The sequence below is a fragment of the Paraburkholderia acidisoli genome, assembly GCF_009789675.1.
Taxonomy (GTDB): Bacteria; Pseudomonadota; Gammaproteobacteria; order Burkholderiales; family Burkholderiaceae; genus Paraburkholderia; species Paraburkholderia acidisoli.
Genome location: NZ_CP046914.1, coordinates 1,320,230 through 1,435,086, shown reverse-complemented (window position 1 = coordinate 1,435,086; position 114,857 = coordinate 1,320,230). Strand labels below are relative to the sequence as shown.

Sequence of the window (114,857 nt, the reverse complement as noted above, 5' to 3'; positions counted from 1 at the left end):
AGCGCCGACAGCTTGGCGCAACGCCCCGTCCCGCGTATGATCCACGGCGCAGTCAGTACATGCTTTGTGCACCATATGCGCCACGCGTTGCCGCTTTCTCGCACGGCTCGCGGCTTCATGACAAAACGATGACTCTCGAATTCGTCCTGCGCCTTCTCGCGGCGTTCGCCTGCGGTGTTGCCATTGGCCTCGAACGCCAGATTCGCCAGCGCACGGCCGGTTTGCGCACGATTACGCTGGTCGCGAGCGGCGCATGTCTGTTCGTGACACTCGGCGTATTGACTGGCAATGGCTCGAGCGGCGTGACGCAGATCGCGGCTTATGTCGTCTCCGGAGTGGGTTTCCTTGGCGGCGGCGTCATCATGCGCGACAAGGGATCCATTCAAGGCATCAATACGGCGGCCACCTTATGGTGTTCCGCGGCAGTCGGCGTGTTATGCGGCGCGGGCCATTACGCTCCGGCTCTGGCGGGCACGGTCGTGGTATTGCTCACGAATACCGTATTGCGCGAGGTGAGTCGCGTGATCAACGCCACGCCGGTTTCGAATGCCGATCTCGTGCGCAGCTACGTGCTTACTGTTGTATGCCGCGAAGAAGACGAAGTGCATATTCGCACTGTGCTCTCGAACTCCATGTATTCAACGCCGCTCTCGTTTCAAAGTCTCACGAGCGAAGATTTAGCCGGCGACCCGCAACGCTTGCGCGTGACCGCGACCATGCGTTTGCATCCGAAGTACCAGGCGAAACTCGAACAAATGGCGAGCCGCCTGAGCATGGAAAAAGGCGTTTCGAGCGTGAGCTGGACGGCGGCGGAAACCGAAATCGCGCCCGAGTAAGGTTTGCTTTCATTCGACGAATTCATTCGTTTTTTCGCCTATTTCTTACGAAACGATTTCTTTTTTATTTCTTTTTTTAAAATTCGTCGTCGTGGCTTTTAAGAACTGTCAATTTACGCCGTGTTTCGTGGACGTGATCGCGCCCTTGCACTAAGCTCAACTTACCGTGACTCGTTTCACGCACACAAGGGAGCTTTCATATGCACCACGGCATCATCGCCTGGCTCATCATCGGCGCAATCGCTGGGTGGCTTGCGGGCGTACTCGTCAAGGGCGGCGGTTTCGGCTTGATCGTCGACATCATCGTCGGTATCGTCGGCGCCTTCATTGGTGGCTGGCTCGCGGGCATGCTGCACATTCAAATTGGCACCGGCATGATCAGTTCGATCATCACCGCCATCATCGGCGCGGTCATTCTGCTATTCATCATTCGCCTCGTGCGACGAGGATAGTGACCGTTACTGATTTGGTATGTGCAATAAAAAAACGGGAGCCCTGGCTCCCGTTTTCTTTGGCCGCGGCGACGCGTTACCCGTTGGCGATCAAATCGCCTTCGCTCGAAATTGGCAGCATCGAACCCGTTGCGTTGTAACGCAAATGCATTTCATAAGCGCGTGCGAGATCGTGCGGCGTTTGTCCGCCGACCTTCAGCGCGTCGCGATAGTAGTCGCGCAGCAGGTCGCGATACAGCGGGTGCGCACAACGATCGACGACAAGCGCCGCACGCTCGCGTGGTGCAAGGCCGCGCAGATCGGCGAGTCCTTGTTCGGTCACGATCACATCCACGTCGTGTTCATTGTGATCGACGTGCGGCACCATCGGCACGATGCTCGAAATGCGTCCGTCCTTGGCAATGGCCTTGGTCGCGAAGATCGCGCACGAGGCATTGCGCGCGAAATCGCCCGAGCCGCCAATGCCATTCATCATGTGCGTGCCGCTCACGTGCGTGGAATTCACGTTGCCGTAGATATCGCATTCGAGTGCGGTATTGAGCGCAATGAGACCGAGACGGCGAATGACTTCAGGATGGTTGCTCACTTCTTGCGGCCGCAACACGAGCTTGTCGCGATAGCGATCGAGCTCAGCGAGTACCTGCGCCTGACGCGTGGCGGACAGCGTCATCGAGGCGCCCGACGCGAACACCATCTTGCCCGCGTCGATCAAATCGAACGTGGAGTCCTGCAAGACCTCCGAGTACATCGTGAGCGCTTCGAACGGCGAATCCACGAAGCCGGACAGCACTGCGTTGGCGATCGTGCCGATACCGGCCTGCAGCGGTGGCAGTTGCGCGCTCATGCGGCCGTGCCGGACTTCGTGTTGCAGGAACTCGATCAGATGCCCGGCAATGCGTGCGGTTTCTTCGTCGGCCGGTAGCACCGTGGATGGGCTATCCGCCTCGTTCGTGATGACGATGGCCGCGATTTTCTCGGGCGGGATCTCGATCGCCAGCGTTCCCACGCGGTCTTGCGGACGCACGATGGGCAGCGGATCGCGATGCGGGCGGCGGCCCGGAATCCACACGTCGTGCAGCCCTTCCAGCGCGAGCGGCTGCGCGAGGTTGACTTCGACAATCACCTTCTCCGCGAGAATAGCGAAGCTCGCCGAATTGCCCACCGAGGTCGTGGGCACAATCGCGCCTGTTTCGGTAATGGCCGCCGCCTCGATAATGGCGAGGTCGAGTTTGCCGAGCAGATTGGCGCGCAGCATCTCGACGGTTTCGGAGAGATGTTGATCGACGAACATCACCTCGCCGCGATTAATGGCTTTACGCAGCGTGGTGTCGACCTGAAACGGCAAACGGCGCTCGAGCACGCCGGCCTCGGTCAGCACGCGATCGACGTCATGGCCAAGCGACGCGCCCGTCATCAACGTAATGCGCAACGGTTCTTTTTCTTCTCGTGCGCGCCGTGCGAGTTCGATGGGCACGGCTTTCGTGTCGCCTGCGCGCGTAAAGCCGCTTGCCCCCACGCGCATGCCGTTGCGCACGAGTTGAGCTGCCTCGGCGGCCGAGGTGATTTTTCCGCGCAACGCGGCACAGCGAATACGGTCTTCGTACATCTCAGTCTCCACAAACTCTCTGATCTTGCGCCGCTTTCAAAACTTGCATCGGCGCGCGTGCCTCACGGATTTCGCCAAACTCTCTTTGGTCTGCGCCCGCAATGCGCAAAGCCGCGAAGCCTCTTGCGAAGGCGTCGCGGCATTGATGGTCGGCAATCGCCCGCACATGGCCGGCGTAGCCAGACTCAGCTACCGAAATAGATATTGCAGAAGCTGGCAGGACCGACGCATTCGTCTTGCCGGGCCGGCTTGGCGAGGTTGCGATGAGCGGGAACGTCTGCCTGCGCGGCGGCATTTTGCGCGCCTTGTTGAGGAACATTCGCTGCCGGGGCTTCGTTCTGTGCATATGCAGCGGCAGCGGCAAACAGCGAACAGGCAACAACAGCGATCTTCACGGACTTCATTCTAATCTCCAGTGCTAACGGGAACTGCGGTACGACGATGTGACTATATGCGTCATGTCAGAATTGATTAACGAGGCGCAATGGAAGGCATATTTCCAGCTTTAAGAAAGATCAATTGATGTTTCGTTTTTAATTGTGTTATCAATGATTTTTCGATTAATCGAAATGGTTTGGCGCACGGCGCGCAATAATGCCGAGCGGCGCATCGCGATCCAGTAACGCGCTGCGGATGAAATGCAGATGACTGAGAATTCGCTGCGCGTCGTGGCGGCGCTCGCGATCTTCGTAAAGCGTATTGAGCGCTTCCTGAGCGATCCAGGTCGCGGCGCGAACGGCGCTCAACGCCCGCCGCAGCCTCGCGCCGTCCGGACGTTCAAACAAGCGCGCGATAGTGTCATTCAAGCGGTCGAATGCGGGACGCCAGCGACTATCGTGCACACGCAGCCACGAGGCGGCTTCTGCTTCGTCGCGCAAATCGACAATGGCATGACCGACTTCGAGCGTGACGAGCATCCAGCGCAATGCACGACGATGCGCACGCGGGCGTCCGCTCAAAACCAGTCTCAGTTGATGCATGAGATCATGCGTGCCCGACTGGAAGCGCTGTCCGAGACCGTCGAGTTCGCCGGTACACGCGAGCACGACCTGCCCGCGCAACGCCACGCACATGCGCTCCACGAGCCATGTCATATGGGGCGGAAAGATCACGACAAACGCCAGCGAGGCAACGAGCATCGCCACGACGACCGCGATACCGTTGTTGATCAGCAGATCGGGCGTATAAACGACCACGTTGTCGGGGCCGGCCAACAAACAGAAGAACACCGAAAAACCGATGCCATAACCCGCAACACGCGGGCGCGTCGCGAGCAATGCGCCGGTCGCGAGCACCGGCACGAGCGCGGCACAGAGCAAGGGAAAGCCATCGACATTCGGATACACGTGGCACGTGTAGACATAGCCCGTTATTGCGGCGGCCGCCGCGCCCAGCGCCATTTGCGCGGCAAGGCGCGCGGCGTTCGCCGACGCGGAGGTGAGCGCGCAGGTGAGCGCCGCGGCGATCAACGCGAGGCCACCGCTCGGCCAGTCGGTCTCGATCCAGAACCAGCCGAGCGCCGCCATGACGGTAGCAGTGCGCACGAAGGCGAATGTCACCACATACCAGCTGGTACGTGGAATGTATCGGGCCGCGCCTGGTGGATGAGTCACGCCCGGCGTCATCAGCGAAATCCAGCTGCGAAGATAGCGCGCGAGTTCCATCGTGAAGCGATAGAGAAGTTCGGCGGACGTGTCGAACTCGAGCAATGCCGCTGGCTGCGTGGAATCGATTGCACGACGTGACGCACGCACGCTGCGCGGTAACGTGCGCTGAAAAGCCTCGAGCGCTTCGACGAGACGTCGTGCATGGTCGAGATCGCACTCGTTCACGCGCGGTCGATGGGATAGGAGCGCCGCAAGCTCGTTGAAATGAAACGTGGGCGGTGCTGACGAGGCATCGGACCACTGCAAACGCTTGAGCAACTGACGCAGTGCGTGGAGCCGCGCGCAGGCGTCCATGAACTCGGCGTTCAGTCGCGCGAGTACGCCAGAGCGCGCACGCATCGTCGGATCTTCGAAAAACGAGAAAGCGCGCGTGGCCTCGAAGCTCACGACATCGTCGACGAGACGCGCAAATCGCCCTTCAAATGTGCCCTTTTCGAGCCCACCGGACAGTACAGCCGATGCGAACGCAGTAAAATCGAGACAACGACTGCGTAAGGCCTGCGCGAGGACCGAGCCGGTTTGCCGGGGCACGATCACCGCACTGACCATGCCGGAACAGAGAATGCCGACGGCCACTTCCGCCCCGCGTCCTAGCGCGGCGAGAAAGAGATCGTTGGGCTGCATGACGAGCGGCACGCCGATGAGCGCCGCGGTGTAGCCCGCAAGCACGAACCCGTACCAGCGAAAATGCCGATTCCTCATCGCGGCTGCCGTACACGCGGCCATCCATAGGGTGATCCCGAGGATATAGAGTTCGGGCGCCTGTACGAACGCCGCGCCGAGCGTCACCGCCGCGATCATGCCAACCAGCGTGCCGGCGATGCGATACATGCTCTTGGCGAACACCATGCCGGAGAGCGGTTGCATCAGAACGAACACCGTAGTCATGGCAATACGCGGTTGCGGCAAATCGAGCAACATCGCAATGCCCATTGCCAGCAATCCGGCGATGACTGTTTTCGACAGATGCAGCCAGATTCTGCCATCGCTCGTGCACCAGTCGCGCCACGCCTTACGCGCTACGCGCCATACGATTTCGGCACGCCGACGCGCATTGACCGGCCGATGTATCGCAGACGGACCGCTCATGGAATCACACTACGTTCGGGCTTTTTGCTGAGGAATGACACGGCAGGTCGCCTGCATCGCAGGGACAGAGCGATGAGAATGCGTAAGACCAAGGCGCTATTGCTGGTCGACAGGCGCCGATTGTAGGAGCCTCGGGCAAGCGAATTAACTGGACGGCGGCAAAACGTCTCTTCCAGATTGCTCAACAATGCACCGGTCCGCGAGGCGGACAATATCGTTTCTGTGCCAAACAAGAAGGACTGATGGATACGCTACAAAATATGCGGGTGTTCGTTCGCGTCGTGGAAGCGGGCAGCTTCACGGCAGCGGCGCAATCGCTGAATTCGACGACGGGTGCCATGTCGCGCGCCGTGTCCGAACTCGAGGCGCACCTGCGCACCCGCTTGCTCAACCGCTCCACGCGCAGGTTGGCGCTCACGCCGGCGGGAGAGCGATATCTCAAGCGCTGCTCGCAAATTCTCGCGGATGTCGACAGCGCGGAAGAAGAAGCCAGTTGCGCGCATGAGCGGCCGGCCGGTGCGCTGCGTATGCACAGTTTCGCGAGCATCGGGCAGCAATATGTGCTGCCGGCTATTTCGCGGTATCGCGCGCAGCATCCCGAGGTCACCGTCGAGCTGACGCTTTCGCAGCGCATGCCCGATCTGTTCGAAGGGAGCAGCGACGTTTCGGTGGTTACGGCATCGGCGTTGCCGAACTCCGATCTCGTTTCGCACCAGTTGGGATCGACCTACAGCATTCTGTGTGCGTCGCCGGCCTATGTGCATACGCACGGTGCTCCGCGTGTACCCGCGGACCTCGCTCAGCACGAGTGTCTGATCCTTAGGACTCCCGCGTTTCCATCGCACGAATGGACGCTCGAAGGCCCGGAAGGCAGCGTGGAAATGCACGTGGATGGTCCGGTGCAGGTGAATATCGCGGAGTCGCTGGCGGTAGCGATACGCGAGGGCATGGGGATCGGCGTGCTACCCGTGTACGCAGCGATCGAAGGCTTGCGCAATGGGACGCTGGTGCGGGTCCTGCCGCATCACAAGCTGCAGAAGACGAACGTCTACGCGCTGTATCCGTCGCGTAAATTCGTCGATGCCAAGACGAAGACATGGGTGGAGTTCCTGCGTGCGCATCTGCCGCAGGTGATCGCTCGTGATCTGGCGTCGCTGGAAGAGCTCACGCAGGAACAACTTGCCGATGATGAAGGCGAAGGGAATGTTCCGGCTGAGCCGCGCGATGAGGCTCAGTAATGGGTACGCAGTGGCTGGTGCCTGGTTGATTCAGTACCGGTGATGAACAAAAAACCGCCTCACCGGGCGGCTTTTTTGTATTCGTATCGACACTTGAATCGTGCACATTTCAGCACGCATAAACGCCGAAACCCCGGCACTCTTTCAGAGTTACCGGGGTTTCGACTTTACAGCATAAGGAGCCTGACGATTACCTACTTTCACACGGGCAATCCGCACTATCATCGGCGTGGAGTTGTTTCACGGTCCTGTTCGGGATGGGAAGGGGTGGGACCAACTCGCTATGGTCATCAGGCATGACGGGTTGCTGCGTCGCATTTATGGTGCGCCACAGCCAATCGGGAAGAAGCGTAAAGAGGTGCTGCTTAATTGGGGTTGTGTTGTTTCAGGCACAACAACGATCTCAACCGTATGTGTTCTCCAAGATCCTGCACCTTGTGCAGGATGGGGCACCCTTCCGTGCTAACGCACTGGCGGCTGCCGGCACACACCTGTTATAGGATCAAGCCTTACGGGCAATTAGTATCAGTTAGCTTAACGCATTACTGCGCTTCCACACCTGACCTATCAACGTCCTGGTCTCGAACGACCCTTCAAGGGGATCTAGTCCCCGGGGGAAGTCTCATCTTGAGGCGAGTTTCCCGCTTAGATGCTTTCAGCGGTTATCTCTTCCGAACATAGCTACCCGGCGATGCCACTGGCGTGACAACCGGTACACCAGAGGTTCGTCCACTCCGGTCCTCTCGTACTAGGAGCAGGCCCCCTCAAACTTCCAGCGCCCACGGCAGATAGGGACCAAACTGTCTCACGACGTTTTAAACCCAGCTCACGTACCTCTTTAAATGGCGAACAGCCATACCCTTGGGACCGGCTACAGCCCCCAGGATGAGATGAGCCGACATCGAGGTGCCAAACACCGCCGTCGATATGAACTCTTGGGCGGTATCAGCCTGTTATCCCCAGAGTACCTTTTATCCGTTGAGCGATGGCCCTTCCATACAGAACCACCGGATCACTATGACCTGCTTTCGCACCTGTTCGACTTGTGGGTCTCACAGTCAAGCACGCTTATGCCATTGCACTATCAGCACGATTTCCGACCGTACCTAGCGTACCTTCGTACTCCTCCGTTACCCTTTGGGAGGAGACCGCCCCAGTCAAACTGCCTACCATGCACTGTCCCCGACCCGGATCACGGGCCAAGGTTAGAACCTCAAACAGATCAGGGTGGTATTTCAAGGACGGCTCCATGCAGACTAGCGTCCACACTTCACAGCCTCCCACCTATCCTACACAAACCGGTTCAAAGTCCAATGCAAAGCTACAGTAAAGGTTCATGGGGTCTTTCCGTCTAGCCGCGGGGAGATTGCATCATCACAAACACTTCAACTTCGCTGAGTCTCGGGAGGAGACAGTGTGGCCATCGTTACGCCATTCGTGCAGGTCGGAACTTACCCGACAAGGAATTTCGCTACCTTAGGACCGTTATAGTTACGGCCGCCGTTTACCGGGACTTCAATCAAGAGCTTGCACCCCATCATTTAATCTTCCGGCACCGGGCAGGCGTCACACCCTATACGTCCACTTTCGTGTTTGCAGAGTGCTGTGTTTTTATTAAACAGTCGCAGCCACCAGTTTATTGCAACCCCTTCACCCTCTGCGCGCAGGCGCATCAAGCTACAGGGCGTACCTTATCCCGAAGTTACGGTACCAATTTGCCGAGTTCCTTCTCCCGAGTTCTCTCAAGCGCCTTAGAATACTCATCTCGCCCACCTGTGTCGGTTTGCGGTACGGTCAATGTGAAACTGAAGCTTAGAGGCTTTTCCTGGAACCCCTTCCGATTGCTTCGCAGCTCGAGGCCGCTCGCGCCACACCCTTGAATTGCGCACCCGGATTTGCCAAAGTGCCTTCTTCGATGCAGCGACCGGGACTTCCAACACCCGGACAACCTTCCGCGATCCGTCCCCCCATCGCATTTCACACTGGTACAGGAATATTGACCTGTTTCCCATCAGCTACGCATTTCTGCCTCGCCTTAGGGGCCGACTCACCCTACGCCGATGAACGTTGCGTAGGAAACCTTGGGCTTACGGCGAGGGGGCCTTTCACCCCCTTTATCGCTACTCATGTCAGCATTCGCACTTCTGATACCTCCAGCGCACTTTCCAATGCACCTTCGCAGGCTTACAGAACGCTCTCCTACCATGCACATAAATGTGCATCCGCAGCTTCGGTATATGGCTTAGCCCCGTTACATCTTCCGCGCAGGACGACTCGATCAGTGAGCTATTACGCTTTCTTTAAAGGGTGGCTGCTTCTAAGCCAACCTCCTGACTGTTTTAGCCTTCCCACTTCGTTTCCCACTTAGCCATATTTGGGGACCTTAGCTGGCGGTCTGGGTTGTTTCCCTCTTGACACCGGACGTTAGCACCCGATGTCTGTCTCCCGTGATTGCACTCTTCGGTATTCGGAGTTTGCTATGGCGAAGTAATCCGCAATGGACCCTTCAACCATGACAGTGCTCTACCCCCGAAGGTGATACACGAGGCACTACCTAAATAGTTTTCGGAGAGAACCAGCTATTTCCGTTTGTTTAGCCTTTCACCCTATCCACAGCTCATCCCCTAACTTTTCAACGTTAGTGGGTTCGGTCCTCCAGCACGTGTTACCGTGCCTTCAACCTCGCCATGGATAGATCACCTGGTTTCGGGTCTACACCCAGCGACTGGACGCCCTGTTCGGACTCGCTTTCGCTACGCCTGCCCTATTCGGTTAAGCTTGCCACTGAATGTAAGTCGCTGACCCATTATACAAAGGTACGCCGTCACCCTTGCGAGGCTCCGACTGTTTGTATGCATGCGGTTTCAGGATCTATTTCACTCCTCCCGGGGTTCTTTTCGCCTTTCCCTCACGGTACTGGTTCACTATCGGTCGATCACGAGTATTTAGCCTTGGAGGATGGTCCCCATCTTCAGACAGGATTTCACGTGTCCCGCCCTACTTGTCGCATACCTAGTTCTTCCATTCCGTCTTCGCCTACGGGGCTATCACCCACTATGGCCGCACTTTCCAGAGCGTTTGGCTGACGGTACAGATAAAGAATGCAGGCTGGTCCCATTTCGCTCGCCACTACTTTGGGAATCTCGGTTGATTTCTTTTCCTGCGGCTACTTAGATGTTTCAGTTCGCCGCGTTCGCTTCACATGACCTATGTATTCAGTCATGGATACTCCATACGGAGTGGGTTTCCCCATTCGGATATCGGTGGATCAAAGCTTGTTTGCCAGCTCCCCACCGCTTTTCGCAGGCTACCGCGTCCTTCATCGCCTGTGATCGCCAAGGCATCCACCACATGCACTTGTTCGCTTGACCCTATAACGGGTGTGTCTCTGTGTGATTGCTCACAGCGAGAGTCACGCGTTACAGGTTGAGTATTCGTGTTGCGCCGTATTTCAAGGCGATCTTTCGATCACTTAAAAATACATTGATACAATCACAACCCTGATTCACCTACTCGTGCCCATCTCTAGACACTTTCAGATGAATCTCTTTACTACTTCTTCCTGATTGTTAAAGAACGACAGCCGATATGGTTTTACTCACATCGCTCTGACTGGCTCAATCGCCAATGCTTAATACCCGGCTTGTGTTCAAACCGGACACTAGGCATTGAGGATTGGTGGAGGATGACGGGATCGAACCGACGACCCCCTGCTTGCAAAGCAGGTGCTCTCCCAGCTGAGCTAATCCCCCGCTCGTACCATTCAGACCCAGTGGCATGCACACGCCCTGTCCCCTGCGGGGATGGGATGCCCGTAGGTGCTGAAGCACCAACGGTCAATCGACATGGTGGGTCTGGATGGATTCGAACCATCGACCCCCGCCTTATCAAGACGGTGCTCTAACCGACTGAGCTACAGACCCCTGAGTCTGTCTTCTTTACAGCCGACAAGTGTGAGCGCTTAAAACGCGGTGAGCAGAAAGCTCTGGAAAGGAGGTGATCCAGCCGCACCTTCCGATACGGCTACCTTGTTACGACTTCACCCCAGTCATGAATCCTGCCGTGGTGACCGTCCTCCTTGCGGTTAGACTAGCCACTTCTGGCAAAACCCACTCCCATGGTGTGACGGGCGGTGTGTACAAGACCCGGGAACGTATTCACCGCGGCATGCTGATCCGCGATTACTAGCGATTCCAGCTTCACGCAGTCGAGTTGCAGACTGCGATCCGGACTACGATCGGTTTTCTGGGATTGGCTCCACCTCGCGGCTTGGCAACCCTCTGTTCCGACCATTGTATGACGTGTGAAGCCCTACCCATAAGGGCCATGAGGACTTGACGTCATCCCCACCTTCCTCCGGTTTGTCACCGGCAGTCTCCCTGGAGTGCTCTTGCGTAGCAACTAGGGACAAGGGTTGCGCTCGTTGCGGGACTTAACCCAACATCTCACGACACGAGCTGACGACAGCCATGCAGCACCTGTGTTACGGCTCCCTTTCGGGCACTCCCACCTCTCAGCAGGATTCCGTACATGTCAAGGGTAGGTAAGGTTTTTCGCGTTGCATCGAATTAATCCACATCATCCACCGCTTGTGCGGGTCCCCGTCAATTCCTTTGAGTTTTAATCTTGCGACCGTACTCCCCAGGCGGTCAACTTCACGCGTTAGCTACGTTACTAAGGAAATGAATCCCCAACAACCAGTTGACATCGTTTAGGGCGTGGACTACCAGGGTATCTAATCCTGTTTGCTCCCCACGCTTTCGTGCATGAGCGTCAGTATTGGCCCAGGGGGCTGCCTTCGCCATCGGTATTCCTCCACATCTCTACGCATTTCACTGCTACACGTGGAATTCTACCCCCCTCTGCCATACTCCAGCGATGCAGTCACCAATGCAGTTCCCAGGTTAAGCCCGGGGATTTCACATCGGTCTTACATCACCGCCTGCGCACGCTTTACGCCCAGTAATTCCGATTAACGCTTGCACCCTACGTATTACCGCGGCTGCTGGCACGTAGTTAGCCGGTGCTTATTCTTCCGGTACCGTCATCCCACCCGGATATTAGCCAGATGGTTTTCTTTCCGGACAAAAGTGCTTTACAACCCGAAGGCCTTCTTCACACACGCGGCATTGCTGGATCAGGGTTTCCCCCATTGTCCAAAATTCCCCACTGCTGCCTCCCGTAGGAGTCTGGGCCGTGTCTCAGTCCCAGTGTGGCTGGTCGTCCTCTCAGACCAGCTACGGATCGTCGCCTGGTGGGCCTTTACCCCACCAACTAGCTAATCCGCCATCGGCCGCCCCTATAGCGCGAGGCCCGAAGGTCCCCCGCTTTCATCCGTAGATCGTATGCGGTATTAATCCGGCTTTCGCCGGGCTATCCCCCACTACAGGACACGTTCCGATGTATTACTCACCCGTTCGCCACTCGCCACCAGGTGCAAGCACCCGTGCTGCCGTTCGACTTGCATGTGTAAGGCATGCCGCCAGCGTTCAATCTGAGCGATCAAACTCTTCAGTTCAAACCTGTTACTGTTTTTCGGTTCTTTCGAACCGGTCGCTCACTCAAAGCTGACAGGAATTTGAATAAATTCAAAAACCTGACTTACTTTAGTGTGAGACTCTTGATACTTTTGCTTATCCCGAAGCGTTCCGGAGAACGTTTCAGGCCGCCACCGCATCAAGCGCCCACACTTATCGGCTGTAAATTTTTAAAGATCGATTCGCTGAAACCGCTGGCCAGTCGCAAACTGCTGCGCTACCGTCCGGCGTTTTCTGCGTTGCTGCGTCAGCAGCAGAGAAACGAGATTATGAAGACTGCCGGGCGATCTGTCAACAGGTTTTTTTACTTCGCTCAACCTGCCGCTCAACTTCAACTGCCCGGAGACCCAAGCCGCACAAGGCTTTCGCCGAGGCTTCCCGTCTCCCCGCGCCTTCATGGAAAGCGCGAAAGACCGAGATTCTAGTCACGCCCGTGACATCTTGCAAGCGGTTTTTTGATCGGCTTGAAAGTCGGGGAAAGGCGCAGCACGCGCCGGCTCACGCATGCCGTTGCATCACGCGCTCGACGATCCCCAGATAGTGGTCGAGATCGGGCGTCGGTTTGCCGGACACCTTGGCGAGATCGTCCCAGCGGCGCAGGCGCACCGCGTCGTCGGCATAAGGGCGCGCAGCGAAATCGTGCGCCTGCCCGGCGTCGAAAATACCGCCTTGCAGTTCGAGGCTGCGCACCGAGTCCGCCGAGAGACAGCTGAAATACGCCGCGTCGGTGGCGCACAGGTAGCGCTTGGCATCCACGTGCAGCCGGATCGGTTCCAGAACGCTGTCCGGCAGCACCGGCCGCAGGAACGGCAGCGCATAGTATTGATGCAGATCGTCGATACCGCGCTCGGTGGGCGTTTCCCCCTGGCGATTCAGCAAATGCCCGAGGTCGTGCAAAAACGCCGCCGCCACCAGCTCCTCGCTCGCCCCGTCTTCCTGCGCGAGCGCGCCGCTCTGCAGCGCGTGCTCCAGTTGCGTGACGGGTTCGCCGCTATACGCGGTCGCGCCGTGCGCTTCGAACAATTGGCGAATATCCGCGAGACTCAGTGCCATCTTCCACTCCTTGCTTGCCTGTCGATGGCCGGCGACCGCCGCCGCGCCACCGCTTGATAACTATGCCGCTTCATCGGCGCACGACGCGCGCATGCGCAGCGACGACTCGTCCGCATCCCGCGACGCCAACGCGCTGAGCAACGCGCGATGCCCCGCGTAGGCGATCTCCATCGCCCCGCTCGCGGGCGCGACACGGCGCGCCGCAAGCCGCAACTCGCTGACCGCGCGCGCATGGGTTTCCCGCAACCGCTCGTTTCCCGCCGATGCCACCAGCGCCGCGCGAAACGCGTCGCGCGCCAGCAGGAACGCCTCTCCGTCCGCATTGACGAGCGCCGCGCGCATCGCGTCGAGCCGCTCGCGCAATTGCGCCACCATCGCCGAATCGATACGCGCCGCCAGCATCCGGCACGCCGCTTCGCGCAACGCCGCGCAGACTTCGCCCAATTCCCGCGCCTCCGCAACACCCACGCGCCGCACGAACACGCCGCGATGTTTCTCGTTGCGCACGAGGCCCGCCTGTTCGAGCGCGCGAAACGCCTCGCGCACCGGACCGCGCGAGACCGCGAGCCGCGTCGCCCAATCGGCTTCGACGAGTTTGTCGCCGGGCGCAAGCTGCCCCGCCGCGATACGCCGTTCGATTTCGTCGCGCACCCGCTCCGTCAGCGAATGCTGGGGCGCCGTGGAGAGCGGCGCTTCTTCATCGTCGATGGCCGGTGCGTCCTGCGCCGGCGGCGCCGCGAACCGCGTCGCGTCCATCTCAGCCCGCGCGCCGGCGCGGCACCCGCGCCGCGATCAGCAACAGCGCCGCCAGCGAGACGATCAGCAGGATCAGCGACAACGCCGACGCCGGAAGGTAATAGCCGCGCTCCACCGCGCCCACCACGACGATCGGCACCGTAGCGAAGCCCGGCGGATACACCGTGAGCGTGGCCCCCAGTTCGCCGAGCGAAAGCGCGAAGCCGAGCGCGAGACTCGCGCGAATCGCCGGCACGAGCTGCGGCAGCACCACGCGGCGCAGCACCATCGACGGCGGCGCACCGAGACTCGCGGCCGCCTCGCGCAGCACGGTCAACTCGGGACGCAGCGCCGCCGACGCGCATCGATAACAAAACGGCAGCACCAGCGCGAGCTGCACGAACACCACGATCGCCGCCGAACTCGACAGGTCGAGCGGCGCCTTGTGATACGCGATCAGCACCGCGAGGCCGAGCACGACGCTCGGCACGCCGTTGGGCACCATCGCGAGCATGTCGACGAGCGCGCCGAGTCCGCGGCGGTCGCGCCCTTCGAGCGCCAGCGCGAGCCAGAGCCCGAGCGCCGTGCCGAGCACGGCCACGCCGAAGCCGACTTCGAGGCTCGTGGTGAGCGCGTCGAAGTCGCTGGAACCGAGGCGCTCGAACCAGCGCATGCTGAAGCCGTCGGGGAAGATCGTGCCCGACCAGTGCGACGCCACGCTCGAAAGCGCCACGACGATCACCGGCAACACGAACAGCCAGAAACACAGCAACGCGGCGAAGGCGAGCACGAGACCGCTGGCAAGGCGCGCGACCAGGCCGCGCTCGACCGGACGCGCGCGCTTGTGCATCGGCGGCAAGGTCACGCGGTTGTTTTCCGCGGCGGGATTAGTTGACATTGCGCGTGCCTCCCTGGCTGCGACGATTCACGCGCCGGTACAGCGCATACAAGGACAGCGACATCGCCAGCATCACGACGGCGCCCGCGGCAGCGGTCGGCAGATCGAGGTCGACGGTGGCCGAGCTGTAGATCGCCACGGGCAATGTCACGAGATGCGCGCTGCCGAGCACGAGCAGAATGCCGAACTCGTTGAACGTGAGCAGGAAACACAGGATCGTGCCCGCCGCGATACCCGGCCACGCGAGCGGCAGAATCACGCGCAGCGCGACCATGCGGCTGTTCGCGCCGAGACTGCGCGCGGCTTCGATCAGGCGCATGTCGAGCAGCGCGAAGGCCGCGAGCGTCGGGCGCACCACGAACGGCGCGTAGAACACCACTTCGGCGAGCACCACGCCGCCGATGCCGAACAGAAAGTCCATCGGCGGTGTTTGCAGATGGAACATCCGTTGTATCGCAATGCTCACCGAGCCCTGCGAGCCGTACAGAAAGATCAGCGTGAACGCGACCAGAAACGACGGGAACGCCACGAACAGTTCGAGGAAGCGCGTGACGAGCGAGGCGCCCGGAAACGGCTTGAAGAACAGCAACGCCGCCAGCGCCACGCCGAGTATCGACGCGAGCCCGGCGCTCAGGAACAGAATCCACAGCGTCGTGCCGATCACGCCGCGCGAATCGGGATTGCCGAAGAAGGTCGCGTACGCACCGAAGCTCAGCCCGTGCGCGCCCGAGAGGCTCAGCAGCACGAGGCGCACGAGCGGATACACCACGAGCGGTCCCAGCACGAACACGAGCAGAAACGCGATGTGCCATTGCGCACGTCGTTCGCGGCGGCGCACGGCGGCCGCGTGCGCGTCGGCGCCGGGCAGGCCCGGCATGGTGCCCGCGGCGGAATCAGGGGTTGATAAGGACGACATCGTCAGCCTCGTAGCGCAGGGAAACGCGCATGCCTTTCGCCGGCGTCATGCCGTGGCCGCGCTGCATGGTGACGAGCACCGGTTCGTTCGGCATCGCGTCGAGCAGCACCGGCACCGAGAGCACCGAGCCGTACCATTCGACCGACTCGATCGTGCCGTGCAGCGCGCCCTCGCCGAGCGGCACGATGCGCAGGCTTTCGGGACGCAGGCACGCGAGCTTGTCGCGCACGTCGTGGCGTTTATCGCCCACGGGAAACGCCACGCCCGGCGGCAGCAGGTTCGCCGCGCCCAGATAACGCGCCACATAGGCGTCGTTCGGCGCGTCGTAGAGTTCCTGCGGCGTGCCGAGTTGCGCGATGTGACCGTCGCGCATCAACAGCGTGCGGTCGGAGAGCACGAGCGCGTCGTCTTGATCGTGCGTGACGCACACGATCGTCAGGTCGGGCAAACGTTCGTGCAGCGCCTTGAGCTCGGAGCGCACCGAGGCGCGCAGATTGGCGTCGAGCGCCGAAAGCGGTTCGTCGAGCAGCAGCACGTCCGGCTCGATCACGAGCGCGCGCGCCAGCGCCACGCGTTGCTGCATGCCGCCCGAGAGTTGCGCGGGCATGACGTGGCCCGCGTCGCCGAGTTGCACGAGCTTGAGCGCATCGGCCACGCGGCGCGCGATCTCGCGCGACGGCACGCGGCGCGCCTTGAGGCCGAACGCGACGTTCTCGAATACGGAAAGATGCGGAAACAGCGCGTAGCTCTGGAACAGCAGCCCGAGATTGCGCTGATGCGGCGCCACGTGCGTGAGGTCGCGGCCCGCGACGGTCAGCGAACCCGCGAGGCCATCCGCTTCGATAAAGCCGGCGATGAAGCGCAGCAAGGTGGTCTTGCCGCAGCCGCTGCGGCCGAGCACGGTCAACAGTTCGCCGCGGCGGATCGTGAGCGACAGATTGTCGAGCACCGTGCGCGCGCCGAAGCGCACGCTCAGGTTGTCGATCTGCACGCCCGCGTGGCGCGCGTCGGTCGTATCGGTCAGTCCGGACACATCCGGCAGCGCGCGGGCCATGCCGGCCGGCGCGAGGCTTGCGGTATTCACCGGGAATCTCCTGCGTGTAAAACCCAAATGCGACGACGCGGCAGCGCGCTGGCAACGCGCGCGGCCGCGTCCTTGAACCGCTTATTGCGGCTTGACGACTTCCGTCTGCTTGCCCGAAGCGCCGATCACGTCGTTCTTCCAGCGCGTCGTCCAGTCGGCCTTCTTCGCCATGACCTGGTTCCAGTCCACCGGAATCAGCTTCACGCCTTCGATGGCCTGCTTCACCGCCGCGCCGTTCTTGCCCGTGAGCGCCACGTCCGTGCGGGCGGGAATCCCGAAGATGTCGGGCACCTTCGACTGCACTTGCGTCGACATCAGATAGTCGATCAGCTTCTTGCCTTCCGCCTGGTTCGGACCGCCTTTGATCAGGCCAATCGCATACGGCAGCTGGAACGTGGTCGGATGGCCGTTCGCGTCGGCGGCGAGGAAGATCGGCTTGAGCGAGAGACCGCCGTTGGCCGCGTCGTCGAGATCCATCTGCAGGTCGCCGTTGGCCACCGAGATTTCGTTACGCGAGAGCAGCACGTCGAGGTAGCCCGTGCCCTTGGTGTGGAACTTGGCGCTCTGCTCGAGCTTCTTGAGGTAGTCGAACGCCTTGTCTTCGCCCATCAGCGAGGTCGTGAGGATGATCACGGCCATGCCGTCGCCGGCCGTGGCCGGGTTCGAGTACGCGACCTTGCCCGTGAAGTCCGGGTGCAGCAGGTCGGCGAAAGTCTTCGGCTGCGTCTTCACGACTTCCGGGTTGATCGCGAACGAGAAGTAGTTGTTCACGAACGTCGCCCACGAGCCGTCCGCCGACTTGGCGATCGCCGGCACGTTCTTGTAGTTCACGCTCTGATACGGCTGGAGCAGGCCGCTTTGCTGCGCCTGCTGGATGAACGGCGGCAGCGTGACGAGCACGTCGGCCTTGGGCGCGTCTTTTTCCACGTTGGCGCGGTTCACAACTTCGCCGCTGCCCGCCGTGACGATATTGACCTTCACGCCTTCCTGCTTCTCGAACGCGGGCAGCACGTCGCGATAGAGATTTTCGAGGCCGTCGGCCGTGTAGAGCACGACGGCGTTGGCGGCATGCGCGCTCATCGCCGCGCCTTGCAGCAGCGCGGCCGTGGCCAGCATCGGCAGCAGCTTGCGTGCAAAACCTGCGCGCGGGAAATTCGTGTGGTTCATGTCACTCTCCGAAGGCAAAACAACCCTGCTCGGGATACCCGATGCGAATGTGTTTGCGTTTGTGATTGGATGAAACGAACTGCCCCAGCGGCGACGAACCGCACAACCCACCGCGTCGCCTGCCATGGCGGCCCGTTCGCGCGTCGCGGATTGCAGATTGTCAGCAATCCGGCGCGCCTCGCCCGAGCCGGGCGCCGCGTCGGGGCACGATGAACGCCGCCTGCCTCGCTGTCCGGCCCGTCTGGACGGGCTCCGCAAGAATCACAGGTTTTGATGACAGCGCCGTGACGATTGTGGCGTTCTACACAAATTTACACAAATCGCCAATAAATGACACGCCGATGGACGTCGCGAGGCCGCCTGGACGAGCGGCAAACTCAACCCCTCGGCGAAAAAATCAGACGAAACGAAGCAGCGATCAGGCGATCAGGAGTTCCGGCCCGCGTGCCGTGATGGCGCGGGCGATGCCCTTTTCGGGCGCGAGTTCGGTGATGACGTAGCGCGCGTGCTCGAAGCCGTTGATGCGCACCGGCGTGACACGGCCGAACTTGGAGTGATCGGCGACGATGATCGCGCACGCCGTGGCCGCGAGCATGCGGCTGCGCGTTTCGGCGACCATGCGCGAGTAGTCGGTGAGCCAGCCGTCGGCGGTGATGCCGCCCGCGCCCACGAACGCGAAATCGGCGTGGTATTGCGCGAGTTGCTGCACGGTGTCGAGGCCGAAAGTCGCCTCTTCGTGGTCGGAGAGTTCGCCGCCCAGCAGCGTCACGCGATTTTCGTTGCGGCGGCCGAGCAGCAGGCCGATGCGCCAGTCGTTGGTGTAGACCGTGAGCCGATGCCGGTCCGTGAGCGCGCGCGCGAGCGCATGCGTCGTGCTGCCCGAATCGATGATGATCGACGCGCCGTCCGGCACGAACTCCGCCGCGCGCTCGCCGATCGCGCGCTTGGCGCTGGCGTTGGCCGCCTCGCGCACGTCGAGATCGGGCTCGCGCCGGTCGCTCGACAGCGCGCCGCCGTGCGTCGTGACGAGCAGCCCGCGCGCGGCCAGCGTGTTGAGATCGCGGCGAATGGTTTCGCGCGACACCCGCAATTCGCGCACGAGGTCGGCCACCGAGAGCGCGCCTGTCCGGTTCACTTGCGAAAGGATGTATTGGTGGCGTTGTTCGGCGAGCATCTTGGGTCGGTGGGTTCGAAAAGCCGCCGTATTGTATTACGCGCCCCCTGCGCGCATGGCCTGCGTTGCACGCCGCGTGTGGCGACGCGCGGCATGATGCGGCATTGATTGGCCGTGTTTGCCCATTTCCGCGCGCATCCCTGCTAATCTCGTGGGGCCGCCGGAACCCGCGCCATCGCCGCATGGCTTCACCGCGCCACGACAAGGCGGCACTCGTTTCGCCGATCTCCGAAATTCATGCGTTCACGACTTCGTCAACTGCGTCTCCTCTTTTGTGCGCTGCGTTATGGCCTGAAGCTGCTCTGGGCCGCCGCGCCCGAGCATCACAAGGTGCACTGGTTCGTCACGCTCGCCCAGAGCCTGCACGGCGACCCGCGTCTGGCCTCGCGGCTCGCGGGGCCGCTGCCGCGTCTCGCGCCGCTTGCCGCCGCGTTCGCACAGACGCTCACCACGCGCCCGGAACTCGCGGGCGCGACGCTCCACGACGCCATCGACGCGATCGAGCATTTCGAGGCTCCGCTCACGCCCGAGGAACTGCGCAAGACGCTGCGTATCGCGTTCGGCAAACCGCCCGAAGAACTTTTCTCGTGGATCGACCCCGTGCCGGTCCACAACGGCTGGTGCGAAGAAACGCACGTCGCGCGGCTCGCGCTGCCCGCCAATAATCATCAGACGATCACGCTGCGCGTGCTGCGCACGAAGCAGATCCAGGAAGTCGAGGACGATGCCGCGCTGCTCTGCGCCCTCGCGCGCTGGATGGAACGCTTCTCGCGCGCGGCGCGTCGGCTGCAATTGCGAACGCTTGCGCAAACCTTGCGCGAAGACCTGCAGCGCCGTTTCGATCTGCGCGGGCAGGCTGCGAACCTGAGTCAGACTGGCCACCATCTCGCCGAAGACCCGCGCATTCTCGTGCCCGACGTGGTGTGGGACTTTTGCACCGTGCACACGCTCGCCGTGCAGCACGTGGATACCGTGCGTCTCGTCGATGTCGCGGGGCTCGCCGCGCATCGCATCAACGTGCCGAAAGTGGCCGCGAACCTCATCGAAGTGATCACGCGTCAGGCCTTCGAGCACGGCTTCTTTCATGCGGCCTTCGATACGCGGCGCGTGGCCGTGAGCGTCGAGCCCGAAACGCATGGCCGCCTCGTGCTGGCCAGCGCCGCACTGATGACGAGCCTGTCCTCACCCGAGCGCGAGTTCTTCGTGCATGGCGCGACGGCGTTGTTCGAGCAGGATTACGCGCGGCTCGCGACGCTCCATCACGTGGCGGGTCACGTGCCCGAACACGCGCGCACGGAGCAGATCGAGGCCGAATTGCGGACGCGCAGCGAAGCGCATTTCGCCAACGATACCGACACGCGCAGCGCGGGCTCGCTGTTCCATCACCTGTTGCACGCGGTGCAGCCGTTTGGCGGCGCGGTTTCGCCTCGCCTCGTGGCGGCGCAGCGCGCGTTCGGCCAGGCGGAGGCGTTGGCGCGCGAGATACATCCGGACATCGACGCGTGGGGCATTGCACGCGACACGCTCGCCGACATCGCGCGACGCGATATCGGGCATCACGGCTGGATCAAGCGGCTGTCGCAAGAGCTGCCGCATCTCGCGCAAATCGCGCCGCGCGTGCCGCAGATGCTGTTCCGCTTCATGGAGCACCACGCGAAAGTCGGGCAGGGTCAGGTGGCGCGGCATCCGGCGGCGGCGGGCGCCGCGCACGCGCCAGCGACCCAGGCCGCGCTGCTCGAAGCGTGGCGACGCGAAAACCGGCGGACGCGCGTACTGCTCGTGGCCTGTGCGCTGTGCGGCGGATTGATCGGCGTGACGGCGATGCTGTTCTGACTTCCGGCGGCAGCCACCCACGCGCTATCGCCACGCGCCATTCAAGCGCTATCGCGGTTCCGAACGCTCGCCCCCGTTCGCCCGCGCCTCGTGAATCTAGCAGTTAGTTGCAATCTGCCCGAGACAGCGGCGATCCATCCCGCGGGCACGCGCAGTGCAGTCCTGAACAAGACCACCGTCCGCCCGCCGCGCGATACTCCGAGCCTTTCGCGATCCGGCGCCTGATCGACGCGCCCTCTTCACTCTCCGATGCTCGCCACCTTTACGCCCGCCCTGTTCGTCTTTCTCTGGTCGACAGGATTCGTCGTCGCCCGCGCGATCGCGCCTTATGCCGATCCCAACCTGTTCCTGCTCGCGCGCTTCGGCGGCACGGCGGCGCTGTTCGCCTGCGTCGCGCTCGCCCTGCGCGCGCCGTGGCCGCGCGGCAAGGAGATCGGCAAGCATCTGTTCGCGGGCGCGCTGCTGCAAGGCGTGTATCTGGGCGCGGGTTACTGGGCCGTCGCGCAGGGTGTGAGCGCGGGCGTGATGGCGCTGCTCGGCGCGCTCCAGCCGCTGCTGACGGCGGCCGTCGCGGCGCGGCTATTCGGCGAGCGCCTCGCGCCGCGCCGCTGGGCGGGCATGGCGCTCGGGCTCGCGGGCGTCGTCCTCGTGCTGATGCCGAAGCTCCAGACGCTCACGCACGCCGCGAACGCAGCGGACGCGCACCGTCACGCGAATCCGCTGCTCGTGGTGATCGTGGCGGTGCTGTCGGTCGTGTCGATCACGGCGGGCACGCTGTATCAGAAGACTTCGCTCGCGCAGGCGGATATCCGCAGCGCGAGCGCCGTACAGAACGCGGGCGCGGCGATCGTCGCGATCGTGCTCGCGCTGGCGCTCGGCGAGACGCGCTGGATGCCGTCGCTCACGTTGTGGGTGTCGCTCGCGTGGGGCATCGCGATGCTTTCGGGCGCGGGCGTGACGCTGCTCGTCTGGATGGTCCGCCACGGCGACGCCGCGCGCGCCACGGCGCTGCTGTTCCTCGCGCCGCCGCTGGCCGCGCTGGAAAGCTGGTGGCTGTTCGGCGAAATCCTCACGCCGGTGCAGATCGCGGGCTTCGGCGTTGCGCTCGCGGGCGTGCTGCTCGCGCGGCGCGGGTGACGTCGGTCAGACGGGTTCGATTGTGCGGGCGCGGAGCCACTCAGTCTGACGGGCTGGCCACGTCGCTCGCGCAGGTGGCGAGGCGCAACGCAAGCCGAATGACGAGCTGCGTCGTAAGCGCGTGGTGATACGGCACTCGCCCCGCTCGAGCGGCATCCAGCGGTTCATACTCGCGATCGCCAGGTGCCGATTGCCCCCCGCTCAATCCGCCGTATCCGCGGCCGCCGGCATCTTCGCGCGCGCCTTGCCGCCCGGCGCCGGCGCCCACGCGGGCCGCGCCTTGCGCTGCGTGTCGATCACGACGATAAAGCGCCCCGCGAGCGGCGTGATCTCGCGATTGGCGTGTAGCACCCACAGCGATTTGCCTTCGTCGACGAGCGCCTGATACTCGGCGTCGATAATGCCGTGGTGATCGAAGAAGGTGTTGAGCGTCGCGGGAATGCGCACGCAACCCTTCGAATGGCGGATGCCGAGCAGCGGTTCGAGCCGATCGGGATCGGTGGCGTGCATCTGGAAGCGCATCTGCGAGAAGCCGCCCTTGCCCCAACCACGCTCGCCGTCGACCCAGCCCAGATCGTAGATGCGCATGTCGCGCTTGCCATAGCCGCGAATGCCGTTCTCGTTCATCGTGCCTTCCGCGCGATAGTCCATGTTGAGCGGCGTGTGCTCGAACACGCCGAGCGGCGTGAGGAAATGATCGAACTCGCCGGGCCGCCCGGTCGCCACGGGCGAAGCGCCAATCAAGATCCACGGCTGCTTCGTTTGCGCGCGGAAATAGAGGAACAGCGTCTGCACGTTCGGCGCGCGGTCGACGAGGATCACGAACTCGCCCGCCAGCGCGCCGAGATCTTTCGCATCGAGCGCCGCTTGCAGACGATTGCCGTAAGCGCGCTGATCGGCGGCTGGCACGCGCAGACGCCGCGTCACTTCGCGCGCGTAACGCGCACGCATGTCGAGCGCGCTGCGCGTGGCCTCGGCGGCCTGCAGCGCCGTGAGCGGCGCGCGTGCGGGCAACGTCAACACCGGCGGCGCGGAGGCGGCGAGCGCGGCGGAAGCGGCTGCGGTTGTCGATGCCGCCGATGCGGCCGACGCCGCGCTCGCCGCCTCGGTTGCCGATGCCGATGCCGATGCCGATGCCGACGTAGCAGGCGTGGCAGATGTGGCCGACGCCGCAAACGCTGCGGAAGCGGACGCTGCCGCCGACGCGCTCGATCCCGCCGACGACGACGCGCTCGTGCCGGATGCGCTCGCTGGTACGCCGAGCAACGGCGGGAGCGAAGCGGGCGCGGCTACGCTCGCTCTCGGCGCCGACGCGGCAGGTTTCGCGACCATGACCGGTTTCGGCGACGCCGGGACGCCACTCGCGGACGCACCATCCGCCGCCTGCGCGGCACTCATCGTCGATACGGCTGTGAGCGTGACCACGAGCGCGCGCAGCGTGAGCGCGACAGCGGCGCCCAACGGCGTGTGGCGCCAGCGGGCAAGAAACGAAACAAGGGAAAGGCGCCGCGCGCTACCCCAAGCGCGGCCGTCCACGCGAGCGCCCGAGCGCCGCGAAACTGGGTGGGTCATTGTGAGTCCGGCTGATTGTGCAAGCGTGTCCGAAGTCGGCCGATGCGATCGGCCATCCAGCATGAAAGCAGACAGCGTGCCGCCCGCGCCGTTGAGCCGGTCAACCGCGCGAAGGCGAAAGTTATGCGAAAGCAGTGAGCGCGCGAGCGCATGCCCGCGAGGAGGAACGAAGCAGGAGACACAACGCAACGCGGCAAGGCGCAACGTTGGACGAGCCAAATGCCGGGGCAACCTTACTTGCGCGGCGGCGGGTCCTCGGCATCGAACGGCGCGGCGCTCACGCGCAATGCGACGCCCGCGAGGCGGCGGCTTTGCAGCTCGCGCGCCACGGCCTCGGCCACGTACGGGACTTCGGAATTGAGTTCGAGATCCGCGTGCGCGTTGGGCGTGCCCACGTCGTACACGGTAATGCCCTTGGCGTAATGGCCAAGTTCGCGCTCGAAGAAACTGCGCACATCCTGCTCGCTGCAGGCTTCGGGAACGTTCCAGACAGTCAGATGCATGGCGGCCTACCTGGCAGGAAACTCAAACTCGATTCAAGCTCGAAGAAAAAATCCGCGCTTCCGCGGATTTCAGCGGCGAATTTCAGCGATAGCGGCGCGGTTGGCTCGCACGCACGCGAACGGGCTGCAGGCTCGCGCGGGCGCGCGCACGTGTCCATGCCACCTGACCGAGCAGCGCTGCGACGGAAAGCAGCAAAAGGCTGGACGTAAGCATTGTGGTCACTCCTGTTAATTGATCATCATCAGAATAGTCGCATTCGGCGAGCGGCGCGCTGCGGCATATTGTCGATCCGGCACGCACTCGGCCTCCTGCTCGCGCCCTTTGAGGGCGCAATCGACGTGCCCATGACACAGAGCACAAAACCGCCGCGTTGAATCGCTCGAACGCGGCTCAGGAACCGCTGTCGCGACTTGCCGAGGTCGTGTCGTCGGCGCCGTCGGCACCGCACTCCATGCGCGTGAGGCGTTCGTACTGATGCGACCAGTTGCCGGTGATGGCGGCCTGCGCCTCGGCGAGCGACATGCGGCCCGCGCACACGCAGCGCTTGAGACGCACCGTGAGCAGCGACTTGCGGCGTTCGCCCGCGTGACCGCCCCACGGCAGCAGATCGAAGTTCGCGGTGGCGTCCGGCGCGCCGCCGAGCACGATGGGCACGTGCCGGTCGAGCGCGTAGCCCACGCCCTCGTCGGCGTCGATGCCGCGCGACGCGAGCAAGCGGTCCTTGAGCGCCATCGTTTCGTCGAACGGCGGCGCCACCGTATCGGCATAACCGGGACGGCAGATCGTTTGCGCAACCGACTGCTGAGTGACGCGCGCGTCGAGAAGTTTCGCGTCCTGCGCGAAGCTCGCGCTCGCCGCGCCGGCTGCGGCGAGCACCAACAGCGTCACGCGCAACGTGCGCCAGCGCGGTGCACGGCGGCCACACGCAAAGCCGTTCGCCATGCGACGCGCGATGCGGCGCCTTGCTGCCTTTTCTGCGTTCATGGTTGAGCGCACCGTGATTACGATGCGGATTGGATGGTGAGTGCCGGGGTATTAAAACACATTCGAAATTCACGGTGCACATTTGCGCTCAACGCTCGCCGTTGCGCGGCGAACGGCGTCCAACCGCGCATTCGCATGCAAACCCGCGAATTCAAAGCGATTTTCGATTCACCATCCCGCTGATATGAATCAAATATGAATTAATCGAAGGAATATCGAAATCGGCGAGAAAATCGCTTTTCATGCACGCCGCATTAGCCGTTCGGCCGATGGCAGCCCTGGAACCGATAGCGCATAATGGGCCGCCCGATCCGTTCCATCACGGAACTCATCGGGCACATTCGAAGAATCGAGGAAAACCCATGTCCATTTCCATGTTTCAAGCGTCGGTGCCGGTGCTCGTGCGCGGCCTGACGAACCTGCAGGCGATCATCGGCAAGGCACAGGCACACGCGGCCGAAAAGCAGATCGACCCGTCCGTGTTCGCGGGCGCGCGGCTCTTCCCCGACATGCTGCCGCTCGCGCGCCAGATCCATATCGCCACCGACACGGCCAAGGGTTGCGCCGCGCGCCTCGCCGACGTGGAAGCGCCGAAGTTCGACGACGTCGAATTCTCGTTCGACGACCTGCACACGCGCATCCAGAAGACCATCGACTATCTGAACACGTTCAAGCCGGAACAGATCGACGGCTCGGAAACCCGCACCATCACGCTCAAGATGCGCAGCGGCCCGGTCGAATTCACGGGCCAGAGCTATCTGCTCGCGTTCGTGCTGCCCAACTTCTATTTCCACATCACCACGGCTTACGACATCCTGCGCCACAACGGCGTGGACCTCGGCAAGCTCGACTATCTCGGCGCGCGCTGATTCACGTCGATTTTCGTGGTTTAGCGTCGCTTAGCGTCGTCCGGCGCTCGAGCACGCCGAACGCCGCCGATCTGCGCCTCGCGGTGTAAATCGGCGATACGGATACGCGCGGCGCCTTGCGCGCCGCGCGGCTGCTGCAAAACGCGCACGGTATCAATCGAGCGACAGCCGCAGCGCAAAGCCGATCAACGCCGAAGAAAACGCCCACTTTTGCACCGTCTGCGCCAGCGGGTGGCGGCGCAGCCACACGGCAATGCGAGCCGCGCCCAGCACGTAGATCACGTCGAACAGCGCGCACACGATCACGAGCACCACGCCCAATTCCGCCACCTGGAGCCAGACCGAACCCAGTTCCGGGCGGATGAACTGCGGGAGCAGGACCGAACAGAACAGCAGCGCTTTCGGGTTGAGCAGATTCGTGAGCAGGCCCTTCACGAAATCGGTGCGATGACCGCGCGTGGCCGTATCGGCGGCGGCATCGGGCATGGCGAAGGCCGGCGAGCGGAAAATCTGCACGGCGATCCAGGTGAGATACGCCGCGCCCGCATAACGCACGATTTCATAGAGCCAGGGCGCGTTGCGCAACAGCGCCGCGAGACCGCACGCGGACAACGTGACATGGGTCGCGCGCGCGAGTCCGAGGCCGCCCGCCGCCGCGAAACCGCTGCGCGCCCCGCGGCCCATGCTCGTTTGCATCACGAGCGCCATGTCCGCGCCGGGCAGCGCGCAAACGATGATCAGGGCGACGATGAACATCAACAGCAGGTGAGCGGAAATCATGGGAGCCTCGCGTGAAAGAGGCTCTATCTTGCCGCTGCGAGCGGAGCGCTTTCTGGCGTTTTTCCGGCATCTACCGATTAGACGTAGAGGAATGCGCTACGATTCTTTAAAATCGCACCGATTCCCCCTCCTGACCCAAATCAGCGAAACGAGCAGCGAAATGAGCGATCTCGACAAACTCGACCGCGCGATCCTCGGCGCGTTGCAGGCCGACGGCCGCATGCCCGTCGCGCGCCTCGCCGAAACCGTCGGCCTGAGCGAAACGCCGTGCGCGCGGCGCCTCAAACGGCTCGAACAGGCAGGCTATATCGACCGCTACCGCGCGGTGCTGTCGCGGCGCGCGCTCGGCTACGGCGTGGTCGGATTCGTCTCGGTGCGCTTCGCCGTGCACGACCGCGCGCTCGCCGACCGCTTCGAGCGCGAAGTCTGCGCTATCGAGCGCATCGTCTCGTGTCACAACATCTCGGGCACCGCGGACTATATTTTGCAGATCGTGGCGCGCGACCTCGACGACTACGGCACCTTCATGCGCGACCAGTTGCGCAGCCTGCCGGGCGTGACGTCCGTCGAATCCGCGCTTTCGCTGCGCGAAGTCAAAGCCGACGGCGGCGTACCGCTCTCCTGAGCGCGCCGCTCTCTCCCCATCGACATCAACCGGAGCTTTCGATGACCCCAGAACAAGCACGAGCCGAAGAAGCGGCCGCCATGGACCGCGTGCTGCAAGCCACGCAACGCGTCAAGACGGCGTTCACCTCGCTGCAATCGCAATTTCCGCCCGAGGGCGAAGGCAAGCCGTCGCAATTCGCGCTGCAAACCTTCGACGCCGCGTTGCAGGAGCTCGAAGACGCGCAGGCCGCGTTCGACGAAATCCTCAACGACCTGCTCGACGGCGAACGATGAGCGCAGGCCCGCAACGCGCCAATGCCGGCAGCGCGGCCGTGACCGTGCTCGGCGTGGGCGTCGTGGTGCGCAACGGCGAGGCGTGGCTGCTCGGCCTGCGCAAGAGCGCATGGGGCCGCGGCACATGGGCGTTTCCCGGCGGCAAGGTCGACCCCGGCGAAGATCCGCTCGCGGCCGCCGCCCGCGAACTGCGAGAGGAAACCGGCCTCGATCTCACGCAGGCACGCGCCGCGGGCTGGGCGAGCGGCTGGCTCGAAGCGGACCGCGTGCGCCATGTGACCGTGTTCGTCGAGGCCAGCGCCGAAGGCACGCCCAGCGTGACCGAACCCGACAAATGCGAGCGCTGGGCCTGGTTCACGCGCGACGCGCTGCCAACCCCTCTCTTCGAACCCACGCGGCTGTATTTCGAGTCGCGCGCCGCGTAATCTTTCGCTTCACGCGATCAAGGCAGCGCCATCGCGCATTGCTGCGCAAACGCGGCAATGCGCTCGCACGCTTCGATCAGGCGCGGTTCATCGACGACAAAACCGAGCCGCACGTAACCGTTCGCGGTTTCGCCAAACGCGCTCGCGTCGAGCACCGACACCTTCTGCGCCTCGAACAACTGCCACGTGAACGCGTGCGTATCGAGCCCCGTGCCGCGCACGTCGATCATCATGAACATGCCGGCTTCCGGTAGCAGGCAGTGCAAACCCGGCACGCTCGCCAATCGCTCATAGACGATGTCGCGCCGCCGCCGGTACGTCTCGCGCACCTCGGCCACGATGCGCGCGCGGTCGTCGAGCGCCACGAGCGCCGCCTCCTGCACGAAGCCCGGCAAACCATAGAGCATGCACAGCGCGAGCCGCGCGAGGTGCCCGATCATCGTCTCGGGCGCGATCACCCAACCGATCCGCCAGCCCGCCATCGCATGCGACTTCGACAGACTGCCGACCGTGACCGTGCGCTCCGCCATGCCGTCGAGCGCGGCGATGCTCACGTGTTCGCGCTCGAACGTGAGATCGGCATAGACCTCGTCGGACAGCACCCACAGGTCATGCTTTTTCGCGAGCCGAGCGATGCGTTCGAGATGCTCGCGCGGCATCACCACACCCGTGGGATTGCACGGCGTCGCGAAGAAGATCGCGCGCGTGCGCGACGTGACGGCGGCTTCCATGGCGTCGCAGTCGAGATGGAAGCCGCTTTCGGGATCGACGGGCACCGGCACGAGCGTCGCGCCCGAGGCGCGAATGGCGGCTTCGTAGGTGAGATACATCGGCTCGGGCACGAGCACTTCGTCGCCGGCCTCGCATAGACAGAGCGACGAGGCGAACAAACCGTTCTGCGCACCCGCGCTCAGAATCACGTTGTCCGCACCGACGCGGCGCCCGCTCAGCTTCGAATGCTCACGCGCGATGGCCGCACGCAGCGGTTCGCGGCCCATGATCGCCGAATAATGCGTGTCGCCGTTGCGTAGCGCCGCGACCGCGCGTTCGACGATGGGCGCGGGCGTCGCGAAGTCGGGATCGCCCACGCTGAGCACGATCACGTCTTCGCCGCGCGCCGCCGCCTGCACCGCCGCATGATGGATTTCCCACGCGGTCGTGCGGCGGCCCTGCAACCGCTCGACCAGATTCGCATACTTCATCGCACTTGCCTCCGTCGAACGCGAATGCGCCGGACCGCATGCATCGCTTCGCGGGATTGCGCCGTTGCGTTCATCACATTTCGTCGATGTGGATTCGTTGATGGGGTTCGTCGGTCGATGCGGGCAACGCGCCGTCTTCCGCGCGCCCGTAACCGGATCCGTAACTGGATTCGTAACGATACCAAGGAACGTTCGCGCCGAAAACGCGCCATGCCCGGTGCAACACCGTCCAACCCGATGCTAGTATGTCCAACCTGCTGGACGGAAGATTTCAGGGTATTTTCTCGGCAATCGCAACGTCATGTCTTCCCCCTACGAAGTCCCCGCGCTGCGGCGCATTCACGACATCCTTGACGTGCTCGCCCACGCGCAGGCGCCCGTGCGCGCCACGGCTATCGGCGAAATCACGGGGCTTTCGCGCAGCACGCTGTATCTGATGCTCGATTCGCTCGAGCGGCGCGGCTGGATCGAAAAGCGCGCGGACGGCTATATCGTCGGCGTCACGCTGTTCGAGCTGGGCAGCGCCTATGTGCGGCACGACCGGCTGCAAGACGTGTTCCGCCAGGAAGCGGCCGCGTTCGTCGCGAAACACAACGAGGTCGTGCAACTCGCGGTGCTCGACGGCGCGGAAGTGGTCTACATCGCGCGCGAAGATGCGTCGCGGCCCGTACGGCTCGTGTCCGATCTCGGCTCGCGTCTGCCCGCGCATTGCTGCGCGCTCGGCAAGGCGCTGCTCGCGAGTCTCCCCGACGACGAAGTCAACGCCGTGCTGCCGCGCCAGCTGACCGCCGTGACGGCTCGCACGCTCACGCGCAAGACAGATTTGCTCGCGGCGCTAGTTTCGATACGCCGCACGGGCCTCGCGCAGGAACGCGAAGAGGTCACGGCCGGGCTCGCGTGCTTCGCGGCCTTCGTGGGCGTGACCGCGCTGGGCAAACGCGTGGCGGTCAGCACGAGCCTGCCGCTCGAACGGCTCGACGCGCGCCGCGAGAAGCGGCTCGCGATCGCGGTGGTGGAGATGGCGCATCGTATCGGCAAGACGCTTTGACGCTGCGTTGATGCGCGTGCACTCGCGCTTCCGTGCAAGTATTAGGTGCGAGCGTTTAGTGCGAGTGACGCGGCTCGCCGCGCTGTTCGATCACGCGCAAATACAGCGTCGCGGGCTCGAGGCAACCGCCTGTCGAAAGCTGGCCCACGGTCTTGCGATACAGCTCCTGCCAGGGGGTTTGCGAAGGCGGCGCTTCGAACGGCGCTTCGGCGCGGCGGCGCTCGATTTCATCGGCGGCTAGCAGCACCTCCACCTTGCGCGCATTCAGATCGACGCGAATGCGGTCGTTCGTGCGCAGCAGCGCCAGACCGCCGCCCACGGCCGCTTCCGGCGACATGTTGAGGATCGAAGGGCTCGCCGACGTGCCGCTCTGCCGCCCGTCGCCCATGCACGGCAACGAGGTCACGCCGCGCTTCACCATCTCGGCCGGCGGGGCCATGTTCACGACTTCCGCGCTGCCTGGATACCCCACCGTGCCGCAACCGCGAATCACGAGCATGCAATGTTCGTCGATGCGCAGCGAGGGATCGTTGATGCGCGCCCGGTAATCCTCGGGGCCGTCGAACACGATCGCGCGTGTTTCGAACACGTTTTCCGCGCCGGGCTCGCTCAGATAGGTCTGGCGAAACGCCTCGCCCACCACGGACATCTTCATGATCGCGCTGTCGAAGAAGTTGCCCGAAAGCACGATGAAGCCCGCGCCATGCATCAGCGGATCATCGGCAGTACGAATGACTTCGCGATCGGCGTCGGGCGCGGTGTCGGCGATCTCGCCAATCGTCTTGCCCGAGACCGTTTTGCACGCACGTCGCAAGAGCCCCGCGCGGTCGAGCTGGCGCAGCACCGCGGGCACGCCGCCCGCGCGATGGAAACTCTCGCCGAGATAGTCGCCGGCGGGCATGCAATTGGCGAGCAGGGGCACCGCTTCGCCATAGTGCTGCCAGTCTTCGAGACTCAGATCCACGCCCATGTGCCGCGCGATCGCGATCAGATGCGGCGGACAATTCGTCGATGCGCCCAGCGCCGACGCCACGACGATCGCATTCGCGAACGCCTCGCGCGTCATGATGCGCGAGGGCCGCACGTCTTCGCGCACGAGATCGACGGCGCGCTTGCCCGTGGCATAGGCCATCTGCCCGCGCTCGCGATACGCGGCGGGAATGCTCGCGCAGCCGGGCAACGACATGCCGAGCGCTTCGGCGAGACAGTTCATCGAGAGCGCGGTGCCCATCGTGTTGCAATGGCCGATGGAAGGCGACGAGGCCGTCGTCAGCGCCATGAAGCCTTCGTAATCGATCTCGCCCGCCGCGAGCAGATTGCGCGCGTGCCAGATCACCGTGCCGGAGCCCACGCGTTTGCCTTCGTACCAGCCGTCGAGCATCGGGCCGCCGGACAGCACGATCGCGGGCAGATCGACGGTCGCGGCCGCCATCAGACACGCGGGCGTGGTCTTGTCGCAGCCCGTGGTGAGCACCACGCCATCGAGCGGAAAACCGTGCAGGATCTCGACGAGCCCGAGATACGCGAGATTGCGATCGAGCGCGGCGGTCGGCCTGCGGCTCTGCTCCGCGAGCGGATGCACGGGAAACTCCATCGGAATGCCGCCCGCGTCGCGAATGCCGGCTTTCACGCGGTCCGCGAGCGCGATGTGATGACGATTGCACGGCGCGAGATCGCTGCCCGTTTGCGCAATGCCGATGACCGGACGGCCCGACTGCAACTCCTCGCGCGTGAGGCCGTAATTCATGAAGCGCTCCACATAGAGCGCGGTCATGTCCGCGTGCGAGGGATCGTCGAACCATTCCTGGCTGCGCAGACGTCGCGGTGCCGAATTCGTCATGGCATCTCCTTCCATGTGGCGCGGCGCGTGATGACTGCGCCGCGCTCGTTATGTGCATGTCGCGCGCCGGCAGACCGATTCGGTCGCGCAGTTTGTTACCGATAACATCGACGATGGTAGCACGAGGCTCGCGGCGTCGCAGCCAGGACAACTACCGCGCGCGGTGAGGAAGATGCAGGAAGATTCAGCGGGCTTCAGGCACTTTCACGCGGCACCACTGCATAAGGCGTGCGCGTTTTCACCGTGCGACGCCCACCGCCATCCGCCGCGCCGAGCGCCGCGACGATCGCTTCGCCCGCGCGCTGGCCGATGCCGTACGCATCGACGGAAACGGTCGTGATCGACGGATGGCAGCATGCGCCGATCTCGAAGTTGCCGAAGCCCGCGACCGCGATGTCGGCGGGCACGCGCAGGCCGCGCCGCTGGCACTCCATGATCGCGCCGAAAGCCGACATGTCGCTCACGCACATCACCGCTTGCGTGTCGGGCCAGCGCGAGAGCAACTCGGCCATCGCGGGCGCGCCGTGACTCATCGTGATCGGCGACTCGCCGAGCCTCACCACGCGATCGCGGTCGAGCCCGAGCGCCTTCGTTTCGAGCTGAAAGCCTTTGAGCCGGTCGATGCCGCGCCGGTCCAGATCGCTCGCGCCGCCCAGAAACCCGATGCGCCGGTGCCCTTTATCGGCGAGATAACGCACCATTTCGCGCGCGGCGTTCACGTTGGAAAATCCCACGGCCATGTCGATCGGCTCGGCGGGCAGATCCCACATCTCGACCACGGGCACGCCCGAACGTTGCAACAGCGCGCGTGTGGCGGCCGTGTGCCGCGAGCCGGTGAGCGCGATGCAGCGCGGCTGATGACGCAGCATCTGCCGCACGAGACGCTCTTCGCGATCGGGCAGATAGTCGGTGTCGCCGATCAGCAATTCAAGACCTTGCGGTTCGAGCACGGCGGTCAGTCCGCTCACGGTGTCCGAGAAGTTCGAGCTGGACAACGACGGCACGAGCACGGCGACGAACGACGAGCGCCCCGACGACAACGCACCGGCCGCGGCATCCGCCACGTAACCGAGTTCGTCGATGGCGCGCTGCACGCGCTCGCGCGTGGCCTCCGATGCGCTCTGCCCCGCCATCACGCGCGACACCGTCATCTTCGAGACACCCGCGAGACGGGCGACGTCGGACATGCGGGGCGGCGTGGCTTTCGGTACGGCGGTTTTGGACATCGGGGCGGCGGCGGGTGGGATGAAAAGGTGCGCCTATGATAACGGCAGCGCTGCTGCGTGGCGGCTTTTCCGCGAAAGCGAAAGAGTGCTCTTAGCGTATTTAATTCGATATCCTTATCAAAGGTGGAGCGAGCAAGAGCATGAAAAATCCCGCCGTGCCGAATTCGTTCACAATAACGCGGCGGCGTGAGGCCGCGCGCTACGCCCACCCACCCACGCCAAGGAGACGAGTCATGCCAGCCACTGCCCGCACCATCGCCGAAAAGCGCGCCGAATTTCGCGCCCTGCACGCTTCCGGCTGCTTCGTGCTGCCGAACCCGTTCGACGCGGGCAGCGCGCGCTATCTGCAAGGACTCGGCTTCAAGGCGCTCGCCACCACGAGCTCGGGTTTCGCGTGGTCGCGCGGCCACGCCGACAACACCTTGCCGCGCGACGCGATCCTCGCGCATCTGCGCGAGATCGCGGCCGCGACCGACCTGCCCGTGAACGCCGACTTCGAAAACGGTTTCGGCGACGACCCGGAAGGCGTTGCCGAGAGCGTCGGACTCGCGGTGGAAACGGGCGTGGCAGGCGTGTCCGTCGAAGATTCGACACGTGACGGCGGCGCGCCGTTATTGCCGGTCGCGGTGGCGGTCGAGCGCATGCGCGCCGCGCGGCGCGCCATCGACGCGCGCGGCGGCGACACGATCCTCGTCGGCCGCGCCGAAAATTTCGTGGTAGGCGTGCCCGATCTCGACGACGCGATCGCGCGCCTGCAAGCGTATGCCGAAGCCGGCGCCGATTGCCTCTACGCGCCGGGCATCAAGACACGCGAAGAGATCGCGGCCGTGGTCGCGGCCGTTGCCCCCAAGCCGGTCAATGTGCTGATCGGTTCGCAATCGGACTTCACGCTCGACGACCTGGCCGCGCTCGGTGTGCGGCGCGTCAGCGTGGGCGGCGCACTCGCGCGCGCCGCGTGGGGCGGGTTCCTGCACGCGGCACAACGGCTCGCCGAAGGCCGCTTCGACGGCTTCGAGCACGCGGCGCAAGGCGCGAAGCTCGACGCGTTTTTCCAGGACAAGGGCTGAGGCTCGATCCGGCGCGTGGGGGAAGCCGGCGCCAATCGCGTTGCGATCCTCGACGCGAGGTGGGCTGAAGCATGAACACGCCCGCTCACGCTAAGTTTCGTTTCGGCGATAAAAAAGGCGGCCTGTAGCCGCCTTTTTTCATGCCTGATCGCCGGTCGTTAATCCCAGTGACGATGGCGGCTGTGATGATGGCGGCCGCGATAGCCGCGCGAATACTCGTCGGAGTAGGAATTCGAACGCGAGATGTTGCCGCCCAGCGCCGATCCCGCACCGCCGCCCACCGCGGCGCCGATCAAGCCGCCGCCGCGCCCGCCCATGGCATTGCCGGCTGCCGTGCCCGCGCCGCCGCCGAGCGCGCCCCCGATGATCGCACCCGTACGCTCGCGCCGGTTCGACGTCACTGCGCCGCCCGCGCCACCGCCCAGCGCGCCGCCGATCACCGAGCCGGTGCTACCACCGACGGCACCGCCGAGCGCCGCACCCGCGACGCCGCCGAGCGCGCCGCCCAAGGCGTTGTTCATGTCGCCGGCCAGCGCCGGCAGGGACGTCGCCGCGGCCAACGTTGCGACGGCAACCATGCGGAGGAGTTTGTTCGACATTGCAGTGCTCTTCTGTTTTTGAGATGGCACCGAGTATAGCTGCGCAAATGTAAGGTTTTTGTAACGACGAGACAGGGGCACAGTAAGAGGTGTAACAAAATCGGGGGAAACTTTTCCTTACTCGCTCTCCCACTGCGCGATCAGTTCGGAAGGCACCGCATGAACAAGTTCCGAATAGCGCTTGCCAACGCAGTGTTCGGCTTTGCGGAGTAATACGGGGATCGGGCTGCTGGGTTCGTGTTGCTCGAACCAGTGGCGAGCCGTACGCATGGCGTTCAGTGCCGCTTCGCGGCTGGAGACCGGAGCATCGGCGGGTTTCGCCCGTGGCTCACTCGTCGCGAACTCTTCTTGCGGATTGGCCTCGGCTCCGGTCGCCATCTCGCGAACGTCGAAGGCCGGCACATCGTCGTCAATGACTTGCGCTGGCGAGTCGAACGCCACCGCCAGCGGCGCGCGTCCCGCTATATGCTTCAAGATGCGCCGTAGCGGCGTGAAATCGGGCTCGTAGCCTTCGAGATGGGTGCGTGCCCAAACCTCGATCGCCTCGATATGCGCGAGCGCTTCGTCGAGCGAGGCGAACAATGCGGGCTGTTGCACACACAAGTCGTCGAGCTGCAACGAGACCGACTCCGGCGCGAGCGCGTCGCTCGAACGCGGATGCGCGAATGCACGCTCGATATCCCTCAGTTGCAGACGCGTGACGCTCGACTTCGTCAGCGCAATGTCGCGCACGTCGGCAAGCAAGCCGTCGGTATCGGTCAGCGCCTGCAAGGCATTCATGCGAATTTCGAGCGCGGCGTCACGATCCGCGTCGACCGAGAGTTGCGGGTGGATCGCGTCCGGAAATCCCGTCAACCACGACGCGAGCAAGCGCAACCCTTCCGCGAGCCCCGATGCGAACGTCAACCGCGTACGACAACGCGTAAAAACGATGGCGAGGCGAATGTCCTTGCTGCGCATCATCAGGCGACGACATTCGCGATCGATTTCCCCCCAGTTGACCGGCTCGGGCACGCCGACGAAGTCGCCGTATTGCGCATCGGTTCTGGCCGCGACCTTGCTGGCCAGCACAATGAACTCCGGATCGTATTCCAGATCGGCCCCGCAGGGAGACTCTGCTGTCACGGGCATCAGCCAGTCATGCGCCGGTTGCGCACGAGGTCTCGCCGCCGCCGTGGGCCGCCCGTTGTTTCTATCGTTCATCGTCAGCTCCATAGATGACTGCCGCAGTCTCCGGGCTTAAGCCCGCGCGCCCATTCGAACCGGCCAACGCGCGACCTTGCCGCGCTGCATCGAATGCAGTTCCGTCTGCGTGAACGCATTGATCGACACGTGGCGAGCGAGGTAGTGCTCCAGAATCGTCCCAAGCAGATAAGGGCTCACTCCGGAGAAGCCGCTTTCGTCGACGGTCAACGTACATTCGATTCCCCGCCCGAATACCAGTGGCCCGTTACCCGGCAGCACGCGAGTGGCCGGCTGCGTCTTTACGCCGATCAACGCTTCGACCTGCCGATGTTGCTCCGCATCGTCGCTCGCCAGAAAGAGCCTCAACGCGTCACGCAAACCCTGACCGCCCGCGCGATGGTCCATCTCGCTGAAGGGCAAGAAGTTGAAATTGAGTTGCCGGATGAGGCGCCAGGCCAGTTCGCGCTCGGCGAACGGCGCCTTCGGCGTGCTGGGCGGCCGGATCAACCCGATGGAGGCGAGACCCGCGAGCGCGTCCATGTCGTCGGAGAACAGATCGCTCACGCCGTTGCGCGGAACCAGCATGGGCAGGTCGCGGTTCGTCAGCCACGCATCCACGCTCAAATAGCGGATGTCCTCGCTAAACGGTGCCTCGTGTTGATCCACCAGCGAGACGAACAATTCAGTGCCGATGTAAGGCGTGCGTGTACCGTAGCGGCGCGCCGATTGCGACGTGAGCCGCGGCTCGCGTCGAGTGGAAAAATAGCGGCCATAGTTGCCTTCGTCGCTATTCAGTGTTTGGTAGAGCGGCCGAAATTCCAGTTCCGGCGCGCCGAACTTCTTCTGCCCGAGCAGCCGGTCGACCGAGAAAACCTCGTAATCCATGGGCTCGAGTCGCGAAGGCGTGAGCCGGAACTCGACGTCGCGCTCGGCCAGTTCGATCTGGTCGGTGCGCCTGCGAAATAGATTCACCACAGGAGAGCAAAACAACGCGAAGCGCGACGCGTCGACGAGCGGCGCCAGTCGTTCAGTGGACTGATCGAGCAGAACAACGATCTCCACACTGTGCCCGTCGATACGGCGAAGCCCCGCCGCCAGACCGGTCAGCGCAAAAAAATAGAAGCGACTGGGGCACGCAAAATACTCGTGCAGCAAATTATGGCCATGAAACGTGGACCAGGTCAGAGGCAGCAGACCTTGTTCGGTTCCCATCCCCTCGCTCACGACGGCGTCGCGCGTGACGGCATGCACAGGCTTGCCATCAGCGCCGATCCGATCCGGTTCGCCGACGAGCGTGGCAACCGCGCCCACATGCAGGAGCTCGAACAAAAACGACGCAACCTGCTCGTCGCCCGCAAGATAGACGGGCAAACGGTCAAGATCGCGAAGCTCGGCAATACGAGTTGCGTTCGTCGTTTGCAAGCGCAAGCGCAGCGCGCCGCGTATTTGTCTGTGCGATGGAACGTATCGATCGAGCGCGGGAATATCGGCGGGAACGTTCGTCAATCGTGCCTCGGCAACCGCCAGCGGATAAAGCGTGATGTCTTGACCGGTACGGAACTGGCAAGGCGTGATTTCGCCTTCCGCCACGCGCGACTTCACCATCGTGCCACGCGGAATGGTCAACCCTTGCGCGAGATCCGGATCGCTGCTTTCCGGGTAAAACCGCGCGACCGCCATGGATGGCGTGGGCGCCACGTAATTCGGATAAAGAACTTCGAGGAGGCGCCCGGTAAAGCGTGGGAATTCGGTATCAAGCTTGACCTGCGTGCGCGCCGCCATGAAACAGAACGACTCGATCAGTCTTTCGACATACGGATCCTGCACGTCACCCGGTTGCACCACCAAACGTCGCCCAATCCTGGGGTGCGCCTTCGCGAACTCGCTCGCAAGTTCGCGCAGGCTTACCAGTTCCTGATTGTAGTAGTCGAGAAGCCTCGGATCCATGCGCTACCTGTGACAGAAAAGACGGCTCATTCCGACCGTCTGCGGGCAACGTTGAGTTGGCTCGTTTCGAGATCAAGCGTGCTTTGCACCATGAATTCGAGCGGGTACGGGTCCATCTGGATCATGCCGCGGATTTCAAACGACACGTTGTTATAGCTGGCCGCCTCTCCGCCGGGCATGGGCACGACCATGAGGTGGCCGGGAATCAGACGCGGCTCGAAATCGAGGATCGCCCTGCGAATGATCTGTTCGATGTCCGCCCAGTTGCGCGACGCTACGAATGTGCCCGCCAACGCCGGAACTCCGTAGTTGATCGTCGACGCGGCGGCCTCGGGATAGCGCTCGCGATCGAGCAGATCGTCGAGACTTGTCGTATTCAATAGATAAGCCAGATCGCGCTGGACGATGTCGCGCATTTGCGAACGCGTCATCGCGTATTCGTCGGGCGCCTCGTGCTGACGATGCGGAGCCGTGTCGGCCAGCCGGTCGATGAGCGTCGGCATGAGGTACGCGTTCGCGCGGCGCGGTGCGCCGGTCGCGTCGTCTGGTGCGCGGAAGCGTCGTCTGGTCATTGCGCGCCCTCGGCGCTTGCCAACAACGTCGAAGCACACCGATCGCCAAAAATGCAGTCCCTCAATTCGAAGATGCCGATGTCTCCCGCACTGGTCGCCCAAGTTTTCCCTCCGACGCCAATCACGCCGGAACGTCCCGTGCGATGCCAGTGCGTGCAGCGCCCGATGGCAAGCACGTTGTCGTCGGCGCGTCCCGAGGCTGGTACATCCGGCGAGGGCGCATAGCGCGCCGGCATGAAGCCGCGCAACGCCGTGCCGTCGTGCAGCGTAACGGCGCACGCCACCCACACGAGATCGAGCAGGCCGGCCGGCTCGACGATGTGCCAGCTAGCGATGTCGGCCACGGACAACCAGCGATACGATCCCGCAACGATGAGTTCGCACACTGGCCCGAGGCGGGAGTCGCTATCGGCAATCCACTCGAACGCGTGCCCGCCCCCTGTGCCCTTGATCGAAGGCGCGGCGTCCAGGGCCGCTTCGCGAGCCTCGTCGGCCGCATCGAGCTTGCCGTGTGCCATGAGATGCAACGCCTTCCCCAATCCGGCTATCCACTGCGGCATGTCGTCCATCACGAAAGCCGGCACGCGCTCGCCCGCCATGACCTGCTCTCGCCAACACTCCGCGCGTATCAAGTCGCGGTAAGCCTGAACGACCGCATCGCGAGTGCGATCGAGTTGCCCGAATACCTGCAACTGCCCAACGGCACGCTTCCACTCGCGCGCGACGCATAGCCATTGGAACAACGCCCAACGATGCGACGCGTCGGCCGGATTCGCCCGGATGCGGTGCTCGATGGTTTCAATTTGCTGTACGACGTCGGGACAAGGCAATCCCGCCGCGAGAATGTCGGGGTTCGAGGTCAAGGCATTCACTCGTCAAAGGTGTAAGCCGACGCATTGAGTTCGGCTAGCGGACTGTCGATGGCAAGGGTGTGGTGCTCGCGACGTGTCAACGCCGGTGGCAACGCTTTCACCGGACGGGCTGACATCTCGTAGTCGCGCGGGGCGAATAAGCGCAAGATTTCTGGAATGCCCTCGGATTGCACGACGTCGCCGCGCGCGCCGAACCTCAGACCGAATGCATCTTCAAGATTCTCGATGTCAGGGAACATGCCGGTGATCGCTCCGCCCGCCTCCCTGTCCCAGGCGGAATCGGCCATCGCGTCGCGCCGTAATTCCGCGGCATTGCCCGAACCCGGCGTGGTCCACGTTCCCGACGGCAATTCATACGGAGTCTCGAGTGCCTTGCAGTAGTGCACGTAGAGCGCACCGAGCAAACTCCCGACGTCCTGCGCCGGGGAATCGCGCTCGTTTGCCGGCTCGAACACCTTGTCGCCGGCGTGCAGTCGCGATCCCAGCATAGTGAGGAAACTTTCGTCCTCGATGGCTGCGGAACGCCGGTCAGAGTCGATTGTTTCATGGCGCCAGGCGGCCCGACCCATTTCCCGCGCAGATGCTCCTCCATCGTTTCGCGGAAGGCTGCGAGGTTCCTCAGTACGATCAATACCGTTTGGCTTGCGAAATAACTTGCTGATCCACATAGGAAACTTAGTCTTTTCGAGGTCAATACGCAGGCCGTTTAATACGCAGGCCGTTTAGCACTCGCCTTTTACTCGACAACTCGCATGATTAAGACACATCGCACCGCATCACGTCTACGCTTCACGGTCAATTTTATCGGCTTATCTTCCAGAGGAAATTTGAGATTTAAATTAATCACTAAGAATAATCCGAATTCTCGATATCGACTCACTAAAAACTCAGAAATTGCGTCGCATACCATAGGAAAAATCCTCTTGCCATCGTGAGAAAAAATCTAACCAACTCGATAATTTCAATAACAATCAAATACTTAATGAAAAATGAAAATCATTGGATGTATATCGAAAAAAAATTCATGATGAAAATCAAGAAATTTTATCGAAAAATTGATGGCACGATTTGACTGCGAGACGAATTTCCACCAATAATTGACAACGTCATCGGCCGATAAAAATTCCAACCTGAGAGAAGTCGATATAAGGAGACAAGAGATGCTACTCAACGGCACTCATAACTTATACGGTTTAAACCGGTCGACCAATTTAGCCTGATTGCGTCAATTATTCGATGCAATTCTTGCAATCCAACAATATCAAACCCGCTTAAAAACAAGGCTATGTCCATTCCACGCCATGCGCTGTTTGGGAAACTCGGGGTCACACTGTTTCGCAGCATCGAATCGGCAACGACGTATTGCAAGCTTCGAGGCAATCCCTACGTCGAACTCGTGCACTGGCTGCACCAGGTGCTGCAATTGCCGGACAGTGACCTGCATCGCATCATCCGGCACGCTGGCATCGAGCGCGAAACGCTTGATCGCGACGTTGCGCGCGCATTGGCAGCGCTGCCGGGCGGCGCGAGTTCGCTGAGCGACTTCTCTCACTACGTCGAACTGGCGATCGAGCGAGCCTGGATCCTGACCTCGCTCGAATTTGGCGAGAGTCGCATTCGCAGCGCATGGCTCATGGCCGCGTTGTCGAGCACCGCGGAGTTGCGCAGGGTCCTGCTATCCATTTCACCCACGTTTTCCCGCGTTCCTCGCGATGATTTCGACAGCACGTTGCGCCCCTGGATCGACGGCTCGCCCGAGCGCACCGATGCGGCCTACGACAACAGCGATCTCGCTGCAGCGCTCCCCGGCGAAGCCTCCGCGTCGACGCACAACCAATCGAATGGCCACTCGTTCGAACAATATTGCCAGGATCTCACCGCGCGCGCGCGGGCGGGCGAAATCGATCCCGTGGTTGGACGCGAACTCGAAATCCGCACAATGATCGACGTGCTGCTCAGACGGCGGCAGAACAACCCGCTGCTGACGGGCGAGGCCGGCGTGGGTAAAACGGCCGTGGTCGAAGGACTCGCACGGGCTATCAACGAAGGCAATGTCCCACCACAACTCGTCGAAGTCCGGCTGATGTCGCTAGATGTGGGCGCCTTGCTGGCGGGCGCCAGCATGAAGGGGGAGTTCGAGGCCCGATTGAAAGGCGTGCTGGAATCCGCGGCGAAATCGCCCGTGCCCATTGTGCTGTTCGTAGACGAAATCCACACGCTGGTGGGCGCGGGCGGCCAGGCAGGAACCGGCGACGCCGCCAATCTGCTCAAACCCGCTTTGGCCCGCGGCACGCTCCGCACCATCGGCGCCACGACGTGGTCGGAATACAAGCGCCATATCGAGAAAGACCCGGCGCTCACGCGACGCTTTCAGGTCTTGCAGGTGCCGGAGCCAGAGGAGCCCAAAGCCATCGAAATGGTTCGCGGTCTTGTCAACGCCTTCGCCGCACATCACCGGGTCATTGTCCGCGACGAGGCAGTGCGCGCCGCAGTCGTGCTGTCGCATCGCTACATCCCCTCGCGGCAACTGCCCGACAAGGCGATCAGCCTGCTTGATACCGCGTGCGCTCGCGTCGCGCTATCGCAGCACACGGCTCCGCGCTCGTTACAGGACGTGCGCCAGCGCCTCGCTGCCGCCCACGTCGAGCAGCAACTGCTCGAACGCGAGTCGCGTATCGGGTTATCCGTCGACAAAGCCATGGCCGCAGTGCGCACGCGCATAGAAGCGCTGGACGCCGAAGCGCGAGCACTGGAGGCACGCTGGCAAGCGCAGGCGGCCGCCGCGCAAGCGCTGGCGGCAGCACGTGAGTCAGCTATGGCCTCCGAAGCGCAAGACGGAGATTCGCCCGCGGAGGCGCGAGCCACGCTGCACGCTCTCGAACACGCGCTGCGCGCATTGCAAGACAACGAAGTCCTGGTATTCCCTGAAGTCGACGAAACCATCATCGCCGAAGTGGTTTCCGACTGGACCGGCATTCCCGCAGGTCGCATGGTGAAAGATGAAATCGCCGCCGTGCGTTCGCTGCCTGCGACGCTCGCGAGTCGTGTCATCGGCCAAACGCCCGCGCTTCTGCAAATCTGCGAACGCGTCCAAACTGCGCGCGCCGGTCTCGCCGACCCGAAGAAGCCGCTCGGTGTGTTTCTCCTCGCCGGGCCGTCCGGTGTCGGCAAAACCGAGACGGCGCTCGCGCTCGCCGAGGCGCTATATGGCGGCGAACAGAATCTCATCACGATCAACATGAGCGAGTACCAGGAGGCGCACACGGTCTCCGGACTCAAAGGCGCCCCACCGGGTTACGTGGGCTATGGCGAAGGCGGCGTGCTCACGGAGGCGGTACGCCGTCGCCCTTATTCGGTCGTATTGCTCGACGAGATCGAGAAAGCGCATCGTGACGTCCACGAAATGTTCTTCCAGGTGTTCGACAAAGGCTATATGGAAGACGGCGACGGACGCTTTATCGATTTCCGCAACACCACGATTCTCCTCACGAGCAACGCCGGCGCAGCGTTGACCAGCAATCTATGTGCGGACAAAGCGCTAGCCCCCGACCAGGACGGTCTGCGCGCCGCGCTCGAACCCGAACTGCTGACGACGTTTCCTGCCGCCTTTCTCGGCCGCATGACGCTGGTGCCGTATCGCCCGCTCGCGCGCGAAACGCTGGCCGACATCGTGCGCCTGCACCTTGACCGCGTCGTCGCGCGCATGGCTGAAAACCAGGCAATCGCGCTGAGCTACGCGGCACGCGTGGTCGACTACGTCGTTGCACGTTGCCTCGTGGAGGAAACCGGTGCCCGCGTGCTGATCGGTTTCATCGAACAGAACATCCTGCCCCGCCTTTCCGCGCTCTGGCTCGATGCGCTCGCACAAAAGGCAGCGCTCGCTACCATTCATATCGAGATTGCCGATGCAACGGCGCCCGCCGCGCAGGCGCTTGCCTTCGTGGCGCAACCCGCCGTTGTTCCCAGCGTTCCTGTCGGCCACGGCAACTAGAACGTTTCGACTTTTTCCACGCCTACGGAGTCCATGCATGTCCGTTACCAATAGTTCGCAGAAGTTCATCGCGCACAACCGCGCCCCACGCGTCCAGATCGAGTACGACGTCGAAGTCTACGGCTCCGAAAAGAAGGTTGAACTGCCGTTCGTGATGGGCGTTCTGGCCGATCTATCCGGCAAGCCCGTCGAGCCTCTGCCGGCTGTGGCGGACCGCCGCTTCCTGGATATCGACATCGACAACTTCGACGAGCGCATGAAGGCGATCAAGCCGCGTGTTGCGTTCGCCGTGGCGAACACGCTCACCGGCGAAGGCCATCTTTCGGTCGACATGACGTTCGAAAGCATCGACGACTTCTCGCCGGCGGCCGTCGCTCGCAAGGTCGACTCGCTGCGACAACTGCTCGACGCTCGCACACAACTCGCGAACCTGCAAACGTATATGGATGGCAAGTCCGGCGCCGAAGCGTTCGTCAATAAACTGCTGGCCGATCCTGCGTTGCTCAAGGCGCTGGCGGCATCGCCCAAGCCACGGACCGACGGAAACACGGAAGCGGAGCGGCCCGCCTCCTGATCGGCATCGCTCGCCGACGCATCCGGGCCATCTCTATTTAAATCAGGATAACGAAGGAAAATCATGGCTACTCAGCAAGCAACGAGCACCGGCTCCGCCACGCTCGCCACGCAAAGCGACTTTTCGCAGCTGCTCGCGCAGGAGTTCCGCCCCAAGACCGAACTGGCGCGCGAAGCGGTGGAGTTTGCGGTCCGCACGCTCGCGGAACAAGCGCTGCAGCAATCCACCACGATCAGCGACGACGCGTACAAGAGCATCGAGGCGATCATCGCGCAGATCGATCACAAGCTTTCCGAACAGATCAATCTCATCCTGCATCACAACGATTTCCAGAAGCTCGAGTCGGCGTGGCGCGGCTTGCATCATCTCGTTGCCAATACGGAAACCGACGAGCGTCTAAAGATCCGCTTCATGGACGTTTCCAAGGAAGAGTTGCGTCGCACGATGAAGCGCTACAAAGGTCTCGCGTGGGATCAAAGCCCGCTTTTCAAGCAGATCTATGAAGAAGAATACGGTCAGCTCGGCGGCGAACCGTATGGCTGCCTGGTCGCGGACTACTACTTTGACCATACGCCGCCCGACGTCGACCTGCTTGGTTCGATCGCAAAGATCGCGGCCGCCGCGCATACGCCGTTCATCTCGGGCGCGTCGCCTTCGGTGCTGCAAATGGAGTCGTGGCAGGAACTCGCCAATCCGCGCGATCTGACCAAAATTTTCACGCAGAACCTCGAATACGCGCCGTGGAATTCGCTGCGCACCACCGATGACGCTCGCTACATCGGCCTCGCCATGCCGCGCTTCCTTTCGCGTCTGCCGTATGGCGCACGCACGAATCCGGTCGACGAATTCGACTTCGAGGAAGACACGAACGGCCCGGACCACCGCAACTATGCGTGGGCCAACGCCGCGTACGCCATGGGCGTCAACATCAACCGGTCGTTCAAGCTGTATGGCTGGTGCTCGCTGATTCGCGGCGTGGAATCGGGCGGCACGGTCGAGAATTTGCCGTGTCATACGTTCCCCACCGACGACGGCGGCATCGACATGAAGTGCCCGACCGAAATCGCCATTTCGGATCGCCGTGAAGCCGAGCTGTCCAAGAACGGGTTCATTCCGCTGGTGCACCGCAAGAACACCGACCACGCCACGTTCATCGGTGCCCAATCCATGCAACGTGCTGCCGAATATCAAGACCCGGACGCTTCGGCCAACGCGAATCTCTCCGCTCGCCTGCCGTATCTGTTCGCGTGCTCGCGCTTCGCCCATTACCTCAAGTGCATCGTGCGCGACAAGATCGGCACGTTCCGCGAGCGCGAGGACATGCAGCGCTGGCTCAACGAATGGATCATGAATTACGTCGACGCCGACCCCGCCAACTCGTCGCAGGAAACCAAGGCGCGCCGGCCACTGGCGGCGGCCGAAGTCGTGGTCGAGGACGTCGAGGGCAACCCCGGCTACTACCAGGCGAAGTTCTTCCTGCGTCCGCATTTCCAGCTCGAAGGGCTGACGGTTTCGTTGCGGCTCGTCGCCCGTCTGCCTTCCGTAAAAGAAGCGGCCTGATTCGCCGGCCGTATCTGGCTAAGGCCAACGCATACAGTTTCGCAGCCCATAGCAAGGGAAGTACTTTTTCAACCAAGGAGTCTTAAATGGCACAGGATATCTTCATCAAGATCAACGGCATCGACGGCGAGTCGCAGGATGCTCATCACAAGAATGAGATCGAAGCGACGAGCTGGAGCTGGCAGATCCTGCAACAGTCGAACATGCACATGGGTTCGGGTGGCGGCGCGGGCAAAGCCACGGTCGAAGATCTGTCGTTCGAGCATCTCGTGGACCGCGCGAGCCCGAACCTGATGAAGTACTGCCTCACGGGCAAGCACATCGATCAGGCCGTACTGACGATTCGCAAGGCCGGCGGCAACCCGCTCGAATATCTCAAGATCACGATGAGCGACGTGATCGTGACGCAGGTGTTTCCGGCAGGCAGCAATACCGACAACGGAATACGCGAACAGATTCGACTCTCGTTCTCGCGCGTGAAGCAGGAGTACGTCGTGCAGAACGCACAAGGCGGTAGCGGCGGCGCGGTCACGGCCGGCTACGACATTAAGTTGAACAAGGAAGCGTAAGCCTTCCGCGCTCGAGCCCGACGTTCGCGCCGGGCTTTTCCCCCGTCTTCTCGCCGCATTTTTCGATGCTCATGTCTATCCGTGTTGCCGCGCTGGCCTTCGTCACCAGTTTGGCCGCGTGTGCCAGCGACACCAGCAAGAACGCGCACGAGCCAGTCAAGCTGGAACTCGTGTTCGTCGCTTCGTCGAACGTCAACCCCGACGACCAGAAACGCGCCGCGCCCGTCATCGTGCGCCTTTACGAATTGAAGAATGCCGACGCCTTCAACAGCGCCGACTTCTTTTCGCTGCAAGAGAAGGATAAAGCCCTGCTTGCCGACGACCAACTCATGCGCGACCAGTTCCAGTTGCGCCCTGGCGAGCAGAAAGTCATCCGGCGCAACGCCGATCAGGCGACGACCACATTGGGCGTGATCGCCGCCTACCGCGATCTGCCGAACTCCGTGTGGCGCTCGACATGGACGCTGCCGCCCTCGCCGAGCGCCGCCTGGTATCACCGCAGCCCTAAACTGAAACTCACCATCAAGCTCGATGCCAACGCGATCAAGATCAGCGACGAGCAACCGAAGAGCAAGTAACGGACGATCATCATGAGCTGGTACAACAAAGTCACCTGGAGCGAGGGACTGTTTTTGCGCCCGCAGCTGTTCCAGCAGCAGGAGCGCTATTTCGAGCAGTTCGCGCACCGGCGTTCGGCGCCGCTTTCGCCGTTCTTCTTCGGGTTCTCGCACTATGCGATCGACCGCGAAGCGCTCGCGCTCGGCAAGGTCATCGTGAAATCGGCGAGCGGCGTGTTCGCAGACGGCACCCCATTCGACGCGCCCGGCAGCACACCGCCACCTGCGCCGCTCACCGTGCGCCAGGAGCACCTCGAACAGGTCATTCACCTCGCGGTGCCAATTCGCGTGCCCAACGCAGAGGAAACCACGTTCGAAGACACCTCCGACTCGCTCGCGCGCTATGCCGCGTTTGCCTCCGAACTGCGCGACACGAATTCGATCGGCCAGGGTCCGCGCACGGTGCAGTTGTCGAACTTGAGGCTGCGTCTCGTGCCGGAGAAAGAGATGACCGATGCATGGATCGGCTTGCCGCTAACGAAGGTGACGACCCTGCGAGCCGACGGCAGCATCGAACTCGACGAGTCGCTCATTCCGCCGGTATCTGGCTATGGGGCGAGCGAACGGCTCACGAGCTGGCTCGCGAAGATCCACGAACTGACACGCCTGCGCGCCGACGCGCTCGCGAAGCGCCTCACGGGCAGCGACGGCAAGGCCGGTTCCGTCGCCGAAGTCTCGGACTATCTATTGCTGCAAACGCTCAATCGTTACGAGCCGTTGCTCCAGCACCTGCGTCGCGTGCCGACGACATCGCCGGCCGAGCTGTACGCAGTTTTGCTGAGCATGGCTGGAGAGCTGTCGACTTACGTGCGTCCCGAAACGCGCCGCCCCCTGGATTCGCATCCGGCTTATCAGCACATTCAACCTCACCTTTGCCTCAGGCCACTCGTCGACGACACGCACTGGCTGCTCAATGCCGTGCTCGTGCGCAGCGCGCAAAGCATTCCGCTCAAAGACGCCGGTTACGGCATGCGCAACGCTGTGGTCGATCCTGCGGAGATTCGCAGCTTCAGCGCGATCGTTCTCGCCGTGGCCGCGCAATTGCCGGCCGAAGCCCTGGTCCAGCAGTTCGCCACCCAGGCCAAGATCGGACCGTCCGAGCGCTTGCCCGATCTCGTTCGCGCGCATCTACCTGGCATCACGCTGCAATCGCTGCCGGTTCCGCCGCGCCAGATTCCGTTCAACGCCGGCTACATCTACTACGAACTGGCGCGCAGCGGACCACTGTGGGAAACCATTTCGCAGCACGGCGGCATCGCGCTCCACGTGGCGGGCGAGTTCCCCGGACTGAAGCTGGAACTGTGGGGCGTGCGCGGATAACCGCCACGCAGGCTGGGACGCGAAATACGTTCACGCACCACATCTCAATCGGGGAAATACGGTGAATTCAGAAGCTTCCTACGCCGCGTTTGGAGCCGGCGTACCGCAATGGGACGCAACAGGCGCCTCTGGCTCGCAAGCGACGCCGACGGCATCGGCGCCGCCCGTGGGCTTGCTCGCGACGATGCCGGCCGCCGAACCGGCCGCCTCGCGTCTGCGAGCTACCGAGCAGGCGCAAAATCCGCTGCTCGAAGCGGCGCGTCCGCTGCTGCGCGCGCTCGCCGATATGCCTGACGCGATGGATCAACGCGGCATCGAGCAACTTCATCTATTGCTCAAGCAGGAAGTGCGTGCGTTCCAGCGGCTTTGCGAGCAGGCGAACGTACGGCGCGATCACATGATCGGCGCGCGCTACTGTCTTTGCACGGCGCTCGATCAGGCCGCGACGCAAACCGAATGGGGGATCCGCGAAAAAGGGATGGAGTGGATCAAGAACGGCCTCGCCACGGAGTTTCACGAAGATCGGCACGGTGGCGACAAGGTGTATTTGCTGATCGCGCGCCTGATGACGGAATCGCATGAGCATCTCGATCTGCTCGAAGTCATCTATCGCATTCTGAGTCTCGGCTTCATGGGCCGTTACCGGCATGAAGCCGACGGCGCGCGCAAGCACGACGCGATCCGCCAGCGCCTGTACACGGAAATCCAGACGCAACGCGGCGCGGTCCCGCTCGCGCTCTCGCCACACGCGCTCTCCGACGCCAAGGCGAGACGCATGACGTTTTACGACTTTCCCGTGTGGATCACCTTCGTCGTGCTAGGCATCGTGCTCGCGGGCCTGTTCGGCTGGTTCAAGTATCAGTTGCTCGATCGCAGCGCCGTGGTCGAGAAGCAGATCATCGACATCGGTCGCCTCACGCCACCGCCCGCGCCGCGTCTGCCGCACCTGAAGGAACTGCTCAAGAACGAGATTGCCGCGGGCACCGTGAGCGTCAACGAAGACGCGCGTCACAGCACCGTGATTTTCCGCGGCGACGCGATGTTCCAGCCCGGCGGCGTCAATGTCAACGCGTCGATGGGCCCACTCATCGCCAAGATCGCCAACGAGGTGATCAAGGTGCCCGGCAAAGTCACGATCGCGGGTTACACCGACAACATTCCGATCAAGAGCCGCCAGTTCGCTTCGAACAACGAACTTTCCGAGGAACGCGCCACGCAGGTCATGCAAATGCTACAGGCGGACGGCGTGCCGCCCGCGCGCCTCGAGGCGATCGGAAAAGGCGAGGCCGATCCGATTGGCGACAACGCCACGCCGCAGGGCCGCGCACAGAACCGGCGCGTGGCCATCACCGTCACGCCCTAATCGCTGCCTTTCAGGATTTCCGGATGAAGAAGTTGTCGTTTCTGATGTCGCGCTGGTTTCTCGCGCTGCTCGTCCTCGTCGTCGTCGCGCTGCTCATCGGGTTCCTCGGACCCAATGTGGCGTTCGGCGGCCTCAAGCCGCTCGCCAGCGTACCAATGCGCGTGCTCGTCATCGCGTTGCTGCTGGCGGGCATGCTGCTGTGGCTCAAAAATCTGCCCACCGGTTTCGTGTTGGGCCCGCTGCTGTGTCTGCTGATCTGGTACGCCGCACCGCTGCTGAGCTTCGGCAGCCATCGGCCGTTCGAGGCGGCCAGTGCGCGCGCGATCGCCATCGCCCTCGTGATCGCTTGCTATGCAATTTGGGGGGTGTGGTGGCTCTTGCAGAAAATGCGCAGCGATGAAGCCTTTCTTCGGAAAGCACTCGCGTTTGGCGACCGCAAGGCGGTGTCGCCTGCCGCCGACCGTCTCAAGGACGTCGAGGCGCGCATCAACGGCGCGCTCGCGCGTCTGAAGGCGATGCGCACGGGCGCGAAAGGCGTCGGCCGGCTGTTTCAGGGCAGCCGCTATCTTTATGAAGTGCCCTGGTACGTTTCGCTGGGCTCGAACGCCTCGGGCAAAACCAGTGCGCTGCTCAACGCCGGCCTCCCCTTCCCGCTCGGCACCGCCTCGCACCGCACGACTGGCTCGAGCGCGGCCACGAAGAACGTGGAATGGTGGCTCACCAACGAAGCCGTTCTGATCGACACGGCCGGCCATTACACGCGCCACGGCACGTCCATGCAGATGCCAGGCGCAAGCGCGTTGCTCGGAGCCTCGGCCGCCCAGGAAGCAAATTCGTCCGAAGCCAAAGCGGACAGCACGACCGCATCGGCAAAGAACGACGCTGCCGTAGCGCGTAAACGGGCGAGTCCGGAAGATGTCGAGCGCATCGACGCGGCGGAATGGACAGGCTTTCTCGAACTACTGCGACGCCATCGCCCGCGCGCGCCCATCAACGGGGCGCTCGTGTCGATCAACCTCGACGTGCTCACCGCGCCCGATCCCGCAGTTCGCGCCAGCGAAGCCGACACCTTGCGCGCCCGCCTCGCGGAATTGCGCATGTCGCTCGGCATTCGCTTTCCCGTCTATGTGATGATTACGCAGATGGACCGCCTGCCCGGCTTCGCCGACTACTTCGCCTCCCTGACCGAAGAAACGCGCGCGCAGATGTGGGGCTTCACATTGCCGCTCTCAGGCACTGGCGCGCAGGCCAATCTCGCCATGCGCTGCGAAGGGGAGTTGCGCCAGCTTGCCACGCGCCTTTCGAGCAGTGTCAACACGCGCCTCGAAGACGAATACGACACGGACCGCCGGCGCCGTCTCGCCGCGCTGCCCGAGGCGTTTTCCGCGTTGTCGACGCCGCTCGTCGAATTGCTCGCGCAACTCTTTCTCGATTCGCGCTACGACGACACGCAACTGCACGCCACGCTGCGCGGCGTGTACTTTACGAGCGCGGTCCAGCGCGGCGAAGCCGTCGTGGCCGAACCGCTCACGATCGTGCAGCGCCTCGCACAAGGGCTCGGCGAGAACGTCGCGCTGCACGCCACCCGCGCCGAAGGCCACTTGAGCTATTTCCTGCACGACTTCTTCACGAAAGTCGTGTTCCCGGAAGCGCATCTTGTCAGCCCGAATCTGCGCTGGGAATATCGTTTCCGCGTGCTGCGCATTCTCGGGCACGCGCTCGCCATCCTCCTGTTCGCGTGGCTCGCGATCGGTCTGCGTACGAGCTTCGTGAACAACAACGACTATCTCGAGACGATCCTGCACAAAACCCAGACACTCGCGGCCAGGGTCACGCAGCTTTATCGCGATCCCAAGCCCGAAGCCGTGCCGGATACGCTGAGCGAGGCGCGCTATTTGCCTACGCTCACCGGTCTCGATCTGTCCGACCCGGACAGTAGTTATCGCTACGGCCTGTACAGTGCCCCTGGCGTGATCAGCGCGAGCCGCGGCACCTATCTCGCGCTGGAAAACAACCTGCTGCTGCCGCAAATCGTTCATCGCATGGAGGACGTCATGTCGCGCTCGATCGCGGCGAAAGACGCAAAGGGCACGTACGACGCGCTGCGGGTTTATCTCATGCTCTACGACAAGGCGAAATTCAACGCCGCCGACGTGAAGGCATGGGTGCTCGACGACTGGGCCAAAACCGACAGCGCGGCGATCTTCGGCGGTCGCGCCACGATGATCGAGCACGTTCAGCAGTTGTTCACGGGCGACCACGTCGTACAGTCGCCGTTGATCCGCAACGAGGCGCTCGTTCAGGAAGCGCGCGCTTTCCTCGATGCGAGCAACGCGACGCAGCGGCTCTACGATCGCGCGAAGGCGGACATGCAAAAAGAGGCGCCCGACGAATTCACGCTGCTGCGCGCGGTGGGTCCGCAAGCGGGCACGGTCTTCACGCGAGCGAGCGGCGCGCCGCTGTCGCGCGGTGTGCCGGGCCTCTTCACGTTCGACGGCTATCGCAACCTGTTCGACAAACACCTGCGCGAATTCGCCCAGGCGGCGCGCGACGACGACGCCTGGGTCATGGGACGCTCGTATCTGGGCGAAGCTGAAAAAAAAACGGCTGAGTTAGCCCGCCCGGTGACGGATGCCGACGATCCCGTCACCGAGGCCATTCGCCGTCTCTATCTGACCGAGTACGCGCTGCAATGGGACGCGTTCCTCGGCGACATCCGCACGGTGACGGGCACGAGCCTCTCGTTCAACCTCCAGGTGCTGCGCCAACTGGCGGCGCCCGATTCGCCGCTCGCGCGGCTCGCGCGCGCCGCCGTGCACGAGACCACGCTCACGCAGCCCATCGGTACCGACGGACTTTTGCTCCAGAAAGGCGCCGACCCGATCGGCAAGAAAGTCGACCAGGCGCTCGGCATTCGCGCCGAAGAGCGGGTGGAGCGCGAACTGGTCGATAGCCACTTCGCCGCGCTGCGCGAAATGGTGACGGGCAACGCCGAAGCCGCGAGCAATGCGCCAGGCGGTGCGGCCGCCGGCAACGCGGCGGGCAAGACGGGCCTCGACGGCGTGTCCAGTCTGCTCAACGACTATTACACCGCGCTCACCGTCGCCGACAACGCGATCAACAACAACAGCCTGCCGCCCGCGAGCGACATCGCCGCGAAGCTCAAGATGTCAGCCAACACGATGCCCGCGCCGTTCCGCCAGGTGCTGCTCGGTTTGTCGATGCAAGGTTCGCGCGAAGTGAATCAGGGCATCGGTCAATTGCTCTCGCGCCAGATGCAGGCCGTGGTGAGCGATACGTGCCGCCTCACCGTCGAAGGCAATTTTCCGTTCGCCGCCGAGAGCAAGCGCGACGTCAGCATCGACGACTTCACTCGCGTGTTCGCACAAGGTGGCGTGATCGACGACTTCTTCACGAAGAATCTCGCGCCGTTCGTCGATACGACCGCGAGGCCTTGGCGCTATCGCACGCTGCCGGGCGCAACGGAGCCCGTGCAAGGGCCGGACCTCGAACCGTTCCAGCATGCGCGCGACATTCGCGACGTGTTCTTCGGCGATCAGGGCAAGCAACTCGCGTGGAAGGCCGAAGTGCGCGTGCCCGAAATGGATCCCACGATCATGAATCTGTCGATCGACATCGACGGGCAGAGCACGCAGTATCAGCACGGTCCTGTGACGCCGTTCATGGTGAACTGGCCCGGCCCGCGCGGCGGCGTGCATACCGAAATCACCGCGAGCCCGCGCATTCGCCCGGAGACATCGACGATTTCCGCCGACGGTCCGTGGGCGCTCATGCGTCTCGTGCGTAAGGGCGAAGCCGTGCAAACCGCCACGCCGGGACGCACGCGCGTCGCGTTCGACTTCGACGGTCGCCGGGCGGTGCTCGACATCGCGAGCGCGGGTAGCGTGGCGAACCCGCTCACGAGCGACGTGCTCACGACCTTCCACTGCCCAAGCTCGATGCCGATGCTAAGTCTGCCGGACAGCGGTCCGCCGGCCGGCCTGCCGCCAGCGGGCGCACCCGCGATGCCGGTCGCCGGCGCCGCGTTGCACTGAGAGGCGCGCCGCGATGAAACCGACTGGGCCGACCCAAGGCTACGCGGGCAGCGCCGAGGTCGCGCCCTCCTACGCGGCACGCGTGCGCGCGGCCGAACGCGCCGGGCAACCGCTGCTCGAAGCCGCCCGCCCGCTGCTGCAGGCCCTGCGCGATACGCCCGCCGAACTGACGCCCGATGCGGTGCTCGCGCGCCGTCAATGGCTGTTGAGCGAAGCGCGGCTGTTCGAGCGCGTCTGCGCCGGCTTGCGCGTGCCTCGCGCCGATGCCGACACCGCACGCTATTGCCTCTGCTCCGCGCTCGACGAAGCGGCAATGCAGACCGCGTGGGGCCACGGCGGCTCGTCGGGCGACGAATGGAGCGCGAACGGTATCGCCACCACGCTCGGCTACGACCGGCAAGGCGGCGACCGCGTCTTTGCGCTCATCGAAGCCGCGACGCGCGAGCCCGATCGACATGCCGATCTGCTCGCGGTGCTTCAGCAGATCATCGAGAGCGGCTTCGCGGGCCGTTATCGCTTCGCAACCGACGGCGCCGCGAAACTCGGCGCCGTGCGGGCACGTCTGGGCGTGACGGAGCGCTCGCAGGCCAACAGCGAACGCGCGAGGCCGAAAGCGCGCGAAGCGGAAGCCCGGCGTTCATTCGTCGACGAGGCGCTCGCCAACTTGCTTGCCGCCTGCGAAGAGCCGCGCAAGCCGCCTCGGCCGGAACCGTCGGTACGTGCGCCAACGCATCATGAAGCAGCGAAGCTTGGGGCGAAAGACAAGGCCGAAGACGTCCCTTTCGCCATGCGACGTGCGACGCCGCGCGCTAGCGAGCCGCGCAGGCATAGCGTGAACGCATTCATCGTGGGCTTGCTGGTCGCGGCGTTGCTTGCCGCGTCGTGCTACGCCGCGTGGAGATGGACTCATCACGATGACGTCCCGACCGACACGGCCGCTATCGCCACACTCGCACACGCGATCGAGGCGGCGTTGCCGTACGAGTTCGCGAACCAAGCCATCACAATCGACGCACGCGCCGATCACCGCGCGTTTGCCCTGCGCGTGGAAGGCATGTTCGCGCCGGGTAAAGCGGTACTGACGCCCTCGGCCGAAACCACCATCGGCGAAATCGGCAAGGCGATAGCCGCCTCGGCGAGCCCGTTGCGCGTGCGCTTGATCGGCCACACCGACAACTTGCCGTTCGAGAGCAAGACCGGCTTGTCGAACGAGGCGCTGTCCACGCTGCGCGCTCAAACGGTCATGAAGCAACTCGCCGACGCCGGCGTAGCGCTGGACACGATGAGCGCGAGCGGCAGCGGCGAAGCATCGCCGCTCGACGACAATCGCACGCTCGAAGGCCGCGCGCGCAACCGGCGCGTCGAGATCGTCGTCGAATCAAGACAATAGTTGTTCGCGCACGCCGGTTCTGGCGCCAAATTCATCGGCTTTCGGCACCCCAACAACCCTCCTCCCACCAATGCCATCCTCCCATATCGTCAAAATACGATATAAGATTCGCCCAGTAACGATGCAAACCTCATGAATTCACCCACGCCAACCATCGACGTCGACGCGATCTGCAAAGCGCTCGCCAATCCCGTGCGCCGGGAGATTCTCGCGAGCCTGCGCGAGCCGCAGAAGCATTTCGGCGACCAGGAACTGACGCTCGACCACGGCGTCTGCGCCGGCCGCATCGACGCCTATTGCGCGCTCTCGCAGTCCACGGTGTCCGCGCATCTGGCCGCCTTGCAGAAGGCCGGTCTCGTCACGTCGAAACGCGTCGGCCAATGGGTGTTCTTCAAGCGCAACGAGCCTGTCATCGAAGCCTTCATCGCTCACATGAACGCGCAGCTCTAACGCGCAGCGGGCTCTCGCATCGTCCGCTAACTCCGCTGTTTTTACGAATCGCTCCACAGCCCGCGGGCCGCGCCCGCAGACGAGGTAAATCATGGCAACGCTTTTCGACCCCATCCAGATCGGCGACCTCACGCTGCCGAACCGCATCATCATGGCTCCGCTCACGCGTCAGCGCGCGGGCGAAGCACGCGTGCCGAACGAACTGATGGCGCGCTATTACGCCGAGCGCGCCTCGGCGGGCCTGATCGTCAGCGAAGCGACGTCCGTCACGCCGCAAGGCGTCGGTTACGCGGAAACGCCGGGCATCTGGTCGCAGGAACAGGTCGATGGCTGGAAGATCGTCACCGAAGCCGTGCACGCCGCGGGCGGCCGCATCTTCCTGCAGCTGTGGCACGTGGGCCGCATTTCGGACCCCGTGTTCCTCGACGGCAATCTCCCGGTCGCGCCCAGCGCGATCGCCGCGCAAGGCTTCGTGAGTCTCGTGCGTCCGCAGCGCGAATACGTCGTGCCGCGCGCGCTCGACACGGAAGAAGTCACGGGCGTGATCGCCGCGTTCCGCCAGGGCGCGGTAAACGCGAAAGCGGCCGGCTTCGACGGCGTCGAGATTCACGCCGCGAACGGTTACCTGATCGACCAGTTCCTGCAGGACAGCACCAACAAGCGCACCGACGCGTACGGCGGCTCGATCGAAAACCGCGCGCGCCTGCTGCTCGAAATCGCCGATGCCTGCATCGACGTGTGGGGCGCCGGTCGCGTGGGCGTGCACCTCGCGCCGCGCGGCGACGCGCACACGATGGGCGACTCGAACCCGGCGGCAACGTTCGGTTACGTCGCGCGCGAACTCGGTCAACGCAAAATTGCGTTCCTGTTCGCCCGCGAAGCGCTCGGCGACAACCGACTCGGCCCGCAATTGAAGGGTGAATTCGGCGGCCCGTACATCGCCAACGAAAAGTTCTCGCTCGAAACGGCGCAGGCCGTGGTCGCCGCTGGCGAAGCCGACGCGGTTGCCTGGGGCCAGTTGTTCATCGCGAATCCGGATCTGCCGCGCCGCTTCGAGCTGAACGCGCCGCTCAACCAGCCGAATCCGCAGACGTATTACGCGCGCGGCGAACTGGGTTACACCGATTACCCGTCGATGGAAAACGCGGCGTAATCGCGCAAAGGTTCGCGGCTTGCGCGTGCGGTCAGTCGACGCATGCGCCGCCACCGAACACACGGCCACGGCACGGATCCCGAATCCGTCCGTGGCCGTTTTTTTCGGGCAAAGCCTTGTTTTGGCGGCGTTTTCGCGGGGATCCACGCAAACATCGGACAGTTGCAATGTGACTGCGGGCTCCCGGACCGGCAATCCACAAACCCATCCGCAAACGACCGATAGGCGGTTTCAATTGGCATCCCGCCCGGCGATGTCCTTGAATTCAGACTCGTTTGAGCGCCGCTTGCCCGCCACCGACCCGCACCCGGAGATTCGTCATGCCGCAAACCCAGGACCTCAGCCAGATCGTTCACTCCATCGCCGAGGAGACCAATACGCCCGAGGAAACCGTCGCGCGAATCTACGCCGACGCGCTCGACGAATATCGCGCGCAGGCCCGCATTCAGGACTATTTGCCGCTCTTCGCCGCGAGAAAGGTGCGCGCGGCGCTGCGGCAGAAGCCGCACTGAGCCCTGCCGACACTGCGTCTCGCGCGCGCGTTTAGCACGCGCCCGCTACACGTATCCCGCATTCGCTGCCGCGCGATCCGCACCTCTGCCGATTCGCGCCGGCTTCGACCCACTCCGCTTTGCCCTGATTTCCGCGTCGCGCGCCCACCGCGCGCGATCGCTATCACGCTTCTTTCTGCCCTTCTTGTTGCTCTTAAGTCTCGTTTAATTCTTCGCTGCAAACATACGCTCAACCCCTGTTGAGCCGCCGGAGCATCGGCGGCGTTTTTTTATGTCGCGAAGCGAGAGGAGCGAGGCCATGGTTGAAGAAGACGTGCTGGTGCACCTGCAATCCCTGCTGCGCGACGGCGGCGCAACCTCTTCCGTGGCGTCCTGCCGCGTGTCCACGCCGCTTCAGCATCCGTGGGGCCGCGCGTATCGGCTCGTGGAATGGACCACGCCACTCGACGACGGCGCGCGCCGCCAGGTCGTGCCCGCCGAAAGCACCGCGCTCGAAATCGCGCGACTGGTTGCGCAACACGTGCCCGGCCGCCGCATTCTGCTGAACGGCGAACCTGTCGTGGAACGGCCGCGCGGCCGCCGCCGTCGTTCGCGCAGCGCCGCCAGCGCTCACGCCGCGCGCTGACTCCGCGCGCGTAAGCACACAGTTCGACGTGTCGAAGTAAGCGCTCCCCGCATCGGCATCGAGCGCTTTTGCCGTCGAACGCCCACGCGCGACACCTCGCGCGGCTTCAGGCCAGCAGCCGCGCGAGCGTTTCCTCCAGTTCACCGCTCACGCACGTCATCGGCGCGCGCAGTTCGTTGCGCATGAGGCCGATGGACGCCAGCGCCGCCTTCACGGGACCGGGATTCGGTTCCGCGAACGCGGCACGCACGAGCGGCACGAGCGTGAACCAGATCGCGCGCGCGTCGCCCAGACGACCTTCGCGCAGCGCCTGCGCCATCGCCACGAAACGCTCGGGCCGCAAATGCGCCGTGGCCGCGATCGCGCCGCTCGCGCCGGCGCACAGCGCGCCGAACATCTCCAGATCCTCGCCGCACAGCACGTCCATCCGGCCATCGGCGATCAACCCCAGCGTCTTGTCGAGCGAGCCGCCGCAATCCTTCACCGCGACGATGCGCTCGTGCGCCGCAAGTTCGAGCAGGCTCGGCAACGCGATGCTTACGCCCGTGCGCGCCGGAATGTCATAGACGATCACGGGCTGGCGGCTCGCGTCGGCGATGGCCGCGAAATGGCCGATCACGCCCGCCTGCGACGGCCGGATGTAGTACGGCGCCGCAGCCAGCACACCGGCGACAGGTTGCGCATTGAGCGCCGCGACGCGTTCGCACACGCTCGCCGTATGGTTGCCGCTCACGCCCACCACCACGGGCAAATCCCCCGCCGCGGCGAGCACCGTGGCGAGCACCGCGTCCTGCTCGCGATCGTCGAGCGTGGCCGGCTCGCCCGTCGTGCCGAGCGCGACGAAACCGGCGACGTCCGCTTTCACGTAATGCCGCACGAGCGCGTCGAGCGCCGCATGATCGACGGCGCCCGCATTGAACGGCGTGACGAGCGGAATCCAGATTCCCGCGAACCTGGCGGGTGCGGCGGACGACGGCGTGGCAGACTGAGACATGACTTTCCCTTGAACTCGACCGTATCGAAGTCCGTTCAGCGGTGCGCGGGCGGGCAGAGAGGGGAAGGCGGGGACGCCGTGAACTGTCTGTTCCGTCGCAACATCTGACGGAACAGCAAGCTCCGGTCAGATGAGCGGCTGTTTTTTGGCTTTGACTTTCACCGACGCCGTGCAGGCGTGCGCGACCGACGACACCGCGCGCATAGCGGCGGTAACTTGATGCATGTCGTGGTTCGGGTGAAAAGTCATAGCGCGCAGTGTAACCGAGATCAAGTCATTGCGCGCGCGAACCACGGCGGACCAGGTCGTCCGCGGTGGTTTCGACGGTGATCGAGCGGCCTGCGCCGCGCTCACTCGCGCGGCAGAACTTCGACTTCGGGCGCGTCGAGATAGAGACTCGGCACGTCGTTGGGATCGCGCTTCGCGAGTTTGCCGTCGACCGACGCGCCGCAATCCATCTGCAATTGCTGATAGTAGATGTTGCCCACCACGTGCGCGTTCGCCTGCAGTTCGACGAAATGATCGGCGATCACGTCGCCATGAATGCGCCCGTTCACGACGATGTCGTAACCGTGCACGTTGCCTTCGATCGCGCCGCGCTCGCTCAGCACAAGCAGCGTCTTCGCGCCGGACTTGCCGGTGACGTTGCCTTGCACGCGGCCGTCGAGGCGCAGGCCATCGGCATATTCGAGGCTGCCCGTGATCGTGATGTCCTGAGCGATCAACGTCGCCAGCTTGGTTTGCTCGATGGCGGGTTGCTGAGGCTTCTTTTTGTTGCTGAACATGGAGACCACCGTTGCGATTGAATGAAGGCGCGCGGCGCCCGATGAAATTTCGCGCGAATCAACGTGACGTGACCCGATGATTGCGCAGGAACAGAAGCTCGGTTTGCAGCTTCGAAACGCTGGCCTGCGCGGCATCGGCGGCCGTCTGGAGCGTGGCGCGCGCGGCGCGTTCCTGTTCGAGCCGCAACTGCGTCTCGCTGAGTTCGCGGCTCAATGCGTCGGGCGAGATCACGGGACACTGCGGCGCTTCGTGCGGCAGCAGCCACCAGGTGGCGCCCGCGCTCGCCGCCGCCGCGGCGCCTATCCACGAAACCATGCCGATCAGGCGCACGGCACGCGAACGCACGGGCTGCAATTCGTAGGCGCGATCGGCATTCGTGCGCACGCGCGCGTTGCGGCGCGGGTCAGCCATCGATCGGATTCGCAAAGAGCGCCAGATATTCGGTGGGGTTCACGGGCTGCCCTTTGATGAGCACTTCGAAATGCAGATGCGGACCGGTCGAACGCCCCGTCGAGCCCACGTCGGCGATATGCTCGCGCGGCAGCACGATCTGCCCGACTTCGACGTCGATCTTCGAAGCGTGGCCGTAGCGCGTGACATAGCCGTTGCCGTGATCGATCTCGACCGCGTTGCCGTAACCCGCCTTCTGTCCCGCGAAGATCACGCGACCGCCCGCGGCCGCGAGTATGCGCGTGCCGGTGGGCGCGACCAGATCGACGCCCGGATGAAAGCTCAGCCGGTGCGTGAACGGGTCAATGCGATTGCCGAACGGCGAGCCGTTGCGGCCGCCGTCCACCGGGCGGCGCCCCGGGTACGCGGCCCATGCCGCCTCGTGTTCGGCGGTCGCGGCTTCGAGCGCGGCAAGCGTCGCGCTCATGCAGTCGAGTTCGCCGCTCACGGTGCGTGCGTTCGCCCGCGCCGCCGAAGCCTCCCGGCATTCGCGCGGCGGGAGAGACGGGCCGCCTTCCGCGTCGTGATCGTGGTCGGCGTCTTCGTCGCCAGAACGCGCGGGCGCCGTCACCGTGGGCACGCCGCCGCGCGGCGTTTGCGCGCGCAGACGCTCGTCGAACTTGCGCAACTCGGCGAGCCGCGCGGCGAGCCGCTCGATACGCGGATCGAGCAGCGCGATCGACGCATCCATGCGGCCGATTTCGCCCACCACGTAATGATGCTGCTCGGCGCCCGCGGGTCCTCTCACGGCGCCCGGCCCGCGCGCGGTGAAATGGCCGATGGCAATCCCGGCCGCCAGCGAAAGCACGGCGGCCGCGCACGCGAGCGCGACCGCCTTGCGGCGCGCCGCGTGATGCGTGACGAAACGGAGATCTCCCTTCGTGAGATCGTCGGCGGTGTCCGACCATGGCAACTTCATGGCGGGCTCCCACGACGGCGGAATAAAAGCGGTAAGGCGGACATCTTCGGCTGCGATGGCCGGCAAGGCGCCGGCCGCGAGAAAATTCAAAGCGCCGATTATCGGGCGGCTCGCCAAAGTGCCATCCCAAATTACCTGCACCCGCTGCGACGGAAAAATCATGCCGCCGATATCCTGCGCAGGCCCGTGGGACGCGGTCTTGCGCGAGATGACTTTGGCCTGATCGGGCGAAGGCACGATGCTGCACATGCCGCTCCGTGGCATTTTTCAGCGTGCGGTCGATTGCCGCGGCACAAAATCGCTTGACTTCTCGCACCGCCGAACTAATATACGCACCGCGTACATCAACGAGAACCACGGGTGCCAGCATGAGCGTTCCGCAACAAGCCTTCCTCCGCGACGCCATGCGGCGTCTGAACATGACCCGCGACGTGTTCGCGAGCCGCATCGGCGTGTCGCGCCGGGCGCTCGACACGTGGTTGCTGCCGGAGGAATCGGCGGAATCGCGGGCCATGCCGGAAATCGTCGAACGTTTCGTGTCGGAAATCGTGGGCAACGGCGAGGTGCGTGAAAGCTATACGCAAAGCGTAGATCCGCGCTCGCTCGCCAGCCAGATCCAGGTCGAAGGCAAGCCGCAGTTGTTGTCCGTCGATCAGTTCTCGCGCGACTCGGTGGAAGCGCTGTTCCGCGTGGCCGACATCATGCAGCCCATCGCGCGCCGCCGGAAAATCTCGCGCGTGCTCGAAGGCGCCGTGCTCGGCAACCTGTTCTTCGAGGCGAGCACGCGTACCCGCGTGAGCTTCGGCTCGGCGTTCTGCCGGCTCGGCGGTTCGGTGTGCGACACGACCGGCTTCACGTTCTCCTCGATGGCCAAGGGCGAATCGATCTACGACACGAGCCGCGTGATGGCCGGCTACGTGGACGCGATGGTGATTCGGCATCCTGATCAAGGCTCGGTGGCGGAATTCGCGCGCGCCGTGAACATTCCCGTGATCAACGGCGGCGACGGTCCCGGCGAGCACCCGAGCCAGGCGCTGCTCGATCTCTACACGATCCAGCGCGAGTTTTCCCGGCTGGGCAAGATCGTCGATGGCGCGCATATCGCGCTCGTCGGCGACCTCAAGTACGGCCGCACGGTGCATTCGCTCGTGAAGCTGCTCGCGCTGTATCGCGGCATCAAGTTCACGCTCATCTCGCCGCCGATGCTCGAAATGCCGGCCTACATCGTCGACAAGATCTCGACCAACGGTCACGTGGTCGAGCAAACCACCGACCTCAAGGCCGGCCTGCGCGGCGCCGACGTCGTGTACGCCACGCGCATCCAGAAAGAGCGCTTCACCGACGAATCGTTCGAAGGCTACACGCCCGACTTCCAGATCAATCAGGCGATGATGGACGAATGCTGCGGCCCGGACACGCTCGTCATGCACCCGCTGCCGCGCGATAGCCGCCCCGGCGCGAACGATCTCTCGACCGATCTGAATCACGATCCGCGCCTCGCGATCTTCCGCCAGACCGACAACGGCATTCCCGTGCGCATGGCGATCTTCGCGGTGCTGCTCGGCGTGGACAATCTCGTGCAGCATTCGATGCGCGACGCGGCGTGGCGTCCGCCCGCGTACCTCGGTCCGGACGACGCCGTGTTTCATGGCATCGACTGATTGAACCGGCGTTTGCCATGCAAAATCGGTCCGCTCGCGGACCGATTTTCTTTTCAGCACGATTGATTCGGCATCCTGATCATTGTCAGCCGCCAGCAAGCTCACCGACATCGACGCGACCTAACGTCGGCTTTTCTGACCGCCGCGCCAGTTTCGCGTCATGCATGCGCCAGCGAGCGCTCGCATTCTGTATTAACGCTTTACTTTCGCCGATGGCACGTGCAACGTGCTGTCTGGCACCCGCTGGCCTCGCACGTACACCGCCCATCTGCCGTGACGACGGCGAGTGATGGCGCAGGGTTGGCGGCACCGTAATTGCTGCACCCAGGCTTAGCGCGCCCGCAACGCCACAACGCTCGACGCGGTCATGCGCTTACGTTCCGTCTTCGTTTTGGAGTCCGCCGAACGCCATGTCCAATCACGATCCCCACGACGCGCCGCGCGATCCCGCCGACGCCGCCTCAGCCACCCAATCGCCCAGCGCACCCGCCGACGTGAAACGCCGCCGCTTCCTGCAATCGGCGGCCGCCGTTGCCGCGCTGAACGCCACCCCGCATCTGCATGCGCAAACCCCGACCGCTGCCACAGATACGACGGCAACACCGCCGCCCGTGCCCGCGCAGCCCGTCAAGCTCGACATCAACGGGCGCGAGTATGTGCTGCATATCGAACCACGCGTCACGCTGCTCGACGCGCTGCGCGACTATGCCGGACTCACCGGCACGAAGAAGGGCTGCGATCGCGGCCAATGCGGCGCGTGCACGGTACTTGCCGACGGACGACGCATCAATAGTTGCCTCACGCTCGCGGTGATGCACGAAGGTCAGCGCATTACAACCGTGGAAGGCCTCGCGAATGCTGGCCAGTTGAGTCCGGTGCAGCGCGCGTTCATCGAGCGCGACGCCTTCCAGTGCGGCTACTGTACGCCGGGCCAGTTGTGTTCGGCCACGGCGTGCCTGAGCGAGTTCTCCGCGGGCACCGCGAGCGCCGTCACCGCCGACGTGCGCACGCGCCCCGCCGAACTGAGCGAAGCCGAAATTCGGGAGCGCATGAGCGGCAATATCTGCCGCTGCGGCGCCTACGTGAACATCGTGGCCGCCGTGCGCGACGCGCACTCGGCCGGCGTGTGACGCGAGGGAGCCCGACATGGACGCTCTCTCCTATCAGCGCGCCGCCGACGTCGACGGGGCGATTGCCGCCGCGCAAAAGCCGGGCGCGATGTTCATCGGCGGCGGCACGAACCTGCTCGATCTCATGAAAGGCGGCGTCGCGCATCCGCAAACGCTCATCGACATCACGCGCATCGGCGCACTCGATCGCATCGACACATTGCCCGACGGTGGCCTGCGCATCGGCGCGCTCGTGCGCAACAGCGACGCGGCGAACCACACGTTCGTGCGCACGCGGTATCCGCTGCTTTCGCAGGCGCTGCTCGCAGGCGCCTCGCCCCAACTGCGCAACATGGCGACCGTGGGCGGCAACCTCATGCAACGCACGCGCTGCGCGTACTTCTACGACACGGCATTCGCGCAATGCAACAAGCGCGCGCCGGGCAGCGGCTGCGCGGCGATTGGCGGCTTCACGCGCATGCATGCGATTCTCGGCGCGAGCGCGCAGTGCGTGGCCGTCAATCCGTCCGATATGAGCGTTGCGCTCGCCGCACTCGACGCCACCGTGCAGGTGAGCGGCCCGCAAGGCGCACGTGCGATTCCCTTCGCGGCGTTTCATCGCCTGCCCGGCGACCGCCCCGATCTCGACACCACGCTACGCTCAGGAGAGCTGATTACCTCTGTCGATCTGCCACCGCCAGCCTTCAGCGATCACGCCCATTACCTCAAGGTACGCGATCGCGCGAGCTATGCCTTCGCGCTCGTTTCCGTGGCCAGCGCGCTGCAACTCGACGGCAACCGCGTTCGCACCGCGCGTATCGCGCTGGGCGGCGTCGCGCATCGGCCGTGGCGTGCGAGTCTCGCCGAACAGCATCTCACCGGGCGCACGCTGGATGAGGCGACGTTGCGCGAGGCGGCCGCCGCCGAACTCGCGCAGGCGCGTCCGCTCGACGGTAACGCGTTCAAGGTCGGGCTCGCACAACGCGCGATCGTGCGCGCCACGATGCTGGCCGCGGGCATGCAAGCCAACGCCACGGGAGACACCGCATGAGCGCCTACACCGGACAACCGATGGACCGCATCGACGGCGTGCTCAAGGTCACGGGCGAAGCGCAATACGCCGGCGACTTTCCGGAGGCGCGACTGGCCAACGCGGTGCTCGTGACGAGCACGATTGCGAGCGGCACGATCACGTCGATCGACACGCGACGCGCGCAGTCCATGCCGGGCGTGCTGCTCGTGATGACGTACCAGAACGCCATGCGTCTGCCCAACGGCGGACGCTCGCCGCTCAAGCCGCCCGCCGGAAGACGGCTCACGCTGCTGCAGGATAACGTCGTGCGTTACAGCAACGAGCCGGTCGCCGTGGTGATCGCCGATACGCTCGAACACGCGGTGGATGCCGCGAATCATGTCGACGTCGCTTATGCGCCCACGCCGGCCACGCTCGACTTCGATCGCGCCAAAAGTCAGTCGCGTGTACCCGCGAGCGCGATGGGCCGCCCCGTGGCATCGTCGCGCGGCGATATCGAGGCGGGCTTGAGCGAAGGCGCGGTGCGTATCGACGCGATCTACACCACGCCCACGCAATTCCACAACCCGATGGAGCCGCACGCGACCATGGCGCGCTGGGACGGCCCCTCGCTCACGCTCTACGACGCCACGCAAGGCGTGAGCGGCGCGCGCACGGCGGTGGCGGCCGTGTTCGGTATCGCCCCGGACAACGTGCGCGTCATCTCGCCGTTTCTCGGCGGCGGCTTCGGCTGCAAGGGCTCCTCGTGGTCGCACGTGACCCTGTGCGCAATGGCCGCGAAGCAAACCGGGCGTCCCGTGCGGCTCGTGCTCGCGCGCCCGCAAATGTTCGGTTCGGTGGGCTCGCGCCCGCACACGGAGCAGCACATCACGCTCGCCGCGCGCGCCGACGGTACGCTCACGGGCCTGCGTCACGACACGCTCGCGCAGACCTCGACCTTCGAAGATTGGCTCGAGTATTCGGGGCTCGTCACGCGCATGATGTACGCCGTGCCGAACCTCACCACGAGTCATCGCGTAGTTGCCCTAAACGTCGGCACACCAACCTTCATGCGCGCGCCCGGCGAAACCACAGGCTCGTTCGCACTCGAATCGGCGATGGACGAACTCGCGTGGCAACTGAAGATGGACCCGGTCGCGCTGCGCCTGAAGAATTACGCCGAAAGCGAGCCGCAGGAACGCAAGCCGTGGTCGGAGAAGTCGCTGCGCGAATGCTACGCGGCGGGGGCGCAGCGCTTCGACTGGTCGCGCCGCGTGGCGCAGCCGCGTGCGATGCGCAACGGCAACACGCTGATCGGTCTAGGCATGGCGACCGCGACCTATCCGGCGAATCGCAGCGAAGCCGGCGCCGTGGCGCGGATTCTGCCCGACGGCACCGCGATGGTCGCTTCGGGCACGCAGGACATCGGCACCGGCACCTATACGGTGATGACGCAAGTGGCCGCGGACGCGCTCGGCTTTCCGCCCGACCGCATCCACTTCGCGCTCGGGGATTCGACGCTTCCGGCTGCGCCGGTCTCGGGCGGCTCGCAGTCGGCGGCGAGCGTTTCGCCCGCGGTCCAGGCCGCCGCCACGGCGGCACGCGACAAGCTCATCGCACTGGCGCGCGCCGATCGTGGCTCGCCCGTCTTCGGCCTCGCCGCCGAGGACGTCACGGTGCAGGACGGCTGGGTCGTGAGCCGCGGCGATACCTCGAAGCGCGACCCGGCCGCCGCCGTCATCGCGCGCGCGGGCGGGCAGCCGATCGAAGCGCAGGTTTCGGCGAAGCCAGGCAGCGAGAAGCAGGAGTACGCGTTCCACTCGTTCGGCGCCGTGTTCGCGGAAGTGCATGTCGACGAGACGCTCGGCACGATCCGCGTCGCGCGCATCGTCGGCGCTTATGACGTGGGACGCGTGCTCAACGAGAAGACCGCGCGCAGCCAGTTGATGGGCGGCATGGTGTGGGGCTTGAGCACGGCGCTGCACGAGGAAGGCTTGTTCGACACGCGCATGGGCCGTATCGCCAACAACAATCTCGCGGAGTATCACGTGCCCGTGAACGCCGACATCGGTGCGCTGGACGTGCTGTTCGTGGGCGCGCCGGACTTGCGCTTCAATCCGGTCGGCGTGCGCGGCATTGGCGAGATCGGCATCACGGGCGTGCCCGCGGCCATCGCCAACGCGGTCTACCACGCCACGGGCGTGCGCGTGCGCGATCTGCCGCTCACGCTCGACAAGGTCGTGCCGCAGATGCACTCGCTTGCCTGACCGGCACTGCATGTCGCGCAGTGCACGTCGCGCAGTGCACGTCGTTTAGTGCATGTCGCGCAGTGCATGTCGCGCAGTGCATGTCGTCGATGCACGCTGCCGGTGCATGAAATGCAGTGCCCGACCTGCAGTGCAGTTTTGGCATTGCATTGCATCGGCATAGACGAAAAGACCGTCGGACGATGCAGGCAGATTGGCGCGAGCGGGGCTTGCGCCGCGCGCCGTTGCGCCGCACAATCGGCCCTTACTCTTCTCCCGCGCGGTACACCCCATGGCCTATGCTTCGCTTGCCACCGGCGTGTTGCTCGCCGCCGGCACCGGTTCGCGCTTCGATCCCAACGGTCTGCGCAACAAGCTTCTCGCCCCGCTCCCCGATGGTTCCTGCGTCGCGCGCGAATCCGCGCACCGGCTGCTCATGGTCGTGCCGCGTGTGATCGCCGTAGTGCGGCCCGGCGCCGAGACGCTCGCGCACGTGCTCAACGACGCGGGCTGCGACGTGATCTTCGCGCCCGATGCCGCACGCGGCATGGGCGCGAGCCTCGCGGCCGGCATCGAGGCCGACCACGAAGCGGAAAGCTGGATCGTGGCGCTCGCCGACATGCCGTGCATTGCCGTTTCGACGATCGAAGCCGTGGCGCGCGCGCTCGACGCGGGCGCGCCGCTGGTCGCGCCGTTTCATGGCGGCCAGCGCGGGCATCCGGTCGGTTTTGGCTATTCGCACCGGCAGGCGCTGAGCGCGCTCGACGGCGACGCGGGCGCGCGCGCGATCTTCAGCACACAGCCGGTCACGCGCATCGACGTGGACGACCCGGGCGTGCTGCGCGACATCGACACGCCCGCGGATCTACAGGGTCTGTAAAACACTCACGCCGGGAACCGGACGCTGAAACACGTGCCGCAAGCGCGCCTCGTGTAGTTCAAGGATGCACGGTGTCGTCCGACGCGACTTCGGTGGCGGCAGGTGCGAGCGTCGGCTGAGTCGGCGTCGCGGCTTGTGTGGCCGCCGGGGTCGTCGCCTCCGGCTGCTGGCCCGCGTGGGCCGCTCCGTGCCCAAACATAGACGGCGCGCCGAACAGACCCGCTACGAACACCACCGCAATCACTGCCGCACCCATGACACCACTCCTGCAAGGACGATCGGAGCGCTCTGTGGTCGCTCCTTATTTTGAGAAGGCGGAAGTGTAAGGGTTGGAAAGACTTCGAAAAACGTCAGGCGAATACAAACAGCGTTTCGCCCGCTGCAACAATGGCGCCGAAGTTTGCGGCATCGCGCGTCGATCCCACGGGAAACGCGCGCAAATCGATACACAGGGAGCAGGCGCGCAAGCTGCGTGACGATCGTCTACGCTAGAAGACGAAAGCCCACGCACGCACGAGGACAACGCGATGATCTGCTCGCACACGAACCCGCTCCCCGATCCGCTCGCCGACCCGACGCGCGATCCCGAACGCGATCCGCTTTCGCCGCCGTCGCCGGGCCATCACAGCGACGAGCCGCAGCAGCCGGACGGGCCGCCGGACAAAGACCCGGTCTGAGTTCAAGCCAGCCGAACGCCAGTCGCCCAACGCGCACAAGGCTCCCGCGCGGCAGGCACATCGACGGCCGCGCGCCGCACGTTCTTCGCACGCCTTCACGATCCGTGGCGAGCCCGTCGCGCGTGGCGGCCGCTCGCCGCACGGCAATTAACGGTAATCGGGCGCTGCTCGCGCCCCATCACCAATCCTTTCGTAAAGCTTGCATCGCCAATCGTGCATCCGTATGATGCAAACGATTCGCATTCGCGCCATTTGCGCTTATTCTGTCGTTTCTCCGTTTTCCGCTACCGAGTACCGTGACCGCCGCCGTGATCGAGTTCGTCCTTTTTCGCCAGCCCGCACGCCGGATTTCCGCATGAGACCGCTGCTCGTCCGCCTGCATCGCTGGTTCGGCCTCGGCATCGCCGCGTTCCTGTTTATCGCCGGGCTGACCGGCGCGGTGATCGCCTGGGATCACGAACTCGACGCGCTGCTCAACCCCACCTTCTTTCACAGCACGACGCCCGGCGCGCCGCTGCCGTCGCTCGAACTGGCGAAGCGCCTCGAAGCCGAGGAGCCGCACGCCGAAGTCACTTACATGCCGCTGTCCGTCGAACCGGGCCAGACGTGGATGGCGCGCGTTTCGCCGCGTATCGATCCGAGAACCGGCGCGCCGTATCCGCTCGACTTCAATCAGGTCGCGCTCGATCCCGTCACGGGCGCCGAGCAGGGCCGCCGCATGTGGGGCGCGCCTTCGCTGAAGCCGCTCAACCTCATCCCGTTTCTCTACCAGTTGCACTACACGCTGTTCCTGCCGACGAAGCTGGGCATCGACTTCAGTGTCTGGACGATGGGCGTGGTCGGCATGGTGTGGCTGCTCGACGGTTTCATCGCCATCGTGCTCGCGTTCCCGAACCTCAAGAGCTGGCGCAAGTCATTCGCGTTCCGCGTGAAGCGCGGCGGCTACACGCTCGCGTTCGACCTGCACCGCTCAGGCGGCGTGTGGCTCTGGGGCTTGCTGATCGTCGTGGCCGTCACGTCGATTTCGATGAATCTCGGCGCACAGGTCGTGCGGCCCGTGGTGTCCGTGTTCTCGACGCTCGCGCCCGATCCGTTCCGCACCGTGGTGCCCGGCCCCGGTCTCACGGCCGCCGAAGCCGATGCCGCGCGCGACCGCATCGCCGGTCTCGCCGCACAGGCGGGCCAACGCGAGGGCATCAGCGCGCCGCCGGGCGGCCTGTTCGCGATTCCGTCCGTCGGCACTTACGCCGTGGGCTATTTCGCCGCGGGCAACGATCACGGCGACGTGGGCCTCGGCAATCCGTGGCTCATCTTCAACGGCCGCACGGGCGCGCTGCTCGCGAGCCAGATCCCCGGCCAAGGCAGCGCGGGCGACATCTTCATCCAGGCGCAATTCCCGCTGCATTCGGGCCGTATCGCCGGACTGCCCGGCCGCATCGCCATCACATTCGTGGGACTGTTCGTCGCCGCGCTGAGCGTCACGGGCGTCGTCATCTGGCTGAAGAAAGCGCGAGCACGACGCGCGGGCAAGCTCGCGGCCCAAGCCAAGGCGGCGAAACTCGCGGCAGCGGCCGCGGCGCTGCAAACCGCGCCGGAACGCGCCATCCACTGAGCGACGCGCACGATCAAAACAAAAAGGGCTTGCCTCGCAGCAAGCCCTTTTTCATGGTACTTCATGGTACTAACGCGCGGAAAATCTCAGCGCGCGATCTCGTCGAACGAAGCGAGCAGACGCTCAATGTCGGCGGCGTGAATGTTGCCCATCGTCGAGATGCGGAACAGTTCCTTCGACAAACCGCCTTGCCCCGCATAGATCACGAAGCCGCGCGCCTTGAGCGCGTCGTGCAGCTTCGGATAATCGACGCCCGCGGGCAGCCGGAACGCGCGCAGCACCACCGACGACTCGTCCTGCGGCAACACGCTGTCCATGCCGCGCGCCGCGAGACCCGCGCGCACCTGCTCCGAAAGCGCCGCATAGCGCGCGTGACGCGCCTGCCAGCCGCCTTCGTCGGCGAGTTCGCGCAGCGCTTCGACCAACGCGTAATACGCGTGCACGGAAGGCGTGAACGGCGTATTGCGCTGATCCTGCAACGTGGCGAGGCGCTTGAGGTCGAGGTAGTACGTGCGGCTCGCGGCCGTGGTCAGTGCCGCGCGGCGCACGATCACAAACGCCGCGCCCGGCACGCCGTGCAGGCACTTGTTCGCGGTCGCGGCCACGGCGGCGATGCTCGTGTCGGCGAAATCGATCGCCTCGGAACCGAAGCTGCTCACGCCGTCCACGAGCATCTGCACGCCGCGCGCGCGGCACGCTTCGCCCAATGCGCGCAGGTCGTTCAGGCGGCCCGTGGTGGTTTCGTGATGGATGATCGCAACGTGCGTGAACGCCTTGTCGGCGTCGAGCGCGGCCGTGATGCGCGCGAGGTCGGGCGCCTGCATCCACTCGTGTTTCACGACTTCGTGCGCGATGCCGTACTGCGTGGCGATCGCGGTGATGCGCTCGCCGTACACGCCGTTTTCGACGATCAACAGTTTGCCGTTGGCGGGCACGAGCGAGGCGATCATGCTTTCGACCGCGGCGGTGCCCGAGCCCGTCATGAGCACGGCTTGCCATTGCGCGGGATCGAGATCGTAGACGCCCACGAGACGCGTGCGCGCCTCTTCCTGCACGTCGAAAAACTCGCTCTCGCGATGGCAGAGGTCTTCCTGCAAGAGGCTGCGGCGCACGCGTTCGGTGAGCGTGACCGGGCCGGGATTGAGCAACAGCATCGGCGGATCCTTGCCTTGTAAAGCCGGCTTAAGCGGCGAGCGCGCCGATGTGGCGCATGAGACGCGTCTTCACGTCGGGCGGCGTGATGGTCGGACGCGGCAGGCCGTCGGGCGTGCCGCGCTTGATCGTCAGGCGTACGAAACGTGTGCCTTCGACGCCCGAGGCGCCGCGCGCGCGTTCGCGCGCCGCCGCCAGCGCGGCGTCGAGCGTGGCGAGGTCGTCGCCTTCCACGGCATCGGCATAACCGCACGCCGCCGCGACCGCCGCGAACGACACCTGCGCCGAAACGGTGGCCTGGCCGCCGGTGGAGTCGTGCGCGCCGTTGTCGAGCAGCACGTGCGTGAGGTTCGGCGTACCGTACGCGCCGAGCGTCGCGAACGCGCCCATGCGCATGAGTGCGGCGCCGTCGCCGTCGACGGCCACCACGTTCAGGTCCGGGCGCGCCAGCGCGAAGCCGAGCGCGAACGGCGTGACGCAGCCCATCGAGCCAACCATGTAGAGCTGGTTCGCGCGGTCGTCGAGCGCGTAGAGTTCGCGGCCGCAAAAGCCGGTGGAAGCGAACACGACCGTCGACTCGGCGGGCGTGGCCGCGATCACGCGTTCGAGCGCCTGCTGGCGCGTGGGCAATTGCTCAGGACTCCGGCCGGTCCACTGCGACTGCGCGACGGGCAGCGCGTGCCGTGCCGGCATCGCGCCGCCGCCCTTCAGCTCGAACGGCGCGACGCTGCCCTTCTGCATGACGAGCGCGTACGGGCGGCCGGTTTCATCCATGTGCCTGAGCGCGCGGTCGAGTGCCGGACCGATGGCTTCGGCTTCCGTCGGGAAGGTCTCCCACGGAATCTCCATCGTGTCGAGCATCTGCGGCGTGACCGGGCCCATCAGCGCGTGCTGCGGTTCGTCGGACACGCCCGGCTGGCCGCGCCACGTCACGATCAGCAGTTGCGGCAGGCGGAACGTCCACGTGAGCGACGTGAGCGGGCTCACCGCATTGCCGAGGCCCGAGTTCTGCATCATCGTGATGCCGCGCTTGCCGGCAAGCGCCACGCCCGCTGTGAGCGCGACCGCATCGCCTTCGTTCGCCGCGCTCACGTAGTGCAGCGTGTCGTCCTGCAGCACGTAATTGATGAACGGCGTGAGATACGAACACGGCACGCCCGCATACCATTCGAAGCCGCGCTCGCGCGCCGCTTCGACGAATTGCGCCGCTTCGATCATGCATTGCCCTCCGCGCTGTCCGGCGTGACGACGTCGCTGCCGAGCGGGGTTTGTGCGTGCGCGAAATCGCCCGCGCGGCGGAAGTCTTCGAGGTCGTTCACACCGCGCCAGTGGCCGTGCACGTATTGCACTTCGATCTGCTCGCCGTCTTCGATCAGCGCGTTGAGCAGCGCGGGCACGTCGAGCGTGTCGAAGTCGGCGCGCGTTTGCAGTTGCGCGAGCTTCTTCGCGAGCTTGTCGCGGCCCGCGCCACGCACGTTCAGCAGGCCGATCCAGCGGCCGTGCGCCTGTGCGCCGTTCGCTTCCTGCTCGCCCGAGACGCGCTGGAGGAAGACCTTGTTGCCGAACAGATCGCGTTCGTCGGCGGCCGAGCACCACGCGAAGTCGCGCGTGCTGCTGTTTTCCGTGGCGGGCGAGGAGTCGACGATCACGCTGAAGTCGGCTTCCGTTTCCACCAGATCGCGCAGGATGTAGCTGCGGAACAGCAGGTCGCCGTACGAGATCACGGTGTCGTTCTCGAGCTTGCCTACCGCGCACGCGAGCGAGGCGAGTTCGTTGGTCGATGCGTAGCGGTCGTTGCGCACGAGCTTGATGCCGGCCGTGTCGATGGCTTCGGCCTTGTAGCCGCCCACCACGGTGATGTCGTTGACCGACTGCTTCTTGAAGGCGTCGACGAGCCAGCGCAGCAGCGGCTTGCCCGCGACCGGCAGCATGACCTTGGGCTTGTCTTCCGTGTAGGCGTCGAGGCCCGAACCGCGGCTCGCGGCCAGCACGATCGCCGAACCCGCGCCGCGCGAATTGGCGGAGAGATAGCGGTTCTCGGCTTCCGAGTATTCGTCGGCGTCTTGCAGGCGGAAAATTTCGTTCACCGTAGCAATGCGGTCTTCCACGTCAACGAGCGTTTGCGTGTCGTAGATCGTCTTGGTGACGGCCTGCATGGCCGACAGCGCCGCGCGGATCTGATGGTTCGCCCAGATCACCGTGCTGATGCCCGCCTTGCGGAACACTTCGGTCGGCGTGCTGTAGTACTTCGTCGGCACGATCACGAGCGGCCCGCGGCCGGCCCACTCGCGCGCGAACGTGAGGATTTCGTCGGCTTTCGAGAGCTTGCTGTGGATCAGGATCGCGTCCGCGCCCGCGAGGCGATACGCCTCCGCGCGCTTGAGCGCCTCGTCCATGCCCCAGCCCGCGATCAGCGCTTCCACGCGCGCGACGATCGAGAAGTTCTCGTCCGTCTGCGAGTCCTTGCCGGCCTTGATCTTGCCGCAGAATTCGTCGATGTCGGCGAGCGGTTGCGCTTCGCCGCCGATGAAGCTGTTGGTCTTCGGGAACACCTTGTCTTCGATACACACGCCCGCGATGCCGCGTTGTTCGAGCTTGCGCACGAGGCGGCGCACGTTGTTGAAGTTGCCGTAGCCGGTGTCGCCGTCGAGCAGGATCGGCAGATCGCTCGCGTCGGCCATGAACTCGAGGTTGTCGACCACCTGGGTCCAGCTCGCCTCGTTGTTGTCGCGCACGCCGAATTGCGCGGAGATCGAGAGGCCCGAGCCCCAGATCGCCTTGAAGCCGGCCTCGCGCGCGATGCGTGCGGAAAGGCCGTTGTGCGCTTCCATCAGGAATTCGAGTTCGTTGCTGATGAGCATCTGGCGCAGCCGTGCGGCGCGCGATGCGGGAACCAGAGCAGGTTCGCGTGCGTTCATGTGTGAGACTCCAGTGGACGTCGCGTTGCGGCAGCGGTGCTGCGCCGCGCGTCACTCGTTGCAAGGCATCGTTGGGAAAAACCGCTTCGGGCGCCGACGTCCGCAAGGCCGTGCGCGCGCTTTCGACATTGCCTTAAAAACTGCTTTCAAAGCGATTCGCATTCAAGTCGAAAGCGGGCGCAACGCCTCGCGAAAAGGCTTCGAGCGCGCCTGGAAACAGGCCGCGAAGCCGCGCCGGCGCGGGGCCGAAGTCGCGACTATAGCGGAAATGAATCCTGGCCGTTGTCGATCCCCGCCAATCGTGGCAAATCATGGTGTTGCAGGGAATTTTGTGGCTTTTGCGCGCTGTTGAGCGTGCGTTTCAGCGCGCTGTCGCATGCGCTCGCGGCGCGGGCCGCGGCGTAGGCAATCAGTATCGACGATCCCACACCGCAACCCGCTGATTCGTATGAGGAAACACTGCCTGGGCAGGGTTCCCCCTGACTCTCGCGCGCGCCGCGCCGCGCCGTTAATGCACTCTGGCGGCCTCGCGACGCCAGCAGAGCAACAAGACAGCGGCGGCACGCAGCCGCCACGTGAAAGACCCGACCGAACCCGCAGACGATGACCCTCAACAAGAAACTCCGCTCGATGATCGCGATCCTCTGGATCGGCCTGTTGCTGATCGTCGCGTTCGGCGCCTGGCAAAGCCGCGACGGCATGATTCGCGAACGGCGCGCGCAACTCACCTCGCTCGTCGAGGAGGCCACCAGCGTCGCGAACTACTACTACACGCTCTCGCAACGCAACGTGATGAGCGAAGCGGAAGCGCAGAAGCAGGCGCTCGCCACCATCGGCGCGATCCGCTACGGCACCGACGGCTATCTGAGCATCAACGACTCGAAGCCGGTCATGCTGATGCACCCGATCAAGCCCGAGCTGAACGGCAAGATGCTCGCCGATTTCACCGACCCCGCGGGCGTGCACGTGTTCTCCGAACTCGTGCGCGCGGCGAGCCAGCCCGACGGCGGCTTCCTCGACTACCTCTGGGCCAAGCCCGGCCACAGCGAACCGGTGCCGAAGACGAGTTACGGCCGCCGCTTCGCGCCGTGGGACTGGGTGATCGTGACGGGCATGTACATGGACGACGTGAGCGCAGCGTTCTACGGCAGCCTCGTGCGCTGGCTGCTCGTGACGTTCGTGCTCGGCGCCGCGTCGACGGCCGTGATGATGCTCGTGGTGCGCAGCGTGCGCGGCAGTATCGGCGGTGAGCTCGAAGTGGCCGTGGATGCCGCGAACCGCATCGCCGACGGCGACCTCACGCTGCCGCTCAAGGTGCAGGGCGCGAACGACCACAGCCTGATGCGCGCGCTCGCGACGATGCAGGGCGCGCTCGTGCAAACCGTGGCGCGCGTGCGCAGCGGCGCCGAGAACATCAACGTGGGCGCGAACGAAATTGCCGCGGGCAACACCGATCTCTCGCAACGCACCGAGGAACAGGCGGCGGCGCTCGTGCAAACCGCCTCGAGCATGGACCAGATGACGGCCAACGTGCGCCAGAACGCCGATAGCGCGCAGCATGCCGCCTCGCTCGCGAGCCAGGCCGCCGACGTGGCAACGCGTGGCAGCGCCGTGGTGGACGACGTGGTGCGCACGATGGGCGACATCACCACCAGCTCGCAGCAGATCGGCGACATCATCGGTGTGATCGACGGCATCGCGTTCCAGACCAACATTCTCGCGTTGAACGCGGCCGTGGAAGCGGCGCGCGCCGGCGAGCAGGGCCGCGGCTTCGCCGTGGTCGCGAGCGAAGTGCGCAGTCTCGCGCAACGTTCGGCAACGGCCGCCAAGGAGATCAAGGCGCTGATCGAAAAGTCGACGGGCACCGTGATCGAAGGCCAGCAGCTCGTGACCAACGCGGGCACCACGATGAGCGAGATCGTGCAGTCGGTGCGGCGCGTGCACGAGATCCTCGAAGAAATCAGCAACGCCTCGCGCGAGCAGAGCGCCGGCATCGAGCAGGTGAACCGCGCCGTGGGCGAGATGGATCAGGTAACGCAGCAGAACGCGGCGCTGGTGGAAGAAGCCGCGGCGGCCGCGCATTCGCTGAAGGACCAGGTGAACATGCTGCGCGAGTCGATCGCGAGCTTCCAGTTGCCGGTGGGAATCTGACGACGAAGCGACGCGCCGCGCGTTAGCGCGCACGGTTTCGTCGATGGGAAAGGGCCGCATTCGCGGCCCTTTTCTTTTTGCGCGACGCTTTCGTACCGTGGGTTTCCACGCGCTTCCATGCGCCGCCGCACTTCGATCGGCATGACGCCGCGCAACCCGATCCGTCACGCTGGGCGCCCATCATTTCATTTTAATTACATTAAATTTACAATATTATTCTCCCATCCCCGCTTTTCACTCCCATGAACCGCACACGCAAAGCGCCGCGCGACCCGCACGCGGCCGCGACCCGTCATCCGATGCTCGCGCCGCGCCTGCCCGCCTGGCGCTCGAGATTTGTCGTGTTCGTGCTGTTCGCGGCCTTCGCGGCGCTCGCCGGGCGCGCGTTCTGGGTGCAGATCGGCAATCACGACTTTTACGTGAAGCAGGGGCAAAAGCGCTACCAGCGCACGCTCGAACTCGACGCCATGCGCGGGCGCATCACCGACCGCAACGGCGCGCTGCTCGCCGTGAGCCTCGCCACCTTCGAGGTGTGGGCGAATCCCAAATTGCTCGACGCGGCCGCGCACGCGCCGCTCGCGCGCCTGCTGACCATGCCGGCGAAGGAGCTGGAGAAGCGGCTCGCGGGCGACCGTTCGTTCGTGCTGCTCAAGCGCCAGGTCGACGCGGAAACCGCCGGCCATATCGAAGAGATGACCACGGGCGGCATCACGCTCATCGCCGACTCCAAGCGCTATTACCCCGAGGGCGAATCGGCGGCCCACGTGGTGGGCTTCACGGATGTCGAAGACGCGGGCCAGGAAGGCGTCGAACTCGCCGCGAACGCGCGCCTGCGCGGCACGCCGGGCCAGCGCGAGGTGATCCGCGACCGGCTCGGCCGCGTGATCTCCGAAACCAGCGCGCCGGTGCAGCCGCGCAACGGCGACACCGTGCAGCTCACCATCGACCGGCGCGTGCAGCAGCTCGCCTACACGCAGCTCAAGGCGGCGGTGGCCAAACATCGCGCCGAAGCCGGCAGCGTGGTCGTGCTCGACGCGCACAACGGCGAAATTCTCGCGCTCGCGAACTGGCCGTCGTTCGACCCGAACGATCGCGCGCGGCTCACCGGCAAGCAGTTGCGCAACCGCGCGGTGATCGACACGTTCGAACCCGGCTCCACGATCAAACCCGTGGTGGTGTCGCTCGCCATGGACTTGCGGCGCGTGAACGCGAACAGCGTGATCGACACTTCGCCCGGCACCTACCGCATCGGCCCCGCCACCATCCACGACACCTCGAACCACGGCCGCATGACCGTGGCGGAAGCCATCCAGAAGTCGAGCAACATCGCGCTCGCCAAGCTCGCGCTGAACCTGCCCGCGCGCACCATCTGGGACAAGTATCAGGAATACGGGCTCGGCCAGCGGCCCGGCGTGACGTTTCCCGGCGTCGCGGCCGGGCGCGTGCGGCCGTGGGCGCGCTGGCGCCCGATCGAGCAGGCGACCATGGCATATGGCTACGGGCTCTCGGCTTCGCTGCTGCAAATGGCGCAGATTTACACGGCCTACGCCGGCGACGGCACGCTTCACCCCGCCACGTTGATGCACGACGCCGCCACCGTACCCGCGCTCGCGCCGCATCGCGTCACCACGCCCGCGACCGCCGCTGCGCTGCGCAACATGCTCGAAATGGCCACGCGCGAAGGCGGCACGGGTCGCGCGGCCAATGTCGAAGGCTATCGCGTGGGCGGCAAGACCGGCACGGCACGCAAGCAGGTCGGCGCGGGCTACGCGAAGAACCGCTACCGCGCGCTGTTCGTGGGCATGGCGCCCATGAGCGCGCCGCGCGTGATCGTGGCCGTGATGATCGACGATCCGGCGGGCGGCTCGTTCTACGGCGGCACGGTGGCCGGCCCGGTGTTCGCGGGCGTGACGGCGGGCGCGCTGCAATTGCTGGGCGTGCCGCCGGACGCTTGAGCGGTTCCGATCGAGCAGCTCCGATCGAGCGGCTTGATTTGAGCAATGTCGATGGCGCGGTTTCCCATCGCGCCGCAGCGAATCGCGCCGCCGCGTTTTGCCGGATTTCGACAGCGCGGCGCGAACGTTCGCGGTATCCTCAACGCTCGTTCGCACCACCGCCTGGCTCATCATGAACTTCCTGCCTCAACTCGCCGCCATTGCCGGCGTCATGCTGCTCGCGTGCGCGAGCCCCGGCCCCGACATGCTCGCCGTCACCTCGCACGCGTTCGCGCGCCGCCGCTCCGGTTTGTTCGCCGCCGCGGGCATTGCCACGTCGCACGGCTTGTGGGCCACGCTCGCGGTGTTCGGTCTCGGCATCGTGCTCACGCAGCTCGCCTGGCTTTACGAAGGCATCCGCATCGCGGGCGCCGTGTATCTGCTGTATCTCGGCGTGCGCATTCTCATGAGCCTGCGCCAGGAAGCGGGCGCCGCCGAACCCGCGGCCGCCGCGCAGCAAACCGGCGCGGCGTACTCGTACCGGCGCGGCCTGCTCGTCGGTTTGACGAACCCGAAGGCGGCGGCCTTCTTCGGCAGTCTGTTCGTCACGCTGCTGCCCGCGCACGCTCCGCTGTGGGCGCATGCGGCCACCGTCGCCACGGTCGCCGGTGTGTCGATCTGCTGGTTCACGGCCATGGCGCTGCTGTTCTCCACCGCGCGCGTGCAGCGCGGTTATCGCAAATTACGCCGTCCGATCGACGCGGCAATGGGCGTCGTGCTCGTGGGAATCGGTGCGCGGCTCGCGCTCGACCACTGAGCGCGGAGCGCGCGGCGGCGTTCTAAAGCGCGGGTAACACGGCGAACCCGGGTTGCGTGTCAAAAGCGCAGTCGCATCAGATCTGCTCGCGCCCGAACGCACGCAAGCCTTCGAGGTCGTACACATCCACGCGGTTGTACGAGAGCGCGACCAGACCGTTACGCTCCAGCATCTGCAACGCCTGGTTGACGCGCTGCCGCGAGGCGCCCGCCAGCATGCCGATTTCCTCCTGCGAGATGTCGAGCGCGCGGCCGGTTTCGGGGTAGAGATCGGGGTTGAACATCTGCGCGAGCGCCTGCGCCACGCGCGCATCGACATCGAGCAAACGGCTGTTCTGGATCAGCGCGATGAACTCGCCCATGCGATTGTTGAGCTGATGAATCACGAAGCGGTTGAACGGCAGGCTGTGGTCCATGAGCCGGTGAAACGTGCCGGCGGGCACGGCCATCACGAGCGAAGGCTGGAGCGCGATCACGTCGTATCTGCGCTGCTCGCGCTTGATCACGCTGCCCTCGCCGAACCAGCCGCCGTGCGGCACACCTGAAAACGTGCAGCCGCGTCCCGAGGCATTGAAGATCGCGAGCTTCACGAGCCCCGTGCTCACGCCAAGCCACCAGTCCGAAGGCGCCTCGCGCGCCGCCACGATCGCGCCCGCGCCGTAACCATGCGCATGCGAGGCGGCCAGTACCCAGTCGCGATGCTCGTCGGTCAGCGCGCGAAACCACGCGCAACGCTCGAACAACGCGCGCAAACGCGGCGCGTTCGCGGCGTCGATGCGTTCGCCCTCGCGCACCGGTTCGTGCCGCGTCTCGCCAGCGGCCGCGGCGGAAACGGTGGCATCGACTTCGGGCGGCGCGCCGTCGGGGCGCATAATCGTCGGCGGCATCTCGGGCTATCTCTTCGGCTTTGGCGCGGGTTTTGGCGCGGTTTTTGAGCGGTTTCCGGCTCGGGTAAAACGCAGCATGACGGCTCTGTCGCGCCGATGACAGACTCGCGCGCGCCGCCCTGCTACGGTAGCGCGAATCATACGCACAAATACGCACAAAACCGCGGTCGCTCGCCGCGCGACCTTCCAGGAGACATCGCCATGCCGCATCCGTTCGAACAAGGTCTCGCGCCGCGCGAAGCCAATTATGTGCCGCTCACGCCCGTCGATTTCATCGCGCGCGCCGCCGAAGTCTACGGCGACCGCCTCGCGATGGTGCATGGCGCGGTGCGCCGCAACTGGCGCGACACCTACGCGCGCACGCGCCGTCTCGCGAGCGCGCTGGAACGCGCGGGCATCGGGCGCGGCGACACGGTCGCGGTGCTGCTGCCCAATATTCCGGCGATGGTCGAAGCCCACTTCGGCGTGCCGATGCTGGGCGCGGTGCTCAACACGCTCAACACGCGGCTCGACGTGGCCACGATGCTGTTCATGCTGCGGCACGGCGAGGCGAAGGCGCTCATCGTCGATACCGAATTCGGCGCGCTGGCGCAGCGCGCGGCGCTCGAATTTCCCGAGTTGAAGATCATCAGCGTGGCCGATATCGCGGCCGCCGATCCGGCTCAGTTTCCGCGCGCGACCGATTACGAGGCGTTTCTCGAGCAAGGCGATCCCGGCTACGCGTGGGCGCCGCCGCCCGACGAGTGGGACGCCATCGCGCTCAATTACACCTCGGGCACCACCGGCGACCCAAAGGGCGTGGTCTATCACCATCGCGGCGCGTATCTGAACGCGGTGAGCAACATCCTCGAATGGGACATGCCGAAGCACGCCGCGTATCTCTGGACGCTGCCGCTCTTTCACTGCAACGGCTGGTGCTTCGCGTGGACCGTCGCGGCGCGCGCGGGCGTGAACGTGTGCCTGCGCAAGTTCGACGCGAAACTCGTGTTCGATCTCATCCGCGAGGAGCGCGTCACGCACTACTGCGGCGCGCCGATCGTGCAAGGCGCGCTCGCCGACGCGCCCGCCGCGTATCGCGAAGGCATTGCGCACACGGTCCACACGATGGTCGCGGGCGCCCCGCCCGCGCCGGCCGTCATCGCGAAGATGAAGGCCATCGGCATCGAACTCACGCACGTGTACGGCTTGACCGAGGTGTACGGGCCCGCCGCCGTGTGCGCCATGCAGGAACGCTGGAAGACGCTGCCCGACGAGGAACAGGCGCGCCTCGCCGCGCGTCAGGGCGTGCGCTATCACCTGCAAAGCGGCGTGAGCGTGCGCGATCCGCAAACCATGGAAAACGTGCCCGCGGACGGCGAAACGCTCGGCGAAATCATGTTCCGCGGCAACATCTGCATGAAGGGGTATCTGAAGAACGAGCGCGCCACCGAAGATGCCTTTCGCGGCGGCTGGTTCCATACCGGCGACGTGGGCGTGATGACGCCCGAAGGCTACGTGCGCATCACCGACCGCAGCAAGGACATCATCATTTCCGGCGGCGAGAACATTTCGAGCATCGAGGTCGAGGACACGCTGTACCGGCACCCGGCGGTGGCGCTCGCGGCGGTCGTCGCCATGCCGGATGCGAAATGGGGCGAAGTGCCCTGCGCGTTCGTCGAGTTGCGGCCGGGCGCGAGCGCCACGGCCGAGGAGATCGTCGCGCACTGCCGCCAGTTTCTCGCGCACTACAAAGTGCCGCGCGCCGTGAAGTTCGGCGAATTGCCGCGCACGGCCACCGGAAAGATCCAGAAGTACGAGCTGCGCGCGCAGGTGAAGTCGCAGAGCGCGATCGACCAGGAAGCGGGCTCGGGACCGATTTCGGGACGATAAGCGAGCAATGTGCGGGCGATCAGCGGGCCGCGTAGCGACAAAAAATCCACGCGGAGCCGCCGTTCGGGCGCCGGCACGCTGCTCGAATGTAACGTCCGTTGACAAACCGGCCCTTTTAACGGCGCGCCCGGACTGTCAGAAACACGCGGTAATCCGTTTTGCATCAAGGCCGGACTGTCAGATTGCCTGCTTCCGGCCGGTTTGTCCGTTGAAATGAAAGCTTACAAGTGGTCACGTATTCCCCGGCTTCGGGCCGATAAGCTTCCCTCCATGGTCGAACGCAACGCACTCGCTGCGACGCGACGACGAAACTGAGAGGAGGTATCAACATGAACACGAAGAGCTGGAAGACCCCCGCCCGCGTTCTCGCCGCCGCGCTCATCGCCGGTGGCGCACTGATGGGTGCTTCGGGCGCCTACGCCCAATCGGCGCCGTATGGTCTGCGGGCCAACTCGGCGCCGGAATACGGCCAGCCGCACATGATGCCGGTGGGCGTGCAGTTGTCGATTGGCTGGCATGACAACCGTTACTGGGACGGCCACCGTTATTGGGAGCACGACGAGTGGATGCACCATCATCCGCACGATCCGGGTCCCCCGCACTGGCGTGACGACCATCGTCCGCCGCCCCCGCCGCGTTACTGAGCGGCAGGCGTTCGATGAGGATGCCGGACTGCCACGCGCCGTGACCCGGTCGTGATGTTCATGACGTAAGGCTCACCATGAGGCGCGCACGAGGCAGCCACCGAGGCCGGTTCTCCCGACAAGGGAAACCGGCCTCGCGCATTTCTGAATGCGTCCCCGCATGACTTTTCTTGCCAAGTCTTTCCTGCGCCGGGCTTCGTAAGCAAGGCGACTTGCCCGAAAACCCCTGCGATATCGATACCAAAGCGCCGCGCGCCATGGTTGCGCCGGTGGCGAAAGCCCGCCGTTGGTAAACCTGGGTAATGCGCCGCCGTTGCCCGGGCGCAGGCCCGCGAGTACCGTACAAGAGCGTTTCGTTCCCCGGAGCGCACGGTGTATTCTCATTCACCCGGCCAGCGATGGCCGGGATTTTTTTTGGGCGAGATTTTTTTCCGATTGCCGACGGATTTTGGCGGACGTAAGGTGAAGTTGCCTCTTGAGAACAGGCGAGCCTTATGACCCCCGGTCGATGGACATCATCCAGACCGGGGATTTTTTTGCCTCCGCGCGGGAAGCCTTGGGCGGGGAAAACGCTTCGCCAGAACAGCGCCGCGTGCAATCACATAAATGACGGATCACCGAATGAGGAGTTCGGCTTCGCTCCAGCCAGAGCTAGACCCGTCACGCCAAGCATTATCGGTGCTACTTGCCGCCGCGTCACCTGCATCTTGCGCAAGAAACCGTTACGTAAACTGACAAGATATGGGGACGGACGCAGGAGCGGCGACATGGCGTCGGTTAACATGGCGGTTTCCGTCGCGCCGTCGTACACCGACTTTCCGTCGTGCCCACTTTCACGCTTGCCCACACCGTCAGCGCGGAACTCGATATCCGCAAGAGCCGCTTCATCGCGCACGCGATTCCCGTCGCGGACCGCGAGGCGGCCATGGTCGAGTTGCGCCGTCTGCGCGACGAACACCCGGCCGCCACGCACGTGTGCTGGGCGTTGCTGGCGGGCGGCCAGTCGGGTATGTCCGACGACGGCGAACCGTCCGGCACCGCCGGGCGGCCGATTCTCGAGGTGTTGCGCCATCACGACCTGGACGGTGTGCTCGCGGCCGTCATCCGCTACTACGGCGGGGTGAAGCTCGGCGCGGGCGGCCTCGTGCGCGCCTACACCGACGCCATCGCCAGCGCGCTGCAAGGCGCACCGCGCATCGAGCGCATCGCCCAGGCGCGGCTCACGGTCGAGGTGGGCTATCCCGACGAAACCCACGTGCGGCACTGGATCGAGCAGGAGCAACTCACGCTCGCCGACAGCCAGTACACCATGACCGTGCGCCTCACGATCCAGCTTCCCGCCACCGCTGTGAACGCCGCCCGCGAGACGCTGCGCGATCTCACGCAAGGCCGCGCGGGCTTCCCCGAGTATGTCTGACGCCTTCCCGGAACTGCGCCGGCCGTAGTGAACGGCACGGCGTTGGTTGCGTGCGCAACCATATTGCAAACATGGCGCGGGCAAAACGCGGGCAAAAAAAAGCCGCCGATCGCATCGGCGGCCAACAGGGGACGTGAAGAGACAACCGAATCGAACTATCAAATCGACCCGACGACTCCACTATGGCCACGCAAAATTAAGACAAACTTAAACGTGGCGAAAAACTCAGGACGATTGCGAACCAACGCGCGGCGACCGAAGCAAGTCGCGGCGAGCCGCCCCCGGCCCGTGCCATGCACGCATTCGGCTTCGGATGAAAAAACCGCTGCCTATAATGGTTTTTGGCGCTCGCCTTCCGATGACCAGGGCGGCGCGCTGCGAGAGTCTCCGGTCTTCGCCCTTCGTCCGTTCCGCCGCTTTCCACGCACAGGAAGAGCCGCCATGTTCGATCGACTGCATCGGTTTATGGAGGGCGCCGGCCCCGCGCGGCGCCATCGCGTCTGGAGCCGGCTGCGCATATTCGTCGCGGCCGTCGGCACACTCGGATCGGCAACCGGTATCGCCATCGCCGTGCTGGGCTTGATCGAATTCAATAACGAAAAGGTCTATGCGGGCGTGGCCGTGATCATCGTTTGCACGGCGATTTACGTGTCGATACTCGTGCGCGACCGCAATCGGCTCGATTAAGCCGCGTTACAGACGTTCGACCTCGCCATCCGGCTCGGCCGCCGGATCGCCCACGTTGCGCGCGTGATGCGCATAAACGCGCTCGCGCGCTTCATTCGCAAGCTCGCGCTTCTCGGCGAGCCGCAACGTACGATGACGATCGGCGCCGAGCAGGGCGTAATAGCGCTCGCCGTGAAAGCGCCGGAAGCGCGTAAAGAAGTCGGGGCCGGGCAGGCCCGAATCGGTCGCGAGCAACGCGACATAATCGGCGTCGCCCGGATCGCATAATGCCGCGGCGGCCGCTTCGAGTTTTTCATAGCGCTCCCGCAACGGCACCGCGCCCGCGAACAGCGCATGAAACGCGTGATACGGCACGAGCGAACGCCGACCCGCCGCGCGTTGCAGCAAGCGAATCACTTTCGCCTCGATGTCGATATTCATTGCTGGTGTAACTCGATTCGCATTTGAATTTCCGCGTTTTACCGGCGAATGGGCATTGTGCACAAAAATAATAAAACGTTTATCGAAATTGCATTTCTTGCGGTGCAAAAGGCTAACGAACGTTCGCAATATCGACGGAAATATCAGCCATGCATTAAGTCGCCAATAATCAGACAAAATGCTCGATTCGACTATGTCCTTCATTAAGGGAATCGGAAAATCGTGCGAATGCGATACGCATGTTATGCATCATGTGCAATGGTCAGGCGAATTGTTGAGCATTGCGAGTCGGTTGTTTTTTCCCATTAGTTCAGCTCAATCCACAAGTCAAGCAGACTATTTTTCCGCTAGCTATACACATTCCCTACAAAAACAATTATTAATATCCGCTGCGGAACACGAGGTGTTACGCAACAGGCGTCCTTTACCGGATGTTGATTTCGCCGTCCGTCATGAATCTTGCGTCGCGCACCACCTTGGCGCGAGATCGTGGCAAGCGACAAACCCGCTTGCAAAGAGGGTTACCGGAGCGGCTACCGCAAGCCGCATGTCCGCAATCTTTCGTCGACGAGTGAACCTATGCTTACCCGAACCGAGAATTTGCCGAGCGTGGCGAGAAGAATGGCCGCCGGCCAGATGTTGATGGAAGGCGCGACCGTCAATTCCGTCGCCGATTCCCTGCACCTTTCCGCCCAAACGGTGCGGCGCTACAAGACCATCGTCGAAGACGGCGGGCTCGCCGCGCTCCAGCAGATGAGCGTGGGCGGCCGGCCCTCGGTGCTCGACCAGGCCGCGCTGGGCTGGATTGCGAGCGCGTTGCACGGCTCCGCCCGCGAACACGGCTTTCCGAGCGACGCGTGGACCAACAGCCGCGTGCGCGAACTGATCGGCCGCCAGTTCGGCGTGCACTATTCGCGCGTGTATACCTGGCAGATCGTCTCGAACCTCGGGCTCGGACATCGGCTGTCGAAGTCGGCGCGATAGGACGGCGCGCTCGCGGCTGAACCCACGAAGGCGCCCTCGCCCTTCCGCCGGAGTTTCAGCCGCGCGCCGCCCACGCCAGCCACGCGACGCACCGCCGCCTCGCCCAGCCCGCACCTTGCCCGCTTCCTGTCACGCTCCCCGTCCCGCGCCGCGCGCGAACCGACTGGCGTGACTCAATGCCGACGAACGACGCAACGCACTTGCGGAGACCCATCCGCGAGCGGCGGAGCGTTGCTCGCGAAGGGCCGGCAAACGCGCGCCCGTGTATCGCCGCCGTAAGGTGCGGCGTGATCTTGCACGCCGCGAGCGGCCGCTCTGCGCCTCCGAGGCGCAACGGCTAAATTCGGCCAACATTTCATAACTTCGCATATCTACATACGAAAACACCGCATCTACACAGCATGATTGGCACACGGCTGTCATGAAAGCGACACGCGGGCTTGTCAGGATGGTGAAATCTTTGCCCTCCCTCCAACCCCCAGGAGCCCGTCAGCCATGCCGGATTTATCCCTTCAACCGGGCGCTGCCCAGCCGCGCGGCAAGAACGTCAGTCTGATCGCGTTCCTGCTCGTCATCGTGGCCGGCGCCGTGTACGTGGCGATGCATCTCGCCGACGACCTTTCGCCCGTGCGCCAAAGCTCCGCCATGCCGTGGGTGTTGCTCGGCATCGCGCTGCTCATCGCCCTCGGCTTCGAATTCGTGAATGGCTTCCACGACACCGCCAACGCGGTCGCGACCGTCATCTACACGCATTCGCTCACGCCCAACCTCGCCGTGATCTGGTCGGGCGCATGGAATTTCCTCGGCGTGCTCACGTCGACGGGCGCCGTCGCGTTCGGCATCCTTCAGTTGCTGCCGGTCGAACTGATCCTGCAGGTGGGCAGCAGCGCGGGCTTCGCGATGGTGTTCGCGCTGCTCATCGCCGCGATCATCTGGAACCTCGGCACGTGGTATCTCGGCCTGCCCTCGTCCAGCTCGCACACGCTGATCGGCTCGATCATCGGCGTCGGCCTCATGAACCAGATGATGCACGGCGCGAGCGGCACGAGCGGCGTGGACTGGAGCCAGGCCGTGGGCGTGGGCAAGTCGCTGCTGTTCTCGCCGATCGTGGGCTTCCTGCTCGCCGGCCTGCTGCTGCTCGTGCTGAAGGCGGTCGTGCGCATTCCCGCGCTCTACGCCGAACCCAAGGGCAACGAGCCGCCGCCGTTCTGGATCCGCGCGCTGCTGATCCTGACTTGCACGGGCGTGTCGTTCGCGCACGGCTCGAACGACGGCCAGAAGGGCATGGGCCTCATCATGCTGATCCTGATCGGCACGGTGCCCACGGCGTACGCGCTGAACCGCGCGGTGACGGCCGAACAGACGCAGACCTTCATCGCCGTCGCGCACGAAGCCACGCATTCGTTGAGCAACTATACGAACGGCGTGCCGGCGCCCGCGGACCCGCGCGGCGAAGTCGAACGCTTCGTCGGCTCGCGCTCGATCGCGCCCGCGACGGTGCCCGCGCTCGCCGCGCTGTCGAACACGGTGGCGCAGCAGGTCAGCGGCTACGGCGCGCTCTCGGCGGTGCCGCAATCGGTCGTCGATAACGTGCGCAACAACATGTACCTGATCTCGGAAGCGATCCGCGTGATCGACAAGCAGAAGGCCGTGGCCTTCTCGCCCGCCGATTCGAAGGCCATCGACAACTTCCGCGGCCAGATCGATCACGCGACCAAGTTCATCCCGACGTGGGTGAAAGTGGCCGTGGCGATCGCGCTGGGCCTCGGCACGATGGTCGGCTGGAAGCGCATCGTGGTGACGGTGGGCGAACGCATCGGCAAGACGCACCTCACGTACGGGCAAGGCGCGAGCGCCGAACTCGTGGCGATGGTGACGATCGGTGCCGCCGACGTGTACGGCCTGCCCGTTTCGACGACGCACGTGCTCTCGTCGGGCGTGGCCGGCACGATGGCCGCGAGCGGCTCGGGCCTGCAATGGGGCACGGTGCGCAGCCTCGTGCTCGCGTGGGTGCTCACGCTGCCCGCTTCGATCCTGCTGGCCGCCGGTTTGTACTGGGTGTTCCGCCACGTGTTCTGAGTTTGCCGCAGGCGGCGAGCGAGCGATGAGGCAGGCGCCCGCTCGTTGGCTGGCCGGAATGAAAAAAGCCGCGCTGGGTGCGCGGCTTTTTTATTGGTGTCGATCCAACCGGTGGGTCAATAAATTTCCGGCACGATCATGCTCTGCGGCACCGGCTGACGGATGTAATCCGGATGATGCACGCGCGCGGGCAGCGTGACCTGCGGATGCTCGACCTCGTGATACGGCACCTGGCTCAGCAAATGGCTGATGCAGTTCAGGCGCGCGCGCTTCTTGTCCACGCCTTGCACCACCCACCACGGCGCTTCCGGAATGTGCGAGCGTTGCAGCATCACTTCCTTCACGTGCGTGTACGCTTCCCAGCGGCGGCGGCTTTCGAGGTCCATCGGCGAAAGTTTCCATTGCTTGAGCGGATCTTCGATACGGCTCTGGAAACGCACTTCCTGCTCGTCGTCGGTAATCGAGAACCAGTATTTGACGATCTGGATGCCGCTGCGCACGAGCATCTTTTCGAACTCGGGCACCGAGCGGAAGAACTCTTCGTACTCTTCGTCCGTGCAGAAGTTCATCACGCGCTCGACACCGGCGCGGTTGTACCAGCTACGGTCGAACAGCACCATTTCGCCGCCCGCCGGGAGATGCTGCGCATAGCGCTGGAAATACCATTGCGTGCGCTCGCGGTTGTTCGGCGCGGGCAGCGCGGCCACGCGGCACATGCGCGGGTTCAGGCGCTGCGTGATGCGCTTGATGACGCCGCCCTTGCCCGCCGCGTCGCGGCCTTCGAAGATCACCACGAGGCGGTGGCCCGTGCTCTGGATCCAGTCCTGCATCTTCACGAGTTCGCCCTGCAGACGGATCAGCTCGCGGAAATAGACGCGGCGCAGCGCGCGCGATTCGTCGCTGATGTCCAGACCGCCTTCCTGCAAGCGGTCATCGACTTCCATTTCCAGCTCTTCGTCGTAGGCGTCGATCAGTTCTTCGTGCAGGCGCTGGCGGCGTTGCGTTTCGGCCTCCGCTTCCTGCATCTCGGCATTGGCTGCGCGATCGATTTCATTCATGGATTTGCTCCTCGTTCGGTATCTGCCAACCCGCGTCGCGCTGTGACGTGCGGACGCGGCCTCGCGCCACTATCGGCGCGGCGAGTGTCACGAATATTTCAAATGCATTGCCGCGCCCGATTTACGCGCGTTTTTCGTCGATAGATCACGCGAGCGGCTTCGCGAAGCTCAATTCGTGGCCGTCCGGGTCGACGACATGGAAATAGCGCTCGCCCCACGGCGCGTCGCGCGGCGCGAATTCGGGCGTCGCGCCCGCCTCGGTCACGCGCGCGTAGAACGCGTCGACGTCCGCGACATGGAAGATCGCGCGCCCCCAACCGCCCACCGCGCCATGCGGCGTTTCCAGCAGGTTCAGATAGCAGGCCGCCGCCACGCCTTCGCCACCTTGGCCGCCCAGCACGAACGACGCGAAACCCGGCACCTCGGGCCCCGGCTTGCGCACGAAACCCAGCGCGTCGTAAAACGCCATCGAGCGTGCGATGTCACTCACCGTCAGCGTCACGGCGCTCAACGAGAGGATGGGCGCGGCACGCTCGTTCATTCGTGTTCCCCTGGATCATGGTGTTCCGGCGGCGCAACGGCCGCCGGTTCAAACGACTTCAAACTGTAACAGTCTTTGCCCGCGGCCGACGCGCCAGTGCCGCCCGCCTGGCCTTGCGAGCCCGCTCGGGCGCACTGGTCGGACCACTTTCCGGCGTCTCCGCGCTCGCGCGCACAAAGTCGATATGGGTCTGCATGGCCGTGCGCGCCTCTTCGGGTCGCCGCGCGAGTATGGCCTCGCACAGCGTGCGATGCTGAAGCAGCAGTTGCCCCGACGCCTCGTCGTGCCGCTCGCGCAACCCCGTGCCGCCGCTCGCGATGTGCTCGCGCAGCACGCCCAGCACACTCGTGTGCAAATGCAGAAACATGGCGTTGTGCGACGCTTGCGCGATCGTCTCGTGAAGTTGCGCGTCCGCTGCGGCCTCGGCCGCCTTGTCGTCGGCGGCACGGGCGCGCTCAAGGGCCTGCAGCCGCATGCGGATGGCCGCGAGTTCGTCGTCGCTGGCGCGCAATGCCGCGAAATACGCGGTCGCGCCTTCCAGCACGCGCCGGAATTCGAGGATGTCGTCGCGCAACGCCGGGTGATCCGCCACGAGTTGGCCCCACGGCGAGGCAAAGCCCGTACGCAACTGGTCGGTCACGAACACGCCCGCGCCGCGCCGGCTCTGCACGAGTCCGCGCGCGGCGAGCCGCTGGATCGCCTCGCGCACCGTGTTGCGCGCCACCGCGTAGTCGAGCGCGAGCGTGCGCTCCGAAGGCAGCTTCTCGCCCGCCCGCCACGTACCGTCGAGCAACGCCGTCTCCATACGCCGCAACACCGCGTCCACGCGGCCGCGCGCGCTGTCCCTCTCCGTGCCTCTGTCCTTCATCCGCCTCTCCGCTCGCTACGCCCGGCCTACAGCATACACTACTGGTCCAACCAGTTTGAGCGCCGCGGCGGAAACGGGAATCATGCGCCGATAGCCCGCCGCCCCCAACGCCACGCCGATAACGACACCACCGAGACATGAAGCCCCGCACCTACCCCGCGCGCCCCACCGACGTCTATCTCTTCGCCACCTGCCTGATCGACCTGTTCGTGCCGCAAGCCGGTCTGGACGCCGTCAAGCTGCTCGAACGCGAAGGCGTGACCGTGCACTTCCCGCGCCAGCAAAGCTGCTGCGGCCAGCCCGCGTACAGCAGCGGCAACCCGCGCGAGGCGGCCGAAGTCGCGCGCGCCCAGCTCGGTCTCTTCGGGCAGCCGTGGCCCGTGATCGTGCCGTCCGGCTCGTGCGCGGGCATGATGCGCCATCACTGGCCCACGCTGTTCGACGCCGGTTCCGCCGATGCCGCGCGCGCCCGCGACCTCTCGGAGCGCGTCTACGAACTCACCGAATTTCTCGTGCGCGTGCTCGACGTGGACTTCGGCGCGTTCGAGGCCGATACGCAACGCGACGAGCGCGTCGTGCTCCACACCTCTTGCGGCGCGCGGCGCGAAATGGGCACGCGCACGCATGGCGTTGAAGTCATCGACGCGCTGCCGGGCGTCACACGCGTGGAGCACGAGCGCGAGTCCGAATGCTGCGGATTCGGCGGCACGTTTTCGCTCAAGCACCCCGATATCTCGGGCGCGATGGTCGCCGACAAGATCGCCTCGGCGTGCGCGACGGGCTGCAACCGGCTCGTCTCCGCCGATTGCGGCTGCCTGCTCAACATCGGCCACGCCGCCGAACATCGTGGCGCGCCGCTTGAAGTCGAACATCTCGCGTCATTTCTGTGGCGCCGCACCGGAGGCGCAGCATGAGCACGATCATCGATACGACGAGCGCCCGCGCCCGCATGCTCGCGAAGCTGCGTGGCCACGCGGACCCTGCCGGGGCAAGCTCCGTCGCCGCGCTCGACGCGCGCATCGACAAGCATTACGCCGAATATCGCGCGTTCGCTCATGATTCGTCATCCGAACGAATCGCCCGGTTCACCCACATGCTGGAAGCCGCGCACGCGCAGGTCATCCGCGCCAACACGGCGACATGGGCCAGCGATCTCGCGCAGCGCCTCGCCAGCGCGGGCGTGCGACGCTTACTGCTCGATACCGCGTGCGCCGAAGGCAACGCCCTCGCGCATGCGCTGCCAACCCGCATCGAGGCTCGCGATTTCGCGCAACCCATCGAGCAGTGGAAAGCCGAACTCTTCGACACGATCGACGCGGGCTTCACTGTCGCGCGCTCGGGTCTCGCGGCCACGGGCACGCTCGTGGTCGAGCCCGACGCCGCCGCGCCGCGCACGATCTCGCTCGTGCCGCCGCTGCACGTGGCGCTCGTTCACGCGCACACGCTGCACGCGGACCTGCATGCGGCCGCTGCCGCCGAGCGCTGGCACGACGGCATGCCCACCAATCTCGTCATGATCTCGGGGCCCTCGAAGACCTCGGATATTCAGCAGACCACGGCGTATGGCGCGCATGGACCGCGCGCGCTGTGGGTCGTCATCGTCGAAGGAGACGCGCCATGAGCACGACGCCCCTGCATTTCGTGCCGACCGCGGCATTCCGCGACCGCGCCCGCACGGCGCTCGACGACCCGCAATTGCGCCAGAGTTTTCGCGGCGCGATGGACTTTCTGCAAACGAAGCGCGCCGCGCAATTCCCCGAAGCCGGCGAACTCGAAGCGTTGCGCGATCTCGGCGAAGCCATTCGTCAGCATGCGCTCGCGCATTTGCCCGACCTGCTCGAACGGCTCGAAACGAAGCTGCGCGAGAACGGCGTCCAGGTGCACTGGGCCGAGACCGCCGACGAAGCGAATCGCATCGTGCATGCCATCGCGCAACACCACGCGGCCACGCGCATCATCAAGGGCAAGTCGATGGCGAGCGAGGAGATCGAGCTGAATCACTATCTCGCCGGGCGCGGCGTGACCTGCATCGAGTCGGACATGGGCGAGTACATCGTGCAGCTCGCCGGCGAAAAGCCCTCGCATATCGTCATGCCCGCGATCCACAAAACGAAAGGCGACATCGGCGAACTATTCGAGGGCCACATTCCCGACACGCCTTATACCGAAGACGTCGACACGCTGATTCAAACCGGCCGCCGCGCGCTGCGCCGCGAGTTCGTGGATGCGCAGATCGGTCTTTCCGGCGTGAACTTCGCCGCCGCCGACACGGGCACGCTCTGGCTCGTCGAAAACGAAGGCAACGGGCGCCTCTCGACCACGGTGCCCGACGTGCATATCGCGATCATGGGCATGGAGAAAGTAGTCGAAAAACTCGCGCATATCGTGCCGCTGTCGAGCCTGCTCACGCGCTCCGCCACCGGTCAGCCGATCACCACGTACTTCAACCTCATCAGCAGTCCGCGCCGTGCGGGCGAACGGGACGGCCCGCGCGAAGTGCATCTGGTGCTGCTCGACAACGGCCGCAGCCAGGCCTGGGCCGACGCGCAATTGCGCGCCACGCTCCAGTGCATTCGCTGCGGCGCGTGCATGAATCATTGCCCCGTGTACACGCGCATCGGCGGGCATGCGTACGGGACCACGTATCCAGGCCCCATCGGCAAGATCATCTCGCCGCATCTGCTCGGTCTCGACGCAACCGCCGATTTGCCGACCGCGTCGAGCCTGTGCGGCGCGTGCGGCGAAGTGTGCCCCGTGCGCATTCCCATTCCCCAACTGCTCGTGCGTTTGCGCACCGAAGCGAACCGCGCGCCCGCGGAACGCGTCGCGCATCCGCTGCGCGGGCAGGGCGCGAATCACAGCCGAGGCGAGCAATTCGTCTGGCGATTCTGGAGCGGCGCGTTCGCGCATCCGCGTGCCTGGCGCGCGCTGCGTTGGGCCGCGACGCGTTTGCGCGGTTTCGCGCCCGCGCAGCAAATGGGTTGGACCCAACATCGCACACCTTTGAAGCCAGCGTCGCGCAGCCTCCACGATCTGCTGCGCGACCGCGATCAGCCCGAATAACGCGACGAAGCGCACCGCGCACCACGCACGCCGGCAGCCACACAACACAATTCCGTCCCCGTTTGCGGCTATGATCGTAGTCTGCGGCGCGCCCCGCTTCAACGGGGGCGCGCCTTGCCGCTCTATCGAATACGGGGGAGTGTCGAATGGCATTGGCGTGGCTCGTCGTAATACCGTTCGTCGCAGTGGCGCTGGTGGCGTTCACGCGGCATCGCGCGCCCGCGGCGGGCACGTGGGCCGCGTTCGCCGCCGCGCTGCTCGGCCTCGGCCTGCTCGCGAGCGAACGCATCGGCATGCCCACCTTCGGCGTGCTGCAATGGCGTGCGGACTGGATACCCGAACTCGGTCTCGACTTCGCGCTGCGGCTCGACGGCCTCGCGTTCATGTTCGCGCTGCTCGTGCTCGCGATCGGCCTGCTCGTCTTCATCTATGCGCGCTACTACCTCGCGGGCAGCGAGTCGTTGCCGCGCCTCTATGCGCTGTTGCTGCTGTTCATGGGCGCGATGCTCGGCGTCGTGCTCTCGAACAATCTGCTGCTGCTCGTCAGCTTCTGGGAACTCACGAGTCTCGTCTCGTTCCTGCTGATCGGCTTCTGGCCTTCGCGGCCCGAAGCGCGGCGCGGCGCCCGCATGGCGTTGACCATCACGGGCGCGGGCGGCCTCGCATTGCTGGCCGCCGTATTGCTGCTCGGCCGCGTGTGCGGCAGTTACGATCTCGGCGTCGTGCTCGCGCATGCGGGCGAAGTGCAGCGCAATCCGCTCTATCCCGCCATCCTGCTGCTCGTGCTGTTCGCGGCGTGCACGAAGTCGGCGCAATTTCCGTTTCACTTCTGGCTGCCGCACGCGATGTCGGCGCCCACGCCCGTGTCCGCCTATTTGCATTCGGCAACGATGGTGAAGGCCGGCATCTTCCTCATCGCGCGGTTTTATCCCGTGCTCGAAGGCACCGACCTGTTTTTCTACGTGACGAGTCTGATCGGCCTCGTCACGCTCACGGGCGGCGCAGGCATGGCGCTCGTGCAGCGCGACCTCAAGGGCCTGCTCGCCTACTCCACCATCAGTCATCTCGGCCTCATCGTGCTGCTGTTCGGTCTCGACACGCAGCTTTCCACCGTCGCCGCGCTGTTTCACACCTTCAATCACGCGGTATTCAAGGCGTCGCTGTTCATGGCGGCCGGTATCATCGATCATGAAACCGGCACGCGCGATCTCGGCCGTTTGCGCGGGCTGCGCCGTTACATGCCGCATACGTGCGCGCTCGCGAGCGTGGCGTCGCTGGCAATGGCGGGCGTGCCGTTGCTGAACGGCTTTCTGTCGAAGGAGATGTTCTTCGGCGAAACGCTCGCGCAAGATCTGCTCGGCGACTTCAACTGGCTGATTCCCGCGCTCGCCGTGGTGGCCGCCGCGCTTTCCGTGGCGTATTCGCTGCGCTTCGTGTGGGGCGTGTTCTTCGACGGCGCAACGCCCCGCGACCTGCCGCACTATCCGCCGCACGAACCGCCGCGCTTCATGAAGCTGCCGGTGGAAATTCTCGTGGTGATCTGTCTGCTCGTCGGACTCGCGCCGCAACACACCATCGGCAGAATGCTCGAGTCGGCCGCGTGGTTCGCGCTGGGTGGCGTGGTGCCCGCCTACAGCCTGAGCATCTGGCACGGCGTCAACGTGCCGCTCGTGATGAGCGCGGCGTCAATGATCGCGGGCGCGCTGCTGTTCTTCTTCCGCCGCGACGCGTTCCGCCATCATCGTTCGCGGCTCTCGGAAATGAACGCGAGCGAAGGCTTCGACCGCCTCGTGCAGCGCCTGGAAAAAGGCGCGGGCGCGATCGTGCGCATGTTCGAAACGCGCTCGCTGCCCGCCTACCTCGCGTGGATGATCGCGGCCATGCTGATCGTGCCGGGCGCCGCGCTGCTCGCGCTCGCCTCGTTCGACGGCGCGTATCGCTCCGCGCCCATCGACCCCGTCACGCTCATCGGTCTCGCGCTGATCGCGTTGCTGTCGATCGGCGTGGTGGCCGTGCGCGCGAATACGCTCTACGCGCTCGTCATGCTGAGCACGTGCGGCCTGCTCGTGACGCTCGCGTTCGTGCGCTTTTCCGCGCCCGATCTCGCGCTCACGCAAATCTCCGTGGAAGTGGTCACGGTGCTGTTGCTCGTGCTCGCGATCTACTTCCTGCCCGTCGTGCAGCGCACGATCGAACCGCTGCCCGCGCGTGTGCGCAACGCCGTGCTCGCCATCGCGGGCGGCGCGATGCTCGGCGGCGTGGCCTATGCCGTGATGACGCGCGCACCCGTGGCCGGCATCGCGCCGTTCTTTCTCGCGAACGCGCTGCCGGGCAGCGGCGGCCATAATGTCGTGAACGTGATCCTCGTCGATTTTCGCGGCTTCGACACCCTGGTCGAGGTCAGCGTGCTCGTGGTCGCCGGCCTCGCCGTGAAAGCGCTGCTGCGCGGCCTGCGCCTCAAGGCGCCCGACACCGGGCCGGGCGGTTTGCCGTGGTCGTCGCAATCGCATCCGTTGCTGCTCGCGATCCTCGCGCGTCTCATGCTGCCGCTCACGATCCTCGTGGCCGTATTCGTCTTCCTGCGCGGCCACAACCTGCCGGGCGGCGGTTTCATCGCTTCGCTCATCGTGTCGGTCGCGCTGCTGCTGCAATACGTGGCGAGCGGCGTGCTCTGGACCGAATCGCGCATCCGCATCAACTATCGCGCGCTCGCGGGCCTCGGCCTGCTCGTTGCGGCCACAACGGGTCTGGGTGCGCTCGCATTCGGCCAGCCTTTTCTCACGAGCGCGTTCGGGCATCTGCACATTCCGCTCATCGGCGAGATCGAATTGAGCACCGCCATGTTGTTCGATCTCGGCGTGATGGGCGCGGTGGTGGGCACGACGCTCACGATCGTGTCGCACCTCGGCGTGCGCGACAAAGACATGCAATCCGTGGAGAAAAGCTGATGGAAGCCGCCTTCGCCACTGCGATCGCCGTGCTGTGCGCCAGCGGCATTTATCTGCTGCTCAGCGCGCGCGTGTTGCCGGTGATACTCGGCATCACCCTGTTCTCGTATGCGATCAATCTCTTCCTGCTCGGCATGGGGCGGCTTTCCGTGGGCCAGCCGCCCGTGATCGCCAACGGCGCGCATTACGCCGATCCCGTGCCGCAAGCGCTCGTGCTCACGGCCATCGTGATCGGCTTCGCCATGACGGCGTTCACGGTCGTGCTCGCGCTGCGTGCCCTCGCCATCGACGGCACCGATCACGTGGACGGCGCATGACCCACGCGCTCATTCTGCCCATCCTGATCCCGCTGTTCGCCGCTGGCGCGATCGTGGCGTTGCCGTTGCGCGCGAAGCGCCTGCAACGCGCGCTCAACGTGGTTGCCACGCTCGCCTTGCTGCCCGTGTCGCTCGCGCTCGCGGCGGGCGCGGCGCAAGGCGAAATCGCCAGCTATGCGCTCGGCGCGTGGCGCGCGCCGTTCGGCATCGTGCTGCAACTGGATCGCCTCGGTGCGCTCATGCTCGTGCTCACCGCCGTGCTCGCGAGCTGCTGCCTGCTCGGCACGACCAGCGCGGACGCACGCCGCGGGCGCTATTTCCGCGCGCTCGTGCAATTCGAACTGATGGGCCTGAACGGCGCGTTTCTCGCGGGCGATCTCTTCAATCTGTTCGTGTTCTTCGAGCTGTTGCTGATCGCGTCGTACGCGTTGCTGCTGCACGGCGGCGGCCAGCGGCGCGTGCGCAACGGCCTGCACTATCTGCTGATGAACCTCGTGGGCTCGTCGTTTTTCCTGATCGCGCTGGGCGTGCTGTACGGCATCACGGGCACGCTCAACATGGCCGACATGGGCGAACGTCTCGCGCATCTCGACGCGGCCACGCTGCCACTTGCGCAGTACGCGGGCGCGACGCTCATGCTCGTATTCGGCCTCAAGGCCGCGGTCTTTCCGATGTCGTTCTGGTTGCCGCAGGCGTATCGCAGCGCCATCGGTCCGGTGGCGGCGCTCTTTGCGATCATGACGAAGGTCGGCATCTACGCGATGCTGCGCTGCGACGCGCTGGTGTTCGGCGGCGCGGGCGGCGTGCTCGACGCGTTCATGCACGACTGGGCGTGGTGGCTCGCCATCGCCACGATCGTGTATGGCGCGCTCGGCGCGCTGGCCGTGTCGAGCCTCAAGACCACCACGGGCTTTCTCGTGCTCGTTTCGGTGGGTTTGCTGATCGCGGCGGCGTCGATGCAAACGGTGCTCGCGTGGAGCGCGCTGCTCTACTACCTCATCAGCACGACGCTGTGCACGGGCGCGCTGTTCCTGCTTGCCGACACGCTGGAGCCCGAGCCGCTCGCCTCGACGCACAACGCGGGCGACACGCCCGAACCCGGCTCGCTCGAATCGCTCGACGACGCGGCCGCGCCCGCCATCACCCCCGACGCCGATCTCGAACCCGCGACCGCTCGCGTGAACGTTGCGCCCGCAACAAAAGCGGCTGCCGGCGCATCAACGCCGTGGCCCACCAACTCGGCCGCCGCGCTTTACCTGGCGGCCGCCGTGGGCGCCGCGGGCTTGCCGCCGCTCTCGGGCTTTCTCGGCAAGGCCATGGTGCTCGCCGCCGCGCCGCTCTCGCAGGCCGTGGTGCTGTGGCCCGCCGTGCTGATCTCGGGGCTGCTCTCCATTGTCGCGTTGAGCCGCACAGGCACGCGGCTCCTGTGGGCGATGCCGGCCGCAAACGCGGGCCCGCGCGTCGCGCCGCACGGCAGCCGCATCAAACTCGCCGCGTGCGCGCTGCTGCTCGCGGGTGTGATCGGCGTGACCGTGTTCGCGGGTCCGCTCAAGCATTATCTCGACGCCACGGCCGCGCAATTGCTCGACCGCGACGCCTACGTGCAGGCGATCCTGCGCGCGCCCGCCCAAGGGAGCTGACGATGCTCAAGAGGCTCTTTCCGCACCCGTGGCTCAGCCTCGTGCTGCTGCTCTGCTGGCTGCTGCTGATGAACGACGTTTCGCCCGGCAACGTGCTGCTCGGCGCGTTCCTCGGCAGCGCGATATCGTTCGCCGTGGGCGAAGGCCTGTGGCTGCAACCGGTGCGCTTCGGCAAGCCATGGCGGCTCGCGCGGCTCGCGGGACACGTGCTCATCGATATCGTCGTGGCCAATGCCGAAGTCGCCCTGCTCGTGCTCGGCCCGACCCGACGCCTGCGCCCCGCGTTCATCGAGGTGCCGCTCGACAGCACGCACGAAATCGCGCTCACGGCGCTCATCAGCATCGTCTCGCTGAGCCCCGGCACGCTGTGCGCCGAACTCTCCGACGACCGCACGCGGCTCGTGGTGCACGTGCTCGATCTGGCCGACGAAGCCGCGCTCGTCGCGTTGATCAAAACCCGCTACGAAGCGCCGCTGATGGAGATCTTCGCATGCTAGCCATTGCCATTCCGGTATCGCTCGCGATTCTCGGCCTCGCCTTTCTGCTCACGCTCGCGCGACTCGTGCGCGGGCCTTCGCTGCCCGACCGGCTGGTCGCGCTCGACACGCTCAACATCAACGCGATCGCGCTGATCGTCGTCTACGGCATTCGCTTGCGCTCGACCCTGTTCTTCGAAATCGCGCTGCTCATGGCGGTGATGGGTTTCGTCGCGACGGTGGCGCTCACGAAGTATTTGCAGCGTGGCGACATCATCGAACTCAATTGAGCCAATGGCACTAACCGAGCGGAGACCGCCATGTCAACCGTGATTGAAGCGATCGTCTGCATCCTGCTGCTGGTGGGCAGCGCATTCACGCTGATCGGTGCGATCGGGCTCGCGCGTTTGCCCGACTTTTTCATGCGCCTGCACGGCCCGACCAAGTCGACAACGCTGGGCGTTGGCGGCGTCGTGCTCGCCTCAGTGCTGTATTTCACGGTACATAACGAGTACGCCAGCCTGCACGAGTTGCTGATTCCCGCGTTTCTGTTTCTCACGGCGCCAATCAGCGCACATATGCTCGCGAAGGCGGGTATCCAGCAGCGCGTGAAAGTGAGCGAAGCCACGCGCGGCCGCCCGCCCGTTCACGACGAGCCGGCCAACCCCGCGCGAGCGCAAGCCGCGAACCCGAAAAGCGACGCGTAGCCCGCCGCGCGTAGCCCGCCGCACGTGTGCACGCCGCCCCGAACTCACTCGCTTATCGCTCGGTATCGTCGTTCAAATCTGGCGCGCGTAAAAGCTGCCATTGCTCGTTGTAAAGGTTGCGACGTTTTCAAGCATCGCTTCGAACGCCGATCTCACGCCACGCTCCCAGCGCGCAACATCGAATCGCTTTATCGCAGTGAGTTTGCGCATGTCATGCCGATGAAATGCCGCCTGCGTCTGCATGCGCACGTCGCGCGCCACTCACACGCACTGCACCAATTCCACCCTGCGGCACGCCGATTGCGGAGCGTGCTCGCCCGAATCGGGTATTGCTGGCTTCAACGCCGGCGTAATAACACCGTGCGCAATAACAACAGCGTGGTCCTGTTATCGACATCATGCGTCGATGCAAGAGCGCCGCGCTTCCATACAGCCTGAACGAAACAGATGAGGTGGACGATGAAGACGATTCGCACTCTGGCCGCACTCGCAAGCGCGGCAGCTCTGCTCACCGCATGCGGAGGCGGCGGCAGCGACGTGGCCAAGGAATTGGGCCTGCAAAACCCCGAGATTCACTTCGTGCACGCGCTGCCCGGCGGCCCGAATGTCGACTTCCTGGTGAACGGCAGCGTATTGCAGCCGAACATCCCGTATAAGCAAGTGACGAATTTCGCCAATATCAACACGGGCAATACGAACGTGTCGTATGCGAGCACTGGCACGACCACGGCGCTGGCGAGCGGCAATTTCCCCGACGTCGCGAAAGGCCATGAATACACCGTGCTCGCGCTGCCCTCGCTCACGGGCGGCGACATCGGCCTGATCGACGATCCGTTCGACAAGGGCGTGCTCTCGAACAGCGCCCGCGTGCGCGCGTTCAACGCCACGGTCAATGCGCAAAACCTCGACATGTACGTGGTCGCGCCGGGCACCGCCATCGCCAACATTTCGCCGACGATGGCCGGCGTGAACTACAAGAACGCCGTGCCCGCGAGCGGTCAGGACTCGCTCTACCTGAGCGGCGGCAATTACGTGGTGATCGCCACGGTGGCCGGCAGCAAGACGCCGATCTATCAGTCGCCCACGATCAGCATCAACAATAACGCCGACTGGCTCATCACCACGGTACCGACCGCGGGCACGCTCTCGCAGCTCACGCCGGGTCAGTTCCACATTCTGGTCGCGCAAGGCGGCAACACCTCGCAGCCGAGCGCCGAGTACATCAACGCGCTCACGAATCAGTAACACCCGAGTGGGAATGCCGCCGCGTGAACGCGCGTTCAACGCCCGCGTAACACCCTTTACGCGGCGGCGCCCCGGCCCGTCTTGCGCGCTTCGTTCAACACGTAGTCGATGAAGGTGGAAGCCGCGCGCGTGTGGTGCCGGTTCGGCATGTAGAGCATGTACATGTGCGTGCCGAAAATGCTCAGGCGCCACGTGTCGAGCGAGGTGACGGCCGCGCCGTTGCGAAGGTCGTCGTGCATCACGTAGTCGGGCACGATGCCCACGCCCAGCCCCGCCAGAATCGATTGCCGCAAGAATAAAAAGTTCTCCGAAATAATCGACGGTTCGAGCAACACCTCGTGCCGTTCCTCGCCGAGATAGCCCGCAAGCCGCAACTGACGCCCGACCACCGTGGCCGTGATCACGGGCGCGCGCGCGAGGTCTTCGAGCGTGTGCGGCATGCCGTGCTTTTGCGCCCACGCCGTGCAGGCGCACGCAATGTACTTCACCTGCCCCATGTCGCGCGCCACGAGATTCTGCGGCGGTTCATGCATCACGCGCACGGCGATGTCGACTTCGTCGCGCAGCAGGTCTTCCACGCGATTCTCGAACATCACGTCGAGCACGATGCCCGGATACAGGCGCTTGAAGTCGATCAGCCAGTCCGACATCACGAGCTGGCCGTAGCCGCTCGGCACCGAAAGCCGCACGCGCCCCTGCAGACTTTGTCCCAGCGTGGAAACTGACTCGCGCGCCGCGAGCAGCGCGTTCTGGATAGCGCGGCCATGCTCGTAAAGCTTGAGGCCGATTTCGGTGGGCTCGACGCGCCGCGTGGTGCGCCGCACGAGTTGCAGGCCGACCGACTTTTCGAGGTGGTTGAGGTGGTAGCTGACGTTCGCGCGGCTCATCTTGAGCCGCCGCGCCGCCTCGCTCAGATTGCCCGCGTCGAGAATTTCGCAGAGCAGGGTCAACGCGTTGACGTCCAAGGTAGCGCCTTCATTGTCAAAATTTCTTTGACAGTCTGTCAATGAGCGATGGGATTGTCAATTGGACTTAACGTGACGACAATCGAAGCCAAACTCGAATTCCTGCGCGGACTTCCCGCGAACCGGCCCTCATTCTGGAGACAGCTTCATGGCAACCGACAGCGTCACTGCATCGTCCGCTTCCTCCGTCCCCCCCGTGACTCACGAACTGCGCGGCAAAGTCCTGCTCGTCACCATCGACCACGCGCCGGTGAATGCGCTGTCCGTCGAGGTGCGCCGCGGTCTCGCCGCCGCCATCGAACACGCGGAGTCGAGCGACGCCGTGCAGGCCGTGCTGCTGGTGGGCGCGGGCCGCAACTTCATCGCGGGTGCCGACATCCGCGAGTTCGGCAAGCCGCCGCAACCGCCCGCGCTGCCCGACGTGTGCAACCGCATCGAGGCGTGCCACAAGCCCGTGATCGCGGCCATTCACGGCGCGGCGCTCGGCGGCGGCCTCGAGGTCGCGCTCTCGGCGCACTACCGGCTCGCCGTCGCGGGGGCGAAGCTCGGCCTGCCCGAAGTGCAACTCGGCCTGCTGCCGGGCGCGGGCGGCACGCAGCGCACGCCGCGTCTGATCGGCGCGGAGGCCGCGCTTTCGCTGATGCTGAGCGGCCGCCACGCGAGCGCGCAGGAAGCGCTCAAGCTCGGTCTCGTCGACCGCGTGGGCGCCAGCGACGACATCCTCGCCGAAGGCCTCGCCTACGCGCAGGAACTGCTCGCGAGCCACGCCCACGTGCGCCGTACGCGCGACGCGCACGGTCTCGCCGACCGCGCCGCCGCGCAAGCCGCCATCGACACCGCGCGCGCCGACACCGCGAAGAAGTCGCGCGGCCTGTTCTCGCCGCTCAAGATCGTCGATTGCGTGCAGACCGCGCTCGATCAATCGTTCGACGAAGGCCTGCGCTTCGAGCGCAAGCAGTTTCTCGAATGCCTCGACAGCCCGCAGCGCGCGGGCCTCGTGCACGCCTTCTTCGCCGAGCGCGAAGTGCAGAAGGCGCCCGAAACGAAGGCCGCGAAACCGCGCGCCATCGAGAGCGTTGGCGTGATCGGCGGCGGCACCATGGGCGCCGGCATCGCCGTGGCCGTGCTCGATTCGGGCCTGCCCGTGACGATGATCGAACGCGACGACGCCTCGCTCGCGCGCGGCCGCGCGCATGTGGAGAAGGTCTACGACGGCCTCGTCGCGAAGGGCCGCATGACGCCCGAAGCGAAGGCGCAGGTGCTCGCGCGCTACAGCGGCAGCACGTCGTACGATGCGCTCGCGAACGCCGACCTCGTGATCGAAGCCGTGTTCGAGGACATGAACGTGAAGCAGGCCGTGTTCGCCGAACTCGACCGCGTGTGCAAGCCGGGCGCCGTGCTCGCGACCAACACCTCGTATCTCGACATCGACGCGATCGCCAGCAGCATCAAGCGCCCGCAGGACGTGGTGGGCCTGCACTTCTTCTCGCCCGCCAACATCATGAAGCTGCTCGAAGTGGTGGTGCCGAAGCAGGTGAGCGCCGACGTCGTGGCGACCGCCTTCGAACTCGCGAAGAAGCTGCGCAAGGTGCCGGTGCGCGCGGGCGTGTGCGACGGTTTCATCGGCAATCGCCTGCTCGCGGTGTATCGCACGGCCGCCGACCACGTGATGGAAGACGGCGCCTCGCCGTATCAGATCGACAAGGCCATTCGCGACTTCGGCTTTGCGATGGGCCCGTACCAGGTGATCGACCTCGCGGGCGGCGACATCGGCTGGGCCACGCGCAAGCGCCGCGCCGCCACGCGCGATCCGAACGCGCGCTACGTGCAGATCGCCGACCGCCTGTGCGAGCGCGGCTGGTTCGGCCAGAAGACGGGCCGCGGCTTCTATCTGTACCCGGAAGGCGCGCGCACGGGCTCGCCCGACCCCGAAGTCGAAGCGATCATTCGCGCCGAACGCGAACGCGCCGGTATCGAGCCGCGCAGCTTCAGCGACGAGGACATCATCCGCCGCTACATGGCCGCCATGATCAACGAAGGCGCGAACGTCGTGCACGAGGGCATCGCGCTGCGCCCGCTCGACGTGGACGTGACGCTCGTGTACGGCTACGGCTTCCCGCGCTATCGCGGCGGCCCCATGAAATACGCCGATACCGTGGGCCTCGCCAACGTGCTCGCCGACATCCGCGCGTTCGCGAAGGAAGATCCGCTGTTCTGGAAGCCCTCGCCGCTGCTGGTCGAACTGGTCGAGCGCGGCGCGAACTTCGCCAGCCTCAACGAAGCGGTGTAAAGCGGGAGCACAAGCATGGATCTGACATTCACCAACGAAGAAGAGGCGTTCCGCGGCGAGGTGCTCGCGTTCCTGCGCGAGCGTTTGCCGCAGCGGATTGCCGACAAGGTACGCAACGGCAAGCGCCTCACGCGCGACGACATGGCCGCGTGGCACGCGATCCTCCACGAACAGGGCTGGCTCGCGAACCACTGGCCGAAGGAGTATGGCGGCCCCGGCTGGAACGCCGTGCAGAAGTTCATCTTCGAGAACGAATGCGCGATTGCCGCCGCGCCGCGCATCGTGCCGTTCGGCGTGAACATGCTCGGCCCCGTGCTCATCAAATACGGCAGCGAAGCGCAAAAGCGCCACTGGCTGCCGCGCATTCTCGACGGCTCGGACTGGTGGTGCCAGGGCTATTCCGAACCGGGCGCGGGCTCCGACCTCGCGGCCGTGCGCACCATGGCCACGCGCAAAACGGATGAAAACGGCGATCACTACGTCGTGAACGGCCAGAAGACGTGGACCACGCTCGGCCACTACGCGAACATGATCTTCTGCCTCGTGCGGACCGCCACGGACGTGCGCAAGCAGGAAGGCATCAGCTTTCTGCTGATCGACATGAACACGCCCGGCATCGAAGTACGCCCCATCGTCACGCTCGACGGCGAGCACGAAGTCAACGAGGTCTTTTTCACCGACGTGCGCGTACCGGCGGCGAATCTCGTCGGCGAAGAAAACAAAGGCTGGACCTACGCGAAGTATCTGCTCACCTACGAGCGCACGAACATCGCGGGCGTGGGGTTCTCCGTGGCCGCGCTCGCGCGGCTGAAGCGCGCCGCGCAGAAAGTCACGCGCAACGGCAAGCCGCTCGCGGAAGATCCGCAATTCGCCGCGCGTCTCGCCCGCGTAGAGATCGACCTCGAGAACATGAAGACGACCAACCTGCGCGTGATTGCGGCCGTCGCGGGCGGCGGCGTGCCGGGCGCGGAAAGTTCGATGCTGAAGATTCGCGGCACCGAAATTCGCCAGGAGATTTCGTCGCTGCTGCGGCGCGCGATGGGACCGTATGCCGCGCCGTTCATTGAAGAAGCGCTGGGCGAGGATGACGCGGGCGCGAACGCGGGCCCCGAAGAAGCCGCGAGCGCCGCCGCGCAATACTTCAACAACCGCAAGCTGTCGATTTTCGGTGGCTCCAACGAAATCCAGAAGAACATCATCTCGAAGATGATGCTCGGGCTCTAAGGATTGCGCGATGAATTTCCAGCATACCGAAGATCGCCGCATGCTCGCGGACACGCTCAATCGCTTTATCGCGGAGCAGTACGGTTTCAGCACGCGCGATACAATCGCGCGCTCCACGTCGGGCTTCAGTGCCGATATGTGGCAGCGATTCGCCGAACTGGGCGTGATCGGCGCGCTCTTCGATGAAGCCGACGGCGGCTTCGGCGGCCAGGGTTTCGATATCGCCGTGGTGTTCGAAGCGCTCGGGCGCGGTCTCGTCGTCGAGCCGTTTCTCGACACGCTGATCGTCGGCCGCGCGCTCGCGCACGCGGGTAACGCGGCACAGCGCACGCGCATCGCCTCGTTCATCGACGGCTCGCAAGTCGCGGCGCTCGCGCACGACGAACCGGGCTCGCATTACGAAGACGCCCGCGTGAGCACGCGCGCCGAACAGCAAGACGGCGGCTACGTGTTGAACGGCGCGAAAGGCGTCGTGCAGCAGGCGGAACACGCCAACGTGCTGCTCGTTTCGGCACGCACCTCGGGCGAGGCATTCGACGAAGCGGGCATTTCGCTCTTCGTCGTGCCGCGCGATGCGGCGGGCGTGAACGTGCGCGGCTACGCGAAAATCGACGGCGGCCGCGCGGCGGAAGTCACGTTCGACAACGTGCGAGTCGACGCGGACGCGCTCGCAGGCACCGAAGGCAGCGGCTTCGCCACGCTCGAACACGCGCGCGGTTACGGCGTGCTCGCGCTCGCGGCCGAAGCGCTCGGCGCGATGGACGTGGCGCGCGACTTCACGCTCGACTATCTGCGCACGCGCAAGCAGTTCGGCGTGCCGATCGGCAGCTTCCAGGCGTTGCAACACCGCATGGCCGACGTGCTGCTCGAAATCGAGCAGGCGCGCTCGGCGGTGATCAACGCGGCGGCCGCTATCGAAGCGCCGCGCGCGCAACGCGAACGCGCGCTATCGGCGGCGAAGTACACGATCGGGCGGATTGGCGCGCGCGTGGCCGAGGAAGCGATCCAGCTGCACGGCGGCATTGGCATGACGTGGGAACTGCCGCTCGCGCATTACGCGAAGCGCCTCGTGATGATCGATCATCAACTCGGCGACGAGGATCATCATCTCGCGCGCTATATCGCGTTCGGGCGCGAAGCGGCCTGAACCACCGCCACGGGCGCGGCGTATACCGTTGCGTCCACAACGAACAAGGAGTGCCCTCCGATGTCCACCGAACCTGACCGCTTGCCCCTCGCGGGCGTGCGTGTGCTCGACTTCTCGCGCATTCTCGCGGGACCGTGGAGCGCGATGGTGCTCGGCGATCTCGGCGCGGAAGTCATCAAGGTCGAGCATCCGCAACGCGGCGACGACACGCGCGACTGGGGCGTACGTATCGGCAAGACCGAAACCGCGTACTTCAACAGCGTGAACCGCAACAAGCGCTCGGTCACGCTCGATCTGCAAACCGCCGAGGGCCGGCGCATCGCGCAGGACCTCGCCCAAACCTGCGACGTGGTCGTGCAGAACTTCAAGTTCGGCGGCGCGGAAAAGCTCGGCCTCGGTTACGAGCAACTGCGCGCGCACAACGACCGTCTCATCTATTGCTCGATTTCGGGCTACGACCGCAGCGGCCCCGAAGCGAGCCGCCCCGGCTACGATCTCGTGGTGCAGGGCGAGGCGGGCCTGATGGCGCTGAACGGCGAAGCGAACCGGCCGCCGCTGAAATTCGGCGTGGCCGCCGTCGACCTGTTCACCGGCATGTATGCGGCGCAGGCCATGCTGGCCGCGCTGTTCGAGCGCGAGCGCACGCAGCGCGGGCGTCACATCGAAATGGCGCTGTTCGATTGCGGCCTGATGATCACCGCTTACTACGGGCTCGAAGCGCTCGTGATGGGCGAAGATCCGCCGCGCTACGGCAACGCGCATCCGTCGATCGTGCCGTATGGCGTGTTCGACGCCGCCGATGGCCCGCTCGTCATCACCGTGGGCAATACGAGTCAGTACGAGCGCTTTTGCCGCGAAGTGATCGAGCGCCCCGATCTCGCGAGCGACGAGCGCTACGCGACCAACATCCTGCGCTCGCAGCATCGCGCCACGCTCCTGCCCGAGATCACGCGCGAACTGGGCAGCCGCTCGCGCGCGTGGCTGCTCGAACGTCTCGCGCAAGCGGGCATTCCGTGCGGTGAAGTCGCGGGCTTGCGCGAAGCGCTGCTTTCGCCGCGCGCCACCGATGCGGGTCTCGTCACGCAACAACCGCACCCGCATACGGCGAGCGGCAGCACGCCCGTGCTTGCGCCGCCGTGGCGTTTCGACGGCGAACGCATGCCCGTGCGCCACGCGCCACCGCAACTCGGAGAGGGCACGCAAGACGTGCTTCAGGAAGTGCTCGGCTATTCGCCGCAGGAACTGGCCGATTTACGACGCAACGGCGTTATTTGAGTCCATTCGAATCCCATCGAATCCCTATGAGTCAAGGAGGAGTGGCAGTGAAGATTCTCGTACCGGTTAAACGCGTAGTTGATTACAACGTGAAGGTCCGTGTGAAGTCGGATGGCACGGGTGTGGATATCGCCAACGTGAAGATGTCGATGAATCCGTTCGACGAGATCGCCGTTGAAGAGGCGGTGCGTTTGAAGGAAGCGGGCGTGGCGACCGAAGTGATCGCCGTGTCGTGCGGTGTGACGCAAGCGCAGGAAACGCTGCGCACGGCGCTCGCGATTGGCGCGGACCGTGCGATTCTCGTGGAGTCGAGCGAGGATTTGCAGCCGTTGGCGGTGGCTAAATTGCTGAAGGCTTTGGTCGATAAAGAGCAACCGCAGCTCGTGATTCTCGGCAAACAAGCCATCGACGACGATTCGAATCAGACTGGCCAGATGCTCGCCGCGCTCGCGAATCTGCCGCAAGCGACGTTCGCCTCGAAAGTGACGGTTGCCGATGGCAAGGCCACGGTCGCGCGTGAAGTCGATGGCGGCGCGGAAACGCTGTCTTTGACGCTGCCCGCTGTCGTGACCACGGACCTGCGCCTGAACGAGCCGCGCTACGTCACGCTGCCGAACATCATGAAGGCAAAGAAGAAGCCGCTCGAAACGATCAAGCCCGAAGACCTCGGCGTGGATGTCACGCCGCGTCTGAAGACGCTCAAGGTCGCCGAACCGCCCAAGCGCAGCGCAGGCGTGAAGGTGCCGGACGTGAAGACGCTGGTCGAGAAGCTGAAGACCGAAGCCAAGGTGCTGTAAGGGGAGCCGAAAAATGACAACGCTGGTTATTGCTGAACACGACAATCAGTCGATCAAGGCTGCAACGCTCAACACGGTTGCAGCAGCACAGAAGATCGGTGGCGACGTCCACGTGCTGGTCGCGGGTCACAACGCGCAAGCCGCCGCCGACGCCGCCGCGAAGATCGCAGGCGTGGCGAAGGTGCTGCTCGCCGATGCGCCGCAACTCGAACAAGGCCTCGCGGAAAACGTCGAAGCGACGGTGCTCGCCATCGCGAAGAACTACTCGCACATCCTCGCGCCCGCTACGGCCGCAGGTAAAAACGTCGCGCCGCGCATCGCTGCGAAGCTCGACGTTGCGCAGATCAGCGACATCACCGCTGTGGATAGCGCCGATACGTTCGAGCGTCCGATCTACGCGGGCAACGCCATCGCCACGGTGCAATCGGCGGATCCGATCAAGGTCATCACGGTTCGCGCAACGGGCTTCGACCCGGTCGCGGCGGAAGGCGGCAGCGCCTCGGTGGAAAAGATCGAAGCGGCCGCAGACAGTGGTCTCTCGCAGTTCGTGAGCCGAGAAGTCACCAAGCTCGATCGCCCGGAACTCACGAGCGCGAAGATCATCGTTTCGGGTGGCCGTGGCCTCGGCAGCGGCGAGAACTACACGAAGGTGCTGGAGCCGCTCGCCGACAAACTCGGCGCGGCCCTCGGCGCCTCGCGTGCCGCCGTGGACGCGGGCTACGTGCCGAACGACTTCCAGGTCGGCCAAACGGGCAAGATCGTCGCGCCGCAGCTTTATGTGGCCGTCGGTATCTCGGGCGCCATCCAGCATCTCGCGGGCATGAAAGACTCGAAGGTCATCGTTGCCATCAACAAGGACGAAGAAGCGCCGATCTTCAGCGTGGCCGATTACGGCCTCGTGGGCGATCTGTTCGCGGTCGTGCCGGAACTCGCGGGTTCGCTGTAATCGCCCGCCCGCCGCGTCGCCGTTCGCGCGACGCGGCAACTTGCCCCATCGCTCGAAGACTCCCTCCGCACGCGGTTCGGCGCACCCGGTTATATTGCGCTTGAGGCCGCGCGCCGCTTCCCGCGAGCGCGCGGTTCGTATCCGTCTCCGACCGCCTCTCGCGCAGCGCGCGAGCGTCCGAACGAACCCGCCCGCGATGGAGCATACCTACAACCATCTGCTGCACCTGCTCGGCACGCATCCCGCGTGGACGCTCGCCTTCGTCGTGTGCGCCGCGTTCCTCGAGTCGCTCGCCTTCGTCGGCACCTTCGTGCCGGGCAGCACGGCCATGTTCATTGCAGGCGCGTTCGCGGCCACGGGTGGGCTGAATCTCGGCTGGCTGTTCTTCTGGGCGATCCTCGGCGCGGTGGCCGGCGACGGCGTGAGTTTCTGGATCGGCCGCCGCTATCGCGACTCGCTCAAGCAGATCTGGCCGTTCAGCCGTCATCCCGTGATTCTCGATCGCGCGCAGGCGTACTTCGTGAGCCACGGCGCGCGCAGCGTGATTCTCGCGCGCTTCGTCGCGCCGCTACGCGCCGTGGTGCCTATCGTCGCGGGCATGGCGGGCATGACGCCCACGCGCTTTCTCGTCATGAACGTGATGTCGGCGCTCGTGTGGGCGCCCGCGCATATCGTGCCGGGCGTGGTGTTCGGCGCGTCGATACAACTGGCCGGCGCGGTCTCGTTCCGCCTCGTCCTGATTCTCGCCATCGTGGCGCTCGCGGGCTGGCTCATCTGGCATGTCTCACGCATCCTGCTGGCGCATATCGACAACTGGGCCAGCGCCTCGCGCCTGCGCGCCGCCGCCTGGGCGAAGCAGCATCCGGGCCGCTCGGCGCGGCGTATCGCGCGCCTGCTCGATCCCGCCCAACCGGCACTCGGCGCGATCCTCGTCATCACCGGGCTCGTGCCCGTGTGCGCCGCCGTGTTCTCCTACGTGCTCGACAACGTGTTGCGCGGCGCGCCGCTCGTGCAGCTCGACCAGTCCGTGCGGCAGTTCCTGCATTCGATCCATTCGACCTGGGCCGACGCGGCACTCGCGCGCGTCGAAACGCTCGGCAGCGGCTGGACGCTCGCGGCGCTGGTCGCGACCGTGGCCGTGTGGATGGCGTTCGAGCGGCGCTGGCGCACCATCGCGTACTGGGCCATCGCGGCGGGCGTCTCGCAACTGCTCATCGTCATCCTGCGTTTCGCGATCCACCACGCCGCGCCCGGCAACCAGACCATCGAGGCCTACGTGTTCCCGAGCGACCGCGTGGCGTCGATGGTGATCGTCTACGGCTTCGTGATGTTCCTGCTGGTGCGCCGCGCGACCATGCTCGAAGCGGTGATGGTCGCGGCGGTCGGCAACGCCATCGTGGTCGCGGTCGCGTTCGCGGGCCTTTACTTCGACCGCTTCCTGTTCTCGGACGCCATTGGCGGGGCGGCCTTCGCGTCGATCTGGGTCGCGGCCGTCGTACTCACCTCGCTGTGGCGCTACCCCGAGCGGCCGCCGCAGCGCACGTTCATGCCCGCGATCGCGCTCGCGGTACTGGTGGCGGCATGCCTCGCGCAGACCCTGCCGGCGGGCAGTCTCGGCGATACGACCGCGGCGCAGACCAATGCCTCGAGCGGTACCCGCGCGAGCGTCGTGATCTCGCAGATGCAGTGGAGCGATTCGCTGTGGCGCACGCTCGCGTGCTATCGCTTCGACATGAAAGGCGAGCGCCGCGAACCGATGACGATCCAGTGGGCCGCCAGCGCCGACGCGCTACGCGCCGCACTGCGCGACGCGGGTTGGGTCGAAGGCCCGCAGTTGTCGGTCAAGAGCGTGCTGTCGCTGGTCGCGCCCAACGTCGACGTGATGATGCTGCCGCTCTTGCCCAAGCTGAACAACGGCCTGCCCTCGCCACTGGTGTTCGCGCGGGCGCGCATGGACGATGCCGATGGCGATGGCGCGGATGTCGCGGGCGGCGCGGGTGGCGCAGGTAGCGCCGATCAAGCGGCACCGCTGGCGAGCGCCGCCAGCGCCACGGGCCACGCGGGCATGACGGTCACGCGCGACAGCCGCCGCGACGTGCTGCGCTTCTGGCCGACCGACTACGCGCTCGCGCCGGACAAGGAAGGCGCCGCGCCCACGCCGCTGTGGGTGGGCTCGCTCGTGCACGAGCGCCTGCGGCGCGCTTCATGGCCGTTCAACGTCGTGACCCCTTACACCGACAAAGCCGCCGACAAAAGCGCGGACCGCGCCGCCGCAACCAGCGACCCCGCGCACGGCGAGCCTCATCTCTCCGCGCCGGGCACGCCGCCGGGCTGGCGCGTCATCACGCTGCCGGGCGACACGGGCTGCGAAGGGCGCCCCGTGAAGCTGATCGTGCAGGCGAATCCGGCCGCGCGCTGAATACGCTGAATACGCTGAATACGCTGAACACGCGCGGCACGGCGTCACGGCATGGCGGGGTTCATCGGCGAAATCCGCCCTGAGCGCTACAGCTGCGATTCCGCCCAGCTTCCCGTCGCGTTGAAGCGGTCGATGCGTTTGCGCGCGTCGGCGTAGGCGGCGTCGAGCGCGGCGCCCTCACCGGGATAGTTGCGCATCAAGTCGTGGAAACGCACGCTTTTGCCTTCCAGATGGGCGTCGGCGGCGTGCCGGCAGATGTAGCCGCTGTAATGGAACAGCGGCTCGGGCGAGCGCGGTCCGAACGCCGGAATCGCCAGCACCCAGATCTCGAAGCCCTCGTGCTCGGTGTGGTCCCACATGGCCAGCCTCCTTCGTGACTCGGAACGCCCACTATGGCCGCATTTGGCGCGCCCCGCCACGAAAGCGCCCTTTTTTGCGACTTTGGCTACACTATGCGGGCTCGCGCGCCTTCGGGCCGTGTTCGGCGGCGCGCGGCGACGGCATTCTGCCTACGACTTCAAACAGCGAAACCCCACACCATGACGCCGGCCTCACTCACGCAGGAACCGCAGTCCGTTTCCAGCGCCGTCACGCGCAACGCGTTCTTCATCGTCGTGACCGTCAACGAAGACGCCGCCAGCCGCGCCACCGTGCGCGCCTGGTGCGCCGACGTCGCCAATCTCGTGCGTGCTGTCGGCAAGCGCGTGCCCGCCGGCAATCTCTCGTGCGTGGTGGGCTTTGCCGCCAACGCCTGGGACAAGCTGTTCGGCGAGCCGCGCCCCGCCGAGCTGCACCCGTTCCGCGAGTTCGGCACGGGCGAGCGCAAGGCGGTCGCCACGCCCGGCGACATTCTTCTGCACATTCGCGCCGACCAAACCGACCTCTGCTTCGAACTCGCCACGCAATTGATGACGCGCCTCGACGGCGCGGTCAAAACCGTGGACGAGGTGCACGGTTTCCGCAACTTCGACATGCGCGCGATGATCGGTTTCGTCGACGGCACGGAAAACCCGGTTGGCAACGAAGCCGTGCATTTCACCGTGATCGGCGAAGAAGATCCCGAGTTCTGCGGCGGCAGCTATGTGCTCGTGCAGAAATACCTGCACGACATGAAAGGCTGGAACGCGCTGCCGGTGGAGGCGCAGGAACACATCATCGGCCGCACCAAGCTGCAGGACATCGAACTCGACGAAGCCGTGAAGCCGAGCTGGTCGCATAGTTCGCTCACCACGCTCGACGACGCCAGCGGCAACGAGATCAAGATCCTGCGCGACAACATGCCGTTCGGGCGGCCCGGCGCGGGCGAATTCGGCACGTATTTCATCGGTTACGCACGCTCGCCGCAGCCCATCGAGCAGATGCTGGAGAACATGTTCGTCGGCAATCCGCCGGGCAACTACGACCGCCTGCTCGATTTCAGCCGCGCCGTGACGGGCGGCCTGTTCTTCGTGCCGTCGCAGCCGCTGCTCGAAGCGCTCGCCGAAGAACAGCCGGGCGCGACACCCACGATCGACGTGCCGCGCGCGGAAGGCGCAGGCGCCTCGCCGGACGCAGCATCCGAAAACCAGACACCCACCTCGACCGAGCCTGCCGCCGCGCCGTCCGCCGACGGCTCGCTCGCCATCGGATCCCTCAAAGGAGCACCCCGGTATGAATAACCTCCATCGCGAGCTGGCGCCCATTTCCACGGCCGCGTGGTCGCAGATCGAAGAAGAAGTCGCGCGCACCTTCAAGCGCTCGCTCGCGGGCCGCCGCGTCGTGGACGTCGAAGGCCCGGGCGGCCCGGCGCTCGCCGCCATCGGCACCGGCCACCAGAACGGCATCGAGGCGCCGCTCGAAGGCATCCGCGCGCGCCAGCGCGAAGTGAAGGCGATCGTCGAACTGCGCGTGCCGTTCGAGCTGTCGCGCGACGCCATCGACGACGTCGAGCGCGGTGCCGAAGACTCCGACTGGCAGCCGGCCAAGGACGCGGCCACGCGCCTCGCGTTCGCGGAAGACCGCGCGATCTTCGACGGCTACACGGCCGCGCAGATCACGGGCATCCGCGAAGGCACGTCGAACCCGATCCTGCCGCTGCCCGCCAATCTCGCCGATTACCCCGAGGTGGTCGCGAAGGCGCTCGAGCAACTGCGCCTGCAAGGCGTGGACGGCCCGTACGCCGTGCTGCTGGGCTCCGACGCCTACACGGCCGTGAGCGAGGCGAGCGACCAGGGCTACCCGATCCTCGAGCACATCCGCCGCCTCGTGAACGGCGAGATCATCTGGGCGCCGGCCATCGTCGGCGGCGCGATCCTGAGCACGCGCGGCGGCGACTTCGCGTTCCATCTGGGCCAGGACGTGTCGATCGGCTATGCGTCGCACGACGACCGCAGCGTGCGGCTGTATCTGCAGGAGAGCTTCACGTTCATGCTGCTGACCTCGGAAGCTTCGGTGG

General features: G+C 64.8%; 97 protein-coding genes, 2 tRNA genes, 3 rRNA genes and 1 pseudogene (1 of these 103 cut by a window edge). 59 read left to right on the top strand and 44 right to left on the bottom strand.

Going from position 1 to position 114,857, the window contains the following annotated elements; translation table 11 throughout:
* Positions 1-128 precede the first annotated feature (128 nt).
* Positions 129-836 (top strand): MgtC/SapB family protein, encoded by a 708-nt coding sequence (locus FAZ98_RS20525; protein ID WP_158953228.1) that lies wholly within the window; start codon positions 129-131, stop codon positions 834-836.
* Between the two features lie 200 nt (positions 837-1,036).
* Positions 1,037-1,288: a GlsB/YeaQ/YmgE family stress response membrane protein gene (locus FAZ98_RS20520; RefSeq protein WP_158953226.1), complete on the top strand. Its 252-nt coding sequence runs from the start codon at positions 1,037-1,039 to the stop codon at positions 1,286-1,288.
* 76 nt (positions 1,289-1,364) lie between these two features.
* Here the strand turns inward: FAZ98_RS20520 and FAZ98_RS20515 are convergent, their stop codons facing one another.
* The 3 genes from FAZ98_RS20515 to FAZ98_RS20505 form a co-directional block, all read right to left on the bottom strand.
* Entirely contained in the window at positions 1,365-2,894 is a 1,530-nt protein-coding gene (locus FAZ98_RS20515; RefSeq protein WP_158953224.1) for an acetyl-CoA hydrolase/transferase family protein, read from the bottom strand.
* Positions 2,895-3,079: 185 nt separating this feature from the next.
* Positions 3,080-3,298: a hypothetical protein gene (locus FAZ98_RS20510; protein WP_158953222.1), complete on the bottom strand. Its 219-nt coding sequence runs from the start codon at positions 3,296-3,298 to the stop codon at positions 3,080-3,082.
* A 156-nt stretch (positions 3,299-3,454) separates the two neighbouring features.
* Positions 3,455-5,650 (bottom strand): FUSC family protein, encoded by a 2,196-nt coding sequence (locus FAZ98_RS20505; protein ID WP_158953220.1) that lies wholly within the window; start codon positions 5,648-5,650, stop codon positions 3,455-3,457.
* Between the two features lie 242 nt (positions 5,651-5,892).
* Here FAZ98_RS20505 and FAZ98_RS20500 point away from each other — a divergent pair, with 242 nt between their 5' ends.
* Entirely contained in the window at positions 5,893-6,888 is a 996-nt protein-coding gene (locus tag FAZ98_RS20500; RefSeq protein ID WP_158953218.1) for a LysR family transcriptional regulator, read from the top strand.
* Between the two features lie 181 nt (positions 6,889-7,069).
* Here the strand turns inward: FAZ98_RS20500 and rrf are convergent.
* The 12 genes from rrf to FAZ98_RS20440 form a co-directional block, all read right to left on the bottom strand.
* Positions 7,070-7,183 (bottom strand): 5S ribosomal RNA (gene rrf, locus FAZ98_RS20495).
* Between the two features lie 203 nt (positions 7,184-7,386).
* Positions 7,387-10,259 (bottom strand): 23S ribosomal RNA (locus FAZ98_RS20490).
* Positions 10,260-10,564: 305 nt separating this feature from the next.
* Positions 10,565-10,640: transfer RNA gene (locus FAZ98_RS20485), tRNA-Ala, on the bottom strand.
* A gap of 94 nt (positions 10,641-10,734) precedes the next feature.
* A tRNA-Ile gene (locus FAZ98_RS20480) sits at positions 10,735-10,811 on the bottom strand.
* Between the two features lie 66 nt (positions 10,812-10,877).
* Positions 10,878-12,406: ribosomal RNA gene (locus tag FAZ98_RS20475) — 16S ribosomal RNA — on the bottom strand.
* The 16S, 23S and 5S rRNA genes sit together here with 2 tRNA genes alongside, the layout of an rRNA operon.
* A 517-nt stretch (positions 12,407-12,923) precedes the next feature.
* Complete coding sequence (locus FAZ98_RS20470; RefSeq protein WP_158953216.1) at positions 12,924-13,478, bottom strand: phosphonate degradation HD-domain oxygenase; 555 nt, start codon at positions 13,476-13,478, stop codon at positions 12,924-12,926.
* A gap of 60 nt (positions 13,479-13,538) precedes the next feature.
* On the bottom strand, positions 13,539-14,234 hold the full coding sequence (locus FAZ98_RS20465) for a GntR family transcriptional regulator (protein WP_158953214.1): 696 nt from the start codon (positions 14,232-14,234) through the stop codon (positions 13,539-13,541).
* 1 nt (position 14,235) lies between these two features.
* Positions 14,236-15,111, bottom strand: coding sequence for a 2-aminoethylphosphonate ABC transport system, membrane component PhnV (gene phnV / locus FAZ98_RS20460; RefSeq protein ID WP_158953212.1), 876 nt, complete (start codon positions 15,109-15,111; stop codon positions 14,236-14,238).
* Complete coding sequence (locus tag FAZ98_RS20455) at positions 15,101-16,027, bottom strand: 2-aminoethylphosphonate ABC transporter permease subunit (protein WP_158953211.1); 927 nt, start codon at positions 16,025-16,027, stop codon at positions 15,101-15,103. Before FAZ98_RS20455 ends, phnV begins: the two co-directional genes overlap by 11 nt.
* On the bottom strand, positions 16,005-17,111 hold the full coding sequence (gene phnT, locus FAZ98_RS20450) for a 2-aminoethylphosphonate ABC transport system ATP-binding subunit PhnT (RefSeq protein WP_407672088.1): 1,107 nt from the start codon (positions 17,109-17,111) through the stop codon (positions 16,005-16,007). Before phnT ends, FAZ98_RS20455 begins: the two co-directional genes overlap by 23 nt.
* An 81-nt stretch (positions 17,112-17,192) precedes the next feature.
* Positions 17,193-18,278 (bottom strand): 2-aminoethylphosphonate ABC transporter substrate-binding protein, encoded by a 1,086-nt coding sequence (phnS, locus tag FAZ98_RS20445; protein ID WP_158953210.1) that lies wholly within the window; start codon positions 18,276-18,278, stop codon positions 17,193-17,195.
* A gap of 418 nt (positions 18,279-18,696) precedes the next feature.
* Positions 18,697-19,452: a DeoR/GlpR family DNA-binding transcription regulator gene (locus FAZ98_RS20440; protein WP_158953209.1), complete on the bottom strand. Its 756-nt coding sequence runs from the start codon at positions 19,450-19,452 to the stop codon at positions 18,697-18,699.
* A 237-nt stretch (positions 19,453-19,689) separates the two neighbouring features.
* Between FAZ98_RS20440 and FAZ98_RS20435 the strand changes: the two genes are divergently transcribed.
* Positions 19,690-21,285, top strand: coding sequence for an ABC1 kinase family protein (locus tag FAZ98_RS20435; protein WP_158953208.1), 1,596 nt, complete (start codon positions 19,690-19,692; stop codon positions 21,283-21,285).
* Between the two features lie 249 nt (positions 21,286-21,534).
* On the top strand, positions 21,535-22,422 hold the full coding sequence (locus tag FAZ98_RS20430) for a DMT family transporter (protein WP_158953207.1): 888 nt from the start codon (positions 21,535-21,537) through the stop codon (positions 22,420-22,422).
* Between the two features lie 201 nt (positions 22,423-22,623).
* Here the strand turns inward: FAZ98_RS20430 and FAZ98_RS20425 are convergent, their stop codons facing one another.
* The 4 genes from FAZ98_RS20425 to FAZ98_RS35665 all read right to left on the bottom strand — a co-directional run bounded on the left by FAZ98_RS20425 (position 22,624) and on the right by FAZ98_RS35665 (position 25,482).
* Positions 22,624-23,994, bottom strand: coding sequence for a L,D-transpeptidase (locus FAZ98_RS20425; RefSeq protein ID WP_158953206.1), 1,371 nt, complete (start codon positions 23,992-23,994; stop codon positions 22,624-22,626).
* Positions 23,995-24,227: 233 nt separating this feature from the next.
* Complete coding sequence (locus FAZ98_RS20420) at positions 24,228-24,497, bottom strand: RNA-binding protein (protein WP_158953205.1); 270 nt, start codon at positions 24,495-24,497, stop codon at positions 24,228-24,230.
* 82 nt (positions 24,498-24,579) lie between these two features.
* Entirely contained in the window at positions 24,580-24,711 is a 132-nt protein-coding gene (locus FAZ98_RS35960; protein ID WP_267904847.1) for a hypothetical protein, read from the bottom strand.
* A 177-nt stretch (positions 24,712-24,888) separates the two neighbouring features.
* Positions 24,889-25,482, bottom strand: a complete 594-nt coding sequence (locus FAZ98_RS35665) for a hypothetical protein (RefSeq protein ID WP_233272752.1) — start codon at positions 25,480-25,482, stop codon at positions 24,889-24,891.
* Between the two features lie 362 nt (positions 25,483-25,844).
* On the opposite strand from FAZ98_RS35665, the gene FAZ98_RS20410 reads away from it, so the two are divergent.
* Complete coding sequence (locus tag FAZ98_RS20410; RefSeq protein ID WP_158953204.1) at positions 25,845-26,351, top strand: DUF1993 domain-containing protein; 507 nt, start codon at positions 25,845-25,847, stop codon at positions 26,349-26,351.
* Positions 26,352-26,504: 153 nt separating this feature from the next.
* Here the strand turns inward: FAZ98_RS20410 and FAZ98_RS20405 are convergent, their stop codons facing one another.
* A complete protein-coding gene (locus FAZ98_RS20405) occupies positions 26,505-27,131 on the bottom strand; it encodes a LysE family translocator (RefSeq protein WP_158953203.1) in 627 nt (208 codons plus the stop codon).
* Positions 27,132-27,291: 160 nt separating this feature from the next.
* Between FAZ98_RS20405 and FAZ98_RS20400 the strand changes: the two genes are divergently transcribed.
* The 3 genes from FAZ98_RS20400 to FAZ98_RS20390 are packed head-to-tail and all read left to right on the top strand — an operon-like array spanning position 27,292 to position 28,456.
* Positions 27,292-27,756 (top strand): Lrp/AsnC family transcriptional regulator, encoded by a 465-nt coding sequence (locus tag FAZ98_RS20400; RefSeq protein ID WP_158953202.1) that lies wholly within the window; start codon positions 27,292-27,294, stop codon positions 27,754-27,756.
* 41 nt (positions 27,757-27,797) lie between these two features.
* A complete protein-coding gene (locus FAZ98_RS20395; protein WP_158953201.1) occupies positions 27,798-28,031 on the top strand; it encodes a hypothetical protein in 234 nt (77 codons plus the stop codon).
* A complete protein-coding gene (locus FAZ98_RS20390; RefSeq protein ID WP_158953200.1) occupies positions 28,028-28,456 on the top strand; it encodes a nucleotide triphosphate diphosphatase NUDT15 in 429 nt (142 codons plus the stop codon). Before FAZ98_RS20395 ends, FAZ98_RS20390 begins: the two co-directional genes overlap by 4 nt.
* A gap of 17 nt (positions 28,457-28,473) precedes the next feature.
* On the opposite strand, the gene FAZ98_RS20385 is transcribed toward FAZ98_RS20390, so the two are convergent.
* Positions 28,474-29,658 carry a pyridoxal phosphate-dependent aminotransferase gene (locus tag FAZ98_RS20385; protein ID WP_158953199.1) on the bottom strand — a complete coding sequence of 395 codons (1,185 nt, stop codon included), beginning with the start codon at positions 29,656-29,658 and terminating at the stop codon, positions 28,474-28,476.
* A 301-nt stretch (positions 29,659-29,959) separates the two neighbouring features.
* On the opposite strand from FAZ98_RS20385, the gene FAZ98_RS20380 reads away from it, so the two are divergent.
* Positions 29,960-30,706, top strand: coding sequence for an IclR family transcriptional regulator (locus FAZ98_RS20380; protein ID WP_158953198.1), 747 nt, complete (start codon positions 29,960-29,962; stop codon positions 30,704-30,706).
* Between the two features lie 55 nt (positions 30,707-30,761).
* Here the strand turns inward: FAZ98_RS20380 and FAZ98_RS20375 are convergent, their stop codons facing one another.
* Together FAZ98_RS20375 and FAZ98_RS20370 are read right to left on the bottom strand one after the other, a co-directional pair.
* Positions 30,762-32,546 carry an IlvD/Edd family dehydratase gene (locus FAZ98_RS20375; protein ID WP_158953197.1) on the bottom strand — a complete coding sequence of 595 codons (1,785 nt, stop codon included), beginning with the start codon at positions 32,544-32,546 and terminating at the stop codon, positions 30,762-30,764.
* A gap of 194 nt (positions 32,547-32,740) precedes the next feature.
* Positions 32,741-33,733: a LacI family DNA-binding transcriptional regulator gene (locus FAZ98_RS20370; protein WP_158953196.1), complete on the bottom strand. Its 993-nt coding sequence runs from the start codon at positions 33,731-33,733 to the stop codon at positions 32,741-32,743.
* 272 nt (positions 33,734-34,005) lie between these two features.
* Here FAZ98_RS20370 and FAZ98_RS20365 point away from each other — a divergent pair, with 272 nt between their 5' ends.
* A complete protein-coding gene (locus FAZ98_RS20365; protein WP_158953195.1) occupies positions 34,006-34,839 on the top strand; it encodes an isocitrate lyase/PEP mutase family protein in 834 nt (277 codons plus the stop codon).
* A 158-nt stretch (positions 34,840-34,997) separates the two neighbouring features.
* On the opposite strand, the gene FAZ98_RS20360 is transcribed toward FAZ98_RS20365, so the two are convergent.
* From FAZ98_RS20360 to FAZ98_RS20335, 6 genes are all read right to left on the bottom strand, one after another.
* Positions 34,998-35,438: a hypothetical protein gene (locus FAZ98_RS20360; RefSeq protein ID WP_158953194.1), complete on the bottom strand. Its 441-nt coding sequence runs from the start codon at positions 35,436-35,438 to the stop codon at positions 34,998-35,000.
* A gap of 117 nt (positions 35,439-35,555) precedes the next feature.
* Entirely contained in the window at positions 35,556-36,647 is a 1,092-nt protein-coding gene (locus FAZ98_RS20355; RefSeq protein ID WP_199272399.1) for a type VI secretion system protein TssA, read from the bottom strand.
* A 30-nt stretch (positions 36,648-36,677) separates the two neighbouring features.
* On the bottom strand, positions 36,678-38,570 hold the full coding sequence (tssF, locus tag FAZ98_RS20350) for a type VI secretion system baseplate subunit TssF (RefSeq protein WP_158953192.1): 1,893 nt from the start codon (positions 38,568-38,570) through the stop codon (positions 36,678-36,680).
* Between the two features lie 26 nt (positions 38,571-38,596).
* On the bottom strand, positions 38,597-39,142 hold the full coding sequence (tssE, locus tag FAZ98_RS20345) for a type VI secretion system baseplate subunit TssE (RefSeq protein ID WP_158954094.1): 546 nt from the start codon (positions 39,140-39,142) through the stop codon (positions 38,597-38,599).
* Entirely contained in the window at positions 39,139-40,005 is an 867-nt protein-coding gene (locus FAZ98_RS20340) for a type VI secretion system accessory protein TagJ (RefSeq protein WP_233272751.1), read from the bottom strand. Before FAZ98_RS20340 ends, tssE begins: the two co-directional genes overlap by 4 nt.
* Before the next feature lie 5 nt (positions 40,006-40,010).
* Entirely contained in the window at positions 40,011-40,682 is a 672-nt protein-coding gene (locus FAZ98_RS20335; RefSeq protein ID WP_158953190.1) for a TagK domain-containing protein, read from the bottom strand.
* Positions 40,683-41,299: 617 nt separating this feature from the next.
* On the opposite strand from FAZ98_RS20335, the gene tssH reads away from it, so the two are divergent.
* The 13 genes and pseudogenes from tssH to FAZ98_RS20270 form a co-directional block, all read left to right on the top strand.
* A complete protein-coding gene (gene tssH, locus FAZ98_RS20330) occupies positions 41,300-44,005 on the top strand; it encodes a type VI secretion system ATPase TssH (protein WP_158953189.1) in 2,706 nt (901 codons plus the stop codon).
* Between the two features lie 37 nt (positions 44,006-44,042).
* The gene (gene tssB / locus FAZ98_RS20325) at positions 44,043-44,579 is read left to right on the top strand and encodes a type VI secretion system contractile sheath small subunit (protein WP_158953188.1); all 537 of its coding nucleotides are present in this window, start codon (positions 44,043-44,045) and stop codon (positions 44,577-44,579) included.
* Between the two features lie 63 nt (positions 44,580-44,642).
* Positions 44,643-46,139, top strand: a complete 1,497-nt coding sequence (gene tssC, locus FAZ98_RS20320; RefSeq protein WP_158953187.1) for a type VI secretion system contractile sheath large subunit — start codon at positions 44,643-44,645, stop codon at positions 46,137-46,139.
* 86 nt (positions 46,140-46,225) lie between these two features.
* Entirely contained in the window at positions 46,226-46,708 is a 483-nt protein-coding gene (locus FAZ98_RS20315) for an Hcp family type VI secretion system effector (protein WP_158953186.1), read from the top strand.
* Positions 46,709-46,773: 65 nt separating this feature from the next.
* A complete protein-coding gene (gene tssJ, locus FAZ98_RS20310) occupies positions 46,774-47,286 on the top strand; it encodes a type VI secretion system lipoprotein TssJ (RefSeq protein WP_158953185.1) in 513 nt (170 codons plus the stop codon).
* A 12-nt stretch (positions 47,287-47,298) separates the two neighbouring features.
* Positions 47,299-48,645 carry a type VI secretion system baseplate subunit TssK gene (tssK, locus tag FAZ98_RS20305; RefSeq protein WP_158953184.1) on the top strand — a complete coding sequence of 449 codons (1,347 nt, stop codon included), beginning with the start codon at positions 47,299-47,301 and terminating at the stop codon, positions 48,643-48,645.
* 184 nt (positions 48,646-48,829) lie between these two features.
* On the top strand, positions 48,830-50,008 hold the full coding sequence (tssL, locus tag FAZ98_RS20300) for a type VI secretion system protein TssL, long form (RefSeq protein WP_158954092.1): 1,179 nt from the start codon (positions 48,830-48,832) through the stop codon (positions 50,006-50,008).
* Positions 50,009-50,031: 23 nt separating this feature from the next.
* Entirely contained in the window at positions 50,032-54,063 is a 4,032-nt protein-coding gene (tssM, locus tag FAZ98_RS20295) for a type VI secretion system membrane subunit TssM (RefSeq protein ID WP_158953183.1), read from the top strand.
* A gap of 13 nt (positions 54,064-54,076) precedes the next feature.
* A complete protein-coding gene (locus FAZ98_RS20290; protein WP_158953182.1) occupies positions 54,077-55,453 on the top strand; it encodes a DotU/TssL family secretion system protein in 1,377 nt (458 codons plus the stop codon).
* Between the two features lie 132 nt (positions 55,454-55,585).
* On the top strand, positions 55,586-55,903 hold the full coding sequence (locus FAZ98_RS20285; RefSeq protein WP_158953181.1) for an ArsR/SmtB family transcription factor: 318 nt from the start codon (positions 55,586-55,588) through the stop codon (positions 55,901-55,903).
* Between the two features lie 91 nt (positions 55,904-55,994).
* Complete coding sequence (locus FAZ98_RS20280; protein WP_158953180.1) at positions 55,995-57,056, top strand: alkene reductase; 1,062 nt, start codon at positions 55,995-55,997, stop codon at positions 57,054-57,056.
* Positions 57,057-57,376: 320 nt separating this feature from the next.
* The gene (locus FAZ98_RS20275; RefSeq protein WP_158953179.1) at positions 57,377-57,568 is read left to right on the top strand and encodes a DUF3562 domain-containing protein; all 192 of its coding nucleotides are present in this window, start codon (positions 57,377-57,379) and stop codon (positions 57,566-57,568) included.
* Positions 57,569-57,866: 298 nt separating this feature from the next.
* Positions 57,867-58,100 (top strand): annotated as a pseudogene (locus FAZ98_RS20270) (DUF2866 domain-containing protein); the annotation flags it as partial.
* A gap of 199 nt (positions 58,101-58,299) precedes the next feature.
* Here FAZ98_RS20270 and dapA read toward each other — a convergent pair.
* From dapA to FAZ98_RS20250, 4 genes are all read right to left on the bottom strand, one after another.
* Positions 58,300-59,187: a 4-hydroxy-tetrahydrodipicolinate synthase gene (gene dapA / locus FAZ98_RS20265; RefSeq protein WP_158953177.1), complete on the bottom strand. Its 888-nt coding sequence runs from the start codon at positions 59,185-59,187 to the stop codon at positions 58,300-58,302.
* A 350-nt stretch (positions 59,188-59,537) separates the two neighbouring features.
* Complete coding sequence (locus FAZ98_RS20260; RefSeq protein ID WP_158953176.1) at positions 59,538-59,972, bottom strand: bactofilin family protein; 435 nt, start codon at positions 59,970-59,972, stop codon at positions 59,538-59,540.
* A gap of 58 nt (positions 59,973-60,030) precedes the next feature.
* Positions 60,031-60,384 carry a hypothetical protein gene (locus tag FAZ98_RS20255; protein ID WP_158953175.1) on the bottom strand — a complete coding sequence of 118 codons (354 nt, stop codon included), beginning with the start codon at positions 60,382-60,384 and terminating at the stop codon, positions 60,031-60,033.
* Positions 60,377-61,342 (bottom strand): M23 family metallopeptidase, encoded by a 966-nt coding sequence (locus tag FAZ98_RS20250; protein WP_158953174.1) that lies wholly within the window; start codon positions 61,340-61,342, stop codon positions 60,377-60,379. Before FAZ98_RS20250 ends, FAZ98_RS20255 begins: the two co-directional genes overlap by 8 nt.
* 368 nt (positions 61,343-61,710) lie before the next feature.
* Between FAZ98_RS20250 and FAZ98_RS20245 the strand changes: the two genes are divergently transcribed.
* From FAZ98_RS20245 to FAZ98_RS20220, 7 genes are all read left to right on the top strand, one after another.
* On the top strand, positions 61,711-63,003 hold the full coding sequence (locus tag FAZ98_RS20245) for an aspartate carbamoyltransferase (RefSeq protein ID WP_158953173.1): 1,293 nt from the start codon (positions 61,711-61,713) through the stop codon (positions 63,001-63,003).
* Positions 63,004-63,413: 410 nt separating this feature from the next.
* Complete coding sequence (locus FAZ98_RS20240) at positions 63,414-64,133, top strand: (2Fe-2S)-binding protein (RefSeq protein WP_158953172.1); 720 nt, start codon at positions 63,414-63,416, stop codon at positions 64,131-64,133.
* Between the two features lie 16 nt (positions 64,134-64,149).
* Complete coding sequence (locus tag FAZ98_RS20235; RefSeq protein WP_158953171.1) at positions 64,150-65,163, top strand: FAD binding domain-containing protein; 1,014 nt, start codon at positions 64,150-64,152, stop codon at positions 65,161-65,163.
* Positions 65,160-67,391, top strand: a complete 2,232-nt coding sequence (locus FAZ98_RS20230; RefSeq protein ID WP_158953170.1) for a xanthine dehydrogenase family protein molybdopterin-binding subunit — start codon at positions 65,160-65,162, stop codon at positions 67,389-67,391. Before FAZ98_RS20235 ends, FAZ98_RS20230 begins: the two co-directional genes overlap by 4 nt.
* 271 nt (positions 67,392-67,662) lie before the next feature.
* On the top strand, positions 67,663-68,250 hold the full coding sequence (locus tag FAZ98_RS20225) for a nucleotidyltransferase family protein (RefSeq protein ID WP_158953169.1): 588 nt from the start codon (positions 67,663-67,665) through the stop codon (positions 68,248-68,250).
* 527 nt (positions 68,251-68,777) lie between these two features.
* On the top strand, positions 68,778-68,927 hold the full coding sequence (locus tag FAZ98_RS35420) for a hypothetical protein (protein WP_199272355.1): 150 nt from the start codon (positions 68,778-68,780) through the stop codon (positions 68,925-68,927).
* 355 nt (positions 68,928-69,282) lie between these two features.
* On the top strand, positions 69,283-70,539 hold the full coding sequence (locus FAZ98_RS20220) for a PepSY-associated TM helix domain-containing protein (protein WP_158953168.1): 1,257 nt from the start codon (positions 69,283-69,285) through the stop codon (positions 70,537-70,539).
* A gap of 86 nt (positions 70,540-70,625) precedes the next feature.
* Here the strand turns inward: FAZ98_RS20220 and FAZ98_RS20215 are convergent, their stop codons facing one another.
* Genes FAZ98_RS20215 through aepX form a run of 3 tightly spaced genes read right to left on the bottom strand, consistent with a single transcriptional unit; the run spans position 70,626 to position 74,609 of the window.
* Entirely contained in the window at positions 70,626-71,693 is a 1,068-nt protein-coding gene (locus FAZ98_RS20215) for a 2-aminoethylphosphonate aminotransferase (protein WP_158953167.1), read from the bottom strand.
* A gap of 28 nt (positions 71,694-71,721) precedes the next feature.
* A complete protein-coding gene (gene aepY / locus FAZ98_RS20210) occupies positions 71,722-72,909 on the bottom strand; it encodes a phosphonopyruvate decarboxylase (RefSeq protein ID WP_158953166.1) in 1,188 nt (395 codons plus the stop codon).
* Entirely contained in the window at positions 72,906-74,609 is a 1,704-nt protein-coding gene (gene aepX / locus FAZ98_RS20205; RefSeq protein ID WP_158953165.1) for a phosphoenolpyruvate mutase, read from the bottom strand. Before aepX ends, aepY begins: the two co-directional genes overlap by 4 nt.
* Positions 74,610-75,212: 603 nt before the next feature.
* Between aepX and FAZ98_RS20200 the strand changes: the two genes are divergently transcribed.
* From FAZ98_RS20200 to FAZ98_RS20190, 3 genes are all read left to right on the top strand, one after another.
* Positions 75,213-76,760, top strand: a complete 1,548-nt coding sequence (locus tag FAZ98_RS20200; protein WP_158953164.1) for a methyl-accepting chemotaxis protein — start codon at positions 75,213-75,215, stop codon at positions 76,758-76,760.
* A gap of 242 nt (positions 76,761-77,002) precedes the next feature.
* Positions 77,003-78,715: a peptidoglycan D,D-transpeptidase FtsI family protein gene (locus tag FAZ98_RS20195; RefSeq protein WP_158953163.1), complete on the top strand. Its 1,713-nt coding sequence runs from the start codon at positions 77,003-77,005 to the stop codon at positions 78,713-78,715.
* Positions 78,716-78,887: 172 nt separating this feature from the next.
* Entirely contained in the window at positions 78,888-79,511 is a 624-nt protein-coding gene (locus FAZ98_RS20190; protein WP_158953162.1) for a LysE family translocator, read from the top strand.
* A 76-nt stretch (positions 79,512-79,587) separates the two neighbouring features.
* Here FAZ98_RS20190 and FAZ98_RS20185 read toward each other — a convergent pair whose 3' ends face one another.
* Complete coding sequence (locus FAZ98_RS20185; protein ID WP_158953161.1) at positions 79,588-80,397, bottom strand: Crp/Fnr family transcriptional regulator; 810 nt, start codon at positions 80,395-80,397, stop codon at positions 79,588-79,590.
* Between the two features lie 201 nt (positions 80,398-80,598).
* Between FAZ98_RS20185 and FAZ98_RS20180 the strand changes: the two genes are divergently transcribed.
* The 4 genes from FAZ98_RS20180 to FAZ98_RS20165 all read left to right on the top strand — a co-directional run bounded on the left by FAZ98_RS20180 (position 80,599) and on the right by FAZ98_RS20165 (position 85,014).
* The gene (locus FAZ98_RS20180) at positions 80,599-82,266 is read left to right on the top strand and encodes an acyl-CoA synthetase (protein WP_158953160.1); all 1,668 of its coding nucleotides are present in this window, start codon (positions 80,599-80,601) and stop codon (positions 82,264-82,266) included.
* Between the two features lie 329 nt (positions 82,267-82,595).
* Complete coding sequence (locus tag FAZ98_RS20175; protein WP_158953159.1) at positions 82,596-82,910, top strand: hypothetical protein; 315 nt, start codon at positions 82,596-82,598, stop codon at positions 82,908-82,910.
* Between the two features lie 823 nt (positions 82,911-83,733).
* On the top strand, positions 83,734-84,327 hold the full coding sequence (locus FAZ98_RS20170) for an IMPACT family protein (protein WP_158953158.1): 594 nt from the start codon (positions 83,734-83,736) through the stop codon (positions 84,325-84,327).
* 27 nt (positions 84,328-84,354) lie between these two features.
* Positions 84,355-85,014 (top strand): hypothetical protein, encoded by a 660-nt coding sequence (locus tag FAZ98_RS20165; RefSeq protein ID WP_158953157.1) that lies wholly within the window; start codon positions 84,355-84,357, stop codon positions 85,012-85,014.
* A gap of 6 nt (positions 85,015-85,020) precedes the next feature.
* Here FAZ98_RS20165 and FAZ98_RS20160 read toward each other — a convergent pair whose 3' ends face one another.
* On the bottom strand, positions 85,021-85,638 hold the full coding sequence (locus FAZ98_RS20160) for a hypothetical protein (protein ID WP_158953156.1): 618 nt from the start codon (positions 85,636-85,638) through the stop codon (positions 85,021-85,023).
* Positions 85,639-86,013: 375 nt separating this feature from the next.
* Here FAZ98_RS20160 and FAZ98_RS20155 point away from each other — a divergent pair, with 375 nt between their 5' ends.
* Both FAZ98_RS20155 and FAZ98_RS20150 read left to right on the top strand, forming a co-directional pair.
* Positions 86,014-86,418 (top strand): helix-turn-helix domain-containing protein, encoded by a 405-nt coding sequence (locus FAZ98_RS20155; RefSeq protein ID WP_158953155.1) that lies wholly within the window; start codon positions 86,014-86,016, stop codon positions 86,416-86,418.
* Between the two features lie 495 nt (positions 86,419-86,913).
* Positions 86,914-88,497 carry an inorganic phosphate transporter gene (locus FAZ98_RS20150; RefSeq protein WP_158953154.1) on the top strand — a complete coding sequence of 528 codons (1,584 nt, stop codon included), beginning with the start codon at positions 86,914-86,916 and terminating at the stop codon, positions 88,495-88,497.
* A gap of 116 nt (positions 88,498-88,613) precedes the next feature.
* Here FAZ98_RS20150 and ppk2 read toward each other — a convergent pair whose 3' ends face one another.
* From ppk2 to FAZ98_RS20135, 3 genes are all read right to left on the bottom strand, one after another.
* A complete protein-coding gene (gene ppk2 / locus FAZ98_RS20145; RefSeq protein WP_158954090.1) occupies positions 88,614-89,522 on the bottom strand; it encodes a polyphosphate kinase 2 in 909 nt (302 codons plus the stop codon).
* Between the two features lie 178 nt (positions 89,523-89,700).
* A complete protein-coding gene (locus FAZ98_RS20140; protein ID WP_158953153.1) occupies positions 89,701-90,096 on the bottom strand; it encodes a VOC family protein in 396 nt (131 codons plus the stop codon).
* Between the two features lie 58 nt (positions 90,097-90,154).
* Complete coding sequence (locus FAZ98_RS20135; RefSeq protein WP_158953152.1) at positions 90,155-90,964, bottom strand: FadR/GntR family transcriptional regulator; 810 nt, start codon at positions 90,962-90,964, stop codon at positions 90,155-90,157.
* Between the two features lie 137 nt (positions 90,965-91,101).
* Here FAZ98_RS20135 and FAZ98_RS20130 point away from each other — a divergent pair, with 137 nt between their 5' ends.
* The 9 genes from FAZ98_RS20130 to FAZ98_RS20090 all read left to right on the top strand — a co-directional run bounded on the left by FAZ98_RS20130 (position 91,102) and on the right by FAZ98_RS20090 (position 100,115).
* Entirely contained in the window at positions 91,102-91,878 is a 777-nt protein-coding gene (locus FAZ98_RS20130; protein ID WP_158953151.1) for a (Fe-S)-binding protein, read from the top strand.
* The gene (locus FAZ98_RS20125) at positions 91,875-92,585 is read left to right on the top strand and encodes a LutC/YkgG family protein (RefSeq protein WP_158953150.1); all 711 of its coding nucleotides are present in this window, start codon (positions 91,875-91,877) and stop codon (positions 92,583-92,585) included. The genes FAZ98_RS20130 and FAZ98_RS20125 overlap by 4 nt, the downstream gene beginning before the upstream one ends.
* Complete coding sequence (locus FAZ98_RS20120) at positions 92,582-94,027, top strand: LutB/LldF family L-lactate oxidation iron-sulfur protein (RefSeq protein WP_158953149.1); 1,446 nt, start codon at positions 92,582-92,584, stop codon at positions 94,025-94,027. Before FAZ98_RS20125 ends, FAZ98_RS20120 begins: the two co-directional genes overlap by 4 nt.
* A gap of 146 nt (positions 94,028-94,173) precedes the next feature.
* Positions 94,174-96,975: a monovalent cation/H+ antiporter subunit A gene (locus FAZ98_RS20115; protein ID WP_158953148.1), complete on the top strand. Its 2,802-nt coding sequence runs from the start codon at positions 94,174-94,176 to the stop codon at positions 96,973-96,975.
* Positions 96,975-97,292 carry a Na+/H+ antiporter subunit C gene (locus FAZ98_RS20110; protein ID WP_158953147.1) on the top strand — a complete coding sequence of 106 codons (318 nt, stop codon included), beginning with the start codon at positions 96,975-96,977 and terminating at the stop codon, positions 97,290-97,292. Before FAZ98_RS20115 ends, FAZ98_RS20110 begins: the two co-directional genes overlap by 1 nt.
* Complete coding sequence (locus FAZ98_RS20105) at positions 97,289-98,932, top strand: monovalent cation/H+ antiporter subunit D (protein WP_158953146.1); 1,644 nt, start codon at positions 97,289-97,291, stop codon at positions 98,930-98,932. Before FAZ98_RS20110 ends, FAZ98_RS20105 begins: the two co-directional genes overlap by 4 nt.
* 2 nt (positions 98,933-98,934) lie before the next feature.
* The gene (locus FAZ98_RS20100; RefSeq protein WP_158953145.1) at positions 98,935-99,429 is read left to right on the top strand and encodes a Na+/H+ antiporter subunit E; all 495 of its coding nucleotides are present in this window, start codon (positions 98,935-98,937) and stop codon (positions 99,427-99,429) included.
* On the top strand, positions 99,423-99,698 hold the full coding sequence (locus FAZ98_RS20095; RefSeq protein ID WP_158953144.1) for a K+/H+ antiporter subunit F: 276 nt from the start codon (positions 99,423-99,425) through the stop codon (positions 99,696-99,698). The genes FAZ98_RS20100 and FAZ98_RS20095 overlap by 7 nt, the downstream gene beginning before the upstream one ends.
* A gap of 30 nt (positions 99,699-99,728) precedes the next feature.
* The gene (locus FAZ98_RS20090) at positions 99,729-100,115 is read left to right on the top strand and encodes a Na+/H+ antiporter subunit G (protein ID WP_158953143.1); all 387 of its coding nucleotides are present in this window, start codon (positions 99,729-99,731) and stop codon (positions 100,113-100,115) included.
* Positions 100,116-100,187: 72 nt separating this feature from the next.
* On the opposite strand, the gene FAZ98_RS20085 is transcribed toward FAZ98_RS20090, so the two are convergent.
* Positions 100,188-100,358: a hypothetical protein gene (locus FAZ98_RS20085; protein ID WP_158953142.1), complete on the bottom strand. Its 171-nt coding sequence runs from the start codon at positions 100,356-100,358 to the stop codon at positions 100,188-100,190.
* Positions 100,359-100,574: 216 nt separating this feature from the next.
* Between FAZ98_RS20085 and FAZ98_RS20080 the strand changes: the two genes are divergently transcribed.
* Positions 100,575-101,360, top strand: a complete 786-nt coding sequence (locus tag FAZ98_RS20080) for a DUF4397 domain-containing protein (RefSeq protein WP_158953141.1) — start codon at positions 100,575-100,577, stop codon at positions 101,358-101,360.
* 56 nt (positions 101,361-101,416) lie between these two features.
* Here the strand turns inward: FAZ98_RS20080 and FAZ98_RS20075 are convergent, their stop codons facing one another.
* The gene (locus tag FAZ98_RS20075) at positions 101,417-102,325 is read right to left on the bottom strand and encodes a LysR family transcriptional regulator (protein WP_158953140.1); all 909 of its coding nucleotides are present in this window, start codon (positions 102,323-102,325) and stop codon (positions 101,417-101,419) included.
* A 148-nt stretch (positions 102,326-102,473) separates the two neighbouring features.
* Between FAZ98_RS20075 and FAZ98_RS20070 the strand changes: the two genes are divergently transcribed.
* The 7 genes from FAZ98_RS20070 to FAZ98_RS20040 all read left to right on the top strand — a co-directional run bounded on the left by FAZ98_RS20070 (position 102,474) and on the right by FAZ98_RS20040 (position 112,423).
* Positions 102,474-104,615, top strand: coding sequence for a 3-hydroxyacyl-CoA dehydrogenase NAD-binding domain-containing protein (locus FAZ98_RS20070; RefSeq protein WP_158953139.1), 2,142 nt, complete (start codon positions 102,474-102,476; stop codon positions 104,613-104,615).
* A 15-nt stretch (positions 104,616-104,630) separates the two neighbouring features.
* The gene (locus FAZ98_RS20065; RefSeq protein ID WP_158953138.1) at positions 104,631-105,839 is read left to right on the top strand and encodes an acyl-CoA dehydrogenase family protein; all 1,209 of its coding nucleotides are present in this window, start codon (positions 104,631-104,633) and stop codon (positions 105,837-105,839) included.
* A 10-nt stretch (positions 105,840-105,849) separates the two neighbouring features.
* Positions 105,850-106,986 carry an acyl-CoA dehydrogenase family protein gene (locus FAZ98_RS20060; protein ID WP_158953137.1) on the top strand — a complete coding sequence of 379 codons (1,137 nt, stop codon included), beginning with the start codon at positions 105,850-105,852 and terminating at the stop codon, positions 106,984-106,986.
* Between the two features lie 60 nt (positions 106,987-107,046).
* A complete protein-coding gene (locus tag FAZ98_RS20055) occupies positions 107,047-108,261 on the top strand; it encodes a CaiB/BaiF CoA transferase family protein (RefSeq protein WP_158953136.1) in 1,215 nt (404 codons plus the stop codon).
* Between the two features lie 47 nt (positions 108,262-108,308).
* Positions 108,309-109,058, top strand: coding sequence for an electron transfer flavoprotein subunit beta/FixA family protein (locus FAZ98_RS20050; RefSeq protein ID WP_158953135.1), 750 nt, complete (start codon positions 108,309-108,311; stop codon positions 109,056-109,058).
* Positions 109,059-109,071: 13 nt separating this feature from the next.
* A complete protein-coding gene (locus FAZ98_RS20045) occupies positions 109,072-110,004 on the top strand; it encodes an electron transfer flavoprotein subunit alpha/FixB family protein (RefSeq protein WP_158953134.1) in 933 nt (310 codons plus the stop codon).
* 196 nt (positions 110,005-110,200) lie between these two features.
* Complete coding sequence (locus tag FAZ98_RS20040; protein ID WP_158953133.1) at positions 110,201-112,423, top strand: VTT domain-containing protein; 2,223 nt, start codon at positions 110,201-110,203, stop codon at positions 112,421-112,423.
* Between the two features lie 86 nt (positions 112,424-112,509).
* On the opposite strand, the gene FAZ98_RS20035 is transcribed toward FAZ98_RS20040, so the two are convergent.
* On the bottom strand, positions 112,510-112,782 hold the full coding sequence (locus tag FAZ98_RS20035) for a hypothetical protein (protein WP_158953132.1): 273 nt from the start codon (positions 112,780-112,782) through the stop codon (positions 112,510-112,512).
* A gap of 180 nt (positions 112,783-112,962) precedes the next feature.
* Here FAZ98_RS20035 and FAZ98_RS20030 point away from each other — a divergent pair, with 180 nt between their 5' ends.
* Together FAZ98_RS20030 and FAZ98_RS20025 are read left to right on the top strand one after the other, a co-directional pair.
* Positions 112,963-114,081, top strand: coding sequence for a Dyp-type peroxidase (locus FAZ98_RS20030; protein WP_158953131.1), 1,119 nt, complete (start codon positions 112,963-112,965; stop codon positions 114,079-114,081).
* Positions 114,074-114,857: the 5' portion of a family 1 encapsulin nanocompartment shell protein gene (locus FAZ98_RS20025; RefSeq protein ID WP_158953130.1), read on the top strand. 17 nt of this gene lie beyond the right edge of the window; 784 of the gene's 801 nt are visible here — the first part of the coding sequence; the start codon lies at positions 114,074-114,076; the stop codon falls past the right edge of the window. Before FAZ98_RS20030 ends, FAZ98_RS20025 begins: the two co-directional genes overlap by 8 nt.

Excerpts from the sequence above, each read along its gene's own strand:
- FAZ98_RS20525 (WP_158953228.1), top strand. The coding sequence starts at position 129 with ATGACTCTCGAATTCGTCCTGCGCCTTCTCGCGGCGTTCGCCTGCGGT.
- FAZ98_RS20520 (WP_158953226.1), top strand. The coding sequence starts at position 1,037 with ATGCACCACGGCATCATCGCCTGGCTCATCATCGGCGCAATCGCTGGG.
- FAZ98_RS20515 (WP_158953224.1), bottom strand. The coding sequence starts at position 2,894 with ATGTACGAAGACCGTATTCGCTGTGCCGCGTTGCGCGGAAAAATCACC.
- FAZ98_RS20510 (WP_158953222.1), bottom strand. The coding sequence starts at position 3,298 with ATGAAGTCCGTGAAGATCGCTGTTGTTGCCTGTTCGCTGTTTGCCGCT.
- FAZ98_RS20505 (WP_158953220.1), bottom strand. The coding sequence starts at position 5,650 with ATGAGCGGTCCGTCTGCGATACATCGGCCGGTCAATGCGCGTCGGCGT.
- FAZ98_RS20500 (WP_158953218.1), top strand. The coding sequence starts at position 5,893 with ATGGATACGCTACAAAATATGCGGGTGTTCGTTCGCGTCGTGGAAGCG.
- FAZ98_RS20470 (WP_158953216.1), bottom strand. The coding sequence starts at position 13,478 with ATGGCACTGAGTCTCGCGGATATTCGCCAATTGTTCGAAGCGCACGGC.
- FAZ98_RS20465 (WP_158953214.1), bottom strand. The coding sequence starts at position 14,234 with ATGGACGCGACGCGGTTCGCGGCGCCGCCGGCGCAGGACGCACCGGCC.
- phnV (WP_158953212.1), bottom strand. The coding sequence starts at position 15,111 with ATGTCAACTAATCCCGCCGCGGAAAACAACCGCGTGACCTTGCCGCCG.
- FAZ98_RS20455 (WP_158953211.1), bottom strand. The coding sequence starts at position 16,027 with ATGTCGTCCTTATCAACCCCTGATTCCGCCGCGGGCACCATGCCGGGC.
- phnS (WP_158953210.1), bottom strand. The coding sequence starts at position 18,278 with ATGAACCACACGAATTTCCCGCGCGCAGGTTTTGCACGCAAGCTGCTG.
- FAZ98_RS20440 (WP_158953209.1), bottom strand. The coding sequence starts at position 19,452 with ATGCTCGCCGAACAACGCCACCAATACATCCTTTCGCAAGTGAACCGG.
- FAZ98_RS20435 (WP_158953208.1), top strand. The coding sequence starts at position 19,690 with ATGCGTTCACGACTTCGTCAACTGCGTCTCCTCTTTTGTGCGCTGCGT.
- FAZ98_RS20430 (WP_158953207.1), top strand. The coding sequence starts at position 21,535 with ATGCTCGCCACCTTTACGCCCGCCCTGTTCGTCTTTCTCTGGTCGACA.
- FAZ98_RS20425 (WP_158953206.1), bottom strand. The coding sequence starts at position 23,994 with ATGACCCACCCAGTTTCGCGGCGCTCGGGCGCTCGCGTGGACGGCCGC.
- FAZ98_RS20420 (WP_158953205.1), bottom strand. The coding sequence starts at position 24,497 with ATGCATCTGACTGTCTGGAACGTTCCCGAAGCCTGCAGCGAGCAGGAT.
- FAZ98_RS35960 (WP_267904847.1), bottom strand. The coding sequence starts at position 24,711 with ATGCTTACGTCCAGCCTTTTGCTGCTTTCCGTCGCAGCGCTGCTCGGT.
- FAZ98_RS35665 (WP_233272752.1), bottom strand. The coding sequence starts at position 25,482 with ATGAACGCAGAAAAGGCAGCAAGGCGCCGCATCGCGCGTCGCATGGCG.
- FAZ98_RS20410 (WP_158953204.1), top strand. The coding sequence starts at position 25,845 with ATGTCCATTTCCATGTTTCAAGCGTCGGTGCCGGTGCTCGTGCGCGGC.
- FAZ98_RS20405 (WP_158953203.1), bottom strand. The coding sequence starts at position 27,131 with ATGATTTCCGCTCACCTGCTGTTGATGTTCATCGTCGCCCTGATCATC.
- FAZ98_RS20400 (WP_158953202.1), top strand. The coding sequence starts at position 27,292 with ATGAGCGATCTCGACAAACTCGACCGCGCGATCCTCGGCGCGTTGCAG.
- FAZ98_RS20395 (WP_158953201.1), top strand. The coding sequence starts at position 27,798 with ATGACCCCAGAACAAGCACGAGCCGAAGAAGCGGCCGCCATGGACCGC.
- FAZ98_RS20390 (WP_158953200.1), top strand. The coding sequence starts at position 28,028 with ATGAGCGCAGGCCCGCAACGCGCCAATGCCGGCAGCGCGGCCGTGACC.
- FAZ98_RS20385 (WP_158953199.1), bottom strand. The coding sequence starts at position 29,658 with ATGAAGTATGCGAATCTGGTCGAGCGGTTGCAGGGCCGCCGCACGACC.
- FAZ98_RS20380 (WP_158953198.1), top strand. The coding sequence starts at position 29,960 with ATGTCTTCCCCCTACGAAGTCCCCGCGCTGCGGCGCATTCACGACATC.
- FAZ98_RS20375 (WP_158953197.1), bottom strand. The coding sequence starts at position 32,546 with ATGACGAATTCGGCACCGCGACGTCTGCGCAGCCAGGAATGGTTCGAC.
- FAZ98_RS20370 (WP_158953196.1), bottom strand. The coding sequence starts at position 33,733 with ATGTCCGACGTCGCCCGTCTCGCGGGTGTCTCGAAGATGACGGTGTCG.
- FAZ98_RS20365 (WP_158953195.1), top strand. The coding sequence starts at position 34,006 with ATGCCAGCCACTGCCCGCACCATCGCCGAAAAGCGCGCCGAATTTCGC.
- FAZ98_RS20360 (WP_158953194.1), bottom strand. The coding sequence starts at position 35,438 with ATGTCGAACAAACTCCTCCGCATGGTTGCCGTCGCAACGTTGGCCGCG.
- tssF (WP_158953192.1), bottom strand. The coding sequence starts at position 38,570 with ATGGATCCGAGGCTTCTCGACTACTACAATCAGGAACTGGTAAGCCTG.
- tssE (WP_158954094.1), bottom strand. The coding sequence starts at position 39,142 with ATGACCAGACGACGCTTCCGCGCACCAGACGACGCGACCGGCGCACCG.
- FAZ98_RS20335 (WP_158953190.1), bottom strand. The coding sequence starts at position 40,682 with ATGTGGATCAGCAAGTTATTTCGCAAGCCAAACGGTATTGATCGTACT.
- tssH (WP_158953189.1), top strand. The coding sequence starts at position 41,300 with ATGTCCATTCCACGCCATGCGCTGTTTGGGAAACTCGGGGTCACACTG.
- tssB (WP_158953188.1), top strand. The coding sequence starts at position 44,043 with ATGTCCGTTACCAATAGTTCGCAGAAGTTCATCGCGCACAACCGCGCC.
- tssC (WP_158953187.1), top strand. The coding sequence starts at position 44,643 with ATGGCTACTCAGCAAGCAACGAGCACCGGCTCCGCCACGCTCGCCACG.
- FAZ98_RS20315 (WP_158953186.1), top strand. The coding sequence starts at position 46,226 with ATGGCACAGGATATCTTCATCAAGATCAACGGCATCGACGGCGAGTCG.
- tssJ (WP_158953185.1), top strand. The coding sequence starts at position 46,774 with ATGCTCATGTCTATCCGTGTTGCCGCGCTGGCCTTCGTCACCAGTTTG.
- tssK (WP_158953184.1), top strand. The coding sequence starts at position 47,299 with ATGAGCTGGTACAACAAAGTCACCTGGAGCGAGGGACTGTTTTTGCGC.
- tssL (WP_158954092.1), top strand. The coding sequence starts at position 48,830 with ATGCCGGCCGCCGAACCGGCCGCCTCGCGTCTGCGAGCTACCGAGCAG.
- tssM (WP_158953183.1), top strand. The coding sequence starts at position 50,032 with ATGAAGAAGTTGTCGTTTCTGATGTCGCGCTGGTTTCTCGCGCTGCTC.
- FAZ98_RS20290 (WP_158953182.1), top strand. The coding sequence starts at position 54,077 with ATGAAACCGACTGGGCCGACCCAAGGCTACGCGGGCAGCGCCGAGGTC.
- FAZ98_RS20285 (WP_158953181.1), top strand. The coding sequence starts at position 55,586 with ATGAATTCACCCACGCCAACCATCGACGTCGACGCGATCTGCAAAGCG.
- FAZ98_RS20280 (WP_158953180.1), top strand. The coding sequence starts at position 55,995 with ATGGCAACGCTTTTCGACCCCATCCAGATCGGCGACCTCACGCTGCCG.
- FAZ98_RS20275 (WP_158953179.1), top strand. The coding sequence starts at position 57,377 with ATGCCGCAAACCCAGGACCTCAGCCAGATCGTTCACTCCATCGCCGAG.
- dapA (WP_158953177.1), bottom strand. The coding sequence starts at position 59,187 with ATGTCTCAGTCTGCCACGCCGTCGTCCGCCGCACCCGCCAGGTTCGCG.
- FAZ98_RS20260 (WP_158953176.1), bottom strand. The coding sequence starts at position 59,972 with ATGTTCAGCAACAAAAAGAAGCCTCAGCAACCCGCCATCGAGCAAACC.
- FAZ98_RS20255 (WP_158953175.1), bottom strand. The coding sequence starts at position 60,384 with ATGGCTGACCCGCGCCGCAACGCGCGCGTGCGCACGAATGCCGATCGC.
- FAZ98_RS20250 (WP_158953174.1), bottom strand. The coding sequence starts at position 61,342 with ATGAAGTTGCCATGGTCGGACACCGCCGACGATCTCACGAAGGGAGAT.
- FAZ98_RS20245 (WP_158953173.1), top strand. The coding sequence starts at position 61,711 with ATGAGCGTTCCGCAACAAGCCTTCCTCCGCGACGCCATGCGGCGTCTG.
- FAZ98_RS20240 (WP_158953172.1), top strand. The coding sequence starts at position 63,414 with ATGTCCAATCACGATCCCCACGACGCGCCGCGCGATCCCGCCGACGCC.
- FAZ98_RS20235 (WP_158953171.1), top strand. The coding sequence starts at position 64,150 with ATGGACGCTCTCTCCTATCAGCGCGCCGCCGACGTCGACGGGGCGATT.
- FAZ98_RS20230 (WP_158953170.1), top strand. The coding sequence starts at position 65,160 with ATGAGCGCCTACACCGGACAACCGATGGACCGCATCGACGGCGTGCTC.
- FAZ98_RS20225 (WP_158953169.1), top strand. The coding sequence starts at position 67,663 with ATGGCCTATGCTTCGCTTGCCACCGGCGTGTTGCTCGCCGCCGGCACC.
- FAZ98_RS35420 (WP_199272355.1), top strand. The coding sequence starts at position 68,778 with ATGATCTGCTCGCACACGAACCCGCTCCCCGATCCGCTCGCCGACCCG.
- FAZ98_RS20220 (WP_158953168.1), top strand. The coding sequence starts at position 69,283 with ATGAGACCGCTGCTCGTCCGCCTGCATCGCTGGTTCGGCCTCGGCATC.
- FAZ98_RS20215 (WP_158953167.1), bottom strand. The coding sequence starts at position 71,693 with ATGCTGTTGCTCAATCCCGGCCCGGTCACGCTCACCGAACGCGTGCGC.
- aepY (WP_158953166.1), bottom strand. The coding sequence starts at position 72,909 with ATGATCGAAGCGGCGCAATTCGTCGAAGCGGCGCGCGAGCGCGGCTTC.
- aepX (WP_158953165.1), bottom strand. The coding sequence starts at position 74,609 with ATGAACGCACGCGAACCTGCTCTGGTTCCCGCATCGCGCGCCGCACGG.
- FAZ98_RS20200 (WP_158953164.1), top strand. The coding sequence starts at position 75,213 with ATGACCCTCAACAAGAAACTCCGCTCGATGATCGCGATCCTCTGGATC.
- FAZ98_RS20195 (WP_158953163.1), top strand. The coding sequence starts at position 77,003 with ATGAACCGCACACGCAAAGCGCCGCGCGACCCGCACGCGGCCGCGACC.
- FAZ98_RS20190 (WP_158953162.1), top strand. The coding sequence starts at position 78,888 with ATGAACTTCCTGCCTCAACTCGCCGCCATTGCCGGCGTCATGCTGCTC.
- FAZ98_RS20185 (WP_158953161.1), bottom strand. The coding sequence starts at position 80,397 with ATGCCGCCGACGATTATGCGCCCCGACGGCGCGCCGCCCGAAGTCGAT.
- FAZ98_RS20180 (WP_158953160.1), top strand. The coding sequence starts at position 80,599 with ATGCCGCATCCGTTCGAACAAGGTCTCGCGCCGCGCGAAGCCAATTAT.
- FAZ98_RS20175 (WP_158953159.1), top strand. The coding sequence starts at position 82,596 with ATGAACACGAAGAGCTGGAAGACCCCCGCCCGCGTTCTCGCCGCCGCG.
- FAZ98_RS20160 (WP_158953156.1), bottom strand. The coding sequence starts at position 85,638 with ATGAAGGACATAGTCGAATCGAGCATTTTGTCTGATTATTGGCGACTT.
- FAZ98_RS20155 (WP_158953155.1), top strand. The coding sequence starts at position 86,014 with ATGCTTACCCGAACCGAGAATTTGCCGAGCGTGGCGAGAAGAATGGCC.
- FAZ98_RS20150 (WP_158953154.1), top strand. The coding sequence starts at position 86,914 with ATGCCGGATTTATCCCTTCAACCGGGCGCTGCCCAGCCGCGCGGCAAG.
- ppk2 (WP_158954090.1), bottom strand. The coding sequence starts at position 89,522 with ATGCAGGAAGCGGAGGCCGAAACGCAACGCCGCCAGCGCCTGCACGAA.
- FAZ98_RS20140 (WP_158953153.1), bottom strand. The coding sequence starts at position 90,096 with ATGAACGAGCGTGCCGCGCCCATCCTCTCGTTGAGCGCCGTGACGCTG.
- FAZ98_RS20135 (WP_158953152.1), bottom strand. The coding sequence starts at position 90,964 with ATGAAGGACAGAGGCACGGAGAGGGACAGCGCGCGCGGCCGCGTGGAC.
- FAZ98_RS20130 (WP_158953151.1), top strand. The coding sequence starts at position 91,102 with ATGAAGCCCCGCACCTACCCCGCGCGCCCCACCGACGTCTATCTCTTC.
- FAZ98_RS20125 (WP_158953150.1), top strand. The coding sequence starts at position 91,875 with ATGAGCACGATCATCGATACGACGAGCGCCCGCGCCCGCATGCTCGCG.
- FAZ98_RS20120 (WP_158953149.1), top strand. The coding sequence starts at position 92,582 with ATGAGCACGACGCCCCTGCATTTCGTGCCGACCGCGGCATTCCGCGAC.
- FAZ98_RS20115 (WP_158953148.1), top strand. The coding sequence starts at position 94,174 with ATGGCATTGGCGTGGCTCGTCGTAATACCGTTCGTCGCAGTGGCGCTG.
- FAZ98_RS20110 (WP_158953147.1), top strand. The coding sequence starts at position 96,975 with ATGGAAGCCGCCTTCGCCACTGCGATCGCCGTGCTGTGCGCCAGCGGC.
- FAZ98_RS20105 (WP_158953146.1), top strand. The coding sequence starts at position 97,289 with ATGACCCACGCGCTCATTCTGCCCATCCTGATCCCGCTGTTCGCCGCT.
- FAZ98_RS20100 (WP_158953145.1), top strand. The coding sequence starts at position 98,935 with ATGCTCAAGAGGCTCTTTCCGCACCCGTGGCTCAGCCTCGTGCTGCTG.
- FAZ98_RS20095 (WP_158953144.1), top strand. The coding sequence starts at position 99,423 with ATGCTAGCCATTGCCATTCCGGTATCGCTCGCGATTCTCGGCCTCGCC.
- FAZ98_RS20090 (WP_158953143.1), top strand. The coding sequence starts at position 99,729 with ATGTCAACCGTGATTGAAGCGATCGTCTGCATCCTGCTGCTGGTGGGC.
- FAZ98_RS20085 (WP_158953142.1), bottom strand. The coding sequence starts at position 100,358 with ATGCAGACGCAGGCGGCATTTCATCGGCATGACATGCGCAAACTCACT.
- FAZ98_RS20080 (WP_158953141.1), top strand. The coding sequence starts at position 100,575 with ATGAAGACGATTCGCACTCTGGCCGCACTCGCAAGCGCGGCAGCTCTG.
- FAZ98_RS20070 (WP_158953139.1), top strand. The coding sequence starts at position 102,474 with ATGGCAACCGACAGCGTCACTGCATCGTCCGCTTCCTCCGTCCCCCCC.
- FAZ98_RS20065 (WP_158953138.1), top strand. The coding sequence starts at position 104,631 with ATGGATCTGACATTCACCAACGAAGAAGAGGCGTTCCGCGGCGAGGTG.
- FAZ98_RS20060 (WP_158953137.1), top strand. The coding sequence starts at position 105,850 with ATGAATTTCCAGCATACCGAAGATCGCCGCATGCTCGCGGACACGCTC.
- FAZ98_RS20055 (WP_158953136.1), top strand. The coding sequence starts at position 107,047 with ATGTCCACCGAACCTGACCGCTTGCCCCTCGCGGGCGTGCGTGTGCTC.
- FAZ98_RS20045 (WP_158953134.1), top strand. The coding sequence starts at position 109,072 with ATGACAACGCTGGTTATTGCTGAACACGACAATCAGTCGATCAAGGCT.
- FAZ98_RS20040 (WP_158953133.1), top strand. The coding sequence starts at position 110,201 with ATGGAGCATACCTACAACCATCTGCTGCACCTGCTCGGCACGCATCCC.
- FAZ98_RS20035 (WP_158953132.1), bottom strand. The coding sequence starts at position 112,782 with ATGTGGGACCACACCGAGCACGAGGGCTTCGAGATCTGGGTGCTGGCG.
- FAZ98_RS20030 (WP_158953131.1), top strand. The coding sequence starts at position 112,963 with ATGACGCCGGCCTCACTCACGCAGGAACCGCAGTCCGTTTCCAGCGCC.